The sequence below is a fragment of the Kitasatospora sp. NPDC048194 genome, from assembly GCF_043202455.1.
In the GTDB taxonomy this organism is placed as follows: Bacteria; Actinomycetota; Actinomycetes; order Streptomycetales; family Streptomycetaceae; genus Kitasatospora.
In genome coordinates, this window is the sequence record NZ_JBIDAK010000012.1 from 1 (window position 1) to 112,843 (window position 112,843).

The 112,843-nt window shown below is 73.7% G+C and carries 101 protein-coding genes and 1 tRNA gene (1 of these 102 cut by a window edge); 43 read left to right on the forward strand and 59 right to left on the reverse strand.

Annotated features, from left to right (window positions below; all coding sequences use genetic code 11):
• From ACGF07_RS16680 to ACGF07_RS16690, 3 genes are all read left to right on the forward strand, one after another.
• A partial coding sequence (locus ACGF07_RS16680; protein WP_392899331.1) for a carboxyl transferase domain-containing protein occupies positions 1-326 on the forward strand: 326 nt, incomplete at its 5' end.
• A 122-nt stretch (positions 327-448) separates the two neighbouring features.
• Complete coding sequence (locus tag ACGF07_RS16685) at positions 449-658, forward strand: acyl-CoA carboxylase subunit epsilon (RefSeq protein ID WP_350745300.1); 210 nt, start codon at positions 449-451, stop codon at positions 656-658.
• 314 nt (positions 659-972) lie between these two features.
• The gene (locus ACGF07_RS16690; RefSeq protein WP_392899333.1) at positions 973-1,584 is read left to right on the forward strand and encodes a ScbR family autoregulator-binding transcription factor; all 612 of its coding nucleotides are present in this window, start codon (positions 973-975) and stop codon (positions 1,582-1,584) included.
• 10 nt (positions 1,585-1,594) lie between these two features.
• On the opposite strand, the gene ACGF07_RS16695 is transcribed toward ACGF07_RS16690, so the two are convergent.
• Complete coding sequence (locus tag ACGF07_RS16695; RefSeq protein ID WP_392899336.1) at positions 1,595-2,242, reverse strand: ScbR family autoregulator-binding transcription factor; 648 nt, start codon at positions 2,240-2,242, stop codon at positions 1,595-1,597.
• 353 nt (positions 2,243-2,595) lie between these two features.
• On the opposite strand from ACGF07_RS16695, the gene ACGF07_RS16700 reads away from it, so the two are divergent.
• Positions 2,596-3,720, forward strand: coding sequence for a ScbA/BarX family gamma-butyrolactone biosynthesis protein (locus ACGF07_RS16700; protein WP_392899338.1), 1,125 nt, complete (start codon positions 2,596-2,598; stop codon positions 3,718-3,720).
• Between the two features lie 63 nt (positions 3,721-3,783).
• Here the strand turns inward: ACGF07_RS16700 and ACGF07_RS16705 are convergent, their stop codons facing one another.
• The 7 genes from ACGF07_RS16705 to hemL form a co-directional block, all read right to left on the reverse strand.
• On the reverse strand, positions 3,784-4,188 hold the full coding sequence (locus tag ACGF07_RS16705) for a hypothetical protein (protein WP_392899340.1): 405 nt from the start codon (positions 4,186-4,188) through the stop codon (positions 3,784-3,786).
• A gap of 120 nt (positions 4,189-4,308) precedes the next feature.
• Positions 4,309-5,439 carry a c-type cytochrome biogenesis protein CcsB gene (gene ccsB, locus ACGF07_RS16710; protein WP_392899342.1) on the reverse strand — a complete coding sequence of 377 codons (1,131 nt, stop codon included), beginning with the start codon at positions 5,437-5,439 and terminating at the stop codon, positions 4,309-4,311.
• A 3-nt stretch (positions 5,440-5,442) separates the two neighbouring features.
• Positions 5,443-7,278 (reverse strand): cytochrome c biogenesis protein ResB, encoded by a 1,836-nt coding sequence (locus ACGF07_RS16715; RefSeq protein WP_392899344.1) that lies wholly within the window; start codon positions 7,276-7,278, stop codon positions 5,443-5,445.
• Between the two features lie 2 nt (positions 7,279-7,280).
• Entirely contained in the window at positions 7,281-8,054 is a 774-nt protein-coding gene (locus ACGF07_RS16720) for a cytochrome c biogenesis protein CcdA (RefSeq protein ID WP_350745280.1), read from the reverse strand.
• Positions 8,051-8,665 carry a TlpA family protein disulfide reductase gene (locus ACGF07_RS16725; protein ID WP_392899347.1) on the reverse strand — a complete coding sequence of 205 codons (615 nt, stop codon included), beginning with the start codon at positions 8,663-8,665 and terminating at the stop codon, positions 8,051-8,053. The genes ACGF07_RS16720 and ACGF07_RS16725 overlap by 4 nt, the downstream gene beginning before the upstream one ends.
• A 192-nt stretch (positions 8,666-8,857) precedes the next feature.
• Positions 8,858-9,505 carry a histidine phosphatase family protein gene (locus tag ACGF07_RS16730; RefSeq protein ID WP_392899635.1) on the reverse strand — a complete coding sequence of 216 codons (648 nt, stop codon included), beginning with the start codon at positions 9,503-9,505 and terminating at the stop codon, positions 8,858-8,860.
• A gap of 66 nt (positions 9,506-9,571) precedes the next feature.
• A complete protein-coding gene (hemL, locus tag ACGF07_RS16735) occupies positions 9,572-10,900 on the reverse strand; it encodes a glutamate-1-semialdehyde 2,1-aminomutase (RefSeq protein ID WP_392899350.1) in 1,329 nt (442 codons plus the stop codon).
• 490 nt (positions 10,901-11,390) lie between these two features.
• On the opposite strand from hemL, the gene ACGF07_RS16740 reads away from it, so the two are divergent.
• A complete protein-coding gene (locus ACGF07_RS16740; RefSeq protein ID WP_188309827.1) occupies positions 11,391-11,879 on the forward strand; it encodes a hypothetical protein in 489 nt (162 codons plus the stop codon).
• A gap of 72 nt (positions 11,880-11,951) precedes the next feature.
• Here ACGF07_RS16740 and ACGF07_RS16745 read toward each other — a convergent pair whose 3' ends face one another.
• From ACGF07_RS16745 to ACGF07_RS16765, 5 genes are all read right to left on the reverse strand, one after another.
• Positions 11,952-13,391, reverse strand: a complete 1,440-nt coding sequence (locus tag ACGF07_RS16745; protein ID WP_392899353.1) for an MFS transporter — start codon at positions 13,389-13,391, stop codon at positions 11,952-11,954.
• A 137-nt stretch (positions 13,392-13,528) separates the two neighbouring features.
• On the reverse strand, positions 13,529-14,020 hold the full coding sequence (locus tag ACGF07_RS16750; RefSeq protein ID WP_350745266.1) for a MarR family transcriptional regulator: 492 nt from the start codon (positions 14,018-14,020) through the stop codon (positions 13,529-13,531).
• 61 nt (positions 14,021-14,081) lie between these two features.
• On the reverse strand, positions 14,082-15,362 hold the full coding sequence (locus ACGF07_RS16755; protein WP_392899357.1) for a hypothetical protein: 1,281 nt from the start codon (positions 15,360-15,362) through the stop codon (positions 14,082-14,084).
• A 177-nt stretch (positions 15,363-15,539) separates the two neighbouring features.
• Positions 15,540-17,216, reverse strand: a complete 1,677-nt coding sequence (locus tag ACGF07_RS16760) for an RICIN domain-containing protein (protein ID WP_392899360.1) — start codon at positions 17,214-17,216, stop codon at positions 15,540-15,542.
• Positions 17,217-17,472: 256 nt separating this feature from the next.
• Complete coding sequence (locus ACGF07_RS16765) at positions 17,473-17,712, reverse strand: chaplin (protein ID WP_392899362.1); 240 nt, start codon at positions 17,710-17,712, stop codon at positions 17,473-17,475.
• A 569-nt stretch (positions 17,713-18,281) separates the two neighbouring features.
• Here ACGF07_RS16765 and ACGF07_RS16770 point away from each other — a divergent pair.
• The 3 genes from ACGF07_RS16770 to ACGF07_RS16780 all read left to right on the forward strand — a co-directional run bounded on the left by ACGF07_RS16770 (position 18,282) and on the right by ACGF07_RS16780 (position 19,407).
• The gene (locus ACGF07_RS16770) at positions 18,282-18,524 is read left to right on the forward strand and encodes a chaplin (protein ID WP_392899364.1); all 243 of its coding nucleotides are present in this window, start codon (positions 18,282-18,284) and stop codon (positions 18,522-18,524) included.
• Between the two features lie 110 nt (positions 18,525-18,634).
• Positions 18,635-18,907, forward strand: a complete 273-nt coding sequence (locus tag ACGF07_RS16775; RefSeq protein ID WP_350750107.1) for a chaplin — start codon at positions 18,635-18,637, stop codon at positions 18,905-18,907.
• Positions 18,908-19,026: 119 nt separating this feature from the next.
• On the forward strand, positions 19,027-19,407 hold the full coding sequence (locus ACGF07_RS16780) for a hypothetical protein (RefSeq protein ID WP_392899367.1): 381 nt from the start codon (positions 19,027-19,029) through the stop codon (positions 19,405-19,407).
• 79 nt (positions 19,408-19,486) lie between these two features.
• On the opposite strand, the gene ACGF07_RS16785 is transcribed toward ACGF07_RS16780, so the two are convergent.
• Positions 19,487-20,203, reverse strand: coding sequence for a hypothetical protein (locus ACGF07_RS16785; protein WP_350750111.1), 717 nt, complete (start codon positions 20,201-20,203; stop codon positions 19,487-19,489).
• Between the two features lie 314 nt (positions 20,204-20,517).
• Between ACGF07_RS16785 and ACGF07_RS16790 the strand changes: the two genes are divergently transcribed.
• From ACGF07_RS16790 to ACGF07_RS16800, 3 genes are all read left to right on the forward strand, one after another.
• The gene (locus tag ACGF07_RS16790) at positions 20,518-20,862 is read left to right on the forward strand and encodes a rodlet layer protein (protein WP_350750113.1); all 345 of its coding nucleotides are present in this window, start codon (positions 20,518-20,520) and stop codon (positions 20,860-20,862) included.
• An 86-nt stretch (positions 20,863-20,948) separates the two neighbouring features.
• Positions 20,949-21,293: a rodlet layer protein gene (locus tag ACGF07_RS16795; protein WP_350750115.1), complete on the forward strand. Its 345-nt coding sequence runs from the start codon at positions 20,949-20,951 to the stop codon at positions 21,291-21,293.
• 214 nt (positions 21,294-21,507) lie between these two features.
• Positions 21,508-21,774 carry a hypothetical protein gene (locus tag ACGF07_RS16800; RefSeq protein ID WP_350750116.1) on the forward strand — a complete coding sequence of 89 codons (267 nt, stop codon included), beginning with the start codon at positions 21,508-21,510 and terminating at the stop codon, positions 21,772-21,774.
• A gap of 65 nt (positions 21,775-21,839) precedes the next feature.
• On the opposite strand, the gene hemB is transcribed toward ACGF07_RS16800, so the two are convergent.
• The 7 genes from hemB to ACGF07_RS16835 all read right to left on the reverse strand — a co-directional run bounded on the left by hemB (position 21,840) and on the right by ACGF07_RS16835 (position 29,146).
• Complete coding sequence (hemB, locus tag ACGF07_RS16805; RefSeq protein ID WP_350750401.1) at positions 21,840-22,820, reverse strand: porphobilinogen synthase; 981 nt, start codon at positions 22,818-22,820, stop codon at positions 21,840-21,842.
• 70 nt (positions 22,821-22,890) lie between these two features.
• Positions 22,891-24,537: a uroporphyrinogen-III synthase gene (locus ACGF07_RS16810; RefSeq protein ID WP_392899371.1), complete on the reverse strand. Its 1,647-nt coding sequence runs from the start codon at positions 24,535-24,537 to the stop codon at positions 22,891-22,893.
• On the reverse strand, positions 24,534-25,541 hold the full coding sequence (gene hemC / locus ACGF07_RS16815) for a hydroxymethylbilane synthase (protein ID WP_392899374.1): 1,008 nt from the start codon (positions 25,539-25,541) through the stop codon (positions 24,534-24,536). The genes ACGF07_RS16810 and hemC overlap by 4 nt, the downstream gene beginning before the upstream one ends.
• 41 nt (positions 25,542-25,582) lie before the next feature.
• A complete protein-coding gene (locus tag ACGF07_RS16820; RefSeq protein ID WP_350747570.1) occupies positions 25,583-26,923 on the reverse strand; it encodes a glutamyl-tRNA reductase in 1,341 nt (446 codons plus the stop codon).
• A gap of 25 nt (positions 26,924-26,948) precedes the next feature.
• Positions 26,949-27,845, reverse strand: a complete 897-nt coding sequence (locus ACGF07_RS16825) for a redox-sensing transcriptional repressor Rex (RefSeq protein ID WP_392899637.1) — start codon at positions 27,843-27,845, stop codon at positions 26,949-26,951.
• Positions 27,846-27,952: 107 nt separating this feature from the next.
• Positions 27,953-28,699, reverse strand: a complete 747-nt coding sequence (locus ACGF07_RS16830) for an exonuclease domain-containing protein (RefSeq protein ID WP_392899378.1) — start codon at positions 28,697-28,699, stop codon at positions 27,953-27,955.
• 171 nt (positions 28,700-28,870) lie between these two features.
• Complete coding sequence (locus tag ACGF07_RS16835; protein WP_392899380.1) at positions 28,871-29,146, reverse strand: glutaredoxin family protein; 276 nt, start codon at positions 29,144-29,146, stop codon at positions 28,871-28,873.
• Positions 29,147-29,321: 175 nt separating this feature from the next.
• Here ACGF07_RS16835 and ACGF07_RS16840 point away from each other — a divergent pair, with 175 nt between their 5' ends.
• The 3 genes from ACGF07_RS16840 (at position 29,322) to ACGF07_RS16850 (ending at position 33,340) form a co-directional block, all read left to right on the forward strand.
• A complete protein-coding gene (locus ACGF07_RS16840) occupies positions 29,322-30,401 on the forward strand; it encodes an HAD-IB family hydrolase (RefSeq protein WP_350747579.1) in 1,080 nt (359 codons plus the stop codon).
• A gap of 662 nt (positions 30,402-31,063) precedes the next feature.
• Positions 31,064-31,771, forward strand: coding sequence for an ECF subfamily RNA polymerase sigma factor, BldN family (locus tag ACGF07_RS16845; protein ID WP_392899640.1), 708 nt, complete (start codon positions 31,064-31,066; stop codon positions 31,769-31,771).
• A gap of 270 nt (positions 31,772-32,041) precedes the next feature.
• Positions 32,042-33,340: a DUF5667 domain-containing protein gene (locus tag ACGF07_RS16850; RefSeq protein WP_392899383.1), complete on the forward strand. Its 1,299-nt coding sequence runs from the start codon at positions 32,042-32,044 to the stop codon at positions 33,338-33,340.
• A gap of 82 nt (positions 33,341-33,422) precedes the next feature.
• Here ACGF07_RS16850 and ACGF07_RS16855 read toward each other — a convergent pair whose 3' ends face one another.
• The 5 genes from ACGF07_RS16855 to ACGF07_RS16875 form a co-directional block, all read right to left on the reverse strand.
• Complete coding sequence (locus tag ACGF07_RS16855) at positions 33,423-34,430, reverse strand: lysophospholipid acyltransferase family protein (RefSeq protein WP_350744534.1); 1,008 nt, start codon at positions 34,428-34,430, stop codon at positions 33,423-33,425.
• Between the two features lie 7 nt (positions 34,431-34,437).
• Positions 34,438-35,547 (reverse strand): NAD-dependent epimerase/dehydratase family protein, encoded by a 1,110-nt coding sequence (locus tag ACGF07_RS16860; protein ID WP_392899642.1) that lies wholly within the window; start codon positions 35,545-35,547, stop codon positions 34,438-34,440.
• A 150-nt stretch (positions 35,548-35,697) separates the two neighbouring features.
• Positions 35,698-35,796: a 30S ribosomal protein bS22 gene (locus ACGF07_RS16865; RefSeq protein ID WP_003948845.1), complete on the reverse strand. Its 99-nt coding sequence runs from the start codon at positions 35,794-35,796 to the stop codon at positions 35,698-35,700.
• A gap of 191 nt (positions 35,797-35,987) precedes the next feature.
• On the reverse strand, positions 35,988-36,197 hold the full coding sequence (locus tag ACGF07_RS16870; RefSeq protein WP_148644250.1) for a helix-turn-helix domain-containing protein: 210 nt from the start codon (positions 36,195-36,197) through the stop codon (positions 35,988-35,990).
• A gap of 225 nt (positions 36,198-36,422) precedes the next feature.
• Positions 36,423-37,619, reverse strand: a complete 1,197-nt coding sequence (locus ACGF07_RS16875; protein WP_350744532.1) for an acetoin utilization protein AcuC — start codon at positions 37,617-37,619, stop codon at positions 36,423-36,425.
• A gap of 140 nt (positions 37,620-37,759) precedes the next feature.
• On the opposite strand from ACGF07_RS16875, the gene ACGF07_RS16880 reads away from it, so the two are divergent.
• Complete coding sequence (locus ACGF07_RS16880) at positions 37,760-38,284, forward strand: hypothetical protein (RefSeq protein WP_392899388.1); 525 nt, start codon at positions 37,760-37,762, stop codon at positions 38,282-38,284.
• Positions 38,285-38,571: 287 nt separating this feature from the next.
• Here the strand turns inward: ACGF07_RS16880 and ACGF07_RS16885 are convergent, their stop codons facing one another.
• Positions 38,572-39,816, reverse strand: coding sequence for an MFS transporter (locus tag ACGF07_RS16885; RefSeq protein WP_392899391.1), 1,245 nt, complete (start codon positions 39,814-39,816; stop codon positions 38,572-38,574).
• A 107-nt stretch (positions 39,817-39,923) separates the two neighbouring features.
• A complete protein-coding gene (proC, locus tag ACGF07_RS16890; RefSeq protein ID WP_392899394.1) occupies positions 39,924-40,751 on the reverse strand; it encodes a pyrroline-5-carboxylate reductase in 828 nt (275 codons plus the stop codon).
• Positions 40,752-40,927: 176 nt separating this feature from the next.
• Here proC and ACGF07_RS16895 point away from each other — a divergent pair, with 176 nt between their 5' ends.
• Together ACGF07_RS16895 and ACGF07_RS16900 are read left to right on the forward strand one after the other, a co-directional pair.
• A complete protein-coding gene (locus tag ACGF07_RS16895) occupies positions 40,928-41,377 on the forward strand; it encodes a hypothetical protein (protein ID WP_350744524.1) in 450 nt (149 codons plus the stop codon).
• Between the two features lie 133 nt (positions 41,378-41,510).
• Positions 41,511-42,884 carry a hypothetical protein gene (locus ACGF07_RS16900; RefSeq protein ID WP_392899397.1) on the forward strand — a complete coding sequence of 458 codons (1,374 nt, stop codon included), beginning with the start codon at positions 41,511-41,513 and terminating at the stop codon, positions 42,882-42,884.
• 382 nt (positions 42,885-43,266) lie between these two features.
• On the opposite strand, the gene ACGF07_RS16905 is transcribed toward ACGF07_RS16900, so the two are convergent.
• The 8 genes from ACGF07_RS16905 to ACGF07_RS16940 form a co-directional block, all read right to left on the reverse strand.
• Entirely contained in the window at positions 43,267-43,797 is a 531-nt protein-coding gene (locus ACGF07_RS16905) for a hypothetical protein (RefSeq protein ID WP_350744520.1), read from the reverse strand.
• A 212-nt stretch (positions 43,798-44,009) separates the two neighbouring features.
• A complete protein-coding gene (gene ilvD / locus ACGF07_RS16910) occupies positions 44,010-45,854 on the reverse strand; it encodes a dihydroxy-acid dehydratase (protein WP_392899400.1) in 1,845 nt (614 codons plus the stop codon).
• A gap of 264 nt (positions 45,855-46,118) precedes the next feature.
• A complete protein-coding gene (locus ACGF07_RS16915) occupies positions 46,119-46,907 on the reverse strand; it encodes a class I SAM-dependent methyltransferase (RefSeq protein WP_392899402.1) in 789 nt (262 codons plus the stop codon).
• 47 nt (positions 46,908-46,954) lie between these two features.
• Complete coding sequence (locus ACGF07_RS16920; protein WP_392899645.1) at positions 46,955-47,758, reverse strand: sugar phosphate isomerase/epimerase family protein; 804 nt, start codon at positions 47,756-47,758, stop codon at positions 46,955-46,957.
• Positions 47,759-48,443: 685 nt separating this feature from the next.
• The gene (locus ACGF07_RS16925) at positions 48,444-49,403 is read right to left on the reverse strand and encodes a Ppx/GppA phosphatase family protein (RefSeq protein WP_350744514.1); all 960 of its coding nucleotides are present in this window, start codon (positions 49,401-49,403) and stop codon (positions 48,444-48,446) included.
• A 191-nt stretch (positions 49,404-49,594) separates the two neighbouring features.
• On the reverse strand, positions 49,595-50,923 hold the full coding sequence (locus ACGF07_RS16930; RefSeq protein WP_392899405.1) for an SUKH-4 family immunity protein: 1,329 nt from the start codon (positions 50,921-50,923) through the stop codon (positions 49,595-49,597).
• 197 nt (positions 50,924-51,120) lie between these two features.
• The gene (locus ACGF07_RS16935) at positions 51,121-53,964 is read right to left on the reverse strand and encodes a toxin glutamine deamidase domain-containing protein (protein WP_392899408.1); all 2,844 of its coding nucleotides are present in this window, start codon (positions 53,962-53,964) and stop codon (positions 51,121-51,123) included.
• Positions 53,965-53,991: 27 nt separating this feature from the next.
• Positions 53,992-54,462: a hypothetical protein gene (locus ACGF07_RS16940; protein ID WP_392899411.1), complete on the reverse strand. Its 471-nt coding sequence runs from the start codon at positions 54,460-54,462 to the stop codon at positions 53,992-53,994.
• A 248-nt stretch (positions 54,463-54,710) separates the two neighbouring features.
• Between ACGF07_RS16940 and ACGF07_RS16945 the strand changes: the two genes are divergently transcribed.
• Entirely contained in the window at positions 54,711-55,529 is an 819-nt protein-coding gene (locus ACGF07_RS16945; protein ID WP_392899648.1) for a hypothetical protein, read from the forward strand.
• Positions 55,530-55,605: 76 nt separating this feature from the next.
• Here ACGF07_RS16945 and ACGF07_RS16950 read toward each other — a convergent pair whose 3' ends face one another.
• Together ACGF07_RS16950 and ACGF07_RS16955 are read right to left on the reverse strand one after the other, a co-directional pair.
• Positions 55,606-56,775 (reverse strand): NADH-quinone oxidoreductase subunit D, encoded by a 1,170-nt coding sequence (locus ACGF07_RS16950; protein ID WP_392899413.1) that lies wholly within the window; start codon positions 56,773-56,775, stop codon positions 55,606-55,608.
• Positions 56,772-57,788, reverse strand: a complete 1,017-nt coding sequence (locus ACGF07_RS16955) for an SAM-dependent methyltransferase (protein ID WP_392899416.1) — start codon at positions 57,786-57,788, stop codon at positions 56,772-56,774. The genes ACGF07_RS16950 and ACGF07_RS16955 overlap by 4 nt, the downstream gene beginning before the upstream one ends.
• A gap of 129 nt (positions 57,789-57,917) precedes the next feature.
• Between ACGF07_RS16955 and ACGF07_RS16960 the strand changes: the two genes are divergently transcribed.
• The 17 genes from ACGF07_RS16960 (at position 57,918) to ACGF07_RS17040 (ending at position 79,276) form a co-directional block, all read left to right on the forward strand.
• Positions 57,918-59,141, forward strand: a complete 1,224-nt coding sequence (locus ACGF07_RS16960) for a sensor histidine kinase (RefSeq protein WP_350743423.1) — start codon at positions 57,918-57,920, stop codon at positions 59,139-59,141.
• A 23-nt stretch (positions 59,142-59,164) separates the two neighbouring features.
• Positions 59,165-59,854, forward strand: coding sequence for a response regulator (locus tag ACGF07_RS16965; protein WP_392899420.1), 690 nt, complete (start codon positions 59,165-59,167; stop codon positions 59,852-59,854).
• A 74-nt stretch (positions 59,855-59,928) separates the two neighbouring features.
• Positions 59,929-60,891 (forward strand): DUF2520 domain-containing protein, encoded by a 963-nt coding sequence (locus ACGF07_RS16970; RefSeq protein WP_350743419.1) that lies wholly within the window; start codon positions 59,929-59,931, stop codon positions 60,889-60,891.
• Positions 60,892-61,797, forward strand: coding sequence for a pantoate--beta-alanine ligase (gene panC, locus ACGF07_RS16975; RefSeq protein WP_392899423.1), 906 nt, complete (start codon positions 60,892-60,894; stop codon positions 61,795-61,797).
• 51 nt (positions 61,798-61,848) lie between these two features.
• A complete protein-coding gene (gene panD, locus ACGF07_RS16980) occupies positions 61,849-62,298 on the forward strand; it encodes an aspartate 1-decarboxylase (RefSeq protein ID WP_392899426.1) in 450 nt (149 codons plus the stop codon).
• 15 nt (positions 62,299-62,313) lie between these two features.
• Positions 62,314-63,987, forward strand: a complete 1,674-nt coding sequence (locus ACGF07_RS16985; protein ID WP_350743413.1) for an L-aspartate oxidase — start codon at positions 62,314-62,316, stop codon at positions 63,985-63,987.
• 4 nt (positions 63,988-63,991) lie between these two features.
• Positions 63,992-64,963: a carboxylating nicotinate-nucleotide diphosphorylase gene (nadC, locus tag ACGF07_RS16990; RefSeq protein WP_392899429.1), complete on the forward strand. Its 972-nt coding sequence runs from the start codon at positions 63,992-63,994 to the stop codon at positions 64,961-64,963.
• A gap of 46 nt (positions 64,964-65,009) precedes the next feature.
• Positions 65,010-65,795 (forward strand): type III pantothenate kinase, encoded by a 786-nt coding sequence (locus ACGF07_RS16995; protein ID WP_350743409.1) that lies wholly within the window; start codon positions 65,010-65,012, stop codon positions 65,793-65,795.
• A 110-nt stretch (positions 65,796-65,905) separates the two neighbouring features.
• Positions 65,906-66,643: a hypothetical protein gene (locus ACGF07_RS17000; RefSeq protein ID WP_350743407.1), complete on the forward strand. Its 738-nt coding sequence runs from the start codon at positions 65,906-65,908 to the stop codon at positions 66,641-66,643.
• Between the two features lie 227 nt (positions 66,644-66,870).
• Entirely contained in the window at positions 66,871-68,628 is a 1,758-nt protein-coding gene (locus ACGF07_RS17005) for a hypothetical protein (RefSeq protein ID WP_392899432.1), read from the forward strand.
• 101 nt (positions 68,629-68,729) lie between these two features.
• Positions 68,730-70,286, forward strand: coding sequence for a bifunctional lysylphosphatidylglycerol synthetase/lysine--tRNA ligase LysX (gene lysX, locus ACGF07_RS17010; RefSeq protein WP_350743403.1), 1,557 nt, complete (start codon positions 68,730-68,732; stop codon positions 70,284-70,286).
• A 318-nt stretch (positions 70,287-70,604) separates the two neighbouring features.
• Positions 70,605-71,057 (forward strand): BlaI/MecI/CopY family transcriptional regulator, encoded by a 453-nt coding sequence (locus ACGF07_RS17015; protein WP_350743401.1) that lies wholly within the window; start codon positions 70,605-70,607, stop codon positions 71,055-71,057.
• 9 nt (positions 71,058-71,066) lie between these two features.
• Positions 71,067-71,603 carry an amino-acid N-acetyltransferase gene (locus ACGF07_RS17020; protein ID WP_350743399.1) on the forward strand — a complete coding sequence of 179 codons (537 nt, stop codon included), beginning with the start codon at positions 71,067-71,069 and terminating at the stop codon, positions 71,601-71,603.
• A 91-nt stretch (positions 71,604-71,694) separates the two neighbouring features.
• Positions 71,695-72,045, forward strand: a complete 351-nt coding sequence (locus ACGF07_RS17025; RefSeq protein WP_350743397.1) for an Lsr2 family protein — start codon at positions 71,695-71,697, stop codon at positions 72,043-72,045.
• Between the two features lie 651 nt (positions 72,046-72,696).
• Positions 72,697-75,216, forward strand: coding sequence for an ATP-dependent Clp protease ATP-binding subunit (locus ACGF07_RS17030; protein ID WP_392899436.1), 2,520 nt, complete (start codon positions 72,697-72,699; stop codon positions 75,214-75,216).
• 343 nt (positions 75,217-75,559) lie between these two features.
• On the forward strand, positions 75,560-77,911 hold the full coding sequence (locus tag ACGF07_RS17035) for an immune inhibitor A domain-containing protein (RefSeq protein WP_392899439.1): 2,352 nt from the start codon (positions 75,560-75,562) through the stop codon (positions 77,909-77,911).
• Positions 77,912-78,334: 423 nt separating this feature from the next.
• Entirely contained in the window at positions 78,335-79,276 is a 942-nt protein-coding gene (locus tag ACGF07_RS17040; RefSeq protein WP_392899442.1) for a M23 family metallopeptidase, read from the forward strand.
• A gap of 64 nt (positions 79,277-79,340) precedes the next feature.
• Here ACGF07_RS17040 and ACGF07_RS17045 read toward each other — a convergent pair whose 3' ends face one another.
• The gene (locus ACGF07_RS17045) at positions 79,341-79,973 is read right to left on the reverse strand and encodes a TetR/AcrR family transcriptional regulator (protein WP_392899444.1); all 633 of its coding nucleotides are present in this window, start codon (positions 79,971-79,973) and stop codon (positions 79,341-79,343) included.
• Between the two features lie 221 nt (positions 79,974-80,194).
• Here ACGF07_RS17045 and ACGF07_RS17050 point away from each other — a divergent pair, with 221 nt between their 5' ends.
• Positions 80,195-81,790 carry an MDR family MFS transporter gene (locus tag ACGF07_RS17050; RefSeq protein WP_350745848.1) on the forward strand — a complete coding sequence of 532 codons (1,596 nt, stop codon included), beginning with the start codon at positions 80,195-80,197 and terminating at the stop codon, positions 81,788-81,790.
• Positions 81,791-81,995: 205 nt separating this feature from the next.
• On the opposite strand, the gene ACGF07_RS17055 is transcribed toward ACGF07_RS17050, so the two are convergent.
• Positions 81,996-82,955: an A/G-specific adenine glycosylase gene (locus ACGF07_RS17055; protein ID WP_392899447.1), complete on the reverse strand. Its 960-nt coding sequence runs from the start codon at positions 82,953-82,955 to the stop codon at positions 81,996-81,998.
• Between the two features lie 216 nt (positions 82,956-83,171).
• On the opposite strand from ACGF07_RS17055, the gene ACGF07_RS17060 reads away from it, so the two are divergent.
• Entirely contained in the window at positions 83,172-84,077 is a 906-nt protein-coding gene (locus tag ACGF07_RS17060; RefSeq protein WP_350745850.1) for a hypothetical protein, read from the forward strand.
• A 295-nt stretch (positions 84,078-84,372) separates the two neighbouring features.
• Here ACGF07_RS17060 and disA read toward each other — a convergent pair whose 3' ends face one another.
• Both disA and radA read right to left on the reverse strand, forming a co-directional pair.
• Complete coding sequence (gene disA, locus ACGF07_RS17065; RefSeq protein ID WP_392899650.1) at positions 84,373-85,431, reverse strand: DNA integrity scanning diadenylate cyclase DisA; 1,059 nt, start codon at positions 85,429-85,431, stop codon at positions 84,373-84,375.
• A gap of 201 nt (positions 85,432-85,632) precedes the next feature.
• Positions 85,633-87,156 (reverse strand): DNA repair protein RadA, encoded by a 1,524-nt coding sequence (radA, locus tag ACGF07_RS17070; protein WP_350745853.1) that lies wholly within the window; start codon positions 87,154-87,156, stop codon positions 85,633-85,635.
• A gap of 333 nt (positions 87,157-87,489) precedes the next feature.
• Here radA and ACGF07_RS17075 point away from each other — a divergent pair, with 333 nt between their 5' ends.
• Positions 87,490-89,457 carry a sigma-70 family RNA polymerase sigma factor gene (locus ACGF07_RS17075; RefSeq protein ID WP_392899451.1) on the forward strand — a complete coding sequence of 656 codons (1,968 nt, stop codon included), beginning with the start codon at positions 87,490-87,492 and terminating at the stop codon, positions 89,455-89,457.
• Between the two features lie 59 nt (positions 89,458-89,516).
• On the opposite strand, the gene ACGF07_RS17080 is transcribed toward ACGF07_RS17075, so the two are convergent.
• On the reverse strand, positions 89,517-90,851 hold the full coding sequence (locus tag ACGF07_RS17080; RefSeq protein ID WP_392899454.1) for a DUF1254 domain-containing protein: 1,335 nt from the start codon (positions 90,849-90,851) through the stop codon (positions 89,517-89,519).
• Positions 90,852-91,155: 304 nt separating this feature from the next.
• Between ACGF07_RS17080 and ACGF07_RS17085 the strand changes: the two genes are divergently transcribed.
• Positions 91,156-92,196, forward strand: a complete 1,041-nt coding sequence (locus ACGF07_RS17085) for an NAD-dependent epimerase/dehydratase family protein (RefSeq protein WP_392899457.1) — start codon at positions 91,156-91,158, stop codon at positions 92,194-92,196.
• A 428-nt stretch (positions 92,197-92,624) separates the two neighbouring features.
• Here ACGF07_RS17085 and ACGF07_RS17090 read toward each other — a convergent pair whose 3' ends face one another.
• The 5 genes from ACGF07_RS17090 to ACGF07_RS17110 form a co-directional block, all read right to left on the reverse strand.
• Positions 92,625-93,674 carry a family 2 encapsulin nanocompartment cargo protein polyprenyl transferase gene (locus ACGF07_RS17090; protein WP_392899459.1) on the reverse strand — a complete coding sequence of 350 codons (1,050 nt, stop codon included), beginning with the start codon at positions 93,672-93,674 and terminating at the stop codon, positions 92,625-92,627.
• Between the two features lie 151 nt (positions 93,675-93,825).
• Entirely contained in the window at positions 93,826-95,247 is a 1,422-nt protein-coding gene (locus ACGF07_RS17095; protein ID WP_392899462.1) for a family 2B encapsulin nanocompartment shell protein, read from the reverse strand.
• Between the two features lie 448 nt (positions 95,248-95,695).
• On the reverse strand, positions 95,696-96,241 hold the full coding sequence (locus tag ACGF07_RS17100; RefSeq protein WP_392899463.1) for a methylated-DNA--[protein]-cysteine S-methyltransferase: 546 nt from the start codon (positions 96,239-96,241) through the stop codon (positions 95,696-95,698).
• A gap of 215 nt (positions 96,242-96,456) precedes the next feature.
• Positions 96,457-96,690 carry a hypothetical protein gene (locus tag ACGF07_RS17105; RefSeq protein ID WP_350744412.1) on the reverse strand — a complete coding sequence of 78 codons (234 nt, stop codon included), beginning with the start codon at positions 96,688-96,690 and terminating at the stop codon, positions 96,457-96,459.
• Between the two features lie 179 nt (positions 96,691-96,869).
• Positions 96,870-98,078 (reverse strand): MFS transporter, encoded by a 1,209-nt coding sequence (locus ACGF07_RS17110; RefSeq protein ID WP_392899467.1) that lies wholly within the window; start codon positions 98,076-98,078, stop codon positions 96,870-96,872.
• Positions 98,079-98,456: 378 nt separating this feature from the next.
• Between ACGF07_RS17110 and ACGF07_RS17115 the strand changes: the two genes are divergently transcribed.
• A complete protein-coding gene (locus ACGF07_RS17115) occupies positions 98,457-99,284 on the forward strand; it encodes a hypothetical protein (RefSeq protein ID WP_392899470.1) in 828 nt (275 codons plus the stop codon).
• Positions 99,285-99,368: 84 nt separating this feature from the next.
• Here the strand turns inward: ACGF07_RS17115 and ACGF07_RS17120 are convergent, their stop codons facing one another.
• The 4 genes from ACGF07_RS17120 to ACGF07_RS17135 form a co-directional block, all read right to left on the reverse strand.
• Positions 99,369-100,199 carry a serine/threonine-protein kinase gene (locus ACGF07_RS17120; protein WP_392899472.1) on the reverse strand — a complete coding sequence of 277 codons (831 nt, stop codon included), beginning with the start codon at positions 100,197-100,199 and terminating at the stop codon, positions 99,369-99,371.
• Positions 100,200-100,254: 55 nt separating this feature from the next.
• Entirely contained in the window at positions 100,255-102,087 is a 1,833-nt protein-coding gene (locus ACGF07_RS17125; protein WP_350744404.1) for an ABC transporter ATP-binding protein, read from the reverse strand.
• Positions 102,088-102,128: 41 nt separating this feature from the next.
• Positions 102,129-102,263 (reverse strand): hypothetical protein, encoded by a 135-nt coding sequence (locus tag ACGF07_RS17130; protein WP_350744402.1) that lies wholly within the window; start codon positions 102,261-102,263, stop codon positions 102,129-102,131.
• A gap of 487 nt (positions 102,264-102,750) precedes the next feature.
• Positions 102,751-102,824 (reverse strand) — tRNA-Thr (locus tag ACGF07_RS17135).
• Positions 102,825-103,104: 280 nt separating this feature from the next.
• On the opposite strand from ACGF07_RS17135, the gene ACGF07_RS17140 reads away from it, so the two are divergent.
• From ACGF07_RS17140 to ACGF07_RS17150, 3 genes are all read left to right on the forward strand, one after another.
• Positions 103,105-104,196: a sn-glycerol-3-phosphate ABC transporter ATP-binding protein UgpC gene (locus ACGF07_RS17140; RefSeq protein ID WP_350744388.1), complete on the forward strand. Its 1,092-nt coding sequence runs from the start codon at positions 103,105-103,107 to the stop codon at positions 104,194-104,196.
• Between the two features lie 225 nt (positions 104,197-104,421).
• The gene (locus ACGF07_RS17145) at positions 104,422-104,865 is read left to right on the forward strand and encodes a hypothetical protein (protein ID WP_392899475.1); all 444 of its coding nucleotides are present in this window, start codon (positions 104,422-104,424) and stop codon (positions 104,863-104,865) included.
• A 42-nt stretch (positions 104,866-104,907) separates the two neighbouring features.
• Positions 104,908-105,786, forward strand: a complete 879-nt coding sequence (locus tag ACGF07_RS17150; RefSeq protein ID WP_392899478.1) for an NDP-sugar synthase — start codon at positions 104,908-104,910, stop codon at positions 105,784-105,786.
• A 335-nt stretch (positions 105,787-106,121) separates the two neighbouring features.
• Here the strand turns inward: ACGF07_RS17150 and ACGF07_RS17155 are convergent, their stop codons facing one another.
• The 7 genes from ACGF07_RS17155 to ACGF07_RS17185 all read right to left on the reverse strand — a co-directional run.
• Positions 106,122-107,810, reverse strand: coding sequence for a DoxX family membrane protein (locus tag ACGF07_RS17155; RefSeq protein WP_392899480.1), 1,689 nt, complete (start codon positions 107,808-107,810; stop codon positions 106,122-106,124).
• 174 nt (positions 107,811-107,984) lie between these two features.
• Complete coding sequence (gene rlmB, locus ACGF07_RS17160) at positions 107,985-108,974, reverse strand: 23S rRNA (guanosine(2251)-2'-O)-methyltransferase RlmB (RefSeq protein ID WP_350748272.1); 990 nt, start codon at positions 108,972-108,974, stop codon at positions 107,985-107,987.
• 136 nt (positions 108,975-109,110) lie between these two features.
• Positions 109,111-110,505 carry a cysteine--tRNA ligase gene (cysS, locus tag ACGF07_RS17165; RefSeq protein WP_392899483.1) on the reverse strand — a complete coding sequence of 465 codons (1,395 nt, stop codon included), beginning with the start codon at positions 110,503-110,505 and terminating at the stop codon, positions 109,111-109,113.
• A 270-nt stretch (positions 110,506-110,775) separates the two neighbouring features.
• Entirely contained in the window at positions 110,776-111,171 is a 396-nt protein-coding gene (locus tag ACGF07_RS17170) for a PPOX class F420-dependent oxidoreductase (protein ID WP_350748266.1), read from the reverse strand.
• Positions 111,172-111,326: 155 nt separating this feature from the next.
• Positions 111,327-111,818 (reverse strand): 2-C-methyl-D-erythritol 2,4-cyclodiphosphate synthase, encoded by a 492-nt coding sequence (gene ispF / locus ACGF07_RS17175; RefSeq protein ID WP_350748263.1) that lies wholly within the window; start codon positions 111,816-111,818, stop codon positions 111,327-111,329.
• Complete coding sequence (ispD, locus tag ACGF07_RS17180) at positions 111,808-112,533, reverse strand: 2-C-methyl-D-erythritol 4-phosphate cytidylyltransferase (protein ID WP_392899487.1); 726 nt, start codon at positions 112,531-112,533, stop codon at positions 111,808-111,810. Before ispD ends, ispF begins: the two co-directional genes overlap by 11 nt.
• Positions 112,534-112,824: 291 nt before the next feature.
• On the reverse strand, positions 112,825-112,843 hold the final stretch of the coding sequence (locus tag ACGF07_RS17185; protein WP_030244332.1) for a CarD family transcriptional regulator. Its footprint extends 464 nt past the window's final position; only the last 19 of its 483 coding nucleotides appear in the window; its start codon lies off the right edge, out of view; it ends in the stop codon at positions 112,825-112,827.

A 112,843-nucleotide genomic window follows, 5' to 3' on the forward strand; every position in this document is an offset into this window, starting at 1 on the left:
TCGTCATGGACTCCCGCTCCATCGGCGCCGACCTGTCGTACGCCTGGCCCACCAACGAGATCGCGGTGATGGGCGCCGAAGGCGCCGCCAACGTCATCTTCCGGCGCGAGATCAACGCTGCCGAGGACCCGGACGCCATGCGCGCCCAGAAGATCAAGGAATACAAGAGCGAGCTGATGCACCCGTACTACGCGGCCGAGCGCGGCCTCGTGGACGACGTCATCGACCCGGCCGAGACGCGGCAGGTGATCGCCGCCGCCCTGGCGATGCTCCGCACCAAGCACGCCGACCTGCCCAGCCGCAAGCACGGCAACCCGCCGATGTAGCACCTGCACCACGCGCGACCCGCACGACGCAGCACGCAGCACGCAGCACGCAGCACGCAGCACGCAGCAGGGCCGTACCGAGCGACACCACACACCACTTTCACCGGGGGAGAAACCAGGACATGACCGCTTCCGCCGAACCCCTCGTCCGCATCGTCCGCGGCAGCCTCTCCGACGAGGAACTGGCCGCCCTCACCGCCGTGCTGATGGCCCGCGCGGCCACGGCCCAGCAGGCCGCCGCCGTCGCGCCGGTCGAGCCGATCGCCAACTGGCAGCGGCTGGAGCGCCGCCCGGCCTACTACTCGCCGGTCAGCTGGCAGCAGGCCGCCTGACGGGTCGCCGACTTCCGACGGCTCTCCGCCGGCTTCCGACGGCCGGTCACCCGACCTGGGTGGCCGGCCGTCGCGCCGTCGCCGTCCGCCGTCCGCTGTTCGCCGTCCGCTGTTCGCCGTCCGCCGGCCCGCGCGCGGAGCCGCGGCGACCGGCCGTCACACCCGGCCGCCACATCCGGCCGTCGCGCCCAGCACGCCGACCGGTCGGCCGGAGCGGCTCGGTAGGATACCTACTGGACGGTATGCGCCCGTCGCCCCGTCGGCCCCCATAGGATCGGCCGCTGCCGAAGCAAGAACTTTCCAGGGAGGCTGCGATGGCCAGACAGGCCCGTGCGCTGGCGACCCGCCAGGCGGTGCTCCTCGCAGCAGCCGAGGTGTTCGACGAGCGGGGCTACGCCGCCGCCACGATGTCCGAGATCCTCGACCGGGCGGGCGTCACCAAGGGCGCGCTGTACTTCCACTTCCACTCCAAGGAGGAGCTGGCGCTCGCCGTGATCGAGGGCCAGGGCGCCTGGGTCGCCACCTGGACGCCGTCCTCGGACAGCCCGGTGCAGACCCTGATCGACCTCGGCTACGCCTTCGCGCACGCCCTCCAGGACGACCCGCTGCTGCGCGGCAGCATACGGCTGACGATCGAGCACGGCAGCTTCACCCAACCGCAGATCGCCGCCTACCAGGGCTGGATGGACCTGGTCCGCGACCTGCTGCAGAACGCCCGGGACGCCGGGGAGCTCCGCCCCGGGATCGACCTGGTGGCGGCCTCCGGGGTGATCACCGGGGCGGTCACCGGGATCCAGCTGAGCTCCCAGGTCCTGGCCGGTCGGCGGGACCTGATCCGGCGGATGGCCGACCTGTGGACCCTGTTGCTGCCCGGGCTGGTCCAGCCGCAGGTGCTCGCCCGGCTGAACCCCGACGAGCAGGCCTGAGCCCGGCCGGTCAGACCCGGTGCCCCGGGCAGCGCTCCGCCGGCACCAACGCGGGCAGCGCGGCCGTCCAGAGCCGGCGCACCGCCTCGGCGGTGGGCCGGCCGGCCTGATCCGCGGCCAGCAGCACCTGACCGGCCATCACCGAACCGAGCAGTTCGGCGCAGGCCCGCCGGTCCGTCCCGGGGCGCAGCTCGCCGGCCTCGGCGGCGCGGTCCAGCAGCCGGTGGACGACGGCGGTGAGGCCGCGCCAGGCGGCCTCGGCGGGCGGCGCTTCGGAACCGTCAGGTGCACCGTGGAGAGCGGTGGCGGTCGGGCGCGGGCAGGGAGCACCGAGCCGCACGCCGGCCCGGACCACCACGTCCTCGCGCAGCAGCCGGGCCAGCTCGTGCGAGAAGTCGATCAGCCCCTGGACGGCCGGGCCCTCCGCCCGCAGGGCGCGCAGCGCGGCCGAGCCGACCACCCGCCCGGCGGCGGCCCGCACGCCGTCGGCCAGGGCCCGCTTGGAGACGAAGTGGAAGTAGAGGGCGCCCTTGCTCACCCCGGCCCGGCGGCTGATGTCGACGAGGCTGGCGGCCTCGAAGCCGACCCGCGCGAAGGTGTCCGCCGCGGCGAGCAGGACGGCCTGCCTGGTCCGCTCCGCGCGCTCCTGCTTGACCACTGGCCCCTCCGGACTCGGCCGGACGGCGCTCCCCCGCCCTTCCGGCTGCTGTCTGTCGGCCCGCCCTGGTGGGGGGCGACGCCTCGCATGCGGACGGCACCGGCGAAACCGCATGGTTGGTATCTAATCTAGCGCCCCTGTCGACCCCGCCGTCCAGCGGGGACGGCCCCCCGTCCAAGGTCTGGCCTCGCCGTTCCGGGGATTCCCGCAGCCCAGGGGGCAGGTAGCGTGGCCTGACCGGTCGATGTCACGGGGCGGGCCCCGGCAACAGAACAGAAACCGGGTGGTATGTATGTTTTGCTGTGGGGCGTCCGTGGCGGCCGCTCGACCGACACCCTGGAGCTGGGCCAGCCATGCCATCGATCGTGGAGCCGGACGTCGACGGCCCGTACGTGCTTCCCGGCAGCGCCGCCCGCACCGGCAGCGCCACCCGCACCGGCCCAGCCGCTTGGACCGGCCCGGCGGCCCGAACCGGCTCGACCGCCCACCCCGACCCGGGTTACGACTTCCATGACCGGACCGTCTCCCGGCACCTGGTGCACCGCGCCTGCGTGTCCGAGGTGCTCCTCACCGGCTGGCAGGCCACCGGCCCGTACGACTTCCTGCTCGGCGCCCAGTGGCCCCGGCTGCACGGCTTCTACCGGCTGCCCGGCGACCGCTACCACGACCCGGTGCTGATGGCCGAGACCGTCCGCCAGGCGGGGCTGCTGGTCGGCCACGCCGGCTTCGGGGTGCCGCGCGGCCACCACTTCGTCCTGGAGGACCTCGGCTACGCGCTCGGCGAGCCGGGCCTGCCGGGCCTCGGAGTCACCGCCGGGCCGACCTCGCTGATGCTGGAGGTCGGCTGCGAGGAGGTCCGGATGCGGCACGGCCGGCTGGCCTCGCTGCGGGTGCACGCCGAGATCACCAGGGACGGCCTGCGGATCGGCCACGGCTCCGGCCAGTTGCGGGTGGTCACCCCCGCCTCGTACGAGCGCCTGCGCGGACCGGGACGACGGGCCGTCACCCCGCCCCGCCCGCCGGAGCCCGCCGCACCCGAGCTCGTCGGCCGGGCGCAGCCCGCGGACGTGGTGCTCAGCCCGACCCTGCGGCCGGACACCTGGCTGCTGCGGACCGACGCCGACCACCCGGTGCTGTTCGACCAGGAGCTGGACCACGTGCCCGGGATGGTGGTGCTGGAGGCCGCCCGGCAGGCCGCCCAGCGGCTGCACCACCCGGAGCCGGTGGTGCCGGTCGAGCTGGTGACCTCCTTCGACCGCTTCATCGAGCTGGACCGGCCCTGCTTCGTCCGCGCGGTGCGCGAGCGGACACCGGACGGCCGGCGCGCGCCCGTCCAGGTCCGACTGCTCCAGGACGGGCGGACGGTGGCCGAGTGCCGGCTGCTCACCGAGCCGGTCGACGGCCCGCGGATGCCGGTGCGACGGGAGTCCCCGGACGGCCGCCCCGCCGCCCCCGGCCTGCTGCCGCTGGCGAGTTGAGGCGACGGGCGCAGGGCCCGGAGCGCGGTGGGACCGCCGGGCCCGGGCCCCACCGCGCGGGGTTCAGGCCGCCACCAGCGCGGCCGGCCGCCCGGCGTGCATCACACTGAGGTTGGCCGCCAGCCGGACCGGGTCCTGCGCCAGCCAGAGCCGCAGGGCCGCGCCCAGGGCCGCGCTGGCCGACTCGATCCGGACGTCGGTGATCTGGGCGATCCTGGCCGCACCGGGCACCAGCAGGTCGGCCAGCGGCGTCGGCAGCCAGACCGTCAGCGCGCACGGCGCGGGCGTGGCGAGGGCGCTCAGCAGCCGGTAGGCGTCCCCCGGCGCGCTGAGCGTGGGGATGATGTCCAGCAGAGCGTCGGCCACCACCTCGGACACGTCACTGCGGTGTCCCTGGGCGAGCCGGCGGAGCAACATGCGCTCGGCGGCGGTGATTCGGACGGTCAGCATGACCTCGTCGCACTCCATTGCGCGATTCCTCCTCGTTCCTCCCCGTGCCGGCACGGACGGCCGGCACGAACTACCCCTGTTGCACCTCGGCCCGGCCATCTCTCGTGGGAAGCCGGGCCGGTGGGTGCGCGCCCCCGGTCAGATCCCCGCGTAGGAGTGCTTGCCGGTGACGAAGATGTTCACGCCGTAGTAGTTGAAGAGCCAGCAGGCGAAGGCCGCCAGCGCCAGGTACGCGGCCTTGCGGCCCTTCCAGCCGGCCGTCGCGCGGGCGTGCAGGTAGCAGGCGTAGGCGACCCAGGTGATGAACGACCAGGTCTCCTTCGGGTCCCACTCCCAGTACTTGCCCCAGGCCGCCTCGGCCCAGATCGCGCCCGCGATGATGGTGAACGTCCAGAGCGGGAACACCAGGGCGTTGATCCGGTAGGACAGCTTGTCGAAGGTCGAGGCGGCGGGCAGCCGGCGCCAGATCGAGGCCGGGGTGCCCAGCGGACCGGTCGTCAGGCCGGCCGCCGTCCGCTTGTCGAAGGAGTCCTTGCCCAGGTACAGCAGCGTGGCGATGAACGCCGCGTAGAAGGCGCCGCCGCACAGGATCGCGGTGGAGACGTGGATCGCCAGCCAGTACGAGTGCAGCGCCGGGACGAGCTGCTCGGAGTCGGTGTACAGCACCTGCGTCGCGATGCCCAGCGTCAGCAGCACCGCGACGGTGACCGGCAGGCCGAGCCAGCGGACGTTCTTCCGCGCGGCCAGCAGCACGAGGTACGCGGCCGTCATCGCGAAGGCGAAGGCGCAGGAGAACTCGTACATGTTGCCCCACGGCCAGCGGGACACCGACAGGCCGCGGGAGATGATGCCGCCGCCGTGCAGCAGCAGCGCCAGGACGGTCAGCGAGATCGCGATGCGACCGGCCAGGTCGCCCTTCTCACTGGTGCCGGCCGCGCCCGGGCCGTCCACCTCGTCGTCGCCGCGACCGCCGGTGACCACCGTCGCGCCCTCGCCCGCCAGGACGGTGCGGGTCAGCGTGGTGGTGCCGCCCTTGGCCCCGGCCACGGTGACGGTGACCTTCTTGGCGGCCTTGGGCTCCGCGGCGGCGACGGTCTCGGCCAGGTTGCCCGACTGCTCCTGGGAGCGGACGGCGACCGCGCCCTTGCTGCCGAACGTCCACTCGAACATGTGGGCGAACATGGCGATCATGTAGACCGCCATCGCCGAATAGATCAGCTTGTTGGAGAGGTCGGCCAGCTGTGGGTCGACCCCCGAGGCGAGATGCACCGTCTACTCCTTGGAGTCCTGGTCGGCAGGGGCTGCGGGGTCCTCTGCTGCGGGGTCTGCTGCTGCGGGCTCTGCTGCCGCGCGGTCCGCTGCCGCGGGCTCTGCTGCCGTGTCGTCGTCCGGCGCGGGTCCGTCCGGCCCGGCGCCCCCCGGCGCGGGGTCCTCCGTCGCCGGGTCCTCCGGTGTCGGCTCGTCCTCGGACGCCGGGGCGTCGTCCTGGAGGTCCACCGCGAGTTCCGCCAGCTCCTCGGCGATCTTCGCCGACTCGCTGCGGGCCAGACCGGCCAGCTCCACCTGGGTGCCGCCGCCCGGCAGGGCCACCGCCCGCACCCAGATCCGGCGGCGCTGGATGAACAGCGAGCCGATCAGGCCGAGGATGGCCAGCACCGCGCCGGTCAGCGCGATCGCGTTCCCGGGCCGGTGTGAGACGTTGAAGCTCGCCCACTGCTTGTAGCCCTCGAAGGTGACGCTGCCGTAGCCGTTCGGCAGCGTCCAGCCCTGGCCGGGCTTGAGCGCCGCCTTGGCCGGCTGGCCGTCCTGGGTCAGCTGGGTGAGCTTGCGGGTGTTCAGCTGGTAGATGTTCTGCGGCAGGCCGGAGTCGGTGCCGAGGTCGCCCGAGAAGGCGTTCAGCACCAGCTCCGGGGCGGCGTCGCCGGGGAACAGCGAGATCGGACCGGTGCCTTCGAAGCTCACCGGCGCGGTGGGCAGGAAGAAGCCGGAGAAGCCCAGCTGGGTCCGGTTGCCGTCCGGGCCGGTGCCGTAGTCGGAGACCTTCACGACCCCGGTCGAGGTCAGGTTGGCGTCCTGCGGCAGGAACGGCACCACGTCGTGGTAGACGACCTCGCCGTTGCCGTTCCTGACGGTGATCACCGGGGCGTAGCCGTGGCCGATCAGGTAGACCTTGCTGCCGCCGATCTCCAGCGGGTGGTTGACCTCGATCGTGCCCTTCTTCAGCTTCGACTCGTCGCTGCCCCGGTAGTACTCCACGTTCGCGGTGAACTGCCGGGCGGCGCCCATCTGGTCGCCCTGGGTCTGGAACTTCGAGGTGAAGCCGTCGAGCTTCAGGTAGAACGGGTCGAGGTCCTGGTTGCCGTAGAACCGCGTGCCGCTGAAGTCGTCGAGCTGGGTGATGGTGTTCGAGTAGCCCTGGCCCTCGACCATCAGCTTGCCGCCGGTGCCGGAGGCCAGGCTGGCCCAGGCGAAGCCGCCGAGCAGCGCGAACAGCGAGAGGTGGAAGAGCAGGTTGCCGACCTCGCGCAGGTAGCCCTTCTCGGCCGCCACCGCGTCGCCGGACAGGTGCGCCCGGAAGCCCCGCCTGCGCAGCAGCCGGTGGGCGGCGGCGTTGACCCGGTCGGCGTCCGCCTCGGTGCGCCAGGCCGCGTACACCGGCATCCGGGTCAGGTTGCGCGGCGCCGCCGGCGGCCGGGCGCGCAGCACGCCGACGAACTGCCAGGTGCGCGGGACGATGCAGCCGGCCAGCGAGACGAACAGCAGGATGTAGATCGCCGAGAACCAGACCGAGCTGTAGACGTCGAACAGCTGGAGCTTCTCGTAGATCGGCGCGACCGCGGTGTGCTGCGCCTTCCAGGTCTGTACCTTGAACTGGTTCTGGCCGTTCTGCGGGATCAGCGAGCCGGGGATGGCGGCCAGCGACAGCAGGAACAGCAGGATCAGGGCGACCCGCATCGAGGTCAGCTGGCGCCACATCCAGCGCGCCCAGCCGAGCACCCCTATGCCGGTCGGGCCCTCGGACTCGACCGGTGCGGTGCTGAGCCGCTCGGCGGCTCCGTCGTCGTCCGGCACCGGCGGCAGCTCGGTCTCGGTCGTGGTCTTGCTCACGGTCAGATTCCGATCGAGGAGTCGGCGGTCCAGGACTGCAGTTCGCTCATCCAGGAGTCCCAGATCCCGGTCACGAGCAGCAGACCGACCGCGACGAGCATGCCGCCGCCGATCCGCATGACGAGCGGGTAGTGCCGCTTGACCCACCCGAAGGCGCCCAGCGCCCGGCGGAAGGCCAGCGCGGCCACGATGAACGGTACGCCGAGGCCCAGACAGTAGAACGTCATCAGCAGCGCCCCGCGCGCCGCGTCCGCCTGGTTCAGGGACAGCGTCTGGACGGCGGCCAGGGTGGGGCCGATGCAGGGCGTCCAGCCGATGCCGAACACCATGCCCAGCAGCGGCGCGCCGAGCAGTCCGACGGCCGGGCGGCGGTGCGAGCGCACCTCCCGCATGCTCAGGCCGGGGACGAGGCCCATGAAGGCCAGGCCCATCAGGACGGTCACCGAGCCGAGCACGATCGAGATGACCCGCTTGTGCTCCTGCAGGGTCGAGCCGAACTGGCCGAACAGCGCGCCGCCCGAGACGAAGACCACGGTGAAGCCGAGGATGAACAGCGTCGCCCCGAGGAGCATCCGGCCGCGCTTCGAACCGCGGGCGTCCACCAGGTCGGCGGCCGAGAAGCCCGTCACGTACGACAGGTAGCCGGGCACCAGCGGCAGCACGCAGGGCGAGAAGAACGACACCAGCCCGGCCGCCAGCGCGACCGGCGCCGCGGCCAGCAGCGCCCCGCTCTGCACGGTCGTGAAGGTGTCGGCGAGCCGCAGCGGCGCACTCACTGCTTCTGCTCCGCGGCCACCGGCTGGAGGATCGACTCCAGCGCGTCCTCGGTGGTGCCGCCGACGGCGCGGGCGGCCAGCTTGCCCTCGCGGTCGACGATCAGGGTGGTCGGGATGGACTGCGGGTTGAGGCTGCCCTTGGGGAACTTGAGCAGCTGCGTCCCGGCCGGGTCGAAGATGCTCGGGAAGGTGACGCCCTGCTCCTGCTCGAAGCGGACGGCGTTGGTCTTGTCGGTGTCCCGGGTGTTGATGCCGAGGAACTGGACGCCCTGGTCCTTGTACTTCTCGGCGACGGCCTGCAGGCTCTTCGCCTCGGCCCGGCAGGGCCCGCACCAGGAGCCCCAGACGTTCAGCACCACGACCTTGCCGCGGTAGTCGGAGAGCTTGACCTGGTTGCCCTCCAGGGTCTCGCCGGTGATGTCCGGCGCGTCCCCGCGCTTGCCCGTGTCCGCCTTCGACAGGTTGGTCCCCTTGACCGTGACGAAGCCGACCTGGCCCTCGCCGCTGGTCGACGAGCCCGTGGAGGAGCAACCGGTGAGGACGAGCGCAGCGGCGGCGACGGTGGCAGCGGCTGCGGCGACACGGGGACGGGGGCGCGTCATGGCAGACATGTGAAAAGTTTCGCATGGAGTTCCGGGCGGGTTCGCCGGGGCCCTGCCTTGGCCGCCGCACCCGCTCTGACCTGCTACGGAAGCGGGCCGCCCGGCGGTTGCCGGACGACCCGCGACCATACTTACCCAGGGCTTACGCGCGGCTCCGGGCCCGGCCGGGCCGGAGCCGCGGCCGCCCCCGGACTCCGACCCTCAGGCCCCGAAGCTCTTGCCCACGGGCTTGCCCTTGCCGCCCTTGCCGACCAGGTACGCCGGCAGCAGGTCGCGGGCCGGCTCGCGGTAGCCGACCGAGACGATCTTGTCGCCCTCGAAGGTGAAGCTGGTCAGCGAGGCCAGCGAGCACTGCCGGCGGCGGGGGTCGTGCCAGAGCCGGCGGCGCTCCACGAACGAGCGGACGATCCAGATCGGCAGCTGGTGGCTGACGCAGACCGCCTCGTGCCCGCGGGCGGCGTCCCGGGCCGCGCCGAGCGCGCCCATCATCCGCACCACCTGGTCGAGGTACGGCTCGCCCCAGGAGGGCTTGAACGGGTTGGTGAGGTACTTCCAGTACCCCGGGTTGCGCAGCGAACCGTCGCCGACCCCGAAGGTCTTGCCCTCGAAGACGTTCTCCGCCTCGATCAGCCGCTCGTCCACCGCGACGTCCAGGCCGTGCGCCTTGGCGATCGGCGCGGCCGTCTCCTGGGCGCGCTCCAGCGGGGAGGCCACCACGTGGGTGATGTCCCGGCCGGCCAGGTCCTCGGCGACCCGCTCGGCCATCTCCCGGCCCAGCTCGGACAGGCGGTAGCCGGGCAGCCGCCCGTACAGCACGCCCTCCGGGTTGTGCACCTCACCGTGACGCATCAGGTGGACGACGGTGATCTCTTTGGCGCTCACTTCTCAACTGCTCCTGGGGATCGGAAGGTGGGCTCAGGCCGTGGCGGCGGCAGCGGCGCGCGCGGCGGCGGGCAGGGCGGCGGCGATCCGCTCGATCGCCCGCGCGTCGTGGCTCGCCGAGACGAACCAGGACTCGAAGGCGGACGGCGGCAGGTAGACGCCCTCGGCCAGCATCGCGTGGAAGAAGGCGGTGAAACGGTACGCCTCCTGGGTCTTCGCCTCGTCGTAGTTCGTGACGGCGGCCTCGGTGAAGAACACCGAGAACATGTTCCCGGCGGTCTGCAGCCGGTGGGCCACACCCTCCTTGGTGAGCGCCTCGGAGACCAGCCCGGAGACCTCGGCGGCGACCGCGTCCACCGTCGTGTAGACCTCGTCGGTGCAACCGCGCAGCTGGGCCAGGCCCGCCGCGGTGGCGACCGGGTTGCCGGACAGGGTGCCCGCCTGGTAGACCGGGCCGGCCGGGGCCAGGTGCGCCATCACGTCGGCGCGACCGCCGAAGGCCGCGGCCGGGAAGCCGCCGCCCATGACCTTGCCGAAGGTCAGCAGGTCCGGCGCCCAGCCCTCGTTCGCCGCCTCCAGGCCGTACCAGCCGGCCTTGGAGACGCGGAAGCCGGTCATCACCTCGTCCGAGATGAACAGCGCGCCGTTGTCCCGGCAGAGCCGGGACAGGCCCGCGTTGAAGCCGGGCAGCGGCGGGACGACGCCCATGTTGCCGGGCGAGGCCTCGGTGATGACGCAGGCGATCTCGCCCGGGTGCGCGGCGAAGGCCTGCTCGACGGCGGCCAGGTCGTTGTACGGCAGCACGATGGTGTCGCCGGCCTGGGCGCCGGTGACGCCCGGGGTGTCCGGCAGGCCGAAGGTGGCCACGCCGGAACCGGCGGCGGCCAGCAGCGCGTCCACGTGACCGTGGTAGCAGCCGGCGAACTTGACCACCTTCGCCCGGCCGGTGAAGCCGCGGGCGAGGCGGATCGCGGACATGGTGGCCTCGGTGCCGGAGGAGACCAGGCGGACCTGCTCGACCGGGGCGACCCGGGAGACGATCTCCTCGGCCAGCTCGACCTCGCCCTGGCCGGGCGTGCCGAAGGACGTGCCGCGGGTGACGGCCTGCTGGACGGCGTCGATCACCGCGGGGTGGGCGTGCCCGAGGATCATCGGACCCCACGAGCACACCAGGTCGACGTACTCACGGCCGTCGGCGTCGGTGAGGTAGGGGCCGCTGCCGGACACCATGAAGCGCGGCGTACCGCCGACCGCGCGGAAGGCGCGCACCGGGGAGTTGACGCCGCCGGGCGTGACCACGGAGGCGCGGTCGAAGAGCGACTGGGACTGGGGGGCTTCGTAGGGGTAGCTCACGGGAGACATGGTCTCAAATCGTGTCCTCGAGCTCTGCATGTCCGGCCCGATCATCTGGAACGATGATCCGGGCACCGTTGTCTGTACGGTTGTCCCGTGACTGATGTCGGTGACGGACGTCGGTGACGGGTGGTCGGCAGGGCGGGGCCGCTGGCTGCGCCGGAGCACGGACCAGTCAGACTGTGTGCACAGGGTGCGCGAGCGCTCCGGTTGTGTGCAGGGGTGTGGAGAGGACTGCTGTCGGCCGCGAGTGGGTAAGGCCCGCGCGTGGGTACGGCGGCGCATGACGGGTAAGGAGCACGTCCGGCGGGACGCCGGGCGTGCGGGGGTCTGTCGATTCCGGCGAATTCCGGTGAGGATGGTCCGAGTGTCCGAGGCGCAGGACGGTTACGACGAGGCCGCGGGGGGCTCCCGCAGGCCCGCCGAAGCCGCACGCGGGGGTACGGGAGCGGGTACGGGTCGTGGTCGTCGCGGCGGTGAGAGGCGGGGTGAGGGACGCGTGGGGGTGACGTACAAGTACTTCGGCGCACCGGACCGCGCCACCGCCGCCAGAGTCCCCACCGCGCTCGGCCCGGGCGGTCTCGGCCTGGACGCCGGCGAACTCGGCGCGCTGGGGCGGCTCGGCGACCTGATGGAGACCAGCGGCTCCCCGACCGGCCACCTCTCCACCAAGATCAAACCGGAGACCATGAGCGCCATGGTCCTCACCGGCATCCAGGGCGTCCCGCTGCACCAGGTCCCGCCGCTGGAACTCGTGGTGCTGCACCCCGACTACGCCGTCGTCCAACTCCCGCACAACGTCGTGGAACCGCTGCGCAAGGCCGACGAGACCGAGCTCGGCGCGGCCGCGTTCATCTGGTCCACCGTGCCGGACCGCCGCGGGCCGCGCGACGCCTTCGTGATCTACAGCATGCTGCACGAGTGGCAGGACTTCGCCAACCGGCTGCACGACGCCGGGCACCAGCTGTACTGCCTGGTCTGGCCGTAACCCACCGACCGACGCGCGCACCGAGCCCCGGCCCGATGAACACGGGGCGGGGCTCGGCGGTTTGACCGGCCGTCACTTCCTGGCGGAGGGTCGGAGCGTCACCGCCGCCAGCACCAGCGCCGCCGCGAGCAGCCCGGCGGCCACCGCGAACGCGAGCCGGAAGCCGCCGGTGAGCGCCTCGGGTGCGGAGTGCCCGGCGGCGAGCAGGGTGCCGGTGCGGCCGTCGGCGAGGGTCGTCAGCACCGCGACCCCGAGCGCGCCGCCGACCTGCTGGGTGGTGTTGAACAGGCCGGAGGCCGTCCCCGCGTCCTCCGGGCCGGCGCCGGACATCCCGAGCACGGCGAGCGCGGACAGCACCAGTCCGCCGCCGCCGATCAGCAGCATGGTCGGCAGCAGGTGGGTGGTGTAGTCGGCGTCGGAGGGCAGCCGGACCAGCAGGCCGAGCGCGGCCACCAGCATCGCCAGGCCGGCCAGCAGCACCGCGCGCTCCCCGAAGCGGGCGCTCAGCCGGGCGGAGAGCAGCAGCGAGACCGCGCCGATGGCGACCGCGGCCGGCAGCATCGCCAGGCCGGTGGCGGCGGCGCCGTAGCCGAGGACCTGCTGCATGTAGAGGGCGACCAGGATCTGGAAGGCGAACATCCCGGAGATGGTCAGGATCTGCACGGCGTTGGCCCCGGAGACGCTGCGGGAGCGGAACATCCGCAGCGGGAGCAGCGGCTGGGCGGCCCGGGCCTGCCGGACCAGGAAGCCGGCCAGCAGGGCGAGCGAGAGCGCACCGAGCCCGAGGGTGCGGGCCGAGGTCCAGCCGTGCGCCCCGGTGCCGACGATGGTGTAGATGCCGAGCATCAGGGCGGCGGTGATCAGCACGGCGCCCAGCGCGTCGGCGCCGCCCCGCAGGCCCGGGCCGCGCTCGGGCTCCAGCACCCGGGCGGCGAGCAGGGCGGCGGCGAGGCCGAGCGGCAGGTTGATCAGGAAGATCCAGTGCCAGTTCAGGGCCTGGGTGAGGACGCCGCCGAGGACCTGGCCGATCGAGGCGCCGGCCGCGCCGACGAAGCTGAACGCGCCGATCGCCCGGCCGCGCTCGCCCGGCTCGGGGAAGAGCGTGACGATCATGCCGAGGCTGACCGCGGAGGCCATCGCCCCGCCGACGCCCTGGAGGAACCGGGCGGCGATCAGCATCCCCTGCCCGGTGGCGACGGCGCACAGCAGGGAGGCGGCGGTGAAGAGCGCCAGTCCTGCGACGAAGACCCGCTTGCGCCCGATCAGGTCGCCGAGCCGGCCGGCCAGCAGGAGCAGCCCGCCGAAGGCGATCAGGTAGGCGTTGACCGTCCAGGTCAGGTCGGCGGGCGAGAAGTGCAGGTCGTTCTGGATGGCGGGCAGCGCCACGGTGACGATCGAGCCGTCGAGGACGATCATCAGCATGCCCGCGCAGAGCACCGCGAGGGCCAGGGCGCGGGAGCGGGCGGGTCGGGCCGGCGCCGCTGCGGGCGCGGTGGGGGCGTACGTGGTCATGGCGGGTCTCCCGGTTCGTCGAGTGCCGGGAAGGACGCTACCAGATTGTTTTGTTCGGGACTATCTATCTGTGGAGCAGATTGCGGGGAGTGCTCCCCGGAGTGCTTGCGGAGTGCTCCCGGAGTGCTCCCCCGGGATCACTGGCCGCGCGAGCGGCGGGCGCGGCGGACGGTGCGGTCGCTCTCCACCGGCTCCGCCAGATGGCCGTCCACCAGGCGGGAGAGCGCGGAGACGAACGCGTCCTGCTCGGGCTGCGGCAGGGACTCGAGCAGCTCCCGGTGGACCCGGTCGGCGATCTCGGTGCCCTTCACCACCGCGCGGGCGCCCTCCTCGGTGACCGAGATGATCCGGGCCCGGCGGTCGGTGGCGGACGGGCGGCGCTCGGCCAGTCCCGCCTTCTCCAGTTCGTCCACGGTGACCACCATGGTGGTCTTGTCCAGGTCCGCCAGCTCGGCCAGCTGGATCTGGGTGCGCTCGGCCTCCTGGGCGTGGAACAGCACGCAGTACGCGCGGGGCGTGATGCCGAGTTCCGTGAAGGCGGCCGCCATCCGGGTCGCCAGGACGTGGCTCGCGTGGTCCAGCAGGGCGGAGATGTCGCGGATCCGGCGCACGGGCGGGGTCGTCGTCATGCCTTCGAGGTTAGCAACGGCCCGTCTGCTCGTGGATGATCCCGTTGCCAACCACCGGGGGCTACGGGATGCCCAACTCGAACAGCGCATACCCCGCGTACCAGCCCGCCGCGACGGCCGGCATCGCGAACAGCCCGATCAGCGAGGACGTCCGCACCCGCCGCAGCGCCACCGCCAGGCCGATGAACAGCGGGAAGGCCGGCAGCAGGTAGCGCGAGATGTTGCCGAAGATCTGGTTGCTGCTCAGCGCCAGGAAGACGGTCATCGCCGTGTACACCCACAGCACCAGCGGCGGGCGCGCCCGCCACAGCAGCACCAGCAGGCCCGGCAGGGCGATCAGCAGGGCGATGGCGATCAGGTCCGGGACGGGATTGGACTGCCAGAAGGACCAGTGGCCGGTGATCACGTCCAGGACGGTGCGGACGGTGGAGGCGCCGAAGTCGAAGTAGCGGTTCCAGGCGCCGCGCTGGAGCTTGAAGTAGCCGCCCCAGTCACCCATCCGCCAACCGACCCAGGCGACGTAGCCGACCAGGCCCCACGGGGTGATCAGCATGGCGGTCAGCGGGCGCGCCACCCCGTCGGTACGGCGGACCAACGCGACCAGCGCGGCGATCGAGACGGCGGCGATCAGTGCCGCGGCGGTCGGCCGGTTCAGCCCGGCGACCAGCGCGAGCAGACCGGCGGCCGGCCAGCGGCGGGTCATCACGCAGTAGCAGGCCCAGGCCGACAGCGCGACGAACAGCGAGTCCGAGTAGACCGCCCATTCCACGCCCGACCCCGGGAACAGGCCCCAGACCACCGCGGCGATCACACCGGCCCGGAAGCCGCCCAGCAGCTCCGCGATCGCGAAGATCCCGGCCGCGGCGACCAGCGAGGCGGCCACCGAGACCACGATCCCGCAACCGTACGGGCCGAGCCCGGTGACCGCGCCGACCAGCCGCATCAGCCAGGGGTAGAGCGGGAAGAAGGCGGACGAGTTCTCGTAGTAGGTGGCCAGCGGGAAGCCGTGCAGCGGGATCAGCTTCGGGTCGTAACCGTTCTCGGCGATCCGCTGGTACCAGACGCCGTCCCAGGTGCCCAGCACGTCCCACGCGTGGACGCCGCCGCCGCGGCCGGTCTGCTTCCGCAGGTAGTCGCCGGTGTGCTCCAGCAGCATCAGGAAGACGGCCAGGCCGATCGCCTTGACCAGCGCGTACGCGCCCAGCGCGGGGGCGAAGCGGTCCACCAGGCCGCGCAGCCGGCCCGGCGCGGAACCCGTCCGCCCCTCGGACCGCTCCGCCGCCGGCGCCACCGGCGCCCCGGATCCGGCGCTGGACGACGCCGTGCTCGATGCCGTGCTCATGTGCTCTGTGGACTCCCCGCCACGCTCGAGGGTGCGCGCAGCTCCGGCGCAACGATTTTCCCGTGAGCCTACGACACGCCCCCTCAGCCGCCCCCTTCCCCCGCCGCCGGGTCGCGCCCGGGAACGGATCCGCCGCCGCCCCGGAGGGAGCGGCGGCGGACGGGGGCCGCGGCCCGGTCAGCCGTGGACGTAGACGATGCCGAGCTTGGTGAGTTGCCAGAGCTGGGCGGGGGCACCGGTCGCCTGGGCGAGTTGGACGTACGGGTTGCCCTTGGCGTCGAGTGCGGTACTGGCGGCGAGGACCTTGGTGGGGTCGGCGGAGTCGGCGATCTGGTAGGTGCCGTTGCCGGCCGGCTTGAAGATCCAGTGCTGGTTGGCGCCGCCGTTGCAGCCCCACTGCTGGATGCGGGTGCCGGGCGCGGTGGCGGCGGCGTCGGCGTCCAGGCACATGTCGCGGTTGCCGCTGAAGTCCAGCTCGTAGCTGCCGCCGGGCTTGGCCTCCAGGACGAACGACTGGTTCAGCCCGCCGGCCGCCGGGTAGCTGATGGCGGGCCGGCCGTTGCTGGAGTCGCCGTAGGTGCCGCCGCCGCTGAGGTCGAGGACGTTGCCGGTGGCCGCGTTGGTGAGCTGGTACCAGGAGCCGTCCTCCGGGGCGTCCCCGAAGGGCTTGCCGGGGCTGAGCGGCTGGATCGACGTGGTGTTCTGCTGGTTGAGGGTGCAGTACGCCTGGGCGAGGTCGGGGCGGGCGAAGAACTGCCCGAGGCAGACGCCCTCACCGCGGTAGCCGGCCACCCGCAGGTGGTACGACTGGCGGACCATGTTCATGCACAGCCCGGGGATGCCGATCTGCGAGTCGCAGCCGTTGCGCGCCCACTCGGAGAGGTTGATGACGTCCCCGTTGGTGTACTCGTACGGCGAGCTGGTCCACTCCGCGCACACCTCGTGGCCGAAGGCGACCCGACGCTGGTCCAGGTACCGCACGCCGGGCACCTGTTCGGCCGCGCCGCGCAGCATGTCGCTGAAGGTCGGCACCACGAAGTTGTGGCCCCAGGCGAGGTCCTCCGGGAAGGCCGGACAGCCGTCGGCGATCTTGCCCAGGTAGTCGTTGCGCCGGATGTCCGGGGTGATCGGGTCGAAGTACGACTGGTAGACCAGCTGGTACGAGGAGTCGGCGTAGCCGGCCCTGCGCATGGTCTGCCGGATGTTCTGCAGCGCGGCCACGACCTTGGGCTGGACCCGCTGGGCCCGCCGGCGGATCTCGTCGCTGCCGATGGTGTCCCGGCAGCCCTGGTCCTTGGGGATCGGGAAGTACTGCGCCAGGCAGTGCATCATGATGCCGCTGAAGTCGAAGTCGTCGTTGGCGCCGATCGTGACGACGACCATCTTGACGTCGTACTTGCCCGCGACGTCGGCGAGTTTGACGTCCTGTTTGGGCTCGCCGTAGTCGCCGCTGCCCGAGCCGGTCACCTTGGCCAGCTCGGGGTCGCTGACCAGGTCGCCGGTCTGGGCGCCGGAGCAGGCGAGGTCGATCGGGGTGACCCCGGGGATGTCGGTGACGAAGATCTCCGACTTGGGGTGCCGGTGGCAGTAGTCGGTCGGGCTGTCGGTCTCGGGGAAGTAGCCGTCGTTGGTGTCGGTACCGGCGCCCTCCCCGGAGATGGCGCTGTCGCCGAGGGCGACGATCGCGGCCGGGCGGGTGGCGTCGGACGGCTGGGTCGGGGCGGTGTCGGCGAGGGCGGCGGGGGCGCCGGCCAGGCCGAGGGCGGCGGCGAGGACACCGGTGGCGAGCAGCGCCGCGGACCGGGAGGCGCCCGTTCGCGTCCGCCGCGCCGCTGAGGTGCGGAACCTGATCACACACGACTCCTTGCGGGGGGGGGTGGGGGACCGCCCGGGCGGTGGCGCCGAGCGGCGCGGAGCAAGGGACGAGCAGGAAAGGTGAGCAGGTCTCACATTCTAGGTACTGACAAGTAGTGCAACAAGGCTTGTGACAGCACCGCCGCCCCCGGAGGTGACGCGGCGGCAGTTCTCCGGACACGAAGAGAGCCGCCGCTCCGCGCCCCAGGAGGGAAGCGCGGAACGGCGGCTCTCACCGGCCGAACCGGGAACGGACTCAGCCCGCGTTGACGCAGTGGTTGCCGAACGCCGGGTTCAGCAGACCGATGATGTTGACGGTGTTGCCGCAGACGTTGACCGGGATGTGAATCGGCACCTGGATCTGGTTGCCCGAGACGACACCCGGGGAACCGGCGGCGACACCCTCGGCGCCGGCGCTGGCCATCGCGGTACCGGCACCGGCGGCCACGATGCCCGCCACGGCCGCGCCGACGGCAGCGGTCTTCTTGATGCTCATGCGAGCCTCCTGACTGTTCAACAGAGATGCACGGGGAGTGCGACATCTAGAACGAGACCCGTCCGGAGCGGTTGCGACGGTGCGCGCACTGTCACCCGTCCGGCCCAACGGGGCCCGCAGCACCGGCATTCGGGTGATCAGGGGGCCGGACCGTTTCCCCCCGCGCGCTGCCTCGTTCTCCCTCACGGAAGACGATCCACCCGGCCCTGCTCCTGAAACGAGTACCGCCCATGCGCAACTCGCCCACGGCCTCGTCGGCACCGAGGCCCCCGGCAAGTCGGTCGACGTGGCGGGCCCCCCAGAACCCGGCGTTCGGCGACACCACCTGAACGCCTGACCGGGAATTCCTGGTCGCGCCTTCGTCCGAACCTCTCCCGGCCGTGCGGGAATCGTTCGCCAGGCGCTGGAAAAACGCGGCGGCTGCGTCGACGCCCGAGCCATGGGCGGAACACGCCGGTGTGCGCCGTCGGAGTGACAATCACGGCGATCCCTGAAGTCATCGGGCCAGTATTCGTGCTCGCCCGGCACCCGACACGCCTTTCCGTCGGGCAGAAATCTCGAGGAGAATCATGCGCAACTTCAAGAAGGCCGCGGTCCTGTCGCTGGCCGCCACCGGCCTGGTGCTCGGTGCCGCCGGCGGCGCGTTCGCCAGCGCGGGCGCCGAGGGTGTGGCCGCCGGCTCTCCCGGCGTGCTCTCCGGCAACCAGCTCCAGGTGCCGATCCACATCCCGATCAACCTGTGCGGCAACACCATCGACATCATCGGCCTGCTGAACCCGGCGTTCGGCAACACCTGCGCCAACGTCGGCTGAACCCGGCGGTCGCCGCACCGGCGACAGCTGATTCACCGAGCCCGTGCCGCGCCCCGCAGTACCGGGGCGCGGCACGCTCCACCCGTGTGTGATCGAGGAGATCAACCCCCATGCAGAACGTGAAGAAGGCCGCCGTCCTCTCCGCCGCCGCTGCCGGCCTGGTGCTGGGCGCGGCGGGCTCCGCCGCCGCGAGCGCGGGCGCCGAGGGCGTGGCCGCCGGCTCCCCCGGTGTCATCTCCGGCAACCAGATCCAGGTGCCGATCCACATCCCGCTCAACCTGTGCGGCAACTCCGTCGACGTGATCGGCGCCCTGAACCCGGCATTCGGCAACAGCTGCGCGAACGTCGAGATGCACCCGAAGCACTCGGACGACGACTGCTGATCCCCGGTCGGCACGTGTTCCGGCCGAACTGCCCCCCGACCAGCCGGCCGGGGGGCAGTTCGGCATCTCCGGGCGGCTTCCGGCCGTCCGGGAAACCGATCCACCGAAGGGTGATCCGCATGGTTTCGATGAAGAGCGGCGCGGGTCTGGCCGCCGCCGTGGGTGCCGCGGTGCTGCTCGGCGCCGGTTCGGCGCAGGCCGCGCCTGCGGCGGGGCAGGCCCCCTCGGGCGGCCCGGCCACGCTGGCCAGGACCGACGTCGGGCAGGCGTTGAGCGGGACGACGGCCGGCCTCGGCTACGGCGTGGCGCCGATCAAGAGCCTGCGCCTGGACCCGTGGGCCAACTCCTCGGCCGACGTGCTCAACAACGGCGCGACCGTCCAGCCGGACCAGGGCCTGGCCCCGGTGGGCACCGGCACGCTGACCGGTCCGCTGAGCGCGGGCGGCGGCATCAAGGACCTCCCGCTGGCCGGCGGCCTGACCGGGATCCTGCCGGGCTGACCCGGCCCGGGCACGACGGAGCCCGGCACCCCTCTCACCGACGGGGTGCCGGGCTCCGCCGCGTCCGGAGCCGTTCGGCTCAGAGCCGGGTCAGGTCGGCCAGCCCGGCCACGCCGCTCTGCCGCACCACGCCGGTGGCGGCGGAGGTGGCGGTGCCGGTCAGGTCCGTCTGCTGGAGCACGCCGGTGGTGGTCGCGGTGGCGGTGTCGGCCAGGTCGTTCACCTCGTCGGTGACGGAGAGCCGGCTCTCGTCGCCACCGAGGCTGGCGGTGGCCCCGGGGACGGCCTGCACGGCGCCGGGCACCAGGCGCGGGTCCACCTCGCCCACCTTGAGCCGGCCGTCGGCCAGCTGGCCGGTGCCGTCCTGGACCAGCGCCAGCGGCTTGCCGACGTCCAGGCCGGGGGTCTTGGCCTGCAGCGGCGCGGCCGGGGCCTCCAGGAGCACCTCGCCGAGGTCGGCGCTCTGGTCGACCAGCGGCAGCGGCAGCTGGGCCTTGGCGCTCGGCCCGACCTTGCCGGTGCCGAGCTGGGGCACCAGGTGGGCCGGGATCAGCCCGTTGTCGGTGGTCCGGCCGGGCACGGGCGGCATCACCAGCGAGGTCGGGATGCCGGCCTGGAGGTGGCTGCCCAGCGGAGTGAGCGGCACGTCCGCGGGGACCTGCTGGGTGGCCAGCTTGTCCTCCAGGGCTCCGACCTGGTCGGGGCTGACCGGGGCGGCCGAGGCCGCTCCCTGGGACGCGAGCATGCCCGCACCGACCGCCAGCAGCATCGCGCCGGCCCGCTTGGAGAACTTCATGCTTTTCACCGTTCTGCCTGTCCGTACTGGAGACGTACTGGAGATCTATGAGGGAGGGCTGCGGAGGGCGCAGCCGGAAAGCAATCTGTCTCAACGAGTGACCGTGAGTTCGGATTGCGGGCGTTAACCGGTTCGGCCTAATAATGCGACCGGAAACCACTCCCGGACGCGCCTCACGGACTCTTTTCAAAAATCCCCGTAACCTTCCGTGCCGTCATTCTTTGATCTGGACGTCAGTGACTGCAGACCGGGTCTGAGCGTTCTACGCGTTGCTACGCACGGAAACCGAAAGCATTTCAGAGAGGGATCTCCCCATGATCCAGAAGTCCTTCGCCGCCGCCGGCCTGGCCGTCGCCGCGCTGGCCGGTGCCGCCGCGCCCGCCTCGGCCATCGGGGACGCGGACGGCGCCGCAGCCTCGATCGAGGGCAACGGCGGCTCCAACTTCACCGGGACGGTCGGGAACAACAGCCCGAACTTCCACTTCCTGGACAACGCGAACGTCTGCCTCCCCGAGATCCACAACATCGCGGTCGCGGTGCTCGGTGTGGCCGTCCCGGTCGAGGTCCCGATCGCCAACAGCGGTGGCAAGCAGTACTGCACCCAGGGCATGGGCACCCAGAGCCACGGCGACGCGGGCGTGTCCCACCTGGTCGGCTGACCGCTTCCCGCACAGCCCCCCGCACCACCACCCCCTGAACCACCCTCGAATCGCTCCCCGATTCACCCTTGAGAGGAAAACCGGAAATGATCAAGAAGTCCCTCGCCGCCGCCGGTCTGGCCGCCGCCGCCATCGCGATGTCCGCCGGCTCGGCTTCCGCCATCGCCGACTCGGACGGCGCCGCCACCTCCGTCCAGGGCAACGGCGGCACCAACCAGACCGGCACCCACGGCAACGCCAGCCCGAACTTCCACACCCTGGACAACGCGAACATCTGCCTGCCGGAGATCCACAACATCGCCGTCGCCGTCATCGGCGTCGCGGTTCCGGTCGAGGTGCCGGTCCTGAACAGCACCCCGAAGCAGATCTGCAACGTCGGCCAGAACACCCAGTCCGCGGGCGACGCGGGTGTCTCGCACCTGATCGGCTGATCGAGGGGCACGGCACGGACGGAGGGCCCGGGGAGGAAGGTCTCCCCGGGCCCTCCGGGCTTGTGGGCCGAGGACTCCGGCCGGGCCGACGTCCGGCCGGGTGACCATCCGGCCGGTCCGGCGCGTGGGGCGCCGGAACGGGCGGAGAACACGATGTGATCACCAGTCAGAGGACGAGCGCCCGCAGGGGCGCTCCCACAGAGAGGGCAGATCCATGAAGAGCAAGCTGACCAAGGCCGCCCTGACCGCCGCCGCCGCGCTGGCGCTCGCGGGTGCCGCCACCCCGGCGTTCGCGCACGTCGGCCTGGAGGGCGGCGGCGGCATCGTCGCCTCGGCCGACCAGCCGTTCCTGGCCGGCGGCGGCTTCGGCGTCGCCCACACCTCCGACGTCATCGCCGGCGGTTTCGGCGGCGGCGCCGCCACGGCCACCGACCTGGTCGGCGGCGGCGAGGGCTTCGCGCACATCAAGGGCTGGAAGTAGCGGAACCCGGAAGGCCGGGCCCCCTCCCAGGGGGCCCGGCCTTCCGTTCCGTCCGGAAGCGCGCACTAGCTGAGCATCCGGGCGGCCTCGACCGCCCAGTAGGTGAGGATCTGCTCGGCGCCGGCCCGGCGGATCGAGGTGAGCGTCTCCAGGATGGTGCGCTCCCGCTCGATCCAGCCGTTGGCGGCGGCGGCCTCCACCATCGAGTACTCGCCGGAGATCTGGTACGCGGCCACCGGCACCGGCGACGCGTCGGCGACCCGCCGGACGATGTCCAGGTACAGCATTGCCGGCTTGACCATCACCAGGTCCGCGCCCTCGGCGAGGTCCAGCTCCAGCTCGCGCAGGGCCTCGCGGGCGTTCGCCGGGTCCTGCTGGTAGGACTTGCGGTCGCCCTTGAGCGAGGAGTTGACCGCCTCGCGGAACGGCCCGTACAGCGCGGACGCGTACTTGGCCGTGTAAGCGAGGATGCCGACGCCCTGGTGGCCCGCCTCGTCCAACGCCCGCCGGATGACGCCGATCTGACCGTCCATCATCCCGGAGGGGCCGACCAGGTGGACACCGGCCTCGGCCTGGACCACGGCCATCTCGGCGTAGCGGGCCAGGGTCGCGTCGTTGTCCACGCTGCCGTCCTCGGCCAGCACGCCGCAGTGGCCGTGGTCGGTGAACTCGTCCAGGCAGAGGTCCGACATGACGATCAGCTGGTCGCCGACCTCCGCCACCACGTCCCGGATGGCCTGCTGGAGGATCCCGTCCGGGTTGGTGCCCTCGGAACCGACGGCGTCCTTCACCTCGGGCAGGCCGAACAGCATGATGCCGCCCACCCCGGCCTCGGCGGCCTCCACCGCGGCCTTCCGCAGCGAGTCCCGGGTGTGCTGGACGACGCCGGGCATGGCGGCGATCGGCTTCGGCTCGGTGATGCCCTCGCTGACGAAGGCGGGCAGGATCAGCTCCGCCGGGTGCAGCCGGGTCTCGGCGACCAGCCGGCGCATCGCCGGACTCTGGCGGAGCCGGCGGGGGCGAACGTACGGGAATTCAGCGGACACGGCTTCTCTCTCCGAACGGTTGTGCCGTGCCGGGAGCGGTACCACCGCCCCCGGCACGCTGAAGGGGCCCTCAGCGGGCCTTGCGGCGCGAGCCGGGACGGCGCTCGCTGGGCCGGTAGACCGGCTCGCCCGCGGCCGTCGCGGCGTCGCGGCGCTTGGCCCCGAAGTCTGCCAGCGCCTGGGCCAGCGCGGCCGCCGACGGCGCCGGGGCCATCACGTCGACCCGCAGGCCGTGCTCCTCGGCGGTCTTGGCGGTCGCCGGGCCGATGCAGGCGATGACCGTGACGTTGTGCGGCTTGCCCGCGATGCCGACCAGGTTCCGGACGGTGGAGGACGAGGTGAACAGCACCGCGTCGAAGCCGCCGCCCTTGATCGCCTCGCGGGTCTCGGCCGGCGGCGGCGAGGCGCGCACCGTCCGGTACGCCGTCACGTCGTCGACCTCCCAGCCGAGCTCGACCAGGCCGGCCACCAGGGTCTCGGTGGCGATGTCGGCGCGCGGCAGCAGCACCCGGTCGATCGGGTCGAAGACCGGGTCGTACGGCGGCCAGTCCTCCAGCAGCCCGGCCGCGGACTGTTCGCCGGACGGCACCAGGTCCGGCTTCACGCCGAAGTCGACCAGGGCCTGCGCGGTGGTCTCGCCGACCGCCGCCACCTTGATCCCGGCGAACGCCCGGGCGTCCAGGCCGTACTCCTCGAACTTCTCCCGCACGGCCCGGACGGCGTTCACCGAGGTGAAGGCGATCCACTCGTAGCGGCCGGTGACCAGGCCCTTGATGGCCCGCTCCATCTGCTGCGGGGTGCGCGGCGGCTCGACCGCGATGGTCGGCACCTCCTGCGGCACCGCGCCGTACGAGCGCAGCTGCTCGGACAGGCCGTGGGCCTGCTCCTTGGTGCGCGGCACGAGGACGTTCCAGCCGAACAGCGGCTTGGTCTCGAACCACGAGTGCGAGGCTCGGTGGGCGACCTGCTCGCCCACCACGGCTATCACCGAGGTCGCCGGGTCCACCGGGGCGGAGACCGGCGAGGGCAGCACCCGGGCGGCCTTCAGGTCGGCCGCGATGGCGGACAGCGTGGAGGTGAAGGTGCGCTGGCGGGTGGTGGTGCCGGAGAGGGTGGCGCTCAGCGCCGACTCCGGCTTGCGGCCGTTGGACACCAGTGCGTTGGCGGTGGCCGGCAGCTGGCCCAGCGTGGTGCGGACCACCAGGGTGGTCTCCGGGGCGCCCAGGTCGACCGGGGCGCCGGACAGCAGCTGGGCGCCGTCCACGAAGCGGACGTCGGTACCGGCCGCGCCGCGCAGCGGGACGCCCGCGTAGGCCGGCACGCCGACCGACTGGGCGACGCCGGGGACCACCTCGAAGGGGACGCCCTCGTCCGCGCAGCTGAGCATCTCCTCGGCGGCGCAGCCGTCCAGGCCCGGGTCCCCGTCGACGGTGCGGACGACGTGCTTGCCGGAGCGGACGGCCTCCGCCACCAGCTTGGCCAGGTCGAAGTCGGGGCCCTCGGCCGCCGGGGTGTGCACCTGCACACCGGCCGGGCAGTGGGTGCGCACGGCGGCCGCGGTCAGCGGGTCGGCGACCAGGATGTCGGCCGAGGACAGCACCTCGACCGCGCGCAGGGTCAGCAGGCCCGGGTCCCCGGGGCCCGCGCCCAGGAACGTGCACCGTCCGGCGGGCTGGCCGGCCGGGAACAGGGCGTCGGTGGCGGCGGTGGGGCTCATCGGGCTCGCTCCCCCATCAGGGTGGCCGCGCCCGCGTCGAGCAGCCGGGCGGCCAGGGCGTGGCCGAGGGCCCGCGCCTGCTGCTCGGCGGTCTCGTCGAGGACGATCGGACCGTTGGCGGACATCTTCAGCAGGGCGGTGCCGTCGGGATCGCCGACCACGCCGTCCAGCCGCAGTTCGTGCTCCCCGCCCCAGGTGGCCAGCGCGGCCACCGGGGCCGAGCAACCGGCCTCCAGGGCGGCCAGCAGGGCGCGCTCGGCGGCCACGGCGACCCGGGTGGGGGCGTGGTCCAGCGCGGCGAGCGCGGCGATCAGCCCGGCGTCGGCGGCGGCGCACTCGATCGCGAGCGCGCCCTGGCCCGGGGCCGGGATCATCAGCTCGGGGTCGAGGTGCTGGGATATCTCGGCGCTGCGGCCGAGGCGGTTGAGGCCGGCGGTGGCCAGCACGACCGCGTCCAGCTCGCCACCGGTCACGTAACCGATCCGGGTGTCCACGTTGCCGCGGATGGCTACCGTCTCCAGCTCGGCGCCGCGGGCGAGCGCCCAGGCGTTCAGCTGGGCCATCCGGCGCGGCGAGCCGGTGCCGATCCGGGCCGGGCGGCCGGCCCCGGCCAGCTTCTCCACCAGCTCGTCCAGGTTCAGGCCCTCGGCCGCGACCAGGGCGTCCCGGACGTCCTCGCGCTCGGGGACGGCGGCCAGCACCAGGCCCTCGGGGGCGGCGGTGGGCAGGTCCTTGAGCGAGTGCACGGCGAAGTCGATCCGGCCCTCCAGCAGCGCGTCCCGCAGCGCGGAGACGAACACGCCGGTGCCGCCGATCTGCGCGAGCGCCTCCCGGGAGGTGTCGCCGTACGTGGTGATCTCGACCAGCTCGACGCGGCGCCCGGTGAGCCTGGTCACCTCGCGGGCGACCATGCCCGACTGGGCCATGGCGAGCGCGCTGCGCCGGGTGCCGAGCCGCAGCGCGGTGGCTCCCGGGGCCTGCTCGGTGAGCGGTTGACCATTCATGAGGTGATCGTCCCGGTGGTACTCGTGGGATGGCTGACGGTTCATCTGGTGCCCTCGCCGGAGGGCTGGGGCCGGCCGCTGACGGGCGTGCCCGACACGGCGTGCACGGCCGCCGGGTCGAGGTCGAACAGCTCGCGCAGGGCGTCCGCGTAGGAGGCGCCGCCCGGTTCGGCGGCCAGCTGCTTGACCCGGACGGTCGGGGCGTGCAGCAGCTTGTCGACGACGCGGCGGACGGTCTGGGTGATCTCCGCGCGGGAGCGCTCGTCCAGCTCGGGCAGCCGGGAGTCCAGTCGGCCCAGCTCGGCGGCGACCACGTCGGAGGCCATCGCGCGCAGGGCGACCACGGTCGGCGCGATCCGGGCGGCCCGCTGGGCGGCGCCGAAGGCGGCCACCTCGTCGGCGACGATCCGGGTGACCTGGTCGACGTCGCCGGCGCCGGGGCTGGCGGCGTGCGCGTGGGAGAGGCTCTCCAGGTCGACCAGCAGGGCGCCGTCCAGCCCGTGCACCGCGTGGTCGACGTCGCGCGGCATGGCGAGGTCGAGCAGGGCGAGCGGGGTGCCGGCGGTGCGGGCCGCGACGGCGGCGGCCACGTCCTCGGCCCTGATCACCACGCCGGCCGCGCCGGTGCAGGAGATCACCAGGTCGACGTCGGCGAGCGCCTGCGGCACCTTGGCGAGGTCGAGGGTGCGGGCCACGTCCGGGCCGAGGATCTCGACCAGGCGCTCGGCCCGGGCCGGGGTCCGGTTGGCGATCAGCAGGTCGGTGACGCCGGAGCGGACCAGGGTGGCGGCGGCCAGCGAGCTCATCGAGCCGGCACCGACCACCAGCGCGCGCTTGCCGGCGATCTCGCCCGCACCCGCCGCGACCTGCTCCAGGCCGAAGGTGACCAGCGACTGGCCGGCCTTGTCGATGCCGGTCTCGCTGTGCGCCCGCTTGCCGACCCGCAGGGCCTGCTGGAACAGCTCGTTCAGGCCGCGCCCGGCGGTGTGCTCGTCCTGGGCCCTGGCCAGCGCGTCGCGCAGCTGGCCGAGGATCTGGCCCTCGCCGACGACCATCGAGTCCAGGCCGCAGGCCACCGAGAACAGGTGGTGGACGGCGCGGTCCTCGTAGTGGACGTACAGGTGGGAGGTCAGCTCCTCCAGGTCCACCCCGCTGTGGTGGGCCAGCAGCAGCGACAGCTCGGCGACGCCGGCGTGGAACTTGTCCACGTCCGCGTACAGCTCGATCCGGTTGCAGGTGTTGAGCAGCGCGGCCTCGGCGACGGTCGCGGAGGCGGCGGCGTCGTGCAGCAGCCGGGTCGGCACCTCACCGGTCAGTGCGGCGCGCTCCAGCACGCCGACCGGTGCCGTCCGGTGGCTCAGTCCGACGACGAGAAGACTCATGCCCGCCCCCCACAGCTCTCCGTGTTCATGCGGGCATCACCGCGGACAGCTCGCCCTCGCCGCCCTTGGCGGCCTTGCCCTTGGCCTGCTCGCCCTCGTCCTTGGTCGCCGGGTCGGCGGTGCCGCGGCCCTTGCCGCTGCCGCCGGCGGCCGCGCGGCGCAGCTTGGCGGCCGCCGCGCGGACCGGGCCGGGGGCGCGGTCCAGCACCGACTCGGTGTGGTCGGGCTCCTCCCCGGCCTTGCGCTGCTCGTGGAAGGCGAGGATCTGCAGTTCGATGGAGAGGTCCACCTTGCGCACGTCCACACCGTCCGGGACGGTCAGCACGGTCGGGGCGAAGTTGAGGATGCTGGTAACGCCTGCCTCGACCAGCCGGTCGCAAACCTGCTGGGCGGCGCCGGGCGGGGTGGTGATCACGCCGATGGAGACCTGCTGGCTCTCGACGATCGACTCCAGCTCGTCCATGTGGCGCACGGGCAGTCCGGCCGCGGTGGAACCGACCACGTGGGGATCGGCGTCCAACAGGGCGGCGACCCGGAAGCCGCGGGAGGCGAAGCCGCCGTAGTTGGCGAGCGCGTGGCCGAGGTTCCCGATGCCCACGATGACGACCGGCCAGTCCTGGGTCAGGCCGAGCTCGCGGGAGATCTGGTAGACGAGGTACTCGACGTCGTAGCCGACGCCGCGGGTGCCGTAGGAGCCGAGGTAGGAGAAGTCCTTGCGCAGCTTGGCCGAGTTCACGCCGGCCGCGGCGGCCAGCTCCTCGGAGGAGACGGTCGGCACCGAACGCTCGGAGAGCGCGGTGAGGGCCCGCAGGTAGAGGGGCAGGCGGGCGACGGTCGCCTCCGGGATGCCCCGGGCACGCGAGGGTCGGCGCGCGGCGCCCTGGTCGGGCGTCTGCGAACTGCTCTGTGGTGATCGGCCGATTGCCACGGTGCTCCTGTGGGTGAAGCTGGGCTTTGGCAGCCAGGCTATGCGTTTGTGAACGTGTGCACAAAGATGGTGTCCGATTTGTCCCCGCACAGTGACACGCATCACGCCGACGAGCCCATAGCACCGGCCCGGGTCAGCACGACTTCCGGGGCCTGGGGGCCGGGCAGCCAGGGCCCGTACGGGGCCTCCCGGCGCAGCAGCGGCACCGCCGCACCGGACGGGCGGGAGCGGGCGCGGCCCAGCCGCGGCCAGGGCACCCGGGCGGCCTCGCGCAGCGGCGCGGCCCAGTCCTCCGGCGGGCAGGACGGTGCGCCCAGGCAGTGCCGCAGCAGCTCGGCCGTCACCCGGGCGTCGCCCAGCGCGGTGTGCGCCGGGTACCAGCCCAGGCCGGCCGCCTCCACGCAGGCCGCCAGGCCGTGGCTGCGGGCCTGCGGCAGGTGCTCGCGGGCCAGCCGCATGGTGCACAGCAGCGGGACGGGCGGCAGCGGCACGCCGATCCGGGCGAACTCGCGGTCGAGGAAGGCGTGGTCGCAGCTGACGTGGTGGCCGACCAGCACCCGGCCGGCCAGCAGCTCCAGCAGCCGCGGGGCGATCTCCCGAAACCTCGGGGCGCCCTCGACGTCGGTCTGGCGTATCCGGTGCACGTGGGTCGGGCCGACCGGGCCCAGCGGGTCCAGCAGGGTCGCGAACTCGCCCTCGGCGCGGAGCCCGTCGTCCAGCAGCACGACGGCGACCTCGACCACCCGGTGCCGCCACGGGCTGCGGCCGGTCGCCTCCACGTCCACCACGGCGAAGCCCCGGGCGCCCGGGGGCGCTTCGGGCGTCCCTGGGGTCGGGCGGGGAAGCATGGCGGCACTCCTCGTGTGCTCAGCCCCCCGCGGGCGCAAACGCGTTCGATCGTAAGCCGACCGCGGCGCCCCGCCCCGCCCGGAACGGGGTGTCTTCGGCAACGATTCGGCGAACCACCCCCGCCGGTCGGCGGGGGCGGTGGGGCGGCGCCGCTCCCCGGGGGCGGCCGCTCAGGCGCCCAGGGCGGCGCGCAGGCGGCGCTCGTCGACCCGCCAGAAGTCGTGCTGGCGGCCGTCGACCAGGGTCACCGGGATCTGCTCCCAGTAGCGCCGGTACAGCTCCTCGTCCTGGGTGATGTCCTTCTCCTCGAAGGTCGCGCCGAGCTCCGCGGCAACCCGGACGATCACCTCCCGGGCCTCGTCGCACAGGTGGCAGCCGGGCTTGCCGACCAGGGTCACGGTACGGTCCGCGGGCTCGGGGGTCCTACGTCGCAGCAGTGGGCTCACCGGCCCATTGTGCGCCGCCGCTGCCGGGCGGCGGCCCGGGGGGCGGGCAGGGGCGACGGGTCGGGGCGGGACGACGTCGTGGGACGGACCGGGGGGCCGGCCGGGGGCAGCTGTTCACCGGGTGGGCACGGCTCCGTCACGGCCGCTCCGTGCCCGGCTGGCTATGCTCATTGGCATGGCCGTGCTCCGAAGGCTCACCCAGGCGAGACGCTCCAGCACCGAGCGGAGCGCACCCACGGGCCGGGCCGTGGCCGAGGCGGGCGAAGCCGCGGCGGAGGCCGCCGAGGCCGCGCTGCGCGCCGAGCCGCAGCGCCTCGCCGGCGAAGCCCCGACCGGCGCCGACACCCCGGTGGCCGACGAAACCCCCGCGGCCGGCGAAGCCCCGGCGGCCGATGCCTCCTCGCCGCGGACCGGGACCGCGGGCAAGCCCGGGAAGGCGCCCAAGGCGCCGGTCGCGAACCACACCCCCGAGCCGGACGACCCCCGCGCCGCGGCCTTCTTCGACTGCGACAACACCATCCTGCGCGGCGCGGCGATCTTCTACCTCGGCGTCGGCCTCTACCGCCGCGGCTTCCTCACCCGCCGCGACATCGCCCGCTTCGCCTGGCAGCAGGCCCTGTTCCGGCTGCACGGCACCGAGGACCCGGACCACATCTCGGACGCCCGCAACACCGCCCTCGGGATCGTCGCCGGCAAGCCCACCGCCGATCTGGAGGCGATCTGCGAGGAGATCTTCGAGCAGGTCGTGGCCGACAAGATCTGGCCCGGCACCCGCGCCCTGGTCCAGATGCACCTGGACGCCGGCCAGCGGGTCTGGCTGGTCACCGCCGCCCCGCTGGAGGTGGCCCGGATCATCGCCCGCCGCCTCGGTATGACCGGCGCGCTCGGCACCGTCGCCGAGGCCCTGGACGGCGCCTACACCGGCCGACTGGTCGGCGACCTGCTGCACGGTCCCGCCAAGGCCGCGGCCGTGCGGGCGCTGGCCCGGCGCGAGCGGCTCGACCTCGACCGCTGCGCCGCGTACAGCGACTCGGCCAACGACATCCCGATGCTCTCGCTCGTCGGCCACCCGTACGTGGTGAACCCGGACGGCGCGCTGCGGCGGCACGCCCGGGCGCAGGGTTGGCGGGTGCGGGACTTCCGGACCGGGCGCAAGGCGGCCCGGGTGGGGCTGCCGGCGGCGGGTGCGCTCGGGGTGGCGGCCGGCGCGACGGCGGCCGGGGTGGCGCTGCGGCGCCGGCGCCGGCGCGCCTGAACTCCCCCTCCGCGCGGCCCTCGCCGCCCTTCGCCACCCCTCCCCCGGGCGGGTGAGGGGGCGTCAACCAGGCCCCTGACCTGGCCCCTCGTACGAGCGAACTCCCCTGCTCCCCAGGGCCGTCCAGGCCCGCTGCAAGAACCTGTTACCCCGTGACCGGTTCTGATCGTTCGCCAGACCGGGAAAGTCGGGGGTTGCCGAGCCCCATGGCTGGGAAACCGCCCGCCGGACCACCGAATTGGTCACCCTGAGCGCCCGAACGGTCACGTTGAGCCGGATGAACGATGACACCTCCGGTCAGTGTCAGCCGAATATGCGCAACAAATGGATCCCAAACGACCACTTCGACCACACGGTGTAGCTGTCATTGCACAAAGCGTTATTCTCTCCTGGATGCGCGTCACCCACGCGTTCCGCTCGAACGGACGCCAGGGGCGCGCTCTCCGCGCAGGCGGAGGTGATCCGTCCACAGTTCTGCCTCTGGGAGTCCCGTGTACCCACCCGTCCGGAACGACGCGCCTGCACCCTCCCGCCCGTCGTCCGCGCCCCTGCGCCCCCGCACCGGCCTCCGCGGCCGGCCGACCGCCGAGCGGCAGATCTCGAACGGCCTGGACCTGCTGCGCAACCTGCTCCGCAGCCAGCTCGCCGCCTCGCCCCAACTCGTGCCCGCCGGAGTCCCGTTCGGTCACCAGCACGGCCCGGGGTCGGCGCTGCGCACCACCGCCGCCGGGTCGACCGGGACCGGCTCGCGCGGCCGCACCGGCAGCACCGGCGTCGGCCGCGGCCGCACCCGCACGGCGCCCGCACCCGGGTACGAGACCGAGCACAACCCCGTCATGGAGCTGGTCGAGCGGGCCCAGGCCGGCGAGAGCGAGGCCTTCGGCCGGCTCTACGACCACTACGCGGACACCGTCTACCGCTACATCTACTACCGGGTGGGCAGCCGGGCCACGGCCGAGGACCTCACGAGCGAGACGTTCCTGCGCGCCCTGCGGCGGATCGGCACCTTCACCTGGCAGGGCCGGGACTTCGGCGCCTGGCTGGTCACCATCGCCCGCAACCTCGTCGCCGACCACTTCAAGTCCAGCCGGTTCCGGCTGGAGGTCACCACCGGCGAGATGCTCGACTCCAACGAGTGCGAGCGCAGCCCGGAGGAGTCGGTGCTGGAGTCGCTCTCCAACGCCGCCCTGCTGGACGCGGTGCGCCGGCTCAACCCGCAGCAGCAGGAGTGCGTCACCCTGCGCTTCCTGCAGGGCCTCTCGGTGGCCGAGACCGCGCGGATCATGGGCAAGAACGAGGGCGCGATCAAGACCCTCCAGTACCGCGCCGTGCGCACCCTGGCCCGGCTGCTCCCGCCCGACGCGCGGTGAGCCCGCGGTGAGCGCGGGCGCGATAGCCCGGGGGCGGCCCGACCGCCCGTCACCGTGCGCGTCCGATCGACACGTCCGGGTGAACGGTCGGTCCGATGATCAGCCGTGCGTAACCGACCGCCCGCACCGCTCGTTGGCCAGCGTGCAAGCCCCCACCAGGCGTACGGTCAAGCTGAATTGCGACCTATCACCCGATGGAGTGGCTTTGGCCCGCCGAGGCAACCGTCCGGCTGGCCGGGGTGTCGACAACGACGAAGGGAGGTGTGGCCCGTGACGGCAAACGTGCTCGAGCACCGGCGGGCGAAGGCCTTCGCCGAGGCGCTGGAGGCCCACCAGGCGGACCAACGCCGCGCGGCCAACGCCGATTCGGCCAACGCCGCTGCTACCGAGGCGGGTTCGGTCGCGATGGCCGAACTGGTCGGCCTGACCGACGCACTCGGAGCGGTGGCCCGGCCGACCATGGACCAGGAGGTCCGAACGGTCCAACGCGCCCAGCTGATGGCCGCGTTCGAGCAGGCCTTCGCCGGCGGACCGGGCGCCACGGTGCCCAGGCAGCGCCGGCACCGATCGACCAGGACGGCGCCGAGGGGCCGGTGGAGCCGCCGCTTCGCGATCGGCGGCCTCGTCGCCGGACTCGCCGTCGGCAGCCTGGCCGGCGCCGCCGCCGCCAGCACCAACGCCCTCCCCGGCGACACGCTGTACGGCATGAAGCGCGGCCTCGAAGGGCTGCGGCTCGGCCTCGCGGACTCCGACTCCGAGCGCGGCGAGCTGCTGCTCGACAACGCCGCCACCCGACTCGGCGAGGCCAACGCCCTGATCGGCCAGGGCGACCCGGTCGGCGCGCTCAGCCCGGCCACGGTCGACCGGGTGCGCCGGGCGCTGGACGACATGCACGCCGACGCGCTCAAGGGCCGTGAGCTGCTGCGCTCCGTCTACCGCAGCAACGGCTCGCTCGACCCGATGCGCGCGCTGGCCGGCTTCGCCCACGACGAGGACGGCCGCTGGAGCCAGCTGCAGGGCCGGCTCCCGGTCCAACTCACCGAGCAGGCACACCTGGTGGACCAGCTCTTCGACGACATAAGCGAAGACGTCGCGCCCCTGCGCCTGGCCCAGCCGCCCGCCAAGAGCGGTGGCCAGACCGGCACGGGAGCGGGCGGCGACTCGTCCTCCTCGACCAGCGGATCCCCGGCGGGCTCCCCCGCCGCCGGCGCGGGCAACGGCCCGGGCACCGACCAGACCCAGGGCGGGGCCGGGAACGGCGGCAACCGCACCGACCACTCCCCGGCCACCGCCGGCGCCGGCTCCACCGCCGGCAGCGGCAAGGGCGGCGGCCTGCCGAGCACCCTGCCCAGCAGCGCGCCGGACGCGGTCAACGGGCTGGTCGGGGACCTGACCAACGGGATCACCGGCGGGGCGGGGAAGCCCTCGCCGAGCGCCGACGCGGCCCCGCCGGCGCCGCAGTCCTCCGGCACGCCGAGCGGCGCGTCCGGCGCCCCCCAGCAGGGCGTGGACGTGCCCCCGCTGGTCCCGGGCCTGCTGCCCGGCCTACGGATCCTCGGCGGCGGCTGACGGACGGCTGACGGGCACCCACCCGGGGCCCCGACGGGACGCCTCCCGTCGGGGCCCCGGGCCGTTCACCCCCGAGGGGCCGTCAGAAGAACACCGAACGCCGCTGGACCAGCAGCTGGTACAGGGTGTGCTGGATGGTCTCGCGCACCTCGTCGGCCAGGTCGAAGACCAGCATCGGATCGTCCGCCGCCTCCGCCGGGTAGCCGTCGGTGGCGATCGGCTCGCCGAAGCGGATCGTCCACTTGGTCGGCAGCGGCAGCATCCCGAGCGGGCCCAGCCACGGGAAGGTCGGCGTGATCGGGACGTACGGCAGACCCAGCAGCCGGGCCAGCGCCTTCACGTTGCCGATCATCGGGTAGGTCTCCTCCGCCCCGACGATCGAGCACGGCACGATCGGCACCCGCGCCCGCAGCGCCGAGGAGACGAAGCCGCCGCGGCCGAAGCGCTGGAGCTTGTAGCGCTCGGCGAACGGCTTGCCGATGCCCTTGAAGCCCTCCGGCCAGACCCCGACGAGCTCGCCGCGCTCCAGCAGCGCCTGGGCGTCCTCGTTGCAGGCCAGCGTGTGGCCGGCCTTGCGGGCCAGCTCGTTGACGCCCGGCAGCACGAAGACCAGGTCGGCGGCGAGCATCCGCAGGTGCCGGCGGTGCGGGTGGTGGTCGTGGATGACCACCTGGGTCATCAGGGCGTCCAGCGGGATCGTCCCCGAGTGGTTGGCGACGATCAGGGCGCCGCCCTCGGCCGGGATGTTCTCGATCCCCTGGACGTCGATCCGGAAGTACTTCTCGGCCAACGGGCGCAGCAGCGACAGCAGCACCTCCTCGGTGAGCTCCCGGTCGAAGCCGAACTCGTCCACCTCGTAGTCGCCGGTGAGCCGGCGGCGCAGGAAGGCCAGCCCCTCGGTGGCCCGGCCCTCCCAGCCCTTGCCGAACAGCCGGGTGGCCGCCGGGCCGAGCTGCCCGGACAGCGCCCCGCCGACGGCGGCGGCGAGCCGGTCGGCCAGCCGCGGGCCCTCGGGGGACGTCCAGCTGGGGGCGGACTCGATCGGGATGACCTTGGCCTCACCCGGCGATTCGTCGGCGGCGGCACTCATCGCGGCTTCAGCTCCTCGGGCGGCGCGGGCGGTTCGGTACGACGTTCGGTGCGGCGGGGGCGGGCCCCTCCGGGCTGATCAGGGCGGCCAGCCGGTCGGTGGCCGCGGCCAGCCGCCCGGGCGGCAGCAGGCCGGGGCCCTGGGCGGCGGCGAAGTCGGCGAAGGCCTCCGGGGTGCTGAACACCGGGCGGTAGCCGAAGGTCTCCCGCAGCCGCGTGGTGTCCACCACCCGGCCGTGGGTGAGCAGTCGCAGCTGCTCCGAGGAGACGTCCGCCAGCCGGGTCCGCCGGCCGAGCGCGGCCATCCAGCTGACCGCCGGCAGTAGCAGCGGAAGGGTGGGGCGCCCGAGCCGGCGGGCGCACTGGGAGAGCAGCAGGACGCCCTCCCCGGCCACGTTGAAGGTCCCGGTGTTGACGGTGCCCGGCACGGGCTCGTCGGCGGCCCGGCAGAGCACCTCGACCGCGTCGTCCTCGTGGACGAACTGCAGCCGGGGGTCGTAGCCGAGCACGGTCGGCAGCACCGGCAGCGCGAAGTACTCGCTGAGCGGGGTGTCGGCGTGCGGGCCGACGATGTTGGCGAAGCGCAGCACCGTGACCGCGACGTCCGGTCGGCGCCGGGCGAAGCCGCGGACGTAGCCCTCGACCTCCGCCGCGTCCTTGGCGAACCCGCCGCCGGGCGGGTCCTTCGGCTGGATCCGCTCGCTGAACACCGCCGGGTCGCGCGGCGCGGAGCCGTAGACGCCGGTGGTGGACTTCACCACCAGCCGGCGCACCCCGGAGGCCTTCTGGCAGGCGCCGAGCAGCTGCATGGTGCCGATGACGTTCGCCTCCTTCACCGCGGAGCGGTTGGTGGAGCCGAGGCCGGTGGCGCTGACGCTCAGGTGCACCACGGTGTCCACCCGGTGCCCGGCGATCACCCGGGAGACCGCGGGGCGGCGCAGGTCGAGCTGGTGGAAGGTGTACGGCGCGGCCGGGCCGTCCGGCTCCTCGACCGGCAGTCCCGGCGGCTGCACGTCCACACCGACGACCAGGTCGACGCCGGGCCGGCGGCGGACCTCGGCGGCGAAGCGGGCCCCGAGATGACGGGCCACGCCGGTGACGAGCACGACCACGCCCACGGTTCTGCACCCCATTCCCTCGAGCCGAGCGGCCTGCGTGCACCGTACCGCGCCGCCGCGCCGGGCCGTGAAACGACACCGCCCGCCCCGGCCACGAGGACCAGGGCGGGCGGTGGAAGCGCTGGGCGCGCTGGGCGCGGCCGGGGGCGCTTACTTCTTGTTGCGACGCTGAACGCGAGTGCGCTTGAGAAGCTTGCGGTGCTTCTTCTTGGCCATACGCTTGCGACGCTTCTTGATGACAGAGCCCACGGAACAACCCTCGCTCACTGAGACTCTCGTCCGTGAGAGACGGAGTCCATACGACTGACGTGAGGGCCTAGCCTACCGTCCACGTGGCCGGGGCTGTAAATCGCACTCCCCCGGACCGGGAAACCCGGGGCGAATCCCGGGCGAACGGGGGCGCACCCGCGGTCGCGGACCCGCCCCCGCCCGGCCTGGGACTACGCGCTCTCGAGTCGCACGTACGACTCCTTGAGGTACTCGTGCACCGCCTGCTGGGGCACCCGGAAGGACCGTCCGACCCGGATGGCCGGCAGCTCTCCGCTGTGCACCAGGCGGTACACCGTCATCTTGGACACCCGCATGACCGCGGCAACCTCCGCCACGGTCAGGAAGACGACTTCCTGCAGGGGGCGTTCGCCGGAACTCATGACCATCACCCGACCCTTAACCCGTGTGCAAGGCACCGGCTTCCCCTCCGGTGACTCCACCGGCACACGTGTATCCCCAGAGTAGTTATGGGTGGTACCAGTGGGAAGAGGGGCGGTGCAGTCCTCCTACGGTGGGAGATAGGACCGTTGCAGTAGGTAGCCACTCGGCGGATCGCACCAGTGGGCGTACGCACGGCCCGTGCAGGGAGCGGCCGAGGGGCGGTTTCAGGCCAGCAGTCCGTGGTGCGGGAACACCGCCCGGCGGCTGGCGAGGATGGCCTGATCCAGCCGGTCGGCCGGATCGTAACCCGCGTCGAAGTCCCGCCAGGACGGCCGGGCGCCGTCGGTCATCCGCAGCGGGGCCGGGCGGCGGGTGCGGCGGTAGACCTCGGCGCGCCAGGACTCGGGGGTCTCGGTGGCCGGGTCGACGGGCCGGCCGGCGGCGGTGGCGACCAGGTGGGTCCAGGTCCGCGGGACGACGTCCACGACGGCGTAGCCGCCCCCGCCGGTGGCCACCCAGCGACCGCCGGTCAGCTGGTGGGCGAGGTCGTGCAGTTCCTCGGCGATCAGCCGCTGGGCGTCCACGGTGACGGCGAGGTGGGCGAGCGGGTCCTCCAGGTGGGTGTCCGCGCCGTGCTGGGTGACCAGGACCTCGGGCCGGAAGGAGGTGAGCAGCTCGGGCACCAGGGCGTGGAAGGCGCGCAGCCAGCCGGAGTCGCCGGTGCCGGCCGGCAGCGGGAGGTTGGCGGCGGAGCCGGGGGCGTCCGGTCCGCCGGTCTCGGTGGGCCAGCCGGTCTGCGGGAAGAGCGTGGCGGGGTGCTCGTGCAGGGAGACCGTGAGCACCCGGGGGTCGTTCCAGAAGGCCTGCTGGACGCCGTCGCCGTGGTGGACGTCGACGTCGACGTAGGCGATCCGCTCGGCGCCGAGTTCCAGCAGCCGGGCGATGGCGAGCGCCGGGTCGTTGTAGACGCAGAAGCCGGAGGCCTTGTCGGGCATCGCGTGGTGCAGGCCGCCGGCGAAGTTGACGGCGTGCGGGGTCTCGCCGCGCCAGACCGCCTCGGCGGCGGCCACGGACTGGCCGGCGATCAGCGCGGAGGCCGAATGGACGGCCGGGAAGGCCCAGTTGTCGTCGGTGCCGAGGCCGTGCCGGAGGTCCGGCTGTTCGGGGTGCGCGGCGGCGTGCTTGACCGCCTCGACGTACTCCCGGGTGTGCACCAGCCGCAGGGTGGACTCCCCGGCGGGCGGCGCGGACCGGACGGTCACCCCGGGCCCGGCGCCCAGGCCGAGGTCCTCGACCAGGCGCATGGTGAGCGCCAGCCGGGTCGGATCCATCGGGTGGCCGGGGCCGAAGTCGTAGGCGGTGACGGCCTCGTCCCAGAAGAGGTGCAGGCCGCAGGGGGTGTCACGCTCGGCTTCGGGCATGGCCTCCACCGTAGTGGGTGCGGGCGCCCGGACGGCCGTCAGGGCTCGCCGGTACGGGGTGGTGATGGAGCGGTGGCGGGGCGGTGGCCGGCACGGAGGCGGTACAGACAAAACCTTCACGGCTCCCTATCCTCTCCGCCATGAAGACCTTCAGCGTTTCACGCCTCGGAGCAATTCTCTTCGCATTACTGGGACTTGGCGTCTTCTTTGCCGCCCAGCCGGCCTCCGCAGCAGTCGGCGGCGCCACCTTCGCCGTCGACCGGGCCACGGCCAAGCCGGGCGACCAGCTGATCCTGACCCTGTCGCTGACCAACACCGAGACCACCGACATCTCCTTCGCCTACGAGTACATCCAGCCGATCTGGCCGGCCAACCAGCTGAACGGCGCGTTCACCGTCGTCGGCTGCGGCGGCGACAGCACGGACTGCAGCTTCGGCGGCAACAACGCCGCCTGGCACTTCGCGGCGCCGATCGCGCCCGGCGCGACCCGCGCCGTCACGGTCACCGTCAGGATCAGCGACACCCCGACCTGGAGCGGCACCCCCTACTCGCTGAACTGGGCCCCGTACCTCTACGTCGAGTACGGGCCGGCCGGCGCTCCGGCCTTCACCAGGGACCAGCTCTGGGCCGACGGCGTGCCCGAGCTGCAGACCGTGATCGGGTGACCCGGCCAGGGCCGGCCGGGCTCCGGCTGAGCCGGATCCGGCCGGGCCGCGGCCGCCCCCCCCCCCGGCCGGCGGCCCCGGGGGGGGGGGCCCCCCCCGGGCCCCGCGCCCCCCGCGCCCCCCCCCCCCGGGCCGCCCGGCCCCCCCCCCCGCGCCGCCCGCCCCCCGCCCCCCGCCGGGCGCCGCGGGCGGCCCCGCGCCCCCCCCGGGGGGGGGGCGCCCCGGCCGGGGCCGGGGGGGGGGGGGGGCCGCGGCCCCGCCCCGCCCCGCGGCCGCCCGCCCCGCGGTCAGGCGGCCGCGGGGGCGGGGACCGCCGCGGGCACCGGCGCGAAGCGCTCCGCCAGCGGCAGGACGGCGAGCACCAGCAGCATCGGGGCCAGCAGCGCCCAGCGGTACGAGCTCGCGTCCGCGATCGCCCCGACCAGCGGCGAACCGACCAGGAAGCCCACGTAGTTGAAGAGGTTCAGCCGGGCCACGGCGGCGTCCGAGTCGGCCGGGAACAGCCGGCCGCCGGCCGCGAAGACCTGCGGGATGATCGCGCAGATGCCGAAGCCGAGCACGGTGAAGGCGGCGATGCCCGCCCAGGCGGCGGGCGCGACCGCGGCCAGGCCGAAGCCGAGCGCGGCCACCGCGGCTCCCGTGCGCACCACCGGGACGGCGCCGAAGCGCTGCACCGCGCGGTCGCCGAGGGCGCGGCCGAGCAGCATCGCGACCATGTAGCCGAGGTAGGACAGCTTGGCGAGGTCCTCGCGGCTGCCCAGGGCGTCGGTCAGGTACTTGACGCTGTAGTTGGAGACCGAGGCGTCCGCGATGTACGCGAAGGCCATCGCCAGGCACAGCGGCAGCAGCGGCCGCCAGGGGATGGACCGGGCGGCGGCCTCGGCAGCCTCCCGGACGGCGGCGCCGAGGTCGGCCGCGTCGGCGGGGGCCTGCCCGGACGAGGGCCGCGGGAGGGTGCCGGCCAGCACCGCGAGCGGGGCGATCACCGCGGCGGCGGTGCCGAACAGCACCGGTAGCCCGAGGCGGTAGTGCGAGCCGAGGCCCGCGATCGCCGCGCCGAGGATGCCGCCGAGGCTGAAGGCCGCGTGGAAGCCGATCATGATCGAGCGGCCGTAGCGGTGCTGCAGACCCACCCCGAGCATGTTCATGCTGGCGTCCAGCCCGCCCACCAGCATCCCGAACGCGCCGAGCGCGACGGCGAGTTGCCACAGGGTGTCACCGAGGCCGGCGCCCGCGAGGCTCAGGCAGACGGCCGGCTGGACCACCCGCAGCACCGCCCGGGCGCCGGTGCGCTTCACCACCCGCTCGGAGAGGATCGAACCCACCCCGGCCAGGACCGGCACCGCGGCCAGGAAGACCGGCAGCAGCCCGTCGCTCAACCCGTACCGGTGCTGGATCTCCGGGATGCAGGTGACCAGCAGCGCGAAGGTGGCGCCCTGGAGCAGGAAGCTGACGGCGAGCGCGGCCCGGCCGACCCGCAGGCCGGGCGCCACCCGGGGCGGGACGGGCCGAACGGACGGCACGGCGCTCATGCGGACCTCCAGGCGACCTCGCTACCGACCGGTAGGACGATGTTGGCGAGAGCGTAGGCGGTACGGCCCGATTCCGGGAGGGGTCGCGCAGGTACTTCTGCCGCGGGCTACCTGCCGCCGGAGGCCAGCTCCCGGGAGCGGTCCCGGGCCGCCTCCAGGGCGCCCAGCAGCGCGGCCCGCACCCCGTGGTTCTCCAGCTCGCGGATGGCCGCGATGGTGGTGCCGGCCGGGGAGGTGACCGCCTCGCGCAGCTTCACCGGGTGCTCGCCCGAATCGCGCAGCATCACCGAGGCGCCGATCGCGGACTGCACGATCAGGTCGTGGGCCACCTGCCGGGGCAGTCCGAGCAGGATGCCCGCGTCCGTCATCGCCTCCACCAGGAAGTAGAAGTAGGCCGGGCCGGAGCCGGACAGCGCGGTGGCCGCGTCCTGCTGGGACTCGGGCAGCCGCAGCGCCTTGCCGACCGAGCTGAAGATCTCCTCGGCGCGCATCAGGTGCTCCTCGGTGGCGTGCGAGCCACCGGAGATGACGCTCATCCCCTCGTCCACCAGCACCGGCGTGTTGGGCATCACCCGGACCACCGGGGTCCCGGCCGCCAGCCGCTCCTCGAACCAGGCGGTCGGGACACCGGCCGCGGCCGAGATCACCAGCCGGTCCGGGCTGACGTGCGGGGCCAGCTCCTCCAGCAGGGTGCCCATGTCCTGCGGCTTGACCGCCAGGATCAGGGTGTCGGCCAACTTGGCGGCCTCGGCGTTGGCCACCGCCACCACGCCGTAGCGGGCGGCGAGTTCGACGGCGCGCTCCGGTCGCCGGGCGGTCACCAGGACGTCCGCCGGGTCCTTGCCGGCCCGCAGCAGACCGGAGAGCAGGGCCTCGCCGATCTTGCCGGTGCCCAGGAAGGCGATCTTCTGTCCGTGCGCTGCGCTGCTGCCCATGGGTCCGCTCCTTGCCTCGGTACTGCGGCCATCCTCGCACCGCCCGGCGGTGCCCGTCGGGACCGTCCGCTCCGTGGTCCGCACCCGGGCCGCAACCCGGGCCGGTGTTCCCCTAGGGCCCGGACTCCGGGGTTTCCCCTATGGCCTCGCGACCCGCGCAGGCGCACCGTGGAGGCATGGCACACGACGAGATGTCCCGACGTGAGAACCGGCAACTCGCCGCCGCCTCGGCGACGATGGGCCCGTGGCGGACGGCCGCGGGCGTCGGTGCGGTGGTGGGGGCGACGGCCCTGGGGATCGAGGCGGTCTCCGGCGACTGGTCGCTGGGCATGCTGGCCGGACCGGCGAGCTGGGGGCTGTTCTTCTTCTTCCTGACCGCCTGGGCCGGCGGGCAGCTGCGCCGGGACACCGGCGACCGGCGGCTGCAACGGTGGGCGCGCGAGCACCCGTGGCAGTCGGCGCTCCCGGCGGCCGGCGGACTGCTGGTGCTGAACGTCCTGGCGCAGATGCTCCTCGGCGACTCCGGGCTGTTCGGCGCGTTCTTCGTCTCGCTCATCCCGGTCGGCGTGCTGATGGCGATCGCCGGGGTGGCGCACGGTGTGAAGCAGGCCCGCGGCACGGGCTGAGCGCACGGTCCGGTGGATCCGGAGCGGTGCATTCCGGACAAAGGCTGCCGAAGGCACCCGCTCCGCGCACCGGTCCAGCACACGGCGCGCCCCCGATCGACGCATCGTCACACCCCGTCGGCATACTGGCGCGATGCCGATAGTCGAAGATCCGGAACCGCGCCCCTCCGAGGGCCGCGAGCCGGGCGGGTCCGACCCGTCCGGGGCCGGCGGGAAGGACCCGTTCGCCGACCTCGTCCTGGACGAGGACTTCGTGAACTCCGCCCCCGTGAAGGAGCCGTCCGGACGCACCCGGATGCTGACCGCCCGTTGGAAGCACACCCCGCCGGTCGACCCGGGCGGCCGCCGCTCCGTCAACGACGGCCCGGGGAAGGCCAGGCGGCGCTTCGGGCGCAGGGCCCGGCTCCAGGTGGTCGACCCGTGGGGCAACCCGCGTCCCCCCAGGCGCCGGCGGGACTGGCGCACCCCGCTGTTCGCCGTGCTGACCGTCGCGGTGCTGCTCGCGGCGCTGAACATCGACGGGCTGCGCAGCTGGTACGCCGACCACATCGGCGGGACCGGCTCCTCCGCCGCACCCACCCCCGTGCCGACCGTCGCCCCGGAGACGGCCAAGCCGACCACCGCGCCGCCGAAGACCGACGAGCAGCAGCCGACCGTGGCCCACCCGTGGGCCGGCTCCCCCGCCGAAGGCTGGCCGAACGGCGCGGAGGCCTTCGTGCTCCCCGAGGCCAAGGACACCGGCGTCTTCTCCGCCGAGGAGGTCGCCGCCCAGCTGCGGCTGGTCAAGGACTACCTGACCGCCGCCAACCTGGACCCGAAGGTGCTCGCCGGCGGCCGGCCGGACTCGGCGCTCGCCCTGCTGGAGCGCGAGGAGCGCGACCGCGTGACCGCCGCCCTGGCGAACCCGTCCAAGGAGGCCGACGCGACCAGCTGGTTCAGCCGCTTCGACCCGCGCGAGGCGATCCCGGTGGGTGACGTGGTCAAGGCGCAGGGCCGGATCAGCTTCGAGGGCGACGGCGACAAGGGCGTCCTGGTCCACACCGACTTCAGCTTCGTGTACGCGCTGCGCCCCGGCCCGGAGGCCGGCAAGCGGGCCGCGTCCCCCGCACCGTCGGCGGGCACGCCGAGGCCCACGGACCCGGCCCCGCCCCGGGGCGCCGGCACGGCCAAGCCGGTGGGTCTGGTGGTACCGGTGGACGACGTGTCCGGGGACACCTGGACCACCCGCACGATCGTGCGCCGGGTGGAGAACTTCCGCTTCTACGACCCGGGCCGCTACCGGCTCGACCCGAAGAAGCTGGTGTTCGCCGAGGGCAGCAGCTCGGACGCCGGGAACTCGGCGTGCGGCATCTACGACGGCTTCTACCACCCGCAGTTCGACCAGTTCGCCACCGCCTCGCCGGACGGTCCGGACGCCCGGCCGACCGGCCCGAAGACCGATCCGTACGACCGCAGCAAGGACCTGTCCACCGAGCCCGGCGAGTGCGGATCGGTCAGCCGCTACTAGGGCCCGTCTTCAAACCCCCGTCGTCCGCCCGGAGGGCGGGCGGGGCGGCGTTGGGGTGCGTGCATCGCAAGGCGGAGGATGGGGGCACCTCCCGGCCGGAGGCTGGGGTGGGGGCACCTCCCGGCCGGAGGCTGGGGTGGGGGCACCTCCCGGCCGGAGGCTGGGGGAGAGTCCATGCGGTGGGGGCACCTCCCGGCCGGAGGCTGGGGGCCATCGGCGACCGACGACAACGCGGCGAGGCGCGTGCCCTGGGGGCACCTCCCGGCCGAAGGCCGGGGGAGCGTCGGCCCGCAGGCGGGGGTTTGAAGACGGGCCCTAGGGCCCGACTCCGAGCCCCGTCGTCCGCTCGAAGGGCGGGCGGGGGCTTGAGGACGGCCCCGGGTCAGCGCTTGCGCTTGCCCCGGCCCGGCGCCTTGGCGTCGGGCCGGCCGCTGCGGCCCGCCTGGCGCTTCCCGTACTGCTCGACGGCCCGCTGGTAGGCGGCCCGCTTGACGCCCTCACCGGGCGCCTCGACCAGGCTGCGGGCGAAGTAGGCGGCCAGGCTGCCCGCCCCGCCGATCAGCCAGACCGCGCCGAGCGACTTGTCCTCGGCCATCCAGCCGGTCAGCTGGTCCCTGCCCTCGGTGAGCACCTTCCAGGTGCGCCGCACGGCCATCATCGAGCAGACCGCGATCGCGGCGGTCAGCAGGCCGTTGACGAAGCCGCCGCTGTCGGAGAGCGCGACGCCCTCGACACCGAAGCGCAGCACCAGCACGGCGGCGACGGTCGCGACCAGGGCGCCGGCCGAGACGCCGACCCGGCGCAGCCAGTAGCCGCCGTCCCGGTCGAGCCAGCTGGTGCCGAACCAGCGGATCGGCTCCGGCTCGGGGGCGCCGGCGGGCTTGGGGAGGGGGGTGGGGGGCTGCTCGCTCACGTCCTCGATTATCACCCGGTCTCCGCCGTCACCGGTCTCCGCCGTCACCGGTCTCCGCCGTCACCGGTCTCCGCCGTCACCGGCCTCGGCCGTCAGCGTGCCTGCGCACGGCACGGAGGCCCGGTCAGCGCACGGCACGGAGGAGCCCGGTTTGCGCACGGCACGGAGGAGCCGCCTGGCGCGGGGCGGCTCCTCCGGGGTGCCCGACGGGATCAGCCGAGCTTGGTCACGTCCCGGACGGCGCCCTTGTCCGCCGAGGTGGCCATCGCCGCGTAGGCGCGCAGCGCCTGGCTGACCTGGCGTTCGCGGTTCTTCGGCCGGTAGCCGCCCGCGGCCTCCAGGACGCGGCGGCGCTCGGCCAGGACCTCGTCCGGCACCTGGAGCGAGATGCTGCGGCCGGGGATGTCGATGGCGATGGTGTCGCCGTCCTCGACCAGCGCGATGGTGCCGCCGGAGGCCGCTTCGGGGGAGGCGTGGCCGATCGACAGGCCCGAGGTGCCGCCGGAGAACCGGCCGTCGGTGACCAGCGCGCAGGCCTTGCCCAGGCCGCGGCCCTTGAGGAAGGAGGTCGGGTAGAGCATCTCCTGCATGCCCGGGCCGCCCTTGGGGCCCTCGTAGCGGATGACGACGACGTCGCCCTCCTTGACCCGCTTGGCGAGGATCGCCTCGACCGCGTCCTCCTGGGACTCGACCACGACGGCCGGGCCGCTGAAGGTCCAGATCGACTCGTCCACACCGGCGGTCTTCACGATGCAGCCGTCCTCGGCGAGGTTGCCGTACAGCACGGCCAGGCCGCCCTCGACGGAGTAGGCGTGTTCGGCGCTGCGGATGCAGCCCTTGGCGGCGTCGGTGTCCAGCGACTCCCAGCGCTCGGACTGGGAGAAGGCCTCGGCGGAGCGGACGCAGCCGGGGGCGGCGTGCCACAGCTCGACGGCCTCGGCGGACGGCGAGCCGCCGCGGACGTCCCAGGTCTTGAGCCACTCGGCGAGCGAGTCGGAGTGCACGGTGTGGACGTCCTCGTTGAGCAGTCCGGCCCGGTACAGCTCGCCGAGGATCGCCGGGATGCCGCCGGCCCGGTGCACGTCCTCCATGTAGTACGAGCCGTTGGGCGCGACCTTGGACAGGCAGGGCACCTTGCGGGAGATCGCGTCGATGGCCCGCATGTCGAAGTCCAGCTCGGCCTCCTGGGCGGCGGCGAGCAGGTGGAGGATGGTGTTGGTCGAGCCGCCCATGGCGATGTCCAGCGCCATGGCGTTCTCGAAGGCGGCGCGGGTGGCGATCGCGCGGGGCAGCACCGAGGCGTCGTCGCCGCCGTAGTAGCGGCCGGCGATCTCGACGACGGTCCGGCCGGCCTTCTCGTACAGGGCGCGGCGGGCGGTGTGGGTGGCGAGCACCGAGCCGTTGCCGGGCAGCGAGAGGCCGATCGCCTCGGTGAGGCAGTTCATCGAGTTGGCGGTGAACATGCCGGAACACGAGCCGCAGGTGGGGCAGGCGTTCTCCTCGATGATCGCGATGTCCTCGTCGGAGACGTTCTCGTTGACCGCCTGCGAGATCGCGTCGACCAGGTCGAGCTTGCGCACGGTGCCGTCGACCAGGGTGGCCTTGCCGGCCTCCATCGGCCCGCCGGAGACGAACACGGTCGGGATGTTCAGGCGCAGGGCGGCCATCAGCATGCCCGGGGTGATCTTGTCGCAGTTGGAGATGCAGATCAGGGCGTCGGCGCAGTGGGCGTTGACCATGTACTCGACCGAGTCGGCGATCAGGTCGCGCGAGGGCAGCGAGTAGAGCATGCCGCCGTGGCCCATGGCGATGCCGTCGTCCACGGCGATGGTGTTGAACTCGCGCGGGATGCCGCCCGCCTGCTTGATCGCCTCGGAGACGATCCGGCCGACCGGCTGCAGGTGGGTGTGGCCGGGGACGAACTCGGTGAAGGAGTTGGCGACCGCGATGATCGGCTTGCCGAAGTCCTCGCGGGCTACGCCGGCCGCCCGGAGAAGCGCCCGGGCGCCTGCCATGTTGCGACCGTGGGTGACCGTACGGGACCTCAGCTCGGGCACTGTGCTCCACTCCTTCGGGGCTCTCGACGGCGCCCCGCGGGAGGTGAGGGTGCGGGGGCCGCTGGTGGCTTCCGAGCCTACGCCCGCCGTCCGGCCGGCGGACAGTGCGTCCGGGATGCGGGCAGCGGGGCCGACCCGTGGACAGCCGCCGGTCGGCCGGGCCGGGCGGCGGTGACGGCCGCGGTCCGCCGGGCCGCCAGGACCGGTCCCGCCGGCCTCGGCCGTGGTGACGGCCGCGGTCCGCCCGCCCCCGCCGGGCGCGGTTCAGCCGGCCTTGACGGCCACGGTGAGGTCCAGCAGGAAGGGCTCGTCCACCAGCCCGTCCGGGAAGTCGGCGGTCAGGGCGGCCCGCTCGGCGTCCAGGACGGGGGCGCGCTCCTCGGGGCTGAGCGAGGCCATGAAGGAGCGGGAGGTGAGGTCGGTGAGCACGTGGTCCACGGTGACCCGCCGCTCCCAGCGCAGCCGGGCGTGCCCGACGGCCAGCCCGGCCGGGGCGAAGTGGCCGGTGTGCTCGGTGATCCGGCCGTAGCCGTGGAAGCGGCCGGGCAGGGCCGCGGACAGCCGCTCCACCCGGGCGCGGACCCAGGGCACGGTCTCGTCGTGGACGTTCCACCAGGTGGCGAGCGCGCCGCCGGGCCGCAGCACCCGGATCGCCTCGGGGACGGAGCGCTCGGGGCGGGTCCAGTGGAAGGCCTGGGCGTAGCTGATCAGGTCGGCGGAGGCGTCGTGGAAGGGCAGGTCGTCGCCGTTGCCGCGGACCAGCGGGAGCTGCGGCGAGGCGGCCAGCAGCTGGGCGGCCATCCCGGCGTAGGGCTCGACGGCGATCACGTCCGCGCCGCGGGCGGCCAGCAGCCGGGTCGCGATGCCGGTGCCGGCGCCGACGTCCAGCACCCTGGCCCCCTGGAGGCTGCGGCCCCAGAGCCGCTCCAGCTCGTCGAACAGCTCGTCCGGGTAGCCGGGGCGGGCCCGGTCGTACTCGGGGGCCACCGCACCGAAGCTCTCGGCCAGCTCCCGGAAGTTGTCGAGCTCGATGAACAGCCGACCCTTCGTCACTGCTCCACCTCCGTGGGGTAGTTGACGGCCCCGGCGCGGACCGCGGCTCAGCGTACGCGCGAGGGGGTGGCCAGGTGCAAGCGGGTGAAGGCGAGGGCCTCGGCGAGGTCGGCCTCGCGTTCGGCGGGGGAGGCGGCGCGGCGGGTGTTGACCTCGAGCACCACGTGGCCGTCGAACCCGGTGCGGGCCAGGTGCTCCAGCAGCTCGGCGCAGGGCTGCTTGCCCCGGCCGGGGATCAGGTGCTCGTCCTTGCCGGAGCCGCTGCCGTCGGCCAGGTGGACGTGGGCGAGCCGGTCGCCCATCCGCTCGACCATGGCGAAGGCGTCGATCCGGGAGGTGGCGACGTGCGAGAGGTCGATGGTGAAGTGCCGGTACTCCTCGTCGGTGACGTCCCAGCCGGGGGCGTACGCGAGGACCTCGCGGTCGCGGTAGCGCCACGGGTACATGTTCTCGACGGCGAAGCGGACGTCGGTCTCGCCCGCCATCCGGTCGATGCCCTCGACGAACTCGCGGGCGTACTGGCGCTGCCAGCGGAACGGCGGGTGGACGACCACGGCGCTCGCGCCGAGCTTCTCGGCCGCCGCCCGGGCACGGACCAGCTTGGTCCACGGGTCGGTGGTCCACACCCGCTGGGTGATCAGCAGGCAGGGCGCGTGCACGGCCAGGATCGGCATCTGGTGGACGTCGGAGAGCCGGCGCAGGGCGTCGACGTCCTGGCTGACCGGGTCGTTCCAGACCATCACCTCGATCCCGTCGTAGCCGAGCTTGGCGGCCAGTTCGAAGGCGACGGCGGTGCTGGCCGGGTACACCGAGGCGGTGGACAGGACCACCTTGGTGTCGGGGATGTGCAGGGCCGGGTGCCGGGGCAGCACCAGCCGGTCGGTGGTGCGCAGCAGCGGCGGGCGGGCGGCGTCGCGCTTGGCGGCCTTGACCGAGCGCACGGACTGGACGGCGGCTTTGGCGGCGCCGGCGGCCCGGGCGGTGCGGGTCTCCCGGGGCGGTTCCGCCGCCGCTGCGGCCCGCCGCCCGGCGGTGCGCTTGCCGATGCTCCGCTGCCCGGCCGGCTGCCGGGCGGTCCGGGTCTCGGCGGTCCGGGCCTCGGCGGCCTGGGTCTCGGCGGTCTGGGTCTCGGCAGGCTGCGCGTCCGCGGTCCGGGTGTCGGCGGCTCGGGTCCCGGTGGGCTTGCCGGTCCTCGCGGTGGGCTTCCCGGTCCGCACGGTGGGCTTCCCGGTCCGCGCCGCAGCCTTCACGGCGGCCTTCGCAGCGGCCTTCTCGGCGGTCGTGGCGGCGGCCTTCCTGGCGGTGCGCTGGGCCGCCTGCACGGCCTTGGCGGCCTTGGCCGCGGTGGCGCCCTTGACCGCCTTGCCGAGTCGGCGGCGCGGGTCGTCCGGCCGCGACTGCCCGTCCCCGGACGCGCGGCCCTCCCGCGTCCCGTCCTCGTCCGCTGGTTGCACCACGGGAGACAGCGTAAGCGGAGCTCGCGCCGAACGGGACCGGATGCCCGGCGCAGTGACCGGCGGCACGTCGCCGGGCGGCTCAGGTGGTGAGAACGGGGCGGCGGTCGGCGGGGCTGTCCATGGCGTCGAGCTGGCGCAGGATGATGCCCTCGCGCAGCGCCCACGGGCAGACGTCCAGCTCCTCCAGGCCGAACAGGTCCATCGCGGCGTCCGCGACCAGCGCCCCGGCCAGCAGCTGCTTGGCCCGGCCCTCGGAGACGCCGGGGATCTGCGCGCGTTCGGCGACGGTCATCGTCGACAGCCGGGGCAGCCAGGCGGACAGCCCGCTGCGGGTGAGCCGGCGGTCGGCGTAGGGGCCGGCGTCGGCGGGGGCGGCGCCGGTCATCCGGGCCAGCTGCTTGAAGGTCTTGGAGGTGGCCACGGCGTGCTGCGGCTTCCCGAGCCGGGAGATCTCGCCGACCACCGTGGCGATCTCGGCCCGGATGTGGCGTCTCAACTCGCGCAGGCCGTCCGGATCGGCGACGTCGCCGGGCAGCCACCCGGCGGTCAGCCGGCCCGCGCCCAGCGGCAGCGAACAGGCGACGTCCGGCTGCTCGTCCAGACCGCAGGCGATCTCCAGCGAGCCGCCGCCGATGTCCAGGTTGAGCAGTCGGCCCGAGGACCAGCCGAACCAGCGGCGGACGGCGAGGAAGGTGAGCCGGGCCTCGTCCTGCCCGGACAGCACCCGCAGCTCGATCCCGGTCTCGTCGGCGACCCGGCGCAGCACCTGTTCGCCGTTGGCGGCCTCCCGGACGGCGGAGGTGGCGAAGGGCAGGATGTCGACGACGCCCTTGTCCTCGGCGACCCGCAGCGAGGAGGCGATGTGACCGATCAGCCGCTCGACGCCGGCCTCGCCTATCGCGCCGGACTCGTCCAGCAGTTCGGCCAGGCGCAGTTCGGCCTTGTGGGAGTACGCGGGCAGCGGAGCGGCGCCCGGATGGGCGTCCACCACGAGGAAGTGGACCGTGTTGGAACCTACGTCGAGCACACCGAGTCGCATAGCCCTCCACGCTACGCGATCCGCGCCGGGCGGAGATCGGGTGTGGCGGTATTCGTGCTGGTCCGGGTCGTTTCCGACCGTTCCGGCGCTGATCCGTCAGGCCGGGGAAGGTCAGCGCACGGTCCGGTCGCGGTGGTCGCGGTGGTCGCAGCAGCCGCGGCGGTCGCAGTGGTCAGGGCAGGACGGCGCGGTCAGAGCAGACCGTCCCAGAGCTGCTCCACCACGACGGCCCACCAGTTCTCCGGATCGTCGAAGACCGTGGCGTCCACTTCCGCCAGGGCCCGCTGGAGGGAGTCCACCGCCTCGCCCGCGGCGGCCGGGCCGAGCCCGCGCAGCGCCGGCCACCAGCCGGCGAACAGTTCCAGGCAGCGGACGAAGGAGCGCAGGTCGGCGTTGCAGTGCCGGGCGGTCGCGTGGTCGGGGTCGACCGCCCGGACGGTGCCCCGCTCGCCGTCGAGGGTGATGAGCGCCCAGCCGTCCGTGCCCAGCGCCGACTGCCCCGCGAGCGCGAGGCGTTCCCGCTCGGCCACCCGGCGGCCCCGGCCGAGCGCGGCCAGGTGCGCGGCCGCGGGCGGGAGGACGGTGCCCGGCCGGGAGCCGTCCGCGATCGCCTCCGCCCCGGGGTGGTGCAGTGCGAAGAAGCCCTCGACGGCCACCGGCACGCCCACCGCCAGCAGGAGTGCGGCCGCCTCCCCGGGCAGCTCGGCGCGCGCCACGTCCGCCGGGTCGAAGCGGCGCACGCCCACCGGGCCGAACCGTTCGGCGAGCCGCCGCGCCAGTTCGCGGTCGGGCTCCGGGGACAATGGCGGCAGCGCGCGCGGGAACGGCACCCGGTTGCGGGCCGGCCCGTCCGGCGGCGCGGGCAACTCCCGTACGGCGGCGGCCCGGTGGTCGAACCGGGGGCCGTACGGAAGGTCGAACTCCGGCCGCAGGTGCGGGAGTTCCGCGGCCAGCGCGTACGCGGCGTAGCCGCCGGGCAGCGCGCTCAGCCGCAGGTCGGTCCGGACGGCCAGCACGTCCCGGGCCGCCACGCCCTGTTCGCGCAGCCACCACCAGCCGCGCAGCGCCGGGTGCGGCAGTCCGGCGGCGGACCGCAACGCCAGCGAGCGGACCTCACCGGAGGCGTCCCGGTACGTCAGCTCCGCCCGGGCGCCCCGGCCGGTCGCCGGGGGGAGGGTCGGGTCGTACCCGCCCGCGCCGACGAAGTCCCGGTACAGGAGCACCACGTCGTCCACCGGCACCGACGGCCAGACGGTGAACCGGCCGCTCTGCCGGTCCACCACCGCGCACGCGGCCCCCACCTCCTCCGGTGCCCGCCGCTCACCCGTGCGCGGGTCCACCTCCACCCGCGCCGGCTCCGCCCACACCACCCACCCGAGCTCGAACTCGTGCGCGCACACCCGCCGCACCGCCCCGGCCCGCTGCGGCAGGTCCCCGTTGATCCACCGGTGCCCCGCCTCCACCGCCTGCGCCCGCGAGACCATCCGTCCACCCCCGTCGTCGAACCGAACCACCATCATCCAGCCCCGCCGCCTGCGGCCGGCCACCCCGCCGCGGGTGCAGCCCGAGGGCCTCCGGGGAGCGCCCGGGCGCGGCGGCCCCGGTGCGCGCACCGACCCCGGTGCGCGGCCGCTCCGGTGCGCGCCCGGCCGCGATGCGGGCACGGCGCGATGCGGCTCGGCCGCGAGCCGCCGCCGTCCCGCACGGCGAGGCCGTTTCAGGTGGTGGCCAGGTCGAGGGGGCGGCCTTCGGGGGTCAGGGCGATGGCCCAGAGGCCCCGGGTGGCGGGGTGGAGGGGCGCGGGACCGCGGCGGGCGAGCTGGTGGTCGAGGTAGGTGACGGTGTCCCGGTGGTTGACGGCGTTCCAGGCGTGCGGGCGGCCGTGGGCGTCGAGGGTGAGGAGGACGGCCTGGGCACCGTGGCCGGCGCGGCGGAGTTCGTCGGCGAGGCGGGCGAAGGCCTGGCTGCCGTCGCCGAGGTCACGGAAGCGGGCGCCGAGCTCGCGTTCGGCGCGGTCCCGGCCGCCGCGTTCGCCCGCGTCGCCCTCGGTGGGGATGCGCGGGGCCGCGCAGGTCGGGCGGCCGGTGTAGGTGTCGACGGCGGAGAGGGCGATCTCCAGGCTGTTGTTGGCCCGGCCGGGTTCGCGGTGGCCGCCGGCGTTGACGGCCTCGTCCCAGCCGCCGACGGCCGGGTCGGGGTGGCGGGCGGGCAGCCCGTCCTCGTCGCGCGGGATCCGGCGTTCGAGCTCGGCCTGGTGCTCGGGGTCGACGGGCCCGAGCCCGCCCGGCAGGCCGTGGGGGCGGCTGTCCGCGATGGTGCGCACCCGGCGTTCCCGCCCGTCGGCGAACGGATCCGGGCGGCCCCGGCCCCGCAGGGCGAGTTGGAGGGCCATCGCGTGGGCGGTGGCGACCGGCACGGCGCCCCAGGCGAGCGTGGGATCGGCGAGCGGTGCGGTGGTGTCCCGGCGGCGGCCTTCGGCGTGGTGCGGTTCGGGCCGGGCGAGGACGGGGGCGGTGCCGACGGCCGGCGGCTCGGCCGGGGGCGGCGGCGCGGCGCCCGGACCGGGCGTGCCGGCCGGGGGCGGCGGCGCGGCGCCCAGCGGGGTGCGGGGCGCGCCCGGCCTGGACTCGGCGCCCCCGGGAGCAGCCGTGGCGGGCGCACCGGTGACGGGGTTCCCCGCCACGGCGCCCACAGCGCCCCCGGGTGCCGCCCCCGCGCCGACGCCGCTGCCGAAGGGCGCCGCCGCGTGCACGGGGGACGGTCCGCCGCCGGTCGCGAGCGGCCCGGGCCCGACCGGACCGACGGCACCGACCGGCCCGACCGACCCCACCGCGCCGACGGGACCGACCGGCCCGACCGCGTGGTAGCCGCCGCCGTACCCGGCCGTGCCGAACCCGCCGGCCGCCATGACGTGCCGGACGGCCGGAGGCATCTCCGGTGCCGGTCCGTACCCGGAGCCACCGGCGGACGGCGCGGCCGAGGGCACGGGCGGCGCGCTCACGGAGTCCGTCCGCACGGTGACCGGCGCGCCGCCCCCGCCGCCGTTGTGCGCGGGAGCCTGGAGCGGGTAGTCCTCGTCCGACCAGCCCGGCGCCGCGGCGCCACCCCGGTGCGGGGGCGCGGAGTCGCCCCGCACCGCCGGTCCGTCGTCCCGCCCCGGCGGGGACCAGTCGGCGGGGGCGGGGGCCGCCGGGTGCCGGTGCGGGGGCGGGAAGGCCGGTCCGGTCGCGGGGGCCGTGGCGCCGAGCGGGTCCACCGCCGGCTCGGCGGGGCCAGGGACGACGGAGGACGGTGCGGACGGGCCCGCTGCGGTCTCCACCACCCCCGGTACCGCGGCCGGCACCGTCACCGCGTCCGGACCCGCGGAGCCGGCCTTCCGGTCGGAACGGTCCGGATCCCCCTTCGCGTCCGGCGCGGCCGCCGGGTCCGGCAGGCCCGTCGGGCCCGTCAGCTCCCCCAGGTCCCTGGGGTCCGTCAGGTCCGCCAGCGCCAGCCCGCGCACCTCCGTGCCCGCCTCGTCGGTGAGCACCGGCCTGCCCTGCCCGTCCCGCTGGACGGCCAGGTCGGCGACCCCGACGACCGGCTTGCCGTCCGGCCCGGCCACCACCAGCAGCCCGGCGGCGTCGGTGACCGGCGTGCCGTCGGAGCGCAGGATGACGGGTCTGCCGTCCGGGCCGAGCACGGGCTGCCCGTGGGCGTCGAGCCGGACCCCGAGTCCGGGCACCCCGATCACGGGCCTGCCGTCCTGGCCGGCGAGCAGGACCAGTCCGGTGCCGTCCGCCGCGAGCACGCCCGGTTCGCCGAGCGCGGCGGGCAGTCCGGCGGCGCGCGGGTCGAAGCCGCCGCCGGTGCGCCGGGAGGCGGAGGTGACGCCCGTCCCGGCGGCCGTGCCGAGCCGCAGCAGGGCGACGGCGGCCGGGTCCTGGAGCGCGGTGGACAGGGCGTCCTTCATGCTGCGGCCGAGTTCGGCGAGCAGTCCGGCGATCTTCAGCCCGGCCGCTTCGACCGCGGCCTCCTCGACACCCGCGGCGAGCTGGGCGGTGTCGGTGTTCGCGACGCCGTCCGCGACACCGGTGACGGCCTTGCGCAGGCCGCCGAACACTCCGGTCCGTTCGGGCCCGGCCTCGGTCCGCGCCGCCGCGGCGACCGAGGCGGCGGTCCGCCGGACCGCGGCGGCCTGGTCCTCGGCCTGCCGGAGTTCGGCGGCGAGGTTCTGCAGCGTGGCGACGATCTCGGCCTTGCAGCCGTCCACGGCGCGGGCGGCGGTGTCGAAGGCGGTGCCGACCAGCCCGACGGCGGTGTGGGCGGCGTCCAGGTGGCCCTTGCCGCCGCCGCTGTAGGTCCGCCAGTACGCGCCGAAGGACTCGACCGCGTGGCCGGAGTTCTCGGAGGTCACCCGCTGGACGGACTCCCCGCAGCGGCGGGCGAGCCGGTCGGCCTCCGCGCCGAACTCCCGCCAGAGGGCGGCCGCCTTGCGCAGCGCCTCCTCGTCGGCCTGCGGCCAGGACCGGCCGGTCCTGGCCAGGAGCGGGACCAGTTCCTCGGGCAGTTTCCGGGACACGCGCATCTCCCCTTCGAACCGGGCCGATCAGACCGCCGTGCCCCGGGGGACGACCGGCGCCGCCCCCGGGGTTGCCGGATCGGCGACCGGACGGGCCGCGGATGCGACCGCGGGCCCGGTCGGGCGCCCGCCGGCCGGACCGCCCGCCGGTCGGGACGTCCCCGCGAAGCCGTCCGCGGTCACGGTGTCGGTGTCGGTGGTCCGCCCGGCCATCGCGTGCAGCCCGGCCCCGACCCCGCCCACGCCGCCCGCCAGGGCCTTGAGGCCTCCGAGCAGTTCCCCGCGCGCCGGGCCGTACACGGCGGCGAAGGCACTGCCCGGCTGGTCGGTGCCCCAGGGCGTGCCGAGCTCGGCGAGGCCCTTCTCCAGGGCGCCCACCGCCTTGCCCAGCTCACCCCCGATCCGCTCGAACTCCCGCCCCTCGCCGTGCAGTTCCCACGGCTTGAGGAAGAACCCGCTGCTGCGGCCGTCGGACGCCCCGGTGCTGCCGCCTGCCATCCCCGTACCTCCCCGTAGCGGACCGGCCGCCATCGTAGGCACGCCCGCGCCGGCCCCGTACCGGCCGCCGGACCTCTTCACCCCGCCTTCACGCCCGCCGACGGGCCTCCCGACGGGGGACCGCAGGCGCGGCCGCCGGCCCGTACGCCCCCGTGAAGCTCTACCCTTGCCGGGTGGCACCAGCAGAAACGTCCAAGAAGAAGGCCAAGGCGAAGCCCGAGGCCTCCCCCGCCCCCGTCGACCTCGCGATGCCGACCCTGCGCCGCGAGATCCCGCGCGACGAGGTCCCGCTCGACTTCCCGCGCGCCTGGGTCGAGTTCGCCGACCCGGCCGACGAGGAGCAGGTCTTCCGCTGCGACCTCACCTGGCTGACCTCCCGCTGGTCCTGCGTCTTCGGCCAGGGCTGCCACGGCATCCGCGAGGGCCGCGGCGAGTCGGACGGCTGCTGCACGCTGGGCGCGCACTACTCGGACGAGGACGACGAGAAGCGCGTCCTGGGCCACGCGGCGCGGCTGACCCCGGAGCTGTGGGAGAACTTCGCCGAGGGCACCGACGCCAAGGGCCGGATCAGGTCCGACGGCGGCGTCACCATGCTGGACGAGGACGGCGACCGGCAGACCCGCCGGGTCAACGGCGCCTGCATCTTCGTGAACAGCCCCGGCTTCGCGGGCGGCGCCGGCTGCGCCCTGCACGCGCTGGCCCTCAAGGAGGGACGGGAGCCGCTGGAGACCAAGCCGGACGTCTGCTGGCAGCTGCCGATCCGCCGCACCTACGACTGGATCGACCGCCCGGACGACACCCGCTACCTCCAGGTCTCGATCGGCGAGTACGACCGCCGGGGCTGGGGCCCGGGCGGCCACGACCTGCACTGGTGGTGCACCGGGGCGCCGGCCGCGCACCAGGGCGCCGAGCCGGTGTACGTCAGCTACCGCCCCGAGCTCACCGAGCTGATGGGCCCGGCGGGCTACGAGGTGCTGGCCCGGCTGTGCGAGGAGCGGATCGCCACCAAGGGCGACCGCAGGGTGGCCCCGCACCCGGCGGACCCCGCCGGGAAGAAGAAGAAGTAGCGGCCCACCCGCCGGCACCGGCCCACCTGCCCGCACCGGCCAACCCGCCGGTACCGGCCCACCCGCCGGCACCGGCCTACTTGTCGATGTCCCCGACCACGAAGAACATCGACCCGAGGATCGCCACCATGTCCGCCACCAGCGCTCCCGGCAGCAGCTCGGTCAGCGCCTGGATGTTGTTGAAGGACGCCGAGCGCAGCTTGAGCCGCCACGGCGTCTTGTCGCCGCGCGAGACCAGGTAGTAGCCGTTGATCCCGAGCGGGTTCTCGGTCCACGCGTAGGTGCTGCCCTCGGGCGCCTTGAGCACCTTGGGCAGCCGCTGGTTGACCGGCCCGGGCGGCAGGGTGGCGAGCTTGCCGAGGCAGGCGTCGGCGAGGTCCAGCGAGTTGAGGGTCTGCTCCAGCAGGCACTCGAAGCGGGCCAGGCAGTCGCCCTCCTCGCGGGTGACGACGGTGAGCACCCGCCGCAGTTCCTCGGAGCCGTACGCGAGGTAGGGCTCGTCGCGGCGCAGGTCGAAGTCGAGGCCGCTGGCCCGGGCGATCGGCCCGCTGACGCCGTACGCCTCGGCCTGCGCCCGGGTGAGGGTGCCGACGCCGGCGGTGCGGGCGCGGAAGATGTCGTTGCCGAGGACGAGGTCCTCGAAGACCGGCATCTCCGAGCGCACCTTGGCCACGGCGGTGCGGACCCGGCCGAGCCAGCCGGCCGGGAGGTCCTCCTTGAGGCCGCCGACCCGGTTGAACATGTAGTGCATCCGGCCGCCGGAAGCCTCCTCCAGCACGTGCTGAAGGTCCTCGCGGCCGTGGAAGGCGTGGAAGATCGGGGTGATCCCGCCCAGCTCCAGCGGGTAGGAGCCGAGGAACATCAGGTGGTTGAGCACCCGGTTGAGCTCGGCCAGCAGGGTGCGCACCCACACCGCCCGCTCGGGGACCTCCATGCCGAGCATCCGCTCGACGCCGAGGACGACGCCCAGTTCGTTGGAGAAGGCCGAGAGCCAGTCGTGCCGATTGGCCAGCATGATGATCTGCCGGTAGTCACGGGCCTCGAACAGCTTCTCCGCGCCCCGGTGCATGTAGCCGATCACCGGCTCGGCGGTGACGATCCGCTCGCCGTCGAGCAGCAGGCGCAACCGCAGCACGCCGTGCGTGGCCGGGTGCTGCGGGCCGATGTTGAGCACCATGTCGGTGGTGCCCGCCCCGCCGGTGAAGTTCTCGGCTCCCGCCCCGATGCCGACCGTGGTCTCCCTCATGGACCCAGAGTCTGCCATCCCGGCAGGTTCTCCAAGCTCGGCGGTACCGGCATGCGGACGGCCTGGACCAGCCAGCCGAAGCCGCCCAGCCCGCCCGAATCGGTCAGCTCCGCCCCCTCCCCCGCCTCGGCCAGCGCCCTCAGGTAGGCCGCCGGGTCGGTGGAGGCGAGCGTGAGCGGCGGGCGCCCGCCGCTCACCCCCAGCGCGCGCAGGGCCTCGCGCTGGGTCGTCCACAGGCTGTGGAGACCGGGCACGGCGACGGCGTCCAGCGCGACGTGCGCGGTGACGTCGCAGGAGCCGTCCGGCACCGGCGCGACCTCCCGGCCGTCCCGGAATCCGGCGTACGTCCCGTACGGCGGCCGCCGCCCGGCGGTGTGCCCGTAGTCCACGGCGACGGCCAGACCGCGCTCCAGCCCGGCCACCGCCCGCGCCCAGGCGGCGTCCCGGGGGCCGCCGAACTCCACCACGTCCCCGGGCCCGCCGACCGGCCACCAGCGCTCGGCCCAGGCCGCGTCCGCCGCCGAGACCGGTTCGCCGAGGCGCTGGTCGCCGGTGGCGGTGTCCACCTCCCGGTAGCGCAGCACCCCCTCCTCGTCGACCTCGCCGACGTCCAGCGGCACGTTGTCCAGCCACTCGTTGGCGAACAGCAGCCCGGTCACGCCGCGCGGCGGCGCGTCCGTCCACAGGGCTGTGGACGGCAGCCCGGCCGGCCGCGGTGCGATCTCCACCCCGTACGGGCGCAGCCGCGCCAGCACCTCGCCGGGCAGTCCGGCCAGCACGCCGGTCAGCAGTTCCCCCCGGCCCGCCCCGACGTCGACCAGGGCCAGCTCCTCCGGACGGCCGAGGGCCTCGTCAACCTCCAGCAGCAGCCGGCCCACCGCACGGGCGAACCCGGGCGAGGCGTGCACCGAGGTGCGGAAGTGCCCGGCCGGGCCCTCCGGCCTGCGGTAGAACCCGCCGACCGGGTCGTACAGGGCCCGCTCCACGGCCGGCGCCCAGCGCATCCACGTCATGGGGCGGGACGCTACCCGGCCGCGCGGAGCCCCTCCCAACCGGAGCCGGGGCGTCTCCGACCTAGGGAGTAGGCCGGATCGCCCTACCGGCGGACCTGGGCACCTCGCGCGGCTGCCTAGGCTTGAGACGTGCATCGACTCAACGCCTGGCTCCGCCGTCACCCGATGGTGGTCGACGCTGCCTGGGCGTCGATCGTGCTCCTCCTCGGCCTGCTGCCGGCCAGCGAATCCGCCTCCGGCCCGCAGTTCGACGCCGCGCTCCTGATCGCGGTGGTGCTGCCGCTGCTGATGGTCTTCCGCCGGCGCTTCCCCGACGTCACCGTCGCCGGCGCCACCGGAGTCGCCCTCGCCCAGGTGGCCGCCGACATCGACCCGGGCGGCTCGGCCATCGCCTACCTGGTCTTCGCCTACACCGGAGCCGCCTTCGGCCAGAAGTGGACCTCCCGGCTGGCCCTGGCCGCCGGGCTGGCCGCCGGACCGCTGACGTTCTGGCAGCTGAACCCGATGAAGACGGAGCTGCGCGCGGGCGAGGCGCACACCCGCCCGTACTCCATCGGCGAGGCGGTGCTGATCACCCTGCTGATGAGCACCCCCTTCATCCTCTGCTGGGCCTGGGGCCGGCTCACCCGGGTGCGCCGGGCCTACCTGACCGAGCTGGAGGACCGCGCGGCCCGGCTGGAGCGCGAGCGGGACGCCCAGGCCAAGGTGGCGGTCGCCGCCGAGCGCGCCCGGATCGCCCGCGAGCTGCACGATGTGGTCGCGCACAACGTGTCGGTGATGATCGTCCAGGCGGACGGCGCGGCGTACGTCCTCGACAACTCCCCGCAGCAGGCGAAGCAGGCGCTCGGCACCATCGCCTCCACCGGACGGCAGGCGCTGGTCGAGATGCGCCGCCTGCTGGGCGTGCTGCGCACCTCCGACACCACCGAGGAGTACGTCCCGCAGCCCGGCGTCGAGGAGCTGCCGGAGCTGCTGGAGCAGGTGCGCACGGCCGGGCTGCGGGTGGACTACGCGACCTCCGGCCACCCGCGCGAGCTGCCGCGCGGTGTCGAGCTGACGGTCTACCGGATCGTCCAGGAGGCGCTCACCAACGTCCGCAAGCACGGCGGCCCCGACGTGCACGCCCGGGTCGCGGTCGACTTCGGCGAACGCGAACTGGCCGTCCTGGTGGAGGACGACGGGCGCGGCAGCACCGACGAACAGCTGGCCGCCGGCGGCGCGGACGGTCTGGGCCACGGCCTGATCGGCATGCGCGAGCGGGTCGGCATGGTCAGCGGCAGCCTCGACGTGGGCCCCCGCCCCGGCGGCGGCTTCCGGATCCGGGCCGTCCTCCCGCTCAAGGCCGCACACTGACCCCGCCCCCCTTAGGAGCCACCTTGACCATCCGCGTGATGCTCGTCGACGACCAGGAGCTGCTGCGCACCGGCTTCCGGATGATCCTCCAGTCGCAGGGCGACATCGAGATCGCCGCCGAGGCGGGCGACGGCGCGCAGGCCCTGGAACTGCTGCGGCACACGCCGGTGGACGTGATCCTGATGGACGTGCGGATGCCGCGCCTGGACGGGGTGCAGGCGACCCGCCGGATCTGCCTGGCCGAGGACGGCAGCCCGCTGCCGGACGCCCCGCACGTGCTCATCCTCACCACCTTCGACCTGGACGAGTACGCCTTCGCCGCGCTGAAGGCCGGCGCCAGCGGCTTCCTGCTCAAGGACGTCCCGCCGACCGAGCTGGTGGCCGCGATCCGCGCCGTGCACGGCGGCGACGCGGTGGTCGCCCCGACCACCACCCGCCGGATGATCGACCGCTTCGCCGAGGTGCTGCCAACCCCGCAGAGCGCGCCCGGCTCGGACGTCCTCGGCCCGCTGACCGAGCGCGAGCGGGAGGTGTTCCTGCTGGTCGCCCAGGGCCTGTCGAACAGCGAGATCGCGGCCCGGCTGGTGCTCTCCGAGGCCACCGTGAAGACCCACGTCGGCCGGATCCTGGCCAAGCTCGGGCTGCGCGACCGGGTGCAGGCGGTGGTGCTGGCCTACGAGGCCGGGCTGATCCGGGCCGGGGCGGCGGACTGACCCGCCCGTACACTGGGGCGGTACGTCCGGTACCCCCAGGTGGACCGGAACGGCCATTCAGGACAAGGGTGGACATGAGCTCGTCCGACTCCAGCGAGTTCTCCCCGCTCGCCGACGGTCTCGGCGACCAGGCCTTCGGGGATCCCGGCGACCCCGGCAACCGACCGGCCCGGCTCGCCGTCGGCGTGGTCGGCACCGGCCGGGTCGGGCCCGCGCTGGGAGCCGCGCTGCAGCTCGCCGGGCACACCGTGGTCGCCGCCTCCGGGGTCTCCGCCGCCTCCCGCCGCCGGGCCGACGCCCTGCTGCCGGGCGTGCGGATCGTCACCCCGCCGCAGGTCATGGCCGCCGCCGACCTCGTCCTGCTGACCGTCCCGGACGACGCGCTGGCCGACCTGGTGGCCGGCCTCGCCGCCACCGGCGCCGTCCGCCCCGGCCAACTGCTGGTGCACACCTCCGGCGCGCACGGCGTCGGCATCCTGGAGCCCGCCACCCGGGCCGGGGCGCTGCCGCTGGCCCTGCACCCCGCGATGACCTTCACCGGCACCTCCGTGGACCTGGCCCGGCTGGCCGGCTGCCCGTTCGGCGTGACCTCCCCCGAGGAGCTGCGGCCGGTCGCCGAGGCGCTGGTGGTGGAGATGGGCGGCGAGCCGGAGTGGGTGCCCGAGGAGGTCCGCCCGCTCTACCACACGGCCCTGGCCCACGGCGCGAACCACCTGGTCACCCTGGTCGCCCAGGCGATGGACCTGCTGCGCACGGCCGGGGTCGCCGAGCCCGGCCGGATGCTGGGCCCGCTGCTCGGCGCCGCCCTGGACAACAGCCTGCGCTCGGGCGACGCCGCCCTGACCGGGCCGGTCGCCCGGGGCGACGCCGGGACGGTGCGGCGCCACCTGGCGCAGCTCAGTACGGTGTCCCCGGACATCCCGGCGGCCTACCGGGCGATGGCCCGTGCCACCGCGCAGCGGGCGCTCGCCAACAGGACGATCGACGAGACGTCGGCGGCGGCGCTGCTGGACGTACTGAACGAGGAGAAGCGGTAGATGGCACGCGGTAAGCAGCCGAGCAAGCCCCAGCGGACGCCGAAGGTCCACCGGGCGGTCGTCACGCACACCGTGGACGACTTCGAGGCCGCGTTCTGGCCGGACGAGCGGCCGGTGGACAACGCCGTCGTGATGACCATGGGCGCCCTGCACGAGGGCCACGCGGCGCTGATCCGGGCCGCCCGCAAGCAGGTCGGCCGGGAGGGCCGGGTCGCCGTGACGGTCTTCGTCAACCCGCTGCAGTTCGGCCCGTCCGAGGACCTAAACCGCTACCCGCGCACCCTCGACGCCGACGTGAGGCTGGCCGAGGAGAACGGCGCCGACGTGGTGTTCGCGCCCTCCGTCGAGGAGGTCTACCCGAACGGCGAGCCGCAGGTGCGCCTGACGGCCGGCCCGATGGGCGAGCGCTTCGAGGGCGCGACCCGGCCCGGCCACTTCGACGGCGTGCTGACCGTGGTCGCCAAGCTGCTGCACATCACCGACCCGGACTTCGCCTTCTTCGGCGAGAAGGACGCCCAGCAGCTGGCGGTCATCCAGCGGATGGTCGCCGACCTGGACTTCGACGTCGAGATCGTCGGCGTGCCGACCGTCCGCGAGGAGGACGGCCTGGCGCTGTCCTCGCGCAACCGCTACCTCTCCGAGGAGGAGCGCACCCGCGCGCTCGTCCTCTCCAAGGCCCTGTTCGCCGGCCGGGACGTCGCCGCGCAGGGCCCGAAGGCCGTGCGCGAGGCCGCCTCGGCCGTGCTCGACGGCGCCGAAGGCGTCACCCTCGACTACCTCGCCCTGATCGACCCGCACGACTTCACCGAGGCGGCGGAGGACTTCCAGGGCGAGGCGGTGCTGGCCGTCGCCGCGACGGTGGGCTCGACCCGCCTGATCGACAACGTCCGCATCATCGTTCGCTGAACAGGCGGCACGATCCCTTCCCAGGCATGCACTCACAGGAGGCGTGACCACATGCTCCGCACCATGCTCAAGTCCAAGATCCACCGGGCCACCGTGACCCAGGCCGACCTGCACTACGTCGGCTCCGTCACGGTGGACGAGGACCTGCTCGACGCCGCCGACCTGCTGCCCGGCGAGCTGGTCCACATCGTCGACATCAACAACGGCGCCCGGCTGGAGACGTACACCATCGCCGGCCCGCGCGGCACCGGCGTGATCGGCATCAACGGCGCCGCCGCCCGCCTGGTCCACCCCGGCGACCTCGTCATACTCATCGCCTACGGGCAGATGGACACGGCCGAGGCCAAGGGCTACCAGCCGAAGATCGTCTTCGTGGACGAGCGCAACCGGATCACCGGCCTCGGCGGTGACCCCGCCGAGGCCCAGGAGGGCACCGGACTGCTCCGCGGTGACAGGGCGTACGGTGGCGACAACGGCGCGGCCGCCGCGGCCACGCGCTGAAGGAGCCGCAGAGCCATGTCCGTCACGCATCGCCTCACCGCCCCGGCCCCGGGCTGGACCGCCACCGCCGACGTGGTCGTGGTCGGTTCGGGGGTCGCCGGACTCACCGTCGCCCTCAACGTCCGCAAGGCCGGCCTGCGGGCCATGGTGGTCACCAAGTCGATGCTGGACGAGGGTTCGACCCGCTGGGCGCAGGGCGGCATCGCCGCCGCCCTGGGCGAGGGCGACACCCCCGAGCAGCACCTGCACGACACCCTGGTGGCCGGCGCCGGCGTCTGCGACGAGGACGCCGTCCGCACGCTGGTCACCGAGGGCCCGGACGCCGTCCGCCGGCTGATCGCGACCGGCGCCCTGTTCGACCGCGATGGGGACGGGGAGATCCTGCTCACCCGGGAGGGCGGCCACCACCGCCGCCGGATCGCGCACGCGGGCGGGGACGCGACCGGCGCCGAGATATCGCGCGCCCTGGTCGCCGCCGTCCGCAGCGACCCGGGCATCGAGCTGATCGAGCACGCCCTCGTCCTCGACCTGCTGACCGACGCCGAGGGCCACGCCGCCGGGCTGACCCTGCACGTGATGGGCGAGGGCCAGCGGGACGGCGTCGGCGCCGTCCGGGCCCGCGCGGTGGTGCTCGCCACCGGCGGGATGGGCCAGGTCTTCTCCGCCACCACCAACCCGGCGGTCTCCACCGGCGACGGCGTGGCGCTCGCGCTGCGGGCCGGTGCCGCCGTCAGCGACCTGGAGTTCGTCCAGTTCCACCCGACCGTGCTCTGGCTCGGTCCGGACGCCGAGGGCCAGCAGCCGCTGGTCTCCGAGGCCGTCCGCGGCGAGGGCGCCCACCTGGTGGACGCGGACGGCGTCCGCTTCATGGTGGGCCAGCACGAGCTGGCCGAACTGGCGCCGCGCGACATCGTCGCCAAGGCGATCATCCGGCGCATGCACGAGCAGGACGCCGACCACATGTTCCTGGACGGGCGGCACTTCGGCGCCGAGATGTGGGAGCACCGCTTCCCGACCATCCTGGCCTCCTGCCGCGCGCACGGCATCGATCCGGTCACCGAGCCGATCCCGATCGCCCCGGCCGCGCACCACGCCTCCGGCGGCGTCCGCACCGACCGGCACGGCCGCACCAGCGTCCCGGGCCTGTACGCCTGCGGCGAGGTCGCCTGCACCGGGGTGCACGGCGCCAACCGGCTGGCCTCCAACTCGCTGCTGGAGGGCCTGGTCTTCGCCGAGCGGATCGCCGCGGACCTGGCCGCGCGGCACCGCGCCGGCGAGCTGCCCGAGCGCACGGTGGACGTCGCCGCCGCCCGGGCCGCCCAGCCGGTGCCGCTGCCGCCCTCCGAGGCGCGGGCCGAGATCCAGCGGCTGATGTCGCGCGGTGCGGGCGTGCTGCGCTCGGCCGCCTCGATGGCCGACACGGCGGCCGGGCTGGCCCTGATCGCCGAGCAGGCCTACGCGCACGTGGCCGAGGAGAAGCCGGCCGACCCGCGGGTGGAGACCTGGGAGGCCGCCAACCTGCTGCTGGTCGCCACCGCCCTGGTCGCGGCCGCCGCGCAGCGCGAGGAGACCCGCGGCTGCCACTGGCGCGAGGACTTCCCCGAGCGCGACGACGCCCACTGGCGGCGCCACCTGATCACCACCCTGGCCGCCTCCGGCGACCCCGTCAGCACCCCTGAGGAGCAGTAGCGCCATGACCCACTCCCACGAGGAACTCCCCCTGGCCGACCGGGCCGGCGGCTGCGGCGACGGCTGCGCCTGCGGGGACGGCGAGGGCTACGAGACCGGCCTGGACCCGCAGCTCGCCGAACTGCTGGAGCAGGCCGGCCTGGACCCGATCGAGGTCGAGGACATCGCCACCCTGGCGCTGGCCGAGGACCTGGCCGGCGGCGAGGACGTCACCTCGGTCGCGACCGTGCCCGCCGACTCCGTCGCCACCGCCGACTTCACCGCCCGCCAGGCGGGCGTGGTGGCCGGACTGCGGATCGCCGAGGCGGTCGTCTCGCTGGTCTGCGAGGAGGCGTTCGAGGTCGAGCGGCACGTCGAGGACGGCGACCGGGTCGAGGCCGGCCAGGTGCTGCTCTCGGTCCGCTCCCGCACCCGCGACCTGCTGACCGCCGAGCGCAGCGCGCTCAACCTGCTCTGCCACCTGTCCGGCATCGCCACCGCCACCCGCGCCTGGGCGGACGCCCTGGAGGGCACCGGCGCGGTGGTCCGCGACACCCGCAAGACCACGCCCGGCCTGCGCGCGCTGGAGAAGTTCGCGGTGCGCTGCGGCGGCGGCGCCAACCACCGGATGGCGCTGTCCGACGCCGCCCTGGTGAAGGACAACCACGTGGTCGCGGCCGGCGGCGTGGCCGAGGCGTTCCGGGCCGTCCGGGCCGCGTACCCGGAGCTTCCGGTCGAGGTCGAGGTCGACACCGTGGAGCAGATCGCGCCGGTGCTGGAGGCCGGGGCCGACCTGATCCTGCTGGACAACTTCACCGTCGAGCAGCTGAAGGAGGCCGTCGCGCTGGTGGCCGGCCGGGCGAAGCTGGAGGCCTCCGGCGGACTGACCCTGGCCAGCGCGCGCGAGGTCGCCCAGACTGGTGTCGACTACCTGGCCGTGGGCGCGCTGACCCACTCCTCGCCGATCCTGGACATCGGCCTGGACCTGCGCGCCTGACCGTCAGGTCGAGAGCAGTCCCGTCCCGACTCGCAGAAAGCGCCCCATGCTCCTCACCATCGACGTCGGCAACACCCAGACCACACTCGGCCTGTTCGACGGCGAGGACGTGGTGGAACACTGGCGGATCTCCACCGATCCGCGCCGCACGGCCGATGAACTGGCGGTGCTCCTCCAGGGACTGATGGGCAACCACACCGCGGTCCGGGAGGCCGCGGTGGAGGGCCTGGCGATCTGCTCCTCCGTGCCCGCCGTGCTCCACGAGCTCCGCGAGGTGACCCGCCGCTACTACGGCGACGTCCCCGCGGTGATCGTGGAGCCGGGGGTGAAGACCGGGGTGCACGTCCTGATGGACAACCCCAAGGAGGTCGGCGCCGACCGGATCGTGAACGCGCTGGCCGCCAACCACCTGTACGGCGGCCCGTGCATCGTGGTCGACTTCGGCACGGCGACCACCTTCGACGCGGTCAACGCCCGGGGCGACTACGTCGGCGGCGCGATCGCCCCCGGCATCGAGATCTCGGTCGAGGCGCTCGGCGTCCGCGGCGCCCAGCTGCGCAAGATCGAGCTGGCCCGCCCGCGCAACGTGATCGGCAAGAACACCGTCGAGGGCATGCAGTCCGGCATCCTCTACGGCTTCGCCGGGCAGGTCGACGGTCTGGTCGACCGGATGGCCCGGGAACTCGCGAAGGACCCGGACGACGTCCAGGTGATCGCCACCGGCGGCCTCGCGCCGCTGGTCCTCGGCGAGGCCACCACCATCGACGTGCACGAACCGTGGCTGACGCTGATCGGCCTGCGCCTGGTCTACGAGCGCAACCGGCCGAGCTGATCCCGGTCAGGGATCCGGGTCCGGGATCCGGATCCCTCCAGCGGGCCGACCGTGGGGAATTCCGCGCGACGTTACCGACAAATCGGATATTCCTCACGTAGTGTCAACCCATGCCTACGCCACACGGATCGCGCGGCGGCATGGCCTTCAGCGCCGACGAAGTCCGCGTGCTGCGCCGAGCCCTCGCCCAAGCCCTGCACCCCGCCGTCCCCGTCCACCTCCAGGGGCCCGACCGGACGGCGTTCGCCGGGCCGGGGGCCGACGTGTGGGCGGAGGACGTCCAGGACGCCCTGCGCCTGACCGAGGCGATCGACGAGGCCGTGCAGGAAGGCGGCCGACTGCGCGCCTTCCTGCTCGCCGACCTCCACCGCTACCGCTCCGCCCTGCCCGGCAGCGCCCCCGGCTACCTGGAACGCCTGGAGGAGGCCGTGGCCGACGGCTACCTCCCCGGGCCCGAGGACCTCACCGCGCTGCGCGGGCTCACCCGCCAGCCCTGCGGCCACGGCGAGCGGGCCCGCCGCTCCCGGCTGGCCGGCCGCTGCCACGCCCTGGCCGAGGCCGCGGTGCGCGAACGGCTCGCCCTCACCGCCGGGCAACCGCGCCACCTGGTGGCCGTACCGAACCCCGCCGCACCACCGAGCAGTCACCCCACCCCTGTAGGAGGACGGACCACGATGAGCAGCACCGACTCCCGCCCGGAGCAGCCCGCCGCGCAGACCCCGCCCCGCCCGCACCGGATGCCCACCCCGGCCGAACTCTTCGGCCGCCGCCCCAAGCCCCCGGCCCGTCCGGCCCCGCCCGCCGACGAGGCGCCGGAGGAGATCGAACTCCGCACCGGCACCGGCTGAACCACCTTCTTTCACCCCGGAGGGGAGACCGCGCGGTCTCCCCTCCGTCCATGTGTCGACAAATCCTCGGTTCCGCCACCGATGGCACATCACGTCTTCATAACCATCGCCTCCCGCGGCGGGCCGTTCGATCCCCACCTGTCGGATTTGGTGCCGGATCAACCCGATTGACCGGCCGTAATCCCTCTTTAATGTTCGGGGTTACACCATTCGATCGGGGGAATTGCATGCACTCGACCCGCACCCGCCGGGCTCTCGGCGCGGGTTCGGCCGCCGTCGTGGCCGCCCTGGCCGTCGGCACGGCCGCCCTTCCGGCCCATGCCGCCGACCACCAGCTCAAGATCTTCGTGGCCGGTTCCTACCAGCTCACGACCGAGCCCACCGCGCCGCCGCAGTGGGGCGAGAACGTCTTCATGCACGTGGGCCGCACCGGCACCGGCCCCGTCGACAACGTCAAGCTCACGCTCGACACCACCGGTCTCGACGGCGTGGCCACGCTGACCGCCCGCGGCTGCAGCACCGAGGGCAAGACGATCACCTGCGACCTCCACCGGCTGGACTACGACAAGATCAACATCACCGGCAGCCTGTGGCTGAGCGCCGTCGCCGGCGTCAAGCCCGGCGCCAGCGGGACGGTCCACGCCACCCTCAGCGCCCCCGGCGCCCAGACCGGCACGGCGGACTTCCGGGTGGACGTCGGCGCGGCCGTGTTCCGCACCAAGGCGCCCTCCCTGAACAAGGACGTCAAGGTCGGCAGCAAGCTGCCCGCGGCGCTGGAGTTCGCCAACCACGGCCAGCTCCCCGCCAAGCGCGCGATCGTCAACATCCTCCTGACGACCGGCCTCACCGTCGACACCTGGCCCTCCAACTGCGAGTACGCCGTCGACAAGGGGACCCGGGGCGACAAGAACTCCGGTCAGCCGGAGCCCAGCACGCACGCCATCTGCACCATCGACGGCGAGATCGCCCCCGGCCAGGCGGTCAAGCTCAACGGACTCGATCTCGGCGTCGGCCCGCAGGCCTACTACGACTTCGCCGACTACGCGGTGTTCACCGCCGAGGACGTCTACGGCAACGACGGCGCGGACCTGCGCAAGCTGATGTCGTTCCAGCGGGGCACGGGCGCGCCCGCCACCCTGGTCAAGTCCGCCGGCGAGGGGATCCCGCCCGGCCTCGACGTGAACGGCTACGGCACCGAGCAGGAGGTCCTCGCCGACAGCAGCGCCGACTTCGAGGCGACCGGCGGCTGGGCGCCCGACGCCACCGGCACGGCCGGCTCCCTCACCGTCGGCATGGGGAACAAGGGCCCGGCGTCGATCATGGACCGCAGCGGCGGCGAGGGCGCTCCCCACGTCAGCGTGCAGCTCCCCGAAGGCGTCACCGTCACCGACCTCCCGGCCACGTGCCGGGCGGACGACTACGTCCACGGCCGCAAGTCCGACAAGCCCCTGAACAAGTTCACCTGCGACGGCGTGGGCAGCAGCTTCATGCCCAACGGCGCCACCGTCGCCCACAAGCTGAACCTGAAGCTCCCCGCGGGCACCGGGCCGTTGACCGCCACGGTCTCGCTGCAGAACGAGCAGAGCGCGTTCGAGGACGGCCACCCCAGTGCCGTCATGGCCTGGGACCACAACCCGGCCAACGACCTGGTCACGGTCGCCCTGCGGGGCGGCGCGACCGGCACCCCAGCGCCCACCGGCGGCGCGACGGCCACCGTGACGCCGGCCCCGTCCCGGTCCGCCACGGCCGCGCCGTCCGCCACCGTCGCCCCGGCCGCGCTGCCCGCCGCCGGTTCGCCGTCCCCGGCCGCCGCGGGCGGCGCCGGGAGCGACGGTCCCGCCGCCGGCCGGGCGGCCGGCGGCAGCCTGGCCAGCACCGGCTCCTCCGCCGTCCTGCCGCTGGCGGGGGCGGGCGCCGCGGCCGTGCTGCTCGGCGGCGCCGCCCTGGTCGCCGCGCGCCGGTTCCGGGCGCGCCAGGACGGCTGACCGCCTGGACCGACGCCGCGTGAGGGGAGGCCGCCACCGCGGTCTCCCCTCACCCGTCAGCCCGTCGCGGAGCACGGTGTACGGCTGGCTACCCTTGTGGGGTGAGCGATCAGAGCGTTATTCCCGCGACCGACGACCTTCCCGAGCAGATGCGCGTCCGGCGCGAGAAGCTGGACCGGCTCCGGGAGGCCGGTGTCGACCCGTACCCCGTCGGGTTCCCCCGCACCAGCACCATCGCCGACCTGCGTGCCAAGCACCCGGACCTGGAGCCCGACACCGCCACCGGCGAGCGCGTCGGCATCACCGGCCGGGTGATCCTCTCCCGCACCGGCGGCAAGCTCTGCTTCGCCACCCTGCGCGACGGCAGCGGCGACCTCCAGGTGATGCTCTCCCTGGACAAGCTGGGCGCCGAGCGCCTGGCGGCCTGGAAGTCCGACATCGACCTCGGTGACCAGGTCGGCGTCGAGGGCGAGGTGATCACCTCCAAGCGCGGCGAGCTGTCCGTGATGGTGGACCGCTGGGAGCTCACCGCCAAGTGCCTGCGCCCGCTGCCGGACAAGCACAAGGGCCTGACCGACCCGGAGGCCCGGGTCCGCCAGCGGTACGTCGACCTGATCGTGAACCCCGAGGCCCGCGAGATCCTGCACCTGCGCAGCAAGGTCGTCCGCTCGATCCGCCGCACCTACGAGGACCGCGGCTACATCGAGGTCGAGACCCCGATGCTGCAGCCGGTGCACGGCGGCGCCAACGCCCGTCCGTTCAAGACCCACATCAACGCGTACGACATCGACCTCTACATGCGCATCGCGCCGGAGCTGTACCTCAAGCGGCTGGTGGTCGGCGGCGCCGAGAAGGTCTTCGAGATCAACCGCAACTTCCGCAACGAGGGCGCGGACTCCACCCACAACCCGGAGTTCACCTCGCTGGAGTCGTACGAGGCCTACGGCGACTACGACACCCAGGCCGAGCTGATCCGCGAGACGATCATCAACGCCGCCCGGGACGCCCTGGGCACCACGGTGATCCGGGGCCTGGACCCGCACGGCGTGGAGCACGAGATCGACCTGGCCGAGCCGTGGGAGGAGGTCAGCGTCTACCCGGGCATCTCCGCCCGGCTGGGCGTCGAGGTCACCCCGGAGACCGGCGTCGAGGAGCTGCGCAAGCTGGCCTTCGACCACGGCATCCCGTTCGAGAAGTCCTGGGGCCACGGCCAGATCGTGCTGGAGATGGTCGAGCGCCTGCTGGAGGAGAACGCCGTCCGGCCGACCTTCATCAAGGACTACCCGACCGAGGTCTCCCCGCTGACCCGCCGGCACCGCAGCATCCCGGGCGTGGCCGAGAAGTGGGACCTGGTGATCTTCGGCACCGAGATCGGCACCGCCTACTCCGAGCTGATCGACCCGGTCGAGCAGCGCGCCCGCCTCACCGCCCAGTCCCTGCTGGCGGCCGGCGGCGACGTCGAGGCGATGCAGCTGGACGAGGACTTCCTGCGTGCCCTGGAGTACGCGATGCCCCCGACCGGCGGCCTCGGCCTCGGCGTGGACCGCCTGATCATGCTGCTGACCGGCAAGAACATCCGGGAGACCGTGCTCTTCCCGCTGGTGAAGCCGGAGCCCAAGGCGTCCGCCGCGACGGCGGAGAAGACCGAGGAGGAGTGACCTGATGGACTACGTCAGCGCGATCGTGCCGCCGCTGGTCATGGCGATCGGCTTCGGATTCCTGGTGCGGGCCATCTTCCGCAGCCAGGGCGGGGCCCAGAAGGCCAAGGAAGACATCGACTGAGCCCTCCCGGGGCCCGCCCGACCCGGCGGGCCTCCCCCCGGGGGCTCCCCTGCGGACGAACCCGCGACTGACGACGTCAGCCGCCCCCCGCACCACCGCGCGCGCCGCCATTCCCGATTCCCGGGGGTGGCGGCGCGCCGGTTCGGGGGCACTTCACGGGACCGGCCCCATTCGCTCCCTATCCTGGCGGCACTATGGTCCGGCAACTCGGCGAACTTGAGAACGCCATCATGACCCGGGTGTGGCGGTGGAACCGACCGGTCACGGTTCGCGAGGTTCTCCTGGATCTGCGGTCGGAACGCGAAATCGCCTACACCACGGTGATGACCGTCCTGGACAAGCTGCACAGAAAGGGCTGGCTGCGCCGCGAGCGGGCCGGGCGCGCCTATCGATATGAACCGGTCTCCTCGCGCGAGGCCTACACCGCGGCCCTGATGAACGACGCCTGGGCCACGAGCGACAATCCCGCGGCGGCCCTGGTCCACTTCTTCGGCCTGATGTCGCCCGAGCAACGCGAGGCGCTGCGGGACGCGCTGCGGGTGGCGGCTCTGTTCCCGTCCGATCCGCCCGGCGCGGATTCCGCGGCGGACCCGCCGGATAGCGCTGGAGCGGATACCGGGGAGACCGCGCCGGGGGCGACGCGATAACGTCCCGCCATGGAGGTCACCATCCGCCGCGCGCGGACCCCTGACGTACGGGCCGTGCGCAGGCTCATCGACGCCTACTCGCCGGACGGCATTCTGCTCGACAAGCCCACTGTCACACTGTTCGAATCCGTCCAGGAGTTCTGGGTCGCGGAACGCGACGACAACGGCGCGGTGGTGGCCTGCGGAGCCCTGCACGTGATGTGGGAGGACCTCGCGGAGGTCCGTACGCTCGCGGTGGATCCGGTCTGCCGAGGCTTCGGGATCGGGCACCTGCTGTTGGAGAAGCTGGTGCAGACGGCCCGCTGGCTCGGCGTCCGTCGGATTTTCTGCTTGACGTTCGAGGTCGCCTTCTTCGCGAAACACGGTTTCGTCGAGATCGGGGAGCTCCAGGAAACCGATGATGGTACGACAGACCCGGCGGCGATCGCTACGGACGTCTATGAAGAACTCCTCCGCTCGTACGATGAAGGTGTCGCCGAGTTCCTTGACCTGGAGCGCGTGAAGCCCAACACACTGGGCAACTCGCGCATGCTGCTGCACCTCTGAGCGGCTCCGAGCCGGTCAGGGGTTTGTGTTTTCCGGAGAAAGGCGCTTTCCTTTCCTTAGGCAATGGGTCGTTTAGCGGAAAGGGAAGCCCGTGGCACAGAGGGTGCAGGTCATTCTTGAAGACGATCTCGAGGGCGGTTCGGCGGACGAGACGGTGACGTTCGCGCTGGACGGCGTTGCCTACGAGATCGACCTGAAGAGCGCCAACGCGGACAAGTTGCGCGGTCTGCTGGCGCCCTACGTGGAGAAGGGCCGCAAGCAGAGCGGCCGTCTCGCCGGCTCCCGGCGCCCGGGCCGCGGGACCGCGGCGCGCCCGTCCGGCAGCGCTCCGGACACCGCGAAGATCCGCGCGTGGGCCAAGGAGCAGGGCATGGAGGTCAACGACCGCGGCCGGGTGCCGAGCACGGTCCGCGAGGCCTACGACAAGGCCAACGCGTCCTGAGCCCGGCGCCGCCGGCCCGGCGGAGCGGGTTCGGGACCCCGGCGGCCGCCCACGGCGCCGACGACACACGCGCGGGGCGCGGAGGAGCCACCTCCGCGCCCCGCGGCGCGCGCCCGGACGGCCGCCGTGCCGGCCGGGCCGGGGGCTTCCGGGGCTGCGGGCCGGGGCGGCGGAACAATCACGAGTTGTGCAACGCTGTAGGGGCGAAGCGGTAACGCGGACACACCGGGACGGGCGCACCGGCCCTTCCGACCGCGTTGAACCACCGTCACCACGGCCGGACTTCTCGCCAGGCGAACACCGCCACCGCGGAAACTGCGCGAGAACCGCCCCGATACCGGGTATGAATGCAGGTGGGCGGGTTGTTGGACCCGTCCAGGGGCAGCAAGTGCGACCGGCCGGAGAGGGCCCGGCTGTGCCCCGGCGGCTCGTGTTCGCCGATGGCGTAGCGGTTTCCGGTGCATCCGGCCCACCTGTGGGAACACCGATTCCCAGCATCAGGTTGGGATTGGTGTCGGCTGGTCGCGCAGCATCTCGCTCCTCTACCGGGGAGTGAATCCGTGGGCCGCGCCGCTGAGCGGGACTAGCATGCGGAAGGACAGGGCGGGGACGGACCCCGAACTGCCCGACCGCTCTGAGGAGCGATAAACGATGTTCGAGAGGTTCACCGACCGCGCGCGGCGGGTTGTCGTCCTGGCTCAGGAAGAAGCCCGGATGCTCAACCACAACTACATCGGCACCGAGCACATCCTCCTGGGTCTGATCCACGAGGGCGAGGGCGTCGCCGCCAAGGCCCTGGAGAGCCTCGGGATTTCCCTTGAGGCCGTGCGCCAGCAGGTCGAGGAGATCATCGGCCAGGGCCAGCAGGCCCCGTCCGGTCACATTCCCTTCACTCCCCGGGCGAAGAAGGTCCTGGAGCTGTCGCTCCGGGAGGCCCTGCAGCTCGGCCACAACTACATCGGCACCGAGCACATCCTGCTCGGCCTGATCCGCGAGGGCGAGGGCGTCGCCGCCCAGGTCCTGGTGAAGCTGGGTGCCGACCTCAACCGGGTGCGCCAGCAGGTGATCCAGCTGCTCTCCGGCTACCAGACCGGTGGCGGCAAGGAGTCGGCCACGGCCGGCGGGCCCGCCGAGGGCACCCCGTCGACCTCGCTGGTCCTGGACCAGTTCGGCCGCAACCTGACCCAGGCGGCCCGCGAGGCCAAGCTCGACCCGGTCATCGGGCGCGAGAAGGAGATCGAGCGGGTCATGCAGGTGCTGTCCCGCCGCACCAAGAACAACCCCGTCCTGATCGGTGAGCCCGGCGTCGGCAAGACCGCCGTGGTCGAGGGCCTGGCCCAGGCGATCGTCAAGGGCGAGGTCCCGGAGACGCTCAAGGACAAGCAGCTCTACACGCTGGACCTGGGCGCCCTGGTGGCCGGCTCGCGCTACCGCGGCGACTTCGAGGAGCGCCTGAAGAAGGTGCTCAAGGAGATCCGCACCCGCGGCGACATCATCCTGTTCATCGACGAGCTGCACACCCTGGTCGGCGCGGGCGCCGCCGAGGGCGCCATCGACGCCGCCAGCATCCTCAAGCCGATGCTGGCCCGCGGCGAGCTGCAGACCATTGGTGCCACCACCCTGGACGAGTACCGCAAGCACCTGGAGAAGGACGCCGCGCTGGAGCGCCGCTTCCAGCCCATCCAGGTCGCCGAGCCCTCGCTGCCGCACACCATCGAGATCCTCAAGGGTCTGCGCGACCGCTACGAGGCCCACCACCGGGTCTCCATCACGGACGCCGCCCTGGTCGCCGCCGCCACCCTGGCCGACCGGTACATCTCGGACCGCTTCCTGCCGGACAAGGCGATCGACCTGATCGACGAGGCCGGCTCCCGGATGCGCATCCGCCGGATGACCGCGCCGCCGGACCTGCGCGAGTTCGACGAGAAGATCGCCGACGTGCGCCGCGAGAAGGAGAGCGCGATCGACGCGCAGGACTTCGAGAAGGCCGCGTCCCTGCGCGACGACGAGAAGCAGCTCCTGCAGGCCAAGGCCAAGCGCGAGAAGGAGTGGAAGGCCGGCGACATGGACGTCGTCGCGGAGGTCAACGAGGAGCTCATCGCCGAGGTCCTGGCCACCGCCACCGGCATCCCGGTCTTCAAGCTGACCGAGGAGGAGACCTCCCGGCTGCTGCGCATGGAGGACGAGCTGCACAAGCGCGTCATCGGCCAGAAGGACGCCATCAAGGCGCTCTCCCAGGCCATCCGGCGCACCCGTGCGGGCCTCAAGGACCCGAAGCGCCCCGGCGGTTCGTTCATCTTCGCCGGCCCGTCCGGCGTCGGTAAGACGGAGCTGTCCAAGACCCTGGCGGAGTTCCTGTTCGGCGACGAGGACGCGCTGATCGCGCTCGACATGTCCGAGTTCTCCGAGAAGCACACCGTCTCCCGGCTGTTCGGCTCCCCGCCCGGCTACGTGGGCTACGAGGAGGGCGGCCAGCTGACCGAGAAGGTCCGCCGCAAGCCGTTCTCCGTCGTCCTCTTCGACGAGGTCGAGAAGGCCCACCCGGACATCTTCAACTCGCTGCTGCAGATCCTGGAGGACGGTCGCCTGACCGACTCCCAGGGCCGCGTGGTCGACTTCAAGAACACCGTCATCATCATGACGACCAACCTCGGCACCCGGGACATCTCCAAGGGCTTCAACCTGGGCTTCGCGGCCACGGGCGACACCCAGACCGGGTACGAGCGGATGAAGGCGAAGGTCGGCGAGGAGCTCAAGCAGCACTTCCGCCCCGAGTTCCTGAACCGCGTCGACGACATCGTGGTGTTCCACCAGCTGTCCGAGGACGACATCATCCAGATCGTCGACCTCATGATCGCCAAGGTGGACGAGCGGCTCAAGGACAAGGACATGGGCCTGGAGCTCAGCGTCGAGGCCAAGAAGCTGCTGGCCAAGCGCGGCTACGACCCGATCCTCGGCGCCCGTCCGCTGCGCCGCACCATCCAGCGCGAGATCGAGGACCACCTCTCCGAGAAGATCCTCTTCGGCGAGCTGCGGGCCGGCCACATCGTCGTCGTCGACGTCGAGGGCGAGGGCAAGGACGCCAAGTTCACCTTCCGCGGCGAGGAGAAGACGGCCGTCGCGGACACCCCGGCCGCGGTCGCCTCGTCCGGTCCGGACCTGACGAAGTGACCAACATTTAACAGACAACTTCACAGCCACCGAGCCCCCGGCGTCCGCGCCGGGGGCTCGGTACGTTCGGGGCCGGTCGGCCGTCGCACCGGTGCGGTCCGGAACGGGTGGCTTCCCGGCGGGTTGGTGCGGGTACGCCCCATTTCTCAGTAAGCTTTAATGCTCATACGGTTGACTCTTTGTCAGCTGATGTGAAGTCGGGGAGGATAGCGCCGTGCCCATGTCACGGTCAAGGTCTATCTTTTCCGTGCACGCTTGGATCAAATGACGTCCACCTGTCTTTCATTTTGGTTTGCCGGGCCTTGGCCATGAGCTGGCCCCGGTCGGGGAGGACGTCACAACGTTGAAGAACACCAGGAGAACCGCTGCGGTCGCGACGGCTGCGGCGGTCATAGTCACGCTCGGGGCGGGTCTGTTCCCGGGCACCGCCGTGGCGGCCGGCTCGGCCCCCGTGCCGAAGGACCCGGCTGACGCCGTCCAGGCCGTCAACACGGAGCACAACCTCCCGGGGCCGCTGACGGCCAAGGTGGAGGCCGAGCACAAGGCCGCCACCGAGCAGCTGCTCGACGGCACCGCCCAGGTCGAGCAGCACAACGGCAGCACCAGCGTGAAGCTCGGCAAGGACAAGTACGTGGAGCTCGCCCGCGAGCGCACGGACAAGATCTTCACGATCCTGGTCGACTTCGGCGACCAGGTCGACAACACCACCAAGACCGCCGACGGCAAGGTCAAGTACGGCGGCGAGCCCGGCCCCAAGCACAACGAGATCGCCGCGCCGGACCGCGCGACGAACAACTCGACCGCCTGGCAGGCCGACTACAACCAGGCGCACTACCAGGACCTGTACTTCGCCAAGGACAAGCCCTCGCTGAAGACCTTCTACGAGAAGCAGTCCTCGGGCCGCTACTCGGTCGACGGCGTGGTCTCGGACTGGGTGCGGGTGCCGTGGAACGAGGCCCGGTACGGCTCCGACTACTGCGGCTCCAACGTCTGCGCCAGCGCCCAGGACCTGATCCGCGACGCCGTCGACATCTGGTACAAGGACCAGCTGGCGAAGGGTCAGACCGACGCCCAGATCAAGGCGACGCTGGCCCAGTACGACCAGTGGGACCGCTACGGCTCGCACCACGACGGGAACTTCAACCAGCCCGACGGGTACATCGACCACTTCCAGATCGTGCACGCCGGTGAGGACAAGTCGGCCGGTGGCGGCAAGCAGGGCAGCAAGGCCCTGTGGGCGCACCGCTCCTACGTCTACGGCAACCTGACGGGCCAGGCCGGCCCCGAGGGCAACAAGCTCGGCGGCGTCCAGGTCGGCAACACCGGCCTGTGGATCGGCGACTACACCATGCAGCCGGAGAACGGCGGCCTCGGCGTCTTCGCCCACGAGTACGGCCACGACCTCGGTCTGCCGGACCTCTACGACACCGCCGGCAAGGGCATCGACAACTCGGTCGGCTTCTGGTCGCTGATGTCCTCCGGTTCCTGGCTCGGCGAGGGCAAGGACAGCATCGGCGACATGCCGAACGACCTCGACGCCTGGAGCAAGTACCAGCTCGGCTGGCTGAAGGTCGACCACGCCAAGGCCGGCACCGAGTCGACGCACCACATCGGCCCGGTGGAGTACAACACCGACCTGCCGCAGGCGCTCCTCGTCGACCTGCCGAAGAAGAGCATCACCACCGACATCAACAAGCCCTTCGCGGGCGGCAACGAGTGGTGGAGCGGCAGCGCCGACAACCTGAACGTCACGCTGACCCGCGACGTCGACCTGACCGGCAAGACCAAGGCCAGCATCAACGCCAAGGCCTGGTACGAGCTGGAGCCGGACTTCGACTACGCCTTCGGTGAGGTCTCCACCGACGGCGGCAAGACCTGGACCGTCGTGGACGGCACCTGGAACGGCGCCGCGCTCCCGAAGGAGAACGGCCGCCCGGCCGTCAACGGCCTCGCCGCCGCCTGGGGCGACCTGTCCTTCAACCTGGACGCCTACGCCGGCCAGAAGATCCAGTTCCGCTACCACAACACCACCGACGGCGGTCTGCACTACCGCGGCTTCGCGGTGGACAACGTCACGGTGACCGCCGACGGCGCGACCGTGTTCAGCGACGACGTGGAGAACGGCGACAACGGCTGGACCGCCGCCGGCTTCACCCGCTTCGGCGGCTCGTACACCAAGGACTACGCGCAGTACTACATCGCGGAGAACAAGCAGTACGTGTCGTTCGACCAGACGCTGAAGACCGGCCCGTACAACTTCGGCTTCGCCAGCAAGCCGAACTGGGTCGAGCACTACGCGTACCAGCCCGGCCTGCTGATCTGGTACTGGGACACCTCCCAGACCGACAACAACGTCAGCGCCCACCCGGGCCACGGCCTCGTCCTGCCGGTCGACTCGCACCCGACCCCGATGAAGTGGGCCGACGGCACCCTGATGCGTCCGCGCATGCAGGGCTTCGACTCGACCTTCGGTTCGCGCCGCGTCCCGGCGCTGACCCTGCACAAGGCCGACGCCGAGACCGTCATCCCGAAGTCCAAGGGCGTCGACGAGTTCTCCGACCTGAAGTCGTGGTGGTCCAAGGACAACCCGTACAGCGGTGTGGACGTGCCGAAGACCGGCACCAGCATCGAGGTCGAGAACGAGTCCGCGAACTACCTGGAGACCTGGATCCGGGTCCGCCCGGTGGACAACTGATCGTCCTGACGATCGGCGGATGACCGCACGGCATCCCGCCGCACGGCATCCCACCGCATCACACGTCCGGCCCGCCCCCGCACTCGCGGGGGCGGGCCGGCCGCGTTCCCGGTGGCGCTCGCCGACGGCCGGGGCCCGTCGCGGGTGGCACTGGTCACAGCGGTCGGGCGGGGTACGACCGGGCCTAGTAGGCGGCGCCGGCGATGCGCCGGGGCGCCTCCGAACCGGGCCGGGCGGCTCCCGCCCATGATCAACGGTGCGTCGGCTCCGGCCTCCGGCCGGTGCGAGGACTACGCGCGGTAGTACACCACCCGGTTTGGGACTGCGCTCGGCGCCGGTTAAAGCTGAGTGCTCCCCCGCTCAGCACCCGCCCGAACCGGGCGTCCGGTGCTGTCCCCGCACGACCGTGAGGTACGCCAGGCGATGTCCACCGTCCCGCCCGTGGGGCCGGCCCTGCGCCGGCTCGCCGCCCGAACGGCGGCCCAGGCGGCCGCCTGGCAGCCCCGGCTCCGCCACGCCCTCGGCAGCCACGTGGCGCCGCCGCTGCGCGCTCTCGCCGTCCCGCGGCACGCCACCCTGCCGGGCAGCCGGCAGCGGGCCGAGCGCGACCACGCGGTCGCCTCCGCCGGCGCGGCCGCGGTGCTGCTGGCCGGCGTGCTGCTGGCGGCGGCGCCGAGCAGCGCCTCGGCGCAGACCGTGCGGCCGACCACCCCGGGCAGTTCCGCGTTCACGGCCGCCCAGGCGGCGGTGCCCGACCCGGGCGTGGTCCAGGTGACCGGGCCCAGCCCGTACGAGCTGCCCGCGGACGCCGCCTCGGCGCAGGCGTTCGTGGCGGTGGCGTCCAACCTGGAGCCGGCCGAGGCGCCGGCCGAGGCGCCCTCGCCCGCCCCTGCGCCTGCGCCTGAACCCGCCCCTGCGCCGCAGCCGGAGCCCGCGCCGGCTCCCGCACCCGCACCGGACTGGTCGGCGCCGGTGCCGAACGCGCCGACCAGCAACCCGTACGGCGTGGCCAACTCCGGGTACGCCGCCGGGTACCACACCGGTGTCGACTTCGCGGTCCGCCCGGGCACCCCGGTGCTGGCGGTCGGCAGCGCGACGGTGGTCTCGGCCGGCTGGGACGGCGCCTACGGCAAGGAGGTCGTCCTGCGGCTCGCCGACGGGCACTTCGCCCAGTACGCCCACCTGTCCGCGCTCTCGGTCCGGGCGGGGGCCCACGTGTCGGCGGGCGAGCGGGTCGGCCTGTCCGGCAGCACCGGCAACTCGACCGGGCCGCACCTGCACTTCGAGATCCGCACCAGCAACCGCTACGGCGCGGTGGTCAACCCGATCGCCTACCTGTCCGCACACGGCGTCACGGCCTTCTAGCGGGCGTGCCGTTCGGCTCCGCCGCCGGACCGCGCCGCCGTGGTCCGGCCCCGTCGGGCGGGGCTCAGCCGGCGGTGCTGACGGGGTGGCTGATCCGGGCGCCGATCTCCAGCGAGACCTCCCGGGCCGCACCGATGGCCTCGTCGAGGGAGGCCGTCGGCAGCTTCTCGCCCCAGACGTTCTGGGCGTGGGCGCAGTCCGAGGTGTCCTGCTTGAGCAGGAACAGCGCCGAGTGCACGGTGAACAGCGCCATCGCGGCCCGCAGCCGGTCCGGGAACTCCGCGGCCGGCCCGTGCACCAGCTGCACCATGGTGACCATGCGGTCCCGGAAGGCGAGCCCGGCCGGGGACTCGCGCAGCGCGGGCTGGTTCTCGTGGAAGAAGCGCAGCAGCGGCGCCCGCTCGGCCATTCCGTCAGCGAAGCGGCTGATCAGCTCGTCGCGGACCTCCGGGCTCCAGGTCTGCCGACGGCCCCACTCGATGGTCTCGTCGATCGGCGCGGCCATCCGCTCGACGATGCCGAGGACGATGTCGTCCTTGGTCTTGAAGTGGTAGTAGAGCGCGGCCTTGGTGACGCCCAGCCGGTCGGCGATCTCCCGCAGCGAGGTCTGCTCGTAGCCCTGCTCGGAGAAGAGCTCCAGCGACACCTCGATGATGCGAGCCCGGGTGTCGCTGCGGGGGCTGTGCGGAGTGCCCATGGCCTGCCTCATGACTGCGTCGGTGACTGCTGCGGACCCCAGGGTGGCGTCCGCCCCGGGCTCATTCTCCCTGCCCAGGCGGTCGGTCTTAAAACTGGCTTGACGACCGGCTAGGAAACAACTTACCGTGCCGACGATCGATAAACTAGCCGGGCGACAAGTAAGTGACCCGCCGCACGGCGCGACGCTCGTCCGAACCACCCTCCGGGAGACCCCACCCCATGTCACAGTCCCAAACCGCCGGCCCGGTACCGGAGGACAAGACGGCCGAGGAGGAGCAGCCGCGGTCACCCCGCGAGATCCGCCTCGTCATGGTCGGCTTGGTCGTCACGATGCTGCTGGCCATGCTCGACAACCTGATCGTCGGCACCGCGATGCCGACCATCGTCGGCGACCTCGGCGGCGCCGAGCACCTGTCCTGGGTGGTCACCGCGTACACGCTGGCCACCGCCGCCTCCACCCCGATCTGGGGCAAGCTCGGCGACCTCTACGGCCGCAAGGGCACCTTCCTCACCTCGATCGTGATCTTCCTGGTGGGCTCGGCGCTGTCCGGCCTGTCGCAGAACATGAACGAGCTGATCGGCTTCCGCGCCCTCCAGGGCCTGGGCGCCGGCGGTCTGATGGTCGGCGTCATGTCGATCATGGGCGCGCTCGTCCCGCCCCGCGACCGCGGCAAGTACCAGGGCATGTTCGCCGCGGTGATGGCCCTGGCCACCATCGGCGGCCCACTGGTCGGCGGCTTCATCACCGACCACCTGAGCTGGCACTGGACCTTCTACATCAACCTGCCGCTCGGCGTGGTCGCCCTCGCGGTCGTCGTCGCCACCCTGAAGCTGCCGAAGGTCCGCAACAACGCCCGGATCGACTACCTGGGCGCGATCCTCCTGACCGTCGGCATCACCTCGCTCGTGCTGATCACCACCTGGGGCGGCCAGCAGTACGCCTGGGGCTCCAAGGAGATCCTCGGCCTGGCCGCGCTCGCCGCCGCCTCGCTGATCGCCTTCTGCTACGTGGAGCAGCGGGTCGAGGAGCCGATGCTGCCGCTGAGCCTGTTCAAGAACCTGAACTTCACCCTGGTCTCGATCATCGGCTTCATCGTCGGCTTCGTGATGTTCGGCTCGACCGTCTTCCTGCCGCTCTACCAGCAGATCGTCCAGGGCGCCTCGGCGACCAACTCCGGGCTGCTGCTGATGCCGATGATGTTCGGCATGCTGGTCGTCTCGCTGGTGGTCGGCCAGGCCGTCACCAAGACCGGCAAGTACCGGGTCTTCCCGATCATCGGCACCGTCGTGATGACCGGCGGCCTGATCCTGCTCTCCACCATGGGCACCGAGACCAGCAGCTTCACCTCCGCCTGCTGGATGGTCGTGCTGGGCGCCGGCATGGGCTTCCTGATGCAGATCACCATGCTGGTCGCCCAGAACAGCGTCGAGCTCAAGGACATGGGCGTGGCCAGCTCCACCGCCACCCTGTTCCGCACCATCGGCGGTTCCTTCGGCGTCGCGCTGTTCGGCGCGCTGTTCAACAGCCGGGTGACCGACACCATGAAGGAGCGGCTGGCCGGCAAGCAGCTGCCCCCCGGTGGCGCCAAGGACCCGGGCCAGACCAGCCCGGCCGAGCTGCGCAAGATGCCCGACTACATCCAGGACGCCTACCACCACGCGGTGTCCAACGGCCTGCACACCGTCTTCCTGTGGGGTGCCGGGGTGGCCGTGATCGCCATCGCCGCGGCGCTGTTCCTGCGCGAGGTGCCGCTGCGCGGCACCGGCAAGGGCGAGAAGCCGGCCGAGTCCTCGCTGGAGGCGGCGGCCGTCTGACGGCTGCGCGCCCGCTCGGTGCGGTGCCCCCGGGAGGTGCTCCTCCCGGGGGCACCGTCGCGTTGCGGGGTGTGGCGGCGGCAGCGCCGCCGTGCCGCTACGGGGGCGGCCCGCTCCTCGGGGCACCGCCGCGTCACTGCGGGACGGCCGCTCGGCAGCGCCCGCCGCGTCGCTAAGGCGACGGCGGCTCGGCAGCGCCGCGATGTCACTGCGGGAGGCGGTACACGCCCTGTTCGACCGGCTCGACCAGGCCGTCCGCGACCAGGCCGTCCAGGGCGCGGGCCCGCTGGACGGCGTCCGGCCAGACGGCGTCCAGGCGGGCCTGCGGGACGGAACCGTGGGCCTCGCGCAGCACCGCGAGGAGCTTGCCGCGCACCTGGCGGTCCGTCCCCTCGTAGGTCTGGCCGCGCCGGGCCGGGCCCTCGTACGCCGGGCGGCCGGCCCGCTGCCAGGCGCAGCCGCTGAACAGCGGGCAGTCCCCGCACTGCGGGCCGCGGGCGGTGCAGACCAGCGCGCCCAGCTCCATCACGCCGACCGCCCAGGTGGCGGCCGTGGCCGGGTCGTCGGGCAGCAGGGCGGTCGCGGTGCGGCGCTCGGCGGCGGTGGTGGCCTGGGCCGGGTACTCGACGCCGGTCACCGCGCGGGCGAAGACCCGGCGGACGTTGGTGTCCAGCACCACGTGCCGCTGGCGGAAGGCGAAGGAGGCGACCGCGGCCGCGGTGTACTCCCCCACCCCGGGCAGCGACAGCAGGGTGGCGTGGTCGTCCGGGACCTCGCCGCCGTGCTCCTCGGTGATCGCCACGGCGGCCGCGTGCAGCCGCAGCGCACGGCGGGGGTAGCCCAGCCGGCCCCACATCCGGACGGCCTCGCCGGCCGGCTCGGCGGCGAGGTCGGCCGGGGTGGGCCAGCGGGTCATCCAGGCCTGCCAAGCGGGCAGCACCCGCTTGACCGGGGTCTGCTGGAGCATGAACTCGCTCACCATGACCGCCCACGGCGTCGCCTCCGGCGTCCGCCAGGGCAGGTCGCGCTTGCTGGCCTCGTACCAGTCGATGACGGTCGAGTGCAGCAGCGGCAGGGGCATCGGCAGCCGCGCGCCGGCGGCGGTCGCGGTCGCGGTCGCGGGGGTGGTCGTCGTGGTCGGCTCGGTGGCGGTGATGACTGTCATGGCCCTTCGATCCTCCCATGCCCGGGGGGAGCGGCCGAAGGAGAGGAGTCGATTCCGGCCGCCGACTCCCGGCGCCCGTTCCGACGGCTCGGAAGCGTTCGGGACCCGCCTCCTGGTGCTCCCTCGAACGGCTCAAACGGCGGATCATGTGAAGGAAGGGGCGACTGTGCGGTGTTGGTGGGTCAATCGGCACACACAGTCTCGTAGAGTTTGATCGTGCCCTCTCTGCGTCAACCCGTGGGACCGCTGCCGGCCTCGATCTACTGGCGTCGGCGCGTCGTCGTGCTCGCCGCCGTCGCGGCGGTCATCGCCCTGATCGCCTGGCTGATGACCGATCAGGGCGGGGGCGGTGACGACGGATCGCCGGGCAGGGCGGCGCAGGCCGCACCGACCCAGACCCCCGCGCAGTCGATCACGCCCGGCGCCTCGCCGAGCGGCCCTGCGGCGCGCCCGGGGGGCGGCACCGGGGGCACCGGCGGCAGCGGCGGACCGGTGAGCGGGGGCGGCAGCGACGTCGGCCTCAGCGGCGGCTCCGGCGGCGGCGCCAACCCGGCGCCCGCGGGCGGGGCGGGCGGCTCCGGTGGCGGCGGCGGAAACGGCGCAGGCGGCGGCACGGCGGGCTCGGGGGGCGGCACCGGTGGCGGGTCCTCGGCCGGCTCCGGCGGGTCCGGCGGCGGCGCTCCCGCGGTGAACACGCCCGAGGTGATGGCGCTGCCGGTGTGCGCCTCCTCGCAGGTGGCCCTGGAGCTGAACCCCAGCCAGAACCCGTACCAGGCCAAGGACAAGCCAAAGCTGGCCCTGACGGTCAAGAACTCCTCCGGCAGCAACTGCCGGGTGGACCTGGGCCGCACCGCCTCGGTGATCACGGTCAGCGGCAACAACAACGACCGGGTCTGGTCCTCCGGCGACTGCCCGCCCGACAAGGGCAGCATCTGGGTGCAGATCCCGGCCAACGGCAGCCAGACCGAGACCTTCACCTGGGACCGCAGCCGCAGCAAGCCGCAGTGCGCGACGCCCGACCAGACCCCGCCGGCGAACGGCACCTACGTGGTGCTCGCGGAGCTCACCGGGCTCTCGGGTGACAAGGTGTCCGCACGGACCTCGATCCGACTGGACGGCTGAGCACCCGTCACGTCCGCCGCTCCTCCGCCGGAGCCCCGACCGCAGGCGCGGCCGGGGCTCCGGCGTTTTCCGGGCCGAGGGACCCTCTCAGGGCGGGGAACGCGGTCAAGCCGGGGGGCCGTTCGGGCCGGGGGCGCGATCAAGCGGGGAACGCCATCAGGCCGGGGAACACCATCAGGCCGGGGACGCGACCAGGCGGGGGACGCCGCTCAGGCCGGGAAGGCGCGGAAACGTCGAACGGCCCCCGAGGAAGCGTTTCTCCTCGGGGGCCGGCCGTACACCGAAGGCGCGTCGGTCAGACGTAGCGCTCCAGGATGGACGATTCGGCAAGACGGGACAGCCCCTCGCGGACAGAGCGGGCGCGGGTCTCGCCGACGCCCTCCACCGTCTGCAGGTCGTCGATGCTCGCGGCGAGGAGCTTCTGCAGACCGCCGAAGTGCTCGACCAGGCGCTCTATCACCGTGTTGGGCAGGCGCGGGATCTTCGCCAGCAGGCGGTAGCCGCGCGGGGCCACGGCCGAGTCCAGGGACTCCGGCGTGCCGGAGTAGCCGAGCGCCTTGGCGACGGTCTGCAGGTCCAGCAGCTCGGCGTGGGTCAGCGCCTCCAGGTCGGCCAGCACCTCGGTGACCGTCCGTCCCTTCTTGGCGGCCCGCTCCGGGAAGTAGTCCCGGGCGACCAGCTCGCGCTCCGGCTCCACGCCCGCGATCAGCTCGTCCAGCTGGAGCGAGAGCAGCCGGCCGTCGATGCCTAGTTCCAGCACGTAGCCGGCGATCTCGGTGGCGATCAGCCGGACCATCTCCAGGCGCTGGGCCACGGCCGTGACGTCCCGGACCGTCACCAGGTCCTCGATCTCCAGCGCGGAGAGCGTGCCGGCGACCTCGTCCAGGCGCAGCTTGTAGCGCTCCAGGGTGGCCAGCGCCTGGTTGGCGCGGGACAGGACGGTGGTCGAGTCCTCCAGCACCCGGCGGGTGCCGTTGACGTACATGGCGATCAGCCGCATCGAGTGCGAGACCGCGACCACCGGGTAGCCGGTCTGCCGGTTGACCCGCTCGGCGGTGCGGTGGCGGGTGCCCGTCTCGTCGGTGGGGATGGTCGAGTCCGGCATGAGGTGGACACCGGCCCGGACGATCTTGGTGATGTCCTTGTCGAGCACCACCGCGCCGTCGAGCTTGCACAGCTCGCGCAGCCGGGTGGCGCTGAACTCGACGTCCAGGACGAAACCGCCGGTGCACAGGGACTCGACGGTCCGGTCGAAACCCAGCACGATCAGACCGCCGGTGTTGGCCCGCAGAACCCGCTCCAGGCCGTCACGAAGCGCGGTACCGGGCGCGATGGCGGTGAGGGAAGCCCGCAGCAGGGCCTCCTCGCGGGAGGCCTTGTCCGCCCCCCGGTCGCTGGCTGCCACGTGACTCCTCCGGTCGACCCGTGCCGCGCGCCTCACGCCGTGCGCCGGTCCGCGGTCTGTTGCTCTGTCGCTCAGTACCGCTCCGGTACTGCCTTCTGGCCAATGAGACTGGGGAGAGTCTAACTGCGTGCGGCTTCGGCAGGGCTTGGGTCAGCGCAGTTCGTCGGAGTCCAGCGGCTCCCACCCGGCCATCAGCTCCTCCGGAAAGGCCGGGACCCGGGCCGCGCGCGGGGCCGGCGGCGCCGACGGAGCCTCACCACGCACCTCGGTACGGGCCTCGGCGCGCGGCTTGGCGGCCGCCCGGCGGCGGCCCGGGATGGCCCGCAGCGCCTCGCCGATGTCCGCCACCTCGACCACCTTCATGCCCGGCGGCACCTTGCCCGGGTCCGGCGGGACCAGGGCGTGGGTGAAGCCCAGCCGGTGCGCCTCGGCGAGCCGGCGCTGCACGCCCGTCACCCGCCGTACCTCGCCCGCCAGGCCGACCTCGCCGATCGCCACCAGGTTGCTCGGCAGCGGGGTGTCGGTGGAGGAACTGGCCACCGCGAGCGCGACCGCGAGGTCCGCGGACGGCTCGCTGAGCTTCACCCCGCCGACCGTCGCGGTGTAGATGTCCTGCTTGCCGAGCTTCACCCCGCCGTGCCGCTCGACCACGGCCAGGATCATCGCGATCCGGGGCGACTCCAGACCCGAGGTCGTCCGGCGCGGGGAGGGGATCTGCGAATCCACCATCAGCGCCTGCACCTCGGCCACCAGGGGGCGCTTCCCCTCCAGGGTGACGGTGAGGCAGGTGCCGGGCACGGGCTTGTCACGCCTGGTCAGGAAGAGGCCGGAGGGATCGGCCAGGCCGACGATGCCCTCGTCGTGCAGCTCGAAGCAGCCCACCTCGTCGGTGGCGCCGTAGCGGTTCTTGACCCCACGGATGAGGCGCAGCCGGGCGTGCCGGTCGCCCTCGAAGCTGAGCACCACGTCCACCAGGTGCTCCAGCAGGCGCGGGCCGGCGATCTGGCCGTCCTTGGTGACGTGGCCGACCAGCAGAGTGGCCATGCCGCGCTCCTTGGACGCCCGGATCAGCGCGTTCGCCACCTCGCGGACCTGGGCCGGGCCGCCGGGGGCGCCGTCCAGCTCGGCCGAGGCGATGGTCTGCACCGAGTCCAGGATCAGCAGGCCGGGGTTGACCGCCTCGATGTGCCCGAGCACCGCGCCGAGATCCGACTCGGCGGCGAGGTAGAGGTGCTCGGAGAGCGCGTTGATCCGGTCGGCGCGCAACCGCACCTGGCCGGCCGACTCCTCACCGGTGACGTACAGCGTGCGGTGCCGGTCGGTGGCCGCCTTGGCGGCGACGTCCAGCAGCAGGGTCGACTTGCCGACGCCGGGCTCGCCGGCCAGCAGGACCACCGCGCCGGGGACCAGGCCGCCGCCGAGCACCCGGTCCAGCTCCGGCACGCCCGTCGAACGGGCCGTCGCGACCTGGCCGTCCACCTGGGCGATCGGGCGGGCGGGCGCGCTGACCGGGCCGGCGGCGGTGGTGCGGATCGGCACCGCGCCGTACTCCTCGACCGTGCCCCAGGCGTTGCACTCCGGGCAGCGGCCGACCCACTTGGGCAGCTGGTTGCCGCACTCGGTGCAGCGGTAGGCCGGGCGCGGCTTGGCGGTGGTCTTGGAACGCGGAGGCATGCGGCCCACGGTAGCGCCTGGGTACGACAGCGCCGGTCCGCCGGGGCGGCGGGCGCTTCGGGAGGGCGGCGGGCGGCAGCGACGGCGATGGGTACGGGGGTGGGGACGGCGGGGCGGGCGAGGCGGCAGGGCGGGCGGCCGCGAGGACGGGGTGGCGGGTGGCAGCGACGGCTCTGTCGCACCGCAGCGACGGCGTCGAGCGCGCCGGTCCGCCGCGAACAGTGCCGGACCTCGCCGGCGGACCCACACAGATGGGCGATGTTGTTACCCGAAAGAAGTACATACGCGGCGAAGCGCGGGGTCGGACGGCTCGATGTCCCTACCGTCGGACGGGTGACGACGAGAACTGTTGGGGCTGTCGGCGCCGTGCCCGGGCCGCGGGCCGCCGCCGTGTCGGCGGAGTACGACCGCCAGGTGGACGGTCTGTTCACCTACTGCCTCTCGGTCCTGTGCGAGCACGACGCCGCCACCGACGCCCTGCGCGAGGTCGGCGAACTCGCGCGGCGGCACGGCGGCCGGCTCACCGAGCCCGGGCTGGTCCGGGCCTGGCTGTTCTCCCTGGCCCGTTACTGCTGCCTGCGGCGGCTGGCCGACGGGACCGCCCGGGAACCCGGAACCGAACCGACCGAGGCCGAGGCCGCCCGGCGGCGGCGCGAGCTGGCCTCGCTCGCCTGGCCGGAGGCGGCCGGCACGGACCCGGAGCAGCGCGAGGCGCTGGAGCTGTCCGTCCGGCACCGGCTGACGCCGCTCGAGGTGGCGGCGGTGCTGGGCCTGCCGTTCGACCGGACCCGCGAACTGCTCGCCACCGCCGAGGCCGAGGTGGCCCGGACCAGGGCGGCGCTGCTGGTGCTCGGGGTGGGCAGCTGCCCGGAACTGGACCGGCTCGGCGGGGCCGGGGCGGAGTCCTGGCGGGACTGGGTGCTCGGGCCCGCGCTGCGGCGGGAACTGGTGCAGCACGTGGTGGACTGCCCGACCTGCCGCGGGACGGCGGAGCGGGTGGCCGCCGGGGAGGCGGCGGAGGGCGCGGCGGGAGCCGGGGCGGGGCTGTCGGGCCTGCCGCTGCTGGCGGCGCCGGCCCCGGGGGCGGCCGGGTCGTCGGTAGCCGCGGATCCGGCGGGTACTGCGGATCCGGCGGGTCCTTCGGGTTCTTCGGGTCCTTCGGGTACGGGTGGCTCGGTGGGCGGGGTGGCGTACCTGCCGTCGTCGCGCGCAGCGGAGCGGCGGGGCGCGGTGCCCGCCGAGCCGGGGCTGCGGTTCGACCACAGCGGCTTCCCCCGGCACCGGGCGCCGGACGCGGGCCGCGGCTTGGCGGTGCGTCGGCGGGTGGTGACCACCGGGGTGCTCGCGGCGGTGCTGGCGGCGCCGGTGGTCGCGCTCTGGGCCGGCCACCGGGGAGGCGGCGGACCGGGGTCGGCGGCTTCGGTCTCGGCGGTCCGGGTGGACGAGGCCGGGCAGGAGGCCGGCCAACGGCCGCCGCAGCCGTGGGCGGCGGGGGTTCCGGCGGAGGCGGTCAGCGGGGCCGGGATGCCGGGGCTGGAGCTGGCGGGGGCGGGGGCCGGTGGGGCGGGCGGTGCAGAAACGTTGCTGCCCGGGTTCCCACGGCTCACCTTCCAGGGACCGCTGGTCCCCGTCCCGAGCCGGGGCGCGACACCGCTCAGCAGTCCGACCCTGGTCGCCGCCCCGGCCCCCGGCGCGGACCGGGCCACCAACCCGGGAGCCGGTCCGGCCGACCCGGCCGGACTGCTCACCGTCGAGGCCGCCGAGTACGGCAGCCGCACGGTGCTCACCCTCACCAACTCCGGCGCGACCGAGATTCGTTGGCGCGCCGTGACGGACGCCGGCTGGCTCCGGCTCAGCCGTGAGGCGGGAACGCTGGCACCGGGGCAGCGGATCACGGTGATCGTCACCGTGGACGAGGACCTCGCACCCGCCACCCACTGGACCGCCCGCATCGCCCTGCCCCCGTCCCAGGCGGTGGTCACCCTGGAGGGCGGACCGCAGAACCGCGGCGGATCGGCGTCCTCCTCGGGGGAACCGTCCTCGACCCCCGGCAGCAGCGCTCCTCCCACACCCTCGGCCCCTGCCTCGGCCACGTCCTCGCCGTCGGCGTCACCGTCGACCTCGGCGTCGCCGAGCGGCGCCGGCCCGACGTCACCGCCGCCCTCGGCGACCGGCTCGCCCTCCTCGCAGCCGTCGCACTCCGGCACACCGACCGGCACGCCGTCCCCTTCGGCGCCTCCCGCAGGCACCCCGTCGCCGCACCCGACCGGCACCGCCCCGGCGCAGCCGTCGGGGCACTGACCGGACCCCGGTGAGGCCCGGCCGGTGAGGCCCGGCCGGTGCGGCCCGGCCGACCGGTGTCAGGTGCGGTGGATCGGGGGGATCTGGTAGGTGCCGTCCAGGACGGGCGGCTTCGGCTGGTAGATGCGGATGATGGGCCGGAACTCGCCGGGCGGGGTGGGGAGCCAGTTGGCGGCGGCCGAGGGGTCCTCGGGCGGGTCGTGCTGGAGGGTGAGGGTCAGCGAGCCGTCGTCGCCGTAGACGAGGCCGGGGGTGCGGTCGCCGATGGAGTAGCGGTTGATCGGGTTCTCGACCAGGAAGTAGTCCGGGACGGAGTACATCGTGACGGACCAGAAGGCCTCGGCGGGCGGGGGCTGTTCGAAGCGGAGGGTGTAGCTGTCGGCGCCGGTGAGCGGGCGGCCGTCGGAGTCCTCGTAGGTCATCGCGTAGGAAGCCTCGTAGGCGTGGTTGCCCCACAGGCCGGCGCGGGCGGCGGCCGCGCGGCTGAGGTAGGCGGCGCGGCGGTCGGGGATGCGCCACTCGGGGTCGTCGACGGTGCCGGGGCCGAGGTGGTCGAGGTTGTAGTCGAAGAGGTGGAGTGCGGAGCGCCACTCGCCGGGCGGGTGGTCCTCGGGCGGGCGGGTGGCGTCCTCGACCCGTTCGCGTCCGGCGGCCAGACCCTTGGCGAGGGCGAGGGTCCACTCCGGGGCGGCCGCGCGGTACGGCGAGGCGCCGTCGTCCAACAGGCCGAGCGGGGCGAACCGGCGCTGGTACTCGATGTCGGGGGTGGCGGGCGGGAAGGCCTGCATCCACACCCGCAGGCGTTCGAAGAAGGCGAGCCGCTCCGGGACCTCCGGGTCGGGCTCGGGCAGTCCGGCGACCAGGCCGCCGGGCTCCAGTGGTTCGAGGACGAGCCCGGCCTGCAGGGCCTTGACCCGCGGCAGGTCGCCGGGGCCGGCGCAGGCGAAGCGGCCGACGATGGTGCCGACGGTGGTGGGCAGCTCGATCACCCGGTCCGGGTCCGGCGGGTCGCCGTGCCAGGCGGGTGGGACGATCAGCCAGGTCTGGGCGCCCGTCCCGGTGGCGCGGCGCCCGAGGTAGGCGACGTTCTCCGTCCAGGCGCTGACGAACTGGAGCACGTGGTAGGCACCGTCGGTGTCCGGCACGTGCAGCACCAACGGGCCTTCGGAAAGGTCGAGTTGGGCGATCGAGTAGATCGTGTCGTTGTTCACGGAGACGAACCGGTCACCCGGGCCGGCCAGCCGGGTCGCGTGGCTGAAGTGGTTGAACGGCGCCGCCGGGAGGGTGCCCAGGCCGCCCTTGGCGAAGCGCTCGACCATGGTGAGGCCGGCGACGAGCGGGTAGCCGTAGACGTACGCGTCGGCGGCCAGGGCCTCCAGCTCGGGCTGGTTCATCGGGGTCCTTCGTCCGTTCGGTTCGGGGGTGGGCGGGGCCTCCGTGCGGGGCCTCCGTGCAGTTCCGTCTCCTTGCGATGCCGTCTCCGTGCGGTGCCGTCTCCGTGCGGTGCCGTCGGGGCGGTCCGCTGCCCTCCGTGCCGAAACAGGGACGAATCGGCACATCTGGGATGCTAGGTGGGGCGGGGAGGGGCGGCATGTCGGGTACTCCGCGCCGCAACGCGGACCGGCGCACCTGGGCGGCCGCTCTGCCCAGCGCGAATCGGAGCGTGCGGGTGGGGCGGTCGGGGGGAGGCTGGCCGGTATGAAGATCCTCCTTCTCGGGGGCTCGTCCTTCCTAGGAAGGGCCTATGCCGTCGAGGCCCTCGCCCGCGGCCACCACGTCACCACCTTCAACCGCGGCCTCGGCGCCGCCGATCCGCCCGGGGTGGAGTCCGTCCGTGGTGACCGCGACAGCGCCGCGGACGTCGCCCGCCTGGTCGAGGGCCGCAGCTGGGACGCCGTCGTCGACACCTCGGCCCAGCAGCCCGCCCAGGCCTCGCTCAGCGCTCGGCTGCTGCGTGAGCGGGCCGACCACTACACCTTCGTCTCCTCCGTGCACGCGTACGCCGACTGGGCCACCCGGGTGATCGACGAGGACGCCGAGCTGCTCCCCTGCCCCGCCGACGCCCCGCCCGAGCAGTCCTCCGGCCGCGAGCTGAAGGCCGGCTGCGAGCGCGCGGTACTGGAGGACTTCGGCGCCGAGCGCTCGCTGATCCTCAACAGCGGGCTGCTGGTCGGACCGCACGAGCGCGGCGGCCGACTGCCCTGGTGGCTGGAGCGGATGGCGCGCGGCGGACGGGTGCTCGCCCCGGGTGACCCCGAGCGGACCATGCAGGTGATCGACGTCCGGGACTTCGCCGTCTTCGGACTCGACCGGCTGGAGGCCGGGACGACCGGCCGCTTCCTCACCACGGCGCCGCCCGGCCGACTGACCTTCGGGGAGTGGCTGGAGACCTGCCGGGAGGTCGCGGGCGCGCCGGACACCGAGCTGGTCTGGGTCGCGGACGACCGGCTGCTCGCCGACGGGCCGGACCAGGTCGCCCCCTGGCTCGAACTCCCCTTCTGGGCGCCGGACCTACCGGAGTGGAAGTACATCTGGCAGGTCGACAGCAGCCGCGCCCGGGCCGCCGGGCTGCGCTGCCGTCCGTTCGCCGAGACCGCGCGGGACACCTGGGAGTGGCTGCGCGAACGCGGACCGGCGGACGACACCGACGCCGAGGGGTGCAAGCGGGTGCCGGGGTCGGCGTTGCGGCAGGGCATCGAACCGGCGAAGGAGCAGCGACTGCTGGCCGCCTTCGGCTGAGCGCGCCCCGGAGTGGGGGGGGGGGGGGGGCGCCGCGCCCCCCCCCCCCCCCCCGGGGCACACCCCGCCCCCCCCCCCGGGGGGGGGGGGGGGGGGGGGGGGGGGGGGGGGGGCCCGCCCGGGGGGGGGGGGCCGGGGGGGGGGGTGGGGGGGGGGGGGGGGCCCCGGGGGGGGGGGTGGGGGGGGCCCCCCCCCCCCCCCCCCGCGCCACCGGGGAACACACGGCTCCCGCCGCCAGGGCGGCCGTCCGCGGGTGTCCGCAGGCGTCCGCGGGCGCCATTGCGCTCGGCCCACGCCGCAGCGCCCAACGGCAGTGGGCCGCGGCGCTCGAGGGGGCCGCAGCCCTCAGCCGTGGCGGCAACGCTCAGGGGCGCCGCACTGCGGGGCGCCGAACCGCTCGGAGATGCCGCGGCACCGAGCCGCAGCGCTCAATGAGTGCGCCGGGTCACCAGCTCGGCGAGTGCCAGCAGCTCGTCGGCTGCGGACGGCTCCGGTACGGCCACGGCGAGCTGGGCCATCGCCGCCGCCATCCGCTCGCAGGACTCGCCCTGCGCCCAGCTGCGCCCGCCGGCCCCCTCGACGGCGGCCGCGCACTGCGCCAACTCCTCCGAGGTGAGCGGGCGTTCCAGTGCGTACAGCTCGGCGAGCCGGGCCCCCTCGGGGGTGCCGGAACCCAGCGCCCTGACCACGGGCAGCGACTTCTTGCGGGCGACCAGGTCCGCCCCGACCGGCTTGCCGGTGACCGCTGGGTCCCCCCAGATCCCGATCAGGTCGTCGATCAGCTGGAAGGCCAGGCCGATCTCGCGGCCGAAGCCGTCCATCGCCTGCGCCGCCTCCTCCGACCCGCCGCCGTACAGCGCACCCATCGCACACGCGGCGCCGAGCAGCGCGCCGGTCTTGGCCTCGGCCATCGCCAGGCACTCGGCGAGCGAGACGTCGTTGCGCGACTCGAAGGCGCAGTCGATCTGCTGGCCCTCACAGAGCTCGACCACGCAGTCGGCGAGCCGGCGGATCGAACCACGCGCGGCCGGGTGGGTGTCCCGGGCGAGCAGGCTCAACGCGAGGGAGTGCATGGCGTCGCCGGCCAGGACGGCCTCGGTGGTGCCGAACACCCGCCAGGCGGTGGGCCGGTGGCGCCGGGTCTCGTCCCGGTCGATGACGTCGTCGTGGAGCAGCGTGAAGTTGTGCACCAGCTCCACCGAGGCGGCTGCGGCGACGGCCGCGCCGGGGGTGCCACCGAGGGCCTGGGTGGCCGCGAGGACCAGCGCCGGGCGGATCGCCTTGCCGGGGGAGGCCTCGGAGGGCGTGCCGTCCGCCTCCCACCAGCCGAAGTGGTAGCCGGCGACCTTGCGCATCATGCCGGGCAGCGAGTCGACGGCGGTCCGCAGGACCGGGTCGACCAGCCCGCGGGCACGGGCGAGGATGTCCGCCGCCTCGTGGCCCTCCTTGTGGTCCCGCTCCAGCATGGAGCTCGTCATGTGTTCTCTCCCCCTGTGAGGACGCCTGTCGTGGAGTGGAATGACCTGCTGTGCCCCACGCGTCGCGGCGCGCCGCCCGGCCGGGGCGGAAATCCCCGGCCGGGCGGCGCGGATGGCGCGATATCGGGCTCGGTGGGACGCGAGCCGGTTGTCAACGCTGGGCGATGTCGACGTTCTCCAGCACGCCGATCGCGTCCGGTACCAGGATCGCGGCCGAGTAGTAGGTGCTCACCAGGTAGGAAATGATGGCCTTCTCGTCGATTCCCATGAACCGCACCGAAAGGCCCGGCTGGTATTCGTCCGGAATTCCCGTCTGGTGCAGGCCGATGACGCCCTGGTTGTCCTCGCCGACGCGCATCGCGATGATCGAGCTGGTGTTCCCGCCGACGATCGGAATCTTGTTGCACGGGAAGATCGGCACCCCGCGCCAGGCGTTGACGTGCTTGCCCTCGACCTCGACGGTGCCCGGGTAGAGGCCGCGCTTGTTGCACTCCCGGCCGAAGGCGGCGATGGCCTTGGGGTGGGCCAGGAACATCTTGGTGCTGCGGCGGCGGCTGAGCAGCTCGTCCATGTCGTCCGGAGTGGGCGGGCCCGAGTGGGTCTGGATCCGGTGGTCGTACTCGGCGTTCTCCAGGAGGCCGAACTCCGGGTTGTTGATCATCTCGTGCTCCTGGCGCTCGCGCAGGGCCTCGATGGTCAGCCGGAGCTGGTGCTCGGTCTGGTTCATCGGCTCGTTGTAGAGGTCGGCGACGCGGGTGTGCACCTTGAGGATGGTCTGCGCGACGCTGAGCTCGTACTCGCGCGGCTTGAGCTCGTAGTCCACGAACGCGCCGGGCAGGTCGTACTCGCCGTGGTGCCCGGCGGAGAGGTCGATCGCGGCCTCACCGTGCTTGTTCTGGGCCTGCTGGAAGCCGTTCAGGTACTCCATGACCTGCAGCTGGAGCGCGTCCGAGCGGTCGTGCAGCTCCTGGAAGGACGGCCAGGGGAGCGCCATCACGGTGCCGGAGGTGACGGCGCGGACGGTGTACGGCCAGGTGTCGCCCTCCTCCTGGAGCGCTTCGTCGCCCAGGTGGTCGCCGTCCGCGAGGGTGCCGACCACCGCCTCCTCGCCGTACTTGCCGGTGGCGATCCGGTCGAGCTTGCCGTGCGCGATCAGGAAGACCTCGCTGATCGGCGAGCCGGCGGAGACCAGGACGTCCCCCGCCTCGAACTGGCGCTGGGTGAAGCGCCCGGCCAACTCCTCCAGTACGGCCTCGTCCTGGAAGCCGCGCAGCACCGGCACCTCGGTCAGCGTCTGCGGGACGATCCGCACCTCGGAACCCGTCTTGACGAAGCTCACCCGGCCGCGGCCGACCTTGTGGCGCAGACGGCGGTTGACCCGGTAGGTCCCGCCGGACACCTGAACCCAGGGCAGCATCCTGAGCAGCCAACGCGGGCTGATGCCCTGCATCTGCGGCGCGGACTTGGTGGTGGTGGCGAGGTTCCGCGCGCCCGCCGTGCTCAGTGCCTGCTGCTGCCGGATCCCCGGTTGCGCACCCGGCGCGGAGATCCCGGCGTTGGTTTCGGTCGACATATGGGGAGCCCTTCGCAAACCCGATGAAGTGTCGCCTTGCACATTCATGTTGCGACTTCATGTTGCGGGTTCATGGTGGGCCCGTTCGGAGGCAGACCGCAATCACTCATTCGAGTGGTTCCGAATAACCGAACAAATAGTACGACTAGATCACCTGATCGATATGCCCGGTTATCGTGCCCGATTCGACCGGGCCGACCGATTCGACCGTCCCGGTCGGTAAGACCGGTTCGAGGTCGCGGACGGTGGGGCGACGTGGCGGTGCGGACGGCGCGCACGACGCGCACGGTGCATGCGCTGCAGACGACGCATGCGAGCCGACCGGCGGGCCGCGGACCATCTTCCCCCATCGAGTGGCCCGTCCGCGCCGCAATCCGGCACATTCGACTCACCGCGCGCCTCACCGCACGCCCCGGCCCGGCCCCTCCAGCCGTAGCGACGGCGGGGGCTACAGCGGGCCGTCCCAGTCCAGCGTCGGCTCCAACACCCCTTCCAGGGTCAGCAGCCAGCGCTTCACCTCGATCCCCACCCGACCACCGCCGAAACCGCCGATCCCGTCCGCCGCCACCACCCGGTGGCAGGGCACCAAGAGGGCGACGGGATTCGCCGCCATCATCTGCCCGACCGTACGGGCGGCCAGACCCGGTTCGGCGACGTCCTCGAAGACCCCGCTGCGCGCGGCCAGTTCGCCGTAGGTGATGGTCCGCCCGTACGGCACCTCGCGCCAGAGCGTCTGCAGCACTGCGCGGTGCGGGCCGGAGCTGAGGCTCCAGTCGATCGGCAGACCCAACTCGCGGGTGCGGCCCGCCAGGTAGGCACCGATCCGCTCGGTGACGGCGGCGCTCTTCTCCGGATCGGTGCACGGTGGCGTCTCGCCGTCCCGCGCGCCGTAGCCGGCCGCCGCCACACCCAGCGGCGTCACCGCGATGTGCATCGGACCGCTCGGCAGCGGGGTCGGCACGGTCAGCCAGGACAACGACCAGGACTGCGGCACGCTCGGGTCCCCACCCTCCACCGGCTCTGCCGCCGGCCGACCCGACAGCCCGAGGGCGCGCCCGACCGGGCCGCCCGCGCCATCGTACGTCGGGGCAGCCCGGCCGTCGGCGGGAACGCCGACCCGGCGGGGAAGGCCCGTGGCCGGAGCCACCTCTGCGGTCCGAGGGGCAGCGCCGGTCGGAGCCGCCCCCGCGGTTCGGCGGGCAGCGTCGGTCAGAGCCGCCCCTTCAGCTCGGTGGACAGCGCCCGCGCCCAGTGCGACAGCTCGTCGCGGTCCGGGCGGCGCCCCTCGCACAGCACGGCCAGTTGGGCTTCGTTGACCCGGTTCGGCCCCGGAATGTCCAGCAGGTACGCCAACTCGGCCAGGACGGTCGCCAGGCGCTCCGCGTCGGTGTGGTCGATGGTGACGGCGGTCTCGTGGTGGCTGATGGTGAGCGAACCGGGCATGGTGGACCTCCTCCGTACCCCCACCGTCCACGGTACGACCGACCCGGCCACCCCGCCCGCCGCGGAGGCACACACGCGTGGGCGGAGCGACCGGCTGCGCTCCGGGGCCGGCCGGATACGGTGCGCGGTGGGCCGCACCGGTGGCCGGGGGTGCGCCCCGAAGCCGTCCGAGGGGTGCGTCAGTCGTCCGGGTCCTCCTCCCAGCGCCGATTCCGTACGGCCGGTACGCCCAACACTACGGCTCCCGAGGCGACTTGCCAGACCACCCCGACGAGCAGCACCTGCCCGACACCGAACCGGGCGGCCAGCGGCCCGGCCGCCGCCAACCCGAGCGGGCCGAGGACGAAGGCGCCGAGCGATCCGAAGGAGGTCAGCCGGCCGAGCAACTCGGCGGGGACCCAGCGCTGCGTCGTGGTGGCGAACAGCGTCCCGCACACCGCGGACCCCGCCCCCGCCACCAACGCACCGGCGACCACCCAGACCAGCGGCGCCCCCGCCGCCAGCGCGGCGGAGGGCAGCGCCCAGGCGAGCCCGGCCACGGTCGCCACCACCAGCGGGCGCCCGGGACGGCGGCCCAGCATCAGCAGACCGCCCAGCACCGCGCCCGCGCCGTACACGCCCATGACCAGGCCCCAGGCCCGGGCACCGCCGAGCGCCCGCTGCGCGGTGAGCGGGCCGAGCACCAGGAACGGCGCCCACACCAGCAGGTTGAACAGGCCCATCTGCGCGGTGGTGATCCACAGCCACGGGCGGGCGGCGAACTCCGACCAGCCGCCCCGCAGTTCCCGGAGCACCGACTCCCCACCGGCCGCCCGCGGCCGGTCGGGCGGCCGGAGCCCCACCAGCGCGAGGGCGCCGACCCCGTACGTCACCGCGTCGATCAGCAGCACCACCGCCGGGCCCCACGCCGCCGTGATCAGACCGGCCAGTGCGGGCCCGGCCACCGTGGACAGCGAACGCGACAGCCCCAACAGGGTGTTGCCGTCCGCCAGCAGCTCCTCGCGGCGCACCAGACCGGGCACGATCGCGCCGAACGCGGGCATGAACAGCCCTTCGCCGACGCCCCAGACAGCGACCAGGGCGACCATCGCCCACACCGGCGCGTGCCCGGCCGCCAGCAGCCCCGCGAACAGCCCCTGCACGACGCCGCGAAGGACGTCCGAGCCCAGCATCAGACGGCGGCTGCCGAAGCGGTCCGCGATCACCCCGCCGGCCAGCAGCACCAGCACCACGGGGAGGATCCGGGCGGCCATCACCGAGCCGAGGTCGGTGCCGCTGCCGCCCCGGTCGAGCACCGCGAAGGCCACCGCGACGGGGGCCATCGCCGACCCGAGGAGGGAGGTCGTGTACCCGAGGAAGAACCGGGTGAACTCGCGCTCGCCCAGCACCGCGAGTCGGGCTGCCGATCGGCGGGGGCGCGCCGGATTCGGTTCCGCGGGTGCGGCTTCCCTCGCGTCGGCTGGGTGTGCTGCGTCGGCTGCGTGTGCTGAATGTGCTGAATGTGCTGCATCCGCTGAGTCGGCTCGATCTGCCGGGTCCACCGCATCCACTGCGTTCACTGCCATGGGCAGCAGTCTGGGAGCGGTCGGGCACCCGGTTCAAGGGCTTCGCCCGAAAAACTTGAGCCTTTCCGTATCAACGTCGGCCGATGGAGCTTCTATCGCAGTAAATACCGCCACTCACTATCCCTCACCTGCCATTTACTGCGATTACGAGTATGCTGATCGGCATCTTGACGGACGTATTTACCGCGGAAGAAGGGCTCGATGGCGACAGAGCTTCCCCCGGTCGAGTACGGCCTCGCCGTCGAGCGGTATCTCACCGCCTCCGGGCTCTCCGAGGGCTCCCGGCGGATCTACCGGATCGCCCTGGGCACCTGGGCCTGGGCGCTCGCCGACCGACCCGCTCCCACCGGCCCGGAACGGCGCCGCGCCCGGCCACCCGTGCTCCCGCTCGCGCTGCTCGACCACCCCGACGCCGCCCGGCGACTGCGCGCAGCCGTCGCCCTGCGCGGCACCGATACCGACCCGCGCACCCTCAACCGCGAACTCTCCACTCTGCGCGCGGCCGTCGCCTGGTGGCGCGCCCGCGGTTGGATCGACGGCGATCCGACCACCGAACTGCGGCCCCTTCCGGTGGCCGAACCGGCGGCGGCCGCAGCCCCCTTGACCGCCGAGCAGCTGCGCGCCCTGTTCGCCCTGCGGGCGCCGTTGCGGGAGCAGACGCTGTGGCGCCTGCTGCACGAGTCCGGCGCCACCATCGAGACCGTGCTGGCCCTGAACACCGACCAGCTCGACCTCCCCCGGCGCCGCACCCGCCCCGGGACCGGCCGCACCCCGGTCCGCTGGGGGTCCGGCACCGCTCGGCTGCTCCCCCTGCTGATCGCCGGCCGCGCCGACGGACCGCTCTTCCTCACCGACCGCCGCGCCCCGAGCGGCACCCCCGCCGTCGACCGCTGCCCGTACACCGGTCGCGCCCGCCTCTCGTACCGGCGTGCGGCGGAGTTGTTCACCGGCCACACGCGGGCGCTCGCCGAAGCGCCGGACGCGGGTTGGACGCTGCGGCAGCTGAGGCAGCTGCCGCCCGGGAGGTAGCCAGCCGCTCAAGGGGGTGGGAGCCACTCAAGGGGCGGGGAGCCACCCGCCAGGACGCGTCGCCCGGCGGGGCCGCCGCCGCAGTCATCCCTCGGGCGTCGGCCCTGAGCGACGTGAGGGAAGGAACTCGTCCAGGGTGTCGGCTAGTTGGGCGATCGTCGGCCGTGCTTCCGGGTCGAGGCGCAGACCGGCGTCGATCACCGCGGCGAGTGGGCGGGGCAGGCGACGGCGCCGGGACACCGGAGGAGCCGGTGTCCCGGTCGGGTCCGACGCGGCCTCGCCGAACGGAAGTTCGCCGGTGGCGGCCTCGTAGAGGGTGACACCGATGCCCCAGACGTCGGCAGCCGCCGTGAGCGGCCCACCGGAGGCCTGTTCGGGGGCGAGGTAGCCGACCGTGCCGAGGCGGCGCGGGCCGCCCGGGCCCGGCGGGCGGGCGATGCTCAGGTCGAGCACCTTGGCGCGGCGGCAGTCGATCACCACGTTGGCGGGCTTGAGGTCCAGGTGCAGTAGACCCCGCCTGTGCAAGTAGCCGACGGCCGAGCAGAGTTGTATCCCCAGCAGGGCCAGGTCGGTGGCGGCCGGGCGGCGCGGTCCCCGGTCGATCAGGTGGGCGAGGGTCTCGCCGGTGAGCGTCTCCAGCACCGCGTACGGCTGCGGGCGTTCGCCGGTGCCGTAGCCGCGCACCAGGTGCGGGTGGGTGAACTCGGCCAGCCAGCGTCCCTCCCTGAGCAACCGCTCTCGCAAGTCCCGGTCACGGCGGCGGTCCGGCCTGAGCACCTTGACCACGCAGCGGCAGTCCCGTTCCTCGCTCCAGGCGTCGTAGACGTCCAGCCAGCCGGTGCGGCAGAGGTGGGACAGCACCTGGTAGCCGGGGGCGATCACCGTTCCGGCGGCCAGTGGCTCCCGCTCTCTCATCGGGCGGCCTCCGCACTCATCGGGCGCCTTCCGCACGCATCAGCGGCCTCCGTGGTCATCGTGCGGCACTCGCCAGGCCGGCGGCCCGGTCGAGCCGGGCGTAGCCGTCGTCGTGGGCGAGCAGGTCCCGGTGGCTGCCGCAGGCGGCGACGCGGCCCTCGCGCAGCAGCACGATCCGGTCCGCGTTCCGGACGGTGAGCAGGTTGTGCGAGATGATGATCGTGGTCCGCCCGTTCATCAGCCGCCCCAGCGGCTCGAGGATCCGCTGCCCGGACTCCGGGTCCAGCCCGGTGGTCGGCTCGTCGAGCAGCAGCACCGGCGCGTCCCGGATCATCGCCCGGGCGATCGCGATCCGCTGGCGCTGCCCGCCGGACAGCAGTCGCCCGTGCTGGCCCACCACCGTGTCGTAGCCCTCCGGCAGCCGGCTGATGAACTCGTCGGCGTCGGCGGCCCGGGCGGCGGCCGTGATCTGCTCGTCGGTCGCCCCGGGCCGACCGTAGGCGATGTTCTCCCGGACGGTGCCGTGGATCACCAGCGTCTCCTGCAACAGGACCGCGATGCGCTCGCGAAGGTCGGCCAGCGCCAGTTCGCGCAGGTCGATGCCGTCCAGCCGGACGGCACCCCGCTCCGGGTCGTAGAAGCGCAGCAGCAGCTTGGCGATGGTCGACTTGCCCGCCCCGCTCTCCCCGACCAGCGCCACCGTCTCACCCGGCTCGGCGCGGAAGGAGACGTCGTACAGCGCCACCCGGGTGGTGCCCGGGTAGCGGAACCACACCCCGTCGAGGACCACCGCGCCCCGCGTCCGGGCCGGGCGCAGCGGTGCCGGGGGATCAGCCACCTGCGGCCGCTGGTCGAGCAGTTCGATGATCCGCTCGGCGGCGGCCGAGGCGGAGTAGAAGCCGTTGCTGAGCTGGGAGATGCCCCGGATCGGGCTGTAGAGGCGGCTGAGCAGAGCGACGAAGACGAGCAGTTCGCCGAGCGTGAGGCGGTCGTGGACGAGTTCCCAGGCGCCGAGTCCGAGCACGATCAGCGCCCCGACCAGCTCCAGCAGTTCCACGACCGGCGCGAACAGCGCGCGCAGCCGGGTCGCCGCCATGGTCGCCCGGAACCGGGCCATGCTCTCCTGGAGGAACCGTTCCTGCTCCCAGTCCTGCCGGTTGTACGCCTGCACCAGCGTGATGTTGCCGAGCGTCTCCTCGGCGAGCGCGCTGACCGAACCGCTGCGGCGCCGCCGCTCCCGGGACGCGGCCTTCACCCTCGTCGAGAAGTGGCGGGCGGTGATCCAGAACAGCGGCGCGACCACCAGGGCGGTGAGCGCGAGGTCCCAGCGCAGGTAGAACAGCACCACCAGGAAGACGGCCAGCTCGGCGACGTAAGCGACCGCGTCGAGGACGCCCGAGAGCAGGAAGGTCTCGACCGCCTCCACGTCCGCGGTCAGCCGCGACAGTACGTCGCCGAGCCGCCGCCGCTCGAAGAAGCCCAGCGACAGGTGCTGGAGGTGCCGGAACACGTCCGTCCGCAGGGCGAGCAGGAAGCGCTCGCTGACCCAGGCCGAGGTCGTCTCGTCGGCGAAGCGCAGGCCGCCTGCCAGCAGGGTCAGCACGGCGTAGCCGAGCGCCACGGGCAGGAACAGGTCGAATCTGCGCGGTACCAGCACGTCGTCGACGACGATCTTGAAGAGCCAGATCGCCGCCGCGTCCACCACCGGGCCGAGCAGGACGAACCCCAGCAGCGGGGCCAGCCAGCGCCGCCCGCCGCGGGTGTAGGGCCAGAACCGGACGAAGGTCCGCCGCACCGACACGGCCGGGGCCGGCGCGACGACCGGGTCCGCCCGGCCGTCGCCGCCACCACCCGTGTCGACGGCCGTCAGCCGTCGCAGCGACCACACGTGCCCGTCCTAGCCCTGGACCATGACCGGTGCGTCAGTCGTCAGTGCCGCGAGTGCTTGCGGTTCCGGCGGCGGCCGTGACCGGTCGACTTCTCGGTGTGGTCGGTCTCCTTGCCGGTACCGGCCCGCTTGCGCGAACTCCGCATTGCCGGCAGGAGGTTGGCGAGGATGCTCATCACTGCCACCTTTCTCTCGATCGTTCCCCCACGAGGGGATACGGACGGGTGGGCCGGGGTGCTCAGGGGGATCGGAACGGATGGTCGGGGCTGCCCTCGGCCGGCCGGGAGTGGCCTCGGCCGGCCGAACTGCCTTCCGCCGGCCGGACTGCCTTTCGTTGGCCGGACTGCCTTCCGCTGGCCGGAACTGCCTTCCGCGCGTGGTCCGGCGCAGCGGGTCCGGGGCCGGTCCGGCGGTTGTTTCAGCGGCGGCGGGGACCGTTACCCAGCCGATGAGCGGCGGGGACTCCTGGAGGTCGCCCGCCTGGACGCCGACGCCGAAGCCCCCGACCTCTCCGCCGTCCCGCTGGACCGCGCGGTGCGCCGCACCGTCACCCTCACCGGCCTCAACCACCCCACCGGCGGCGCCCTCGCCACCCCCACCCACGCGACGACGGAGGGCCAGTCCGGCCGGCATGACTCCGGCGAACTGGCCCTCCGTACGGCGAGCCCCCTGTCGGGTTCGAACCGACGACCCCCGCTTTACAAGAGCGGTGCTCTGGCCAGCTGAGCTAAGGAGGCACGGTGGCCGTCCGCGATGGATCACGGCGGCACCGGGGGCAGTCTACCGGGCCGGGGTGACGGGGTGGGGGGATATCCGGGGGTTGGCGGGGTGGGCGGGCGTGATGGAACCGATGCCGAAATGGGGGTGGAGGGGGCTGACAAGCGGCGGGAGCGCGGGTAGCGTCGCCGGGAGTCGGCTCGTCGCGTGGTTCAGACCATTGACGGGGCGGCGGAGATTGGACACCCCCCTTTACTCGGATCGTCCGGCACGTTCCTGCCGGTGAAGGAGAGCACAACCATGGCTTCTGTCACGTACGACCAGGCGACCCGCATCTATCCCGGGGCGACCAAGCCCTCGGTGGACGCGCTGGACCTGGAGATCGCGGACGGCGAGTTCCTCGTCCTGGTCGGCCCGTCGGGCTGCGGCAAGTCGACCAGCCTGCGCATGCTGGCCGGGCTGGAGGACGTCAACAGCGGCGCCATCCGGATCGGCGAGCGGGACGTCACCCACCTGCCGCCGAAGGACCGGGACATCGCCATGGTGTTCCAGAACTACGCGCTGTACCCGCACATGACCGTCGCGGAGAACATGGGCTTCGCGCTGAAGATCGCCGGCGTGAACAAGGCGGACATCCGGACCAAGGTCGAGGAGGCGGCGAAGATCCTCGACCTCACCGAGTACCTGGACCGCAAGCCGAAGGCGCTGTCCGGCGGCCAGCGCCAGCGCGTCGCGATGGGCCGCGCGATCGTCCGCCAGCCGCAGGTCTTCCTGATGGACGAGCCGCTGTCGAACCTGGACGCCAAGCTGCGCGTCTCGACCCGCACCCAGATCGCCGGTCTGCAGCGCCGCCTGGGCATCACCACCGTGTACGTCACCCACGACCAGACCGAGGCGCTCACCATGGGCGACCGGGTCGCGGTGCTCAAGGACGGTCTGCTGCAGCAGGTCGACACCCCGCGGAACATGTACGACAAGCCCGCCAACGTCTTCGTGGCCGGCTTCATCGGCTCGCCGGCCATGAACCTGGTCGAGGTGCCGCTGGTGGACGGCGGGGTGAAGTTCGGCGGCTCGGTCGTCAACATCTCGCGCGAGAACCTGGCCGGTGCCGGCACCGACAAGACGGTGATCGTCGGCGTGCGCCCCGAGCACTTCCAGATCGTCCCGGCCGGTGGCATCGAGGGCGTCGCGGTGACGGTCAACGTGGTCGAGGAGCTCGGCTCGGACGGCTTCGTCTACGGCACCACCCAGCTCGGCGGCGTGGACAAGGACCTGGTCGTCCGCGTCCCCGGCCGTCAGATCCCGGCCCGCGGCGAGACGATCCACGTCGTGCCGATCGCCGAGGAGACCCACGTCTTCGCCACCAGCAGCGGCGAGCGCCTGAGCCACTGAGTGCCCGAGCGCTCGGACGGCGGCGGCAGCTACAGCCGCGGCTGCGGCTGCGGCTGCGGCTGCGGCGGCTGACGCACACGACGGAGCCCGTCGGACCCACCGGTCCGGCGGGCTCCGTCCGTACACCCGAGCGTCAACACGGTGCAGGGACATATCGGGGCAGTGCATCACTCGATGGTGTAACGGAGGGCAATGCGGCCCGCACCCACCGCTACTCTCCTGAGGGTGAAGCAGCTTGTACGCCGTATCGGCCAGACCGTCGCCCTGACCCTGCCGGTCGTCCTGGTGACCACCGGCACCCTCGCCGTGACCCGCGTCCCGTGGGCGCCACCGACCGGGCTCGACCAGCAGGTCGTGGCGGCGTCCAGCGGGGACGGCGCCGGGATCGGCCGCTCCTCGTCCGCCGCCACCAAGACCGACGGGCTGGCTCCGCAGGACGCCCTGCGAGTCGCGCTGCTGGACGAACTGCGCGCCAAGAACCCGTCCGCCGCGCTGGACCTGCTGGAGCGCTCGATGCGCGAGCAGCCCTCGCTCACGCCGTACTGCACCGCGCTGGCCGGCGAGTTGGGCAAGGCCGCGGTGCGCAAGTACCAGGGCGACGTCCAGCGGGCCCGCTCCTTCGCCCGCCCGGTCTGCGACGGTTCCTTCGTGGCGGGGACCAGCAACTGACGACCGGCGGACACCCGCGGCGGGCGGCCGTATCGTTCAGCCATGACCGCTGATTCCGGCCCCACCGCCGACCTCACGTCGCGCCAGAGCCAGCCCCAGCCGCACCAGCCCCGACCCCGGTCCACCACCGCGCCCACCACCGCGCCCGGCACGGCAGCTGTCACGGCAGCCGTCACGGCACCTGTCCCCCCGGCGGTCGGCCGGACGATCACCCAGGCCGTGATCCTGGCCGGCGGCCAGGGCTCCCGGCTGCGCCCGTACACCGACGACCGCCCGAAGCCGCTGGTCGAGATCCCGGGGACGGGCACGCCGATCCTGGGCCACCAGCTGGGCTGGCTGGCCGCCGAGGGCGTCACCGACGTGGTGGTGTCCTGCGGGCACCTCGCCGACGTGCTGGAGGAGTGGCTCGACACCGCGGACCTGCCGCTGCGGGTCCGTACGGTGGTGGAGGCGGAGCCGCTCGGGCGCGGCGGCGGCCTGAAGTACGCGGCGAAGGCGCTGGCCCGCCCGGACGAGCCCTGGTACGCCACCAACGGCGACATCTGGACCCGCTTCAGCCTGACCGACATGGCCGCCTTCCACCACGAGCGGGACGCCGTCGCGACGCTCGCGCTGGCCCGGCCGCGGATCCCGTGGGGCGCGGTGGAGACGGACCAGTTCGGCAACGTGCTGGACTTCATCGAAGCTCCGCCCTCGCCGTTCCTGATCAACGCCGGCGTGTACGTGTTCAGCCCGGAGTTCGCCGAGCTGCTGCCGGACGTGGGCGACCACGAGCGCGCCACCTTCCCCCAACTCGCCCGCGCCAAGCGGCTGGCGGGCTACCAGCTGCCGCAGGGCGTGTACTGGCGCGCCATCGACACGGCCAAGGACCTCACCGAGGCGGCCAAGGAGCTCGCGGCGCACCGCGACACGACCCTCTGACGGACGGCGGTAGCCGGGCCGCTACCGGCGGACGGGTGCCCAGACGAGCCACCTTGCCTCCGCTCCCCTGCCGAGCCGGGCCGGGCCGAGCCGGGCCGGCTGCCCCCGGTCCGCCCCGCCACCGCCGACTGCGGCAAGCGGCAGCGGCGCCGGCCACAACCGAAGCCGAAGCCACAACCGAAGCCGAAGCCGAAGCCACAGCCACAGCCACAGCCACAGCCACAGCACAACGGCCGGGTGCTCCCCCACGGAGCACCCGGCCGCCTCACACCGGACACCGGACAACGGACGACGACGCCGGCACCGGCACCGGCGCCGTCAGGCCCCCGAGCGCCTCAGGTCGCCGTGGGCGTCCCCGGCCGGGAGGAGCGCCCGCCCTCGGCCCCGCCGGCCCCGCCGGCCCCGCCGGACAGGTCGGCCAGCGGGCCGCTGCCCAGCACCCCGCCGAGCAGCCCCGAGCCGCTGCTCGGGCTCGGCTTGGGCGCCGTGCCCGATCCCCCGGCGGCCGGGGTGCTGCGCTGGGCCGGCGCGCCGCCGCCGGGAACGGCGGAGGGGGCGGCCGGCGCCGGGGAGGAGCCCGCCCCGGTCTCCGCCTTGCCGGAGTGCTTGCCGCTCGGCGTGGCGCCGGTCGGCTTGGCGGGGGCGCTGGACGGTGCGGTCGCGCTGGGCGTCGGGGTGGCCGGGTGCGGGGCGGGCGAGGGCGAGGACGCGCCCTGGCCGCCCGGGGCGCCGGACGGGCTGCTCGTCGGCCAGACCGGGGTGCCGTAGTCGGTGGCCGGGCGGGGCGGCGCCTGGTGCGGCCGGGCGCTGGTCCGGACGGCGGCGCCCAGCATCGAGCCGAGCAGGAGGGTCAGGCCGACCACGATGGTGGTGACCACCGTGCCGCGGCGCAGCACCCGGCGGCGCAGGGCGCGCGGCGAGCCCGCGCCGAAGCGGCGCCAGGCCTCGAGGTTGAGCCGGCCGTCCAGTGAGGCGAACGGCGCCCCGGCGATCAGCAGGGGGCTCCACGCCGCGAGGAAGATCAGGTCCGGGGTGTCGTAGACCGGTACGGCCCGCCAGCTGACGGTGAACAGCAGCGCCGCGGAGAGCAGCATCGCCGCTCCGGCCGCGAGCCGCTGCCACAGGCCCAGGACGGTCAGCACGCCGACCACGATCTCGGTGAACGACACCACCAGGCCGGAGCCGACGGGGTGCGCCATCGCGAAGGCGAGCAGCGGTTCGGCGACCTTCCAGGGGTGCAGCGAGGAGAGCCAGCGCACCATGGAGCCGCGCTCGCCGCCGTCGAAGTACACCGGGTCGCAGAGCTTGCTGAATCCGGCGTAGACGGAGAGCGAGCCGAGCACCGCGCGCAGCGGCAGCAGCACCAGGCCGAGGTCGACCCGGCGGCCGGGGTACCAGGGCTGCTTGCCCCCGGCGTCGGTGGCGGACACCTCGGGCAGTTCGCCGCTCGGGGTCCAGCCGTGCGGCTCGCCGACCGGGCCGACGCCCGCGTCGGTGGCGGTGCCGGTGCCCTCGCGCGGCTGGCGGGGGACGGTCCGGGCGCCCGCGTAGGCCGGGAGCACCTGGGTGTCCGCCTCGGCCCGGCTGTCGCCGCCCGGCGCGCCGCTCTGGCGGACCGCCTCCAGCAGCTGGGTGGCCGCGAGGTCGCCGGGGGGCGCCTGGCCGGTCCAGGTGACGGCGGTGACCCGGCCCTTGCGGCGGGGCGCCCCGCCGGTCCCGGCCCCGGCCCCGGCCAGCGCCGGGACGGCCGAGGCGGGCACGACGACCTGCGGGGTGACCAGCGAACGGCGGATCAGGCCCTGGTTGGCGTACGGGTCGCCGAACGCGGCGCCGGTGGACAGCAGTCCGGCCGGGGCCTCGATCAGCGGCGCCACGGGGCTGCCGAGCCGGAGGCGGAAGCTCGCCTGGGTGCTGCTGAGTCGCGCCGGATCCGACGGCACCTTGACGGTGTCGAGCCCGGGGCCCGCGTCCATCCCGGTGCTGCCGCCGCCGAACAGGGGGCGCCGAGGTGTTCTGGTGTCCACGTCCACGCCCGTCTAACCGGGTGACGGCCGCTTAGGACACTCTCCCGGGTGGATGTCCGGCGCATGCTTGAAGTGATCATGAAAAAAGCGATCGGACCCGGTCGGGCCCGATCGCTTTTCACTCGGATCGCGGGGAATTCAGCACATCACCTGCGGACGGAGGTCCGGCTGTGCTCAGCGCTTGGCGCGCAGCCGGGCGGCCTCGTACAGCACGACGCCCGCAGCGACACCGGCGTTCAGCGACTCGGTCAGCCCGGACATCGGGATCCGCACCCGCATGTCGCAGGTCTCCGAGACGAGCCGGGACAGGCCCTTGCCCTCGCTGCCCGCGACGATCACGACCGGGCCGGTCAGCAGCTCCAGGTCGCCGATCTCGGCCTCGCCGTCGGCGGCCAGGCCGACCACCATCAGGCCGGCCTTCTGGTAGGCCTCCAGCGTGCGGGTCATGTTGGTCGCGCGGGCGACGGGCAGCCGGGCCGCAGCGCCGGAGGAGGTCTTCCAGGCACCGGCGGTCATGCCGGCCGCACGGCGCTCGGGGATCACCACGCCGTGCGCGCCGAAGGCGGCGGCGGAGCGGACCACGGCGCCGAGGTTGCGCGAGTCGGTGACCCCGTCCAGCGCGATGATCAGCGGATCCTGACCGGCGTCGGCGGCCTCCTCCAGCAGGTCCTCGGGGTGCGCGTACTCGTACGGCGGGACCTGGAGCACCAGGCCCTGGTGGTTGAGCCCGCCGGTCATCTGGTCCAGCTGCGGCCGCGGGGCCTCCATCAGCGGGATGCCGCGGTCGTTGGCGGCCTGGAAGGCCTCGCGGACGCGGTCGTCGGTGTCGATGAACTGCTGGACGTACAGCGCGGTGGCGGGCACGTCGCCGATCAGGGCCTCGACCACCGAGTTGCGGCCGAAGACCAGCTCGGCGCTGCCCGCGCCGCCACGACCGCCCCGGCCGGCCCCGGCCCGGCGCATGCCGGCCCGGGCCTTGGCGTCCCGCTCGCGCTTGAGCGCGGCGTTGGCGGCGCGCTGCTTCGGGTGGCCCTTGCGCGCCTCTCCGGGCGGGGTCGGGCCCTTGCCCTGCAGCGCCTTCCGGCTGTGCCCGCCGGTCCCGACAGACGCGCCCTTCTTCGATCCGGGGTTGCGGCGGTTCCTGCGCTGGCTGTTGCCGGCCATGGCTGTACTTCCTGTCTGTCCGGCATGCCCGGCCGCCCCGCTCGGTGCGGCGGCGGCCGACGGCATGCGCTACGTCATGCGGGAGGGCCGCACCGGTCCGGTACGGCCCACCCATCACCCCGATCGTCAGATGGGGTTACTGGCTGTTGATCGTCCAGCGCGGGCCGGACGGGGTGTCCTCGATCGCCAGCCCGGCCAGGCCGAGCTGGTCGCGGATGGCATCCGCGGTGGCGAAGTCCTTGCGCTCGCGCGCCGCCTGCCGCTGGTCCAGGACCAGGCGGACCAGCGAGTCGACCACGCCGTGCAGGTCGTCGCCGCGCTCAGCTCCGGCCCAGTGCGGGTCGAGCGGGTCGAGTCCCAGTACTCCGAGCATCGCACGGACCTCGGCCAGCCGCGCCACCACGCTCTCCTTGTCGTCCGCGTTCAGGGCGCTGTTGCCCTGGCGGACGGCGGTGTGCACGACGGCCAGCGCCTGCGGAACGCCGAAGTCGTCGTCCATGGCCTCGGCGAACGCCGGCGGCACCTCGGGCGCCGCGTCGACGGAGCCGCAGCGCTCCGCGGCGCGCTGGACGAAGCCCTCGATCCGGCCGAAGGCGGCCTCGGCCTCGCGCAGCGACTCCTCGCTGTACTCGATCATCGAGCGGTAGTGCGGGGCGGCCAGGTAGTAGCGGAGCACGATCGGCCGCCAGCGCCGGACCATCTCGGAGACCAGCACCGAGTTGCCCAGCGACTTGCTCATCTTCTCGCCGGCCATGGTGACCCAGGCGTTGTGCGCCCAGAAGTTGGCGAAGCCGTCGCCGTAGGCCTTGGACTGGGCGATCTCGTTCTCGTGGTGCGGGAAGATCAGGTCCAGCCCGCCCCCGTGGATGTCGAAGGCAGGGCCCAGGTACTTGTGGGCCATCGCCGAGCACTCCAGGTGCCAACCGGGACGGCCGCGGCCCCACGGGGTCTCCCAGCTCGGCTCGCCCGGCTTGGCGGCCTTCCACATCGCGAAGTCGCGCTGGTCGCGCTTGCCCGTCTCGCCCTCGCCCTCGGGCTGGCGCAGGTCGTCCAGCTTCTGGTTGGACAGCGCCAGGTAGTCGGGGTACGACTTCACGTCGAAGTAGACGTTGCCGTCGGCGGCGTAGGCGTGGCCCTTCTCGATGAGGCCCTGCATCATCTCGATCATCTCGGGGATGTGCCCGGTGGCCCGCGGCTCGACGGTGGGCGGCAGGCAGCCGAGCGCGTCGTAACCGTCGTTGAAGGCGCGCTCGTTCTCGTAGGCGATCTGCCACCACGGCGTGCCGAGCTCGCGCTCCTTGGCGATGATCTTGTCGTCGATGTCGGTGACGTTGCGGGCGAAGGTCACCTGGTAGCCGCGGTAGGCGAACCACCGCTGCATGACGTCGAAGTTGAGCCCGGACCGGATGTGTCCGATGTGAGGCGCCGACTGGACGGTAGCGCCGCACAGGTAGATCGAGACACAACCCGGTACAAGCGGGACGAAGTCGCGTACCTGGCGGGTGCTGGTGTCGTACAGACGAATGCTCACAGCGTCAAGCGTAGTGGGCGGCGGGGAGTGCCCCGCGACATTCCCCGGGAATGCGGGCCGCACCCCCGGGGGAATCGCCGGTCCCGGCCGCCGGTCGGACCGGTCGCGGACGGGGAGCGCGCCGGTCCGAAACCGGCCGAACGCCCTGGCCGGCAGGCCCGCGCGCCGCGCCGGCCATCGCGGGCCGGTCATCGGACGCCGGTCATCGCGTGCTGGTCATCGCGTGCCGGTCATCGACGCCGTCATCGGACGACGACCGTCGGACGACGGTCAGATGCCGCCGACCACCTTGCGCGGGGAGAGCCGGATGACCACCCGGACGTCGTCCGGGCCGTCCCAGGTGTACTTGTCCACGCCCCGGTACTTGGCGGCCAGCTCGTCGATCAGCTCCCGGCCGCCCTCGGTGGTCATCGTCACCGAACCGCGCGCCTCCAGGTACTCGTACGGGCTCTCCGGCGGGTTGATCACCAGCGAGACGCGCGGGTCCTTCACCAGGTTGAGGTGCTTGCGGCGGCCCTCGACGGTGGAGAACAGGATGTCGTCACCGTCCCGCTTGACCCAGACCACCGAGGACTGGGGGCTGCCGTCCGGCTGGATCGTCGACAGCACGGCGAAGCTCTTGCCGTCGATCAACGCCTTGGCCCTGTCGGAAAGTTCGACTCCCATCGGAAACCTCTTCTCGTCGGCGGCGGTACGGCCCGGTGCGAGCTGCGCGCGGGCCCGGATCGCACACTACCCATCCGGGCCCCGGCGAAGCCTGTTGAACACCCGTCAGGGGCGGCCCGTTCCGGCCCGCGGCCCGGTCGCCCGGGCCGCCAGGCTCAACGCCGCGCGTACACCAGGGCGGTGGCGATCGCGGCCAGCCCTTCGGCCCGGCCGGTCAGCCCCAGGCCGTCGGTGGTGGTACCGGACACCGACACCGGGGCGCCGACCGCTTCGGACAGCACGCCCTGCGCCTCGGCCCGCCGCTTGCCGACCTTCGGCCGGACGCCGATCACCTGGACCGCGACGTTGCCGATCTCGAAGCCCGCCTCGCGGACCAGCCGGGCCGCCTCGCCGAGCAGCTTCACTCCGGAGGCACCGGCCCACTCCGGGCGGTCGGTGCCGAAGTGGGCGCCCAGGTCGCCGATTCCGGCGGCCGAGAACAGCGCGTCGCAGGCGGCGTGCGCGGCGACGTCCGCGTCCGAGTGCCCGGACAGCCCGAACTCGGCGTCCGGCCACTCCAGTCCGGCCACCCAGAGCGGCCGGCCGGCCTCGAAGGCGTGCACGTCGGTGCCGATCCCCACCCGGGGGATCAACGGCTCAGTAGTCATCGGCGGCCCTCCGGCGGGCGAGTACGGCCTCGGCGAGCACGAGGTCCAACGGGCGGGTGACCTTGAACGCCTCCTCGTGGCCGGGCACCACGACGACCTGGCCCCCGTAGCGCTCCACCAGGCCGGCGTCGTCCGTGACCGCCGGGGCGTCGGCGCCGCCCGCGGCCTCCTCGGCCAGTGCCTTGGCGTGCACCTCGACCAGGGTGGCCCGGTCGAAGCCCTGCGGGGTCTGCACCGCGCGCAGGGTGGCCCGCTCCGGGGTGTCGACGACCGGCTCGGGGCGGCCCGGGCTGGGCTCGACCCGCTTCACGGTGTCGGCCAGCGGCACCGCGGGCACCACGGCGGGCGCCCCGGCCCGGACGGCGGCCGCGACGGCGTCCACCACCTCGACCGGGACCAGCGGACGGGCCGCGTCGTGCACCAGGACGATCTCCACGTCCTCCGGGATCGCGGCCAGACCGAGCCGGACGGACTCCTGGCGGGTCGAGCCGCCGGCCACCACCCGGACGTCCTTGCCGGCCAGACCGTGGCTGTCCAGCAGGGCGACCACCTCGGCCACCCCGTCGGCGGGCGCGGCGACCACGACCAGGCCGACCGCCCGGCTGCGCGCCAGCGCCCGTACGGCGTGCACCAGGAGCGGGACGCCGCCCAGGTCACGCAGGGCCTTCGGGGCACCGGGCCCCAGCCGCTCACCGCGTCCTGCGGCGGGCACCACTGCTGCTGCGACTGCTGCTGAGGCGTTCAGGTTTCACTCCTTCGGCGAAGTGGGTATGGCCTTGGCGTGCCCGGCGGGCGCAGGGGCCCCTTCCGAAGAGACACGGTCCACCGCAGCCTGCCGCACAGCTCCGCAAAAACGGTCTTGCAGGCCCGGACCGGCTCGGGCGGGAGACGTCGTCCGGACACGCCTCAGCGCCCGAAGTGCCACTGCACCACTCCCGGACGTTCCGTCCAGGGAGCGGCGCGCCGACACCGGGCGCTGTGAGCGGTGGGCGGCAGCCCGACTGCCCTACGAGGCGAGCACCTCG

What these genes read in the sequence shown, in the direction of transcription:
- ACGF07_RS17140 (WP_350744388.1), top strand. Translation starts at nt 103,105, where the DNA reads ATGGCTTCTGTCACGTACGACCAGGCGACCCGCATCTATCCCGGGGCG.
- ACGF07_RS16810 (WP_392899371.1), bottom strand. Translation starts at nt 24,537, where the DNA reads ATGAGCCCCACCGCCGCCACCGACGCCCTGTTCCCGGCCGGCCAGCCC.
- ACGF07_RS17115 (WP_392899470.1), top strand. Translation starts at nt 98,457, where the DNA reads ATGGCGACAGAGCTTCCCCCGGTCGAGTACGGCCTCGCCGTCGAGCGG.
- ACGF07_RS16880 (WP_392899388.1), top strand. Translation starts at nt 37,760, where the DNA reads ATGAAGACCTTCAGCGTTTCACGCCTCGGAGCAATTCTCTTCGCATTA.
- ACGF07_RS17090 (WP_392899459.1), bottom strand. Translation starts at nt 93,674, where the DNA reads ATGACGAGCTCCATGCTGGAGCGGGACCACAAGGAGGGCCACGAGGCG.
- ACGF07_RS16895 (WP_350744524.1), top strand. Translation starts at nt 40,928, where the DNA reads ATGGCACACGACGAGATGTCCCGACGTGAGAACCGGCAACTCGCCGCC.
- ACGF07_RS16995 (WP_350743409.1), top strand. Translation starts at nt 65,010, where the DNA reads ATGCTCCTCACCATCGACGTCGGCAACACCCAGACCACACTCGGCCTG.
- ACGF07_RS17045 (WP_392899444.1), bottom strand. Translation starts at nt 79,973, where the DNA reads ATGGGCACTCCGCACAGCCCCCGCAGCGACACCCGGGCTCGCATCATC.
- ACGF07_RS17130 (WP_350744402.1), bottom strand. Translation starts at nt 102,263, where the DNA reads ATGAGCATCCTCGCCAACCTCCTGCCGGCAATGCGGAGTTCGCGCAAG.
- ACGF07_RS17015 (WP_350743401.1), top strand. Translation starts at nt 70,605, where the DNA reads ATGGTCCGGCAACTCGGCGAACTTGAGAACGCCATCATGACCCGGGTG.
- ACGF07_RS17055 (WP_392899447.1), bottom strand. Translation starts at nt 82,955, where the DNA reads ATGACAGTCATCACCGCCACCGAGCCGACCACGACGACCACCCCCGCG.
- ACGF07_RS16900 (WP_392899397.1), top strand. Translation starts at nt 41,511, where the DNA reads ATGCCGATAGTCGAAGATCCGGAACCGCGCCCCTCCGAGGGCCGCGAG.
- ACGF07_RS16870 (WP_148644250.1), bottom strand. Translation starts at nt 36,197, where the DNA reads ATGAGTTCCGGCGAACGCCCCCTGCAGGAAGTCGTCTTCCTGACCGTG.
- ACGF07_RS16840 (WP_350747579.1), top strand. Translation starts at nt 29,322, where the DNA reads ATGGCCGTGCTCCGAAGGCTCACCCAGGCGAGACGCTCCAGCACCGAG.
- ACGF07_RS16765 (WP_392899362.1), bottom strand. Translation starts at nt 17,712, where the DNA reads ATGAGCATCAAGAAGACCGCTGCCGTCGGCGCGGCCGTGGCGGGCATC.
- ACGF07_RS17105 (WP_350744412.1), bottom strand. Translation starts at nt 96,690, where the DNA reads ATGCCCGGTTCGCTCACCATCAGCCACCACGAGACCGCCGTCACCATC.
- ACGF07_RS16770 (WP_392899364.1), top strand. Translation starts at nt 18,282, where the DNA reads ATGCGCAACTTCAAGAAGGCCGCGGTCCTGTCGCTGGCCGCCACCGGC.
- ACGF07_RS17005 (WP_392899432.1), top strand. Translation starts at nt 66,871, where the DNA reads ATGCACTCGACCCGCACCCGCCGGGCTCTCGGCGCGGGTTCGGCCGCC.
- ACGF07_RS17095 (WP_392899462.1), bottom strand. Translation starts at nt 95,247, where the DNA reads ATGTCGACCGAAACCAACGCCGGGATCTCCGCGCCGGGTGCGCAACCG.
- ACGF07_RS17030 (WP_392899436.1), top strand. Translation starts at nt 72,697, where the DNA reads ATGTTCGAGAGGTTCACCGACCGCGCGCGGCGGGTTGTCGTCCTGGCT.
- ACGF07_RS16925 (WP_350744514.1), bottom strand. Translation starts at nt 49,403, where the DNA reads ATGCGACTCGGTGTGCTCGACGTAGGTTCCAACACGGTCCACTTCCTC.
- ACGF07_RS16745 (WP_392899353.1), bottom strand. Translation starts at nt 13,391, where the DNA reads ATGACCACGTACGCCCCCACCGCGCCCGCAGCGGCGCCGGCCCGACCC.
- panD (WP_392899426.1), top strand. Translation starts at nt 61,849, where the DNA reads ATGCTCCGCACCATGCTCAAGTCCAAGATCCACCGGGCCACCGTGACC.
- ACGF07_RS17050 (WP_350745848.1), top strand. Translation starts at nt 80,195, where the DNA reads ATGTCACAGTCCCAAACCGCCGGCCCGGTACCGGAGGACAAGACGGCC.
- ACGF07_RS17000 (WP_350743407.1), top strand. Translation starts at nt 65,906, where the DNA reads ATGCCTACGCCACACGGATCGCGCGGCGGCATGGCCTTCAGCGCCGAC.
- ACGF07_RS16730 (WP_392899635.1), bottom strand. Translation starts at nt 9,505, where the DNA reads ATGCGTCACGGTGAGGTGCACAACCCGGAGGGCGTGCTGTACGGGCGG.
- ACGF07_RS17150 (WP_392899478.1), top strand. Translation starts at nt 104,908, where the DNA reads ATGACCGCTGATTCCGGCCCCACCGCCGACCTCACGTCGCGCCAGAGC.
- ispF (WP_350748263.1), bottom strand. Translation starts at nt 111,818, where the DNA reads ATGACTACTGAGCCGTTGATCCCCCGGGTGGGGATCGGCACCGACGTG.
- hemL (WP_392899350.1), bottom strand. Translation starts at nt 10,900, where the DNA reads ATGTCTCCCGTGAGCTACCCCTACGAAGCCCCCCAGTCCCAGTCGCTC.
- ACGF07_RS16775 (WP_350750107.1), top strand. Translation starts at nt 18,635, where the DNA reads ATGCAGAACGTGAAGAAGGCCGCCGTCCTCTCCGCCGCCGCTGCCGGC.
- ACGF07_RS16985 (WP_350743413.1), top strand. Translation starts at nt 62,314, where the DNA reads ATGTCCGTCACGCATCGCCTCACCGCCCCGGCCCCGGGCTGGACCGCC.
- ACGF07_RS16970 (WP_350743419.1), top strand. Translation starts at nt 59,929, where the DNA reads ATGAGCTCGTCCGACTCCAGCGAGTTCTCCCCGCTCGCCGACGGTCTC.
- ACGF07_RS16795 (WP_350750115.1), top strand. Translation starts at nt 20,949, where the DNA reads ATGATCAAGAAGTCCCTCGCCGCCGCCGGTCTGGCCGCCGCCGCCATC.
- ACGF07_RS16685 (WP_350745300.1), top strand. Translation starts at nt 449, where the DNA reads ATGACCGCTTCCGCCGAACCCCTCGTCCGCATCGTCCGCGGCAGCCTC.
- ACGF07_RS16750 (WP_350745266.1), bottom strand. Translation starts at nt 14,020, where the DNA reads ATGACGACGACCCCGCCCGTGCGCCGGATCCGCGACATCTCCGCCCTG.
- ACGF07_RS16725 (WP_392899347.1), bottom strand. Translation starts at nt 8,665, where the DNA reads ATGTCTGCCATGACGCGCCCCCGTCCCCGTGTCGCCGCAGCCGCTGCC.
- ACGF07_RS16690 (WP_392899333.1), top strand. Translation starts at nt 973, where the DNA reads ATGGCCAGACAGGCCCGTGCGCTGGCGACCCGCCAGGCGGTGCTCCTC.
- ACGF07_RS16855 (WP_350744534.1), bottom strand. Translation starts at nt 34,430, where the DNA reads ATGAGTGCCGCCGCCGACGAATCGCCGGGTGAGGCCAAGGTCATCCCG.
- proC (WP_392899394.1), bottom strand. Translation starts at nt 40,751, where the DNA reads ATGGGCAGCAGCGCAGCGCACGGACAGAAGATCGCCTTCCTGGGCACC.
- ACGF07_RS16705 (WP_392899340.1), bottom strand. Translation starts at nt 4,188, where the DNA reads ATGGAGTGCGACGAGGTCATGCTGACCGTCCGAATCACCGCCGCCGAG.
- ACGF07_RS16945 (WP_392899648.1), top strand. Translation starts at nt 54,711, where the DNA reads ATGCCGACCCTGCGCCGCGAGATCCCGCGCGACGAGGTCCCGCTCGAC.
- ACGF07_RS16885 (WP_392899391.1), bottom strand. Translation starts at nt 39,816, where the DNA reads ATGAGCGCCGTGCCGTCCGTTCGGCCCGTCCCGCCCCGGGTGGCGCCC.
- ACGF07_RS16800 (WP_350750116.1), top strand. Translation starts at nt 21,508, where the DNA reads ATGAAGAGCAAGCTGACCAAGGCCGCCCTGACCGCCGCCGCCGCGCTG.
- ACGF07_RS16700 (WP_392899338.1), top strand. Translation starts at nt 2,596, where the DNA reads ATGCCATCGATCGTGGAGCCGGACGTCGACGGCCCGTACGTGCTTCCC.
- ACGF07_RS17085 (WP_392899457.1), top strand. Translation starts at nt 91,156, where the DNA reads ATGAAGATCCTCCTTCTCGGGGGCTCGTCCTTCCTAGGAAGGGCCTAT.
- ACGF07_RS17120 (WP_392899472.1), bottom strand. Translation starts at nt 100,199, where the DNA reads ATGAGAGAGCGGGAGCCACTGGCCGCCGGAACGGTGATCGCCCCCGGC.
- panC (WP_392899423.1), top strand. Translation starts at nt 60,892, where the DNA reads ATGGCACGCGGTAAGCAGCCGAGCAAGCCCCAGCGGACGCCGAAGGTC.
- rlmB (WP_350748272.1), bottom strand. Translation starts at nt 108,974, where the DNA reads ATGGCCGGCAACAGCCAGCGCAGGAACCGCCGCAACCCCGGATCGAAG.
- ACGF07_RS17020 (WP_350743399.1), top strand. Translation starts at nt 71,067, where the DNA reads ATGGAGGTCACCATCCGCCGCGCGCGGACCCCTGACGTACGGGCCGTG.
- hemC (WP_392899374.1), bottom strand. Translation starts at nt 25,541, where the DNA reads ATGAATGGTCAACCGCTCACCGAGCAGGCCCCGGGAGCCACCGCGCTG.
- ACGF07_RS17170 (WP_350748266.1), bottom strand. Translation starts at nt 111,171, where the DNA reads ATGGGAGTCGAACTTTCCGACAGGGCCAAGGCGTTGATCGACGGCAAG.
- ACGF07_RS16930 (WP_392899405.1), bottom strand. Translation starts at nt 50,923, where the DNA reads ATGATGGTGGTTCGGTTCGACGACGGGGGTGGACGGATGGTCTCGCGG.
- radA (WP_350745853.1), bottom strand. Translation starts at nt 87,156, where the DNA reads ATGCCTCCGCGTTCCAAGACCACCGCCAAGCCGCGCCCGGCCTACCGC.
- ACGF07_RS16830 (WP_392899378.1), bottom strand. Translation starts at nt 28,699, where the DNA reads ATGCTTCCCCGCCCGACCCCAGGGACGCCCGAAGCGCCCCCGGGCGCC.
- ACGF07_RS16790 (WP_350750113.1), top strand. Translation starts at nt 20,518, where the DNA reads ATGATCCAGAAGTCCTTCGCCGCCGCCGGCCTGGCCGTCGCCGCGCTG.
- ACGF07_RS17040 (WP_392899442.1), top strand. Translation starts at nt 78,335, where the DNA reads ATGTCCACCGTCCCGCCCGTGGGGCCGGCCCTGCGCCGGCTCGCCGCC.
- ACGF07_RS16955 (WP_392899416.1), bottom strand. Translation starts at nt 57,788, where the DNA reads ATGACGTGGATGCGCTGGGCGCCGGCCGTGGAGCGGGCCCTGTACGAC.
- ACGF07_RS16785 (WP_350750111.1), bottom strand. Translation starts at nt 20,203, where the DNA reads ATGAAGTTCTCCAAGCGGGCCGGCGCGATGCTGCTGGCGGTCGGTGCG.
- ACGF07_RS16940 (WP_392899411.1), bottom strand. Translation starts at nt 54,462, where the DNA reads ATGGCAGGCGGCAGCACCGGGGCGTCCGACGGCCGCAGCAGCGGGTTC.
- ACGF07_RS16780 (WP_392899367.1), top strand. Translation starts at nt 19,027, where the DNA reads ATGGTTTCGATGAAGAGCGGCGCGGGTCTGGCCGCCGCCGTGGGTGCC.
- ACGF07_RS16820 (WP_350747570.1), bottom strand. Translation starts at nt 26,923, where the DNA reads ATGAGTCTTCTCGTCGTCGGACTGAGCCACCGGACGGCACCGGTCGGC.
- ACGF07_RS16755 (WP_392899357.1), bottom strand. Translation starts at nt 15,362, where the DNA reads ATGAGCACGGCATCGAGCACGGCGTCGTCCAGCGCCGGATCCGGGGCG.
- nadC (WP_392899429.1), top strand. Translation starts at nt 63,992, where the DNA reads ATGACCCACTCCCACGAGGAACTCCCCCTGGCCGACCGGGCCGGCGGC.
- ACGF07_RS16875 (WP_350744532.1), bottom strand. Translation starts at nt 37,619, where the DNA reads ATGCCCGAAGCCGAGCGTGACACCCCCTGCGGCCTGCACCTCTTCTGG.
- ACGF07_RS17080 (WP_392899454.1), bottom strand. Translation starts at nt 90,851, where the DNA reads ATGAACCAGCCCGAGCTGGAGGCCCTGGCCGCCGACGCGTACGTCTAC.
- ACGF07_RS16950 (WP_392899413.1), bottom strand. Translation starts at nt 56,775, where the DNA reads ATGAGGGAGACCACGGTCGGCATCGGGGCGGGAGCCGAGAACTTCACC.